This window comes from Natronosalvus caseinilyticus, from assembly GCF_017357105.1.
In the GTDB taxonomy this organism is placed as follows: domain Archaea; phylum Halobacteriota; class Halobacteria; order Halobacteriales; family Natrialbaceae; genus Natronosalvus; species Natronosalvus caseinilyticus.
Genome location: NZ_CP071596.1, coordinates 224,718 through 334,717, shown reverse-complemented (window position 1 = coordinate 334,717; position 110,000 = coordinate 224,718). Strand labels below are relative to the sequence as shown.

Below are 110,000 nucleotides of genomic sequence, written 5' to 3'. Positions count from 1 at the left end.
TCATGTAGCTACCGGTACGGAGCATGCACATCTATCCGACTCGCTGATTCCTGTAGGCTGGGAATTCCGGTCGCCGCTGGTAGCGGCCCTGTCAGGCTGAAATATCGGTGGTGTCCAGTCCCGTCGATTCGTGCTCCCTATCGGCACTCGCTTGCAACTCGCGGACGTAGTCGGTAAAGTTCTCGAAAACCAGGCTCGCAGGGCGGGTTCTGGCGTGATTTTCGTCTGTGACCTGCTCGAGCAAGTGGTCACGGTAGACCGGCTCGAGGTCCTTGTTCTCGAGCAGTTTTCGCATCGTCGGCTGGTCGAATTCGGGGTGGAACTGCACTCCGAAGACCCGGCCGCAGGCGTATCCGTGATTCGAGTATTCGTTTTCGGCCAGCGGCGTGGCACCGGGCGGGAGTTCGACGACAGCATCCGAGTGGCTGGTGTAGGCGGTGAAGCGCTCGTCGAGGCCCTCGAACAGCCGGCTGTCCTCGAGGCGTTCGATCTCGCTGTACCCGACTTCGTAGTCGCCCATGTCGTCGACGGTCCCCCCTAGTACGTCCGCGAGCAGCTGGTGTCCCCAGCAGACCCCCAGGTGAGGGATGTCGCGGTCGATTGCCTCGGCGACCCACTCTCTGGTGGGACCGATCCACGGTTCGTCCCAGTAGACCGACGCTCGGGAGCCGGTCACGACGACGCCGTCGTAGTCGTACGTCTCCGGGAGTTCGCCGTCAGTGATGTCGAACTCGGCGAGCGAGGCGTCGAGTTCGCGTCGAAAGTTCCGCCGCGTGCTCTCGCCCTCGTAGGCGGCGTTGAGCAGCGCGAGCCGCACCTGTGTCATTGGTCTAGCCACGTGCTCTGGACAGTAAGACCTTGTGCCCGTGGTCGACTCGACCGATCGCTTTCGGGAAAAACACGGGGGATGTGGTGGTTGATAGGTGATGTGGGTGGAACGTTGACGATCGAGTCGACAGACTGATTCCGCCCGCCCCCGTGCAGGTTCTACTGCGGACTGAGCGAGCATGAATCCACCGGATACCGTCAGTTCCCCATCCGATTTTTGGTGTCAGCCCCTTCGTCTGCGGCTGGTACCGCTGTGGTACTCGCCGCTCGAGGCGCTGTTCAAGGCCTTCGCTCTAAGCACTCACCGCTCGAGGCCATCGGTGTGACCCTCGAGGAACCCGAACAAGCGATCGTTCACCGCCCGAGAGCGTTCGACGTTCGCGAGGTGGCCAGCGCCCTCGAGCGGAACGAACGTCCCTCTCGGCAGGCCGTTGGCGAGGTCGCGTCCGGCGTCGGGTGGAACGAGCGCGTCGGCCGTCCCGTGGAGGACCTGTGTCGGCTGGGTGACCTCGACGAGCCAATCTCGGGCGTCGAACTCGGCGAGAGCGGCGAGTTGTGCCTGTCGCCCGGCGGGATCGGCGTCGCCCTCGAGGCGCCAGTCGACGATGCCGTCGACGACGTCCGGCTGGCGGTCCCGAAAGTCCGCGGAGAGGGCGGACTCGAGGGTGGTTCGAATCGCGTTGCGTCGGTCGTCTGGGGCGGCCGTCGGATCGCCGCTCGGTTCTCTCCCGTTGGACTCCGGCGCGTCGAGCAGGGGCTCGAGGTCGAATACCGACCCGTGTGCGGCGGTTCCCAGGAGCGTCAGCGTTTCGACGCGCCCGCTCGAGCGGGCGGCCTCGAGAGCGATGGCACCGCCGAGTCCCAGGCCGACGGCGTGGACGCTCCGGCTCTCGACCTCGCGGCAGATGGCCTCGAAATCGCTCGCGAGCGTCTCGAGGTCGTGCGGCCCGGCCGTTTCCTCGGAGCGTCCGGTCCCGCGAAGGTCCCAAACGACGGTCTCGAAGGGACCGGCCAGGGAGGCGTGTTGCCAGCTCCAGAGCCAGCCGCCGAGTCCGGCCTCGTTGACGAAGACGACCGGCGGGCCCTCGTCGCCATCCTCGCCCTCGGCGCTGTAGAACAGCGACGCGCCGCGGTTCCGTACGGTCGGCATACGGTATTCGAGGGACCGGGAGCACAGGGGCGTTTCGATTCGTGTGCGTCGACTCGGGGACGAAACCGAGAACGAGATCGTGAACGAAAACCCGGTCGCGACGGTTCCGATTTCGTTTTGACACTCCCGCCGCGAGTACGCCCATGAACGCGATCAAAGACGCCGTCCACGACTACGTCGAGGTCGACGGCGTCGCACAGGATCTCCTGGACACGGCGGCGATGCAGCGACTCCGGTACGTCAAACAGCTCTCGACCGTCCGACTGGTCTATCCCTCAGCCAGCCACACCCGGTTCGAACACAGCCTCGGGGTCTACCACCTCGCGCGCCAGGCGCTCACCCACCTCGGTATCGAGGGGGCCCGCGCGGAGGCCGTCCGTGCGGCGGCCCTGCTCCACGACGTCGGCCACGGCCCCTACGGCCACCAGACCGAACGGATCATCGAGCGCCACCTCGGACGTCACCACGACGACGTTCACCACCTCTTCGAGGACTCAGAACTGGCGGCTGTTCTCGAGTCCCATGGCCTGGCACCGGAGGTGGTCGCGAACCTGATCGCCGGTGAGGGCAAACTCGGCCAGCTCGTTTCGGGGGACCTCGACGTCGACCGGATGGACTACCTCGTGCGCGACGCCCACCACACGGGCGTCCCCTACGGCACGGTCGACCCGGGGCGGCTCGTTCGAGTCCTCCAGTTCGTCGACGACGCACTCGTCCTGGAGGAGGGCAACGTCGCTACCGCCGAGAGCCTGCTCGTTGCCCGTGCGCTGATGAACGCGACCGTCTATCGCCATCACGTCTCCCGAATTGCGGGCTCGATGCTCGAGCGCGCCTCCGAGACCCTGCTCGAGGAGACCGACCTGACTGCCGAGCGGTTCGCCCGGATGACCGATGCGGACCTCCTGTCGGCGCTGCGCGAGTGCCAGTCCACTACCGATTTCGCGGCCCGACTCGCGGAACGGCGCCTCTACAAACGAGCGGCCTGGGCCGAACTCGAGGCGGTTCCGGAGTGGCTGCTCGAGGCCGACCACGACGAGGTCCGGGAACTCGAGGACGACGTCGCCAACCGGGCCGACGTCGACCCCCGGTCGGTCGTCGTCGACTGTCCCGGCCGGCCGAGCATGCCCGAGACCGAGACGCGCGTCGTCGTCGGCGGCTCTATCCGCCGACTCCACGAACAGTCGCCGCTCGTCCAGGGGTTGCAGGCCGCTCAGCGCGCCCAGTGGCGACTCGGCGTCTACGCCCCGGAGGCCGATCTCGAGGCCGTCGAACGAACGGCCTCGTCGGTGCTGGCACTCGAGTGATCACGGCTGGTGTGTCGCAGAATACGGGGGATGGACGACGCGTGTGACGTCGCCACCGTCGGATTCGTGGCCCGTCGCAGGTACCCCTACCCAGGACAGGCTATGTGTGATATGTTCTCAATGAACATGACTCTGCCGCTCGTTGTCGGCCAGTGAGATACGAGTGCGGCGGTCCGATTCGTGACGATGTGACATTTGTTCGATCTACCGAGCCCATCGCGTCTGACTCACGTTTTTGGTCGTCCGGTTCGGACGAACGGCTATGCGCGCAATCCATACCTGTGACTTCTGTGGAGAACCGGCCGCCGGCACGTTCGAGATCGTCCCGGCGGCGCTCGAGCCGGGCGAGCACGAACAACGGCGCGCGGTTCTCTGTAATGCCTGCCACGACCGCCTGGAGACGCTTCTCGAGCCGTTACTCGACCGACTCGAGGGCGGGAACGAGAGCGGGCGCGACGGAAACGGACGTTCCTCGCGCGACGGCGTCGCTTCCGAAATCGGCGGCACGCCTCCCGAAACCGATGACGTCGCCGTATCGATCGGCGGAAACGACGAAACTCGGGCCGCTGACGGAAGCCGAAGCGACAACGCCGGAGGCGCCGCTCGAGCAAGCGGACAGGGCGTCACGACAGAACCGAACGCCGACATCGAGCAAGAGTCAGCTGAAGTCGACGCTGAACCCGACGATCGAAATATTGAATCCGCGTCGGGCAACGACTCGCAGCCGCCAGCCGCCTACGGCAAGGTCCTTCGACTCCTCCGCAACCGCGAACTCCCGATGGACCGCGCCGACCTCGAAGGACTCGCCGCCGGCGCCTACGACCTCGAGAACCACGAGGTCGACGCGATCATCGACCACGCGCTTGCGGAGGGGAAACTCGTCGAAGACGGGGACCAGTTGCGACGGCCGTAGCGGACGTCGTCGTCATCGTCGCCGTCGCTAGAGCGTTCCTTTGGTGCTCGGCGTTCCCTCGCGCCGCTCGTCGATTCGCGTCGCGTCGTCGAGCGTTCGTGCGAGTGCCTTGAATAGCGCCTCGACCTCGTGGTGGGCGTTCTCGCCGTCGACGGCCAGGTGGAGGGTGAGTCCGGCGTGCATCGCCAGCGACTCGGCGAAGTGACGCGCCATGTCGCTCGTGAACTCCCCGATCCGATCCTGTGAGAACGTGCCGTCGAAGTAAAACCGGGAGCGCCCGCTCACGTCGACGACCGCGTCGGCGACCGCCTCGTCGAGCGGGACGCGCCGGTCGGCGTACCGGACGATTCCCGCGCGATCGCCCAGCGCCTCGTCGAACGCGGTCCCGACGACGATGGCGACGTCCTCGACGGTGTGGTGGTCGTCGACGTGGAGGTCACCGTCGCACTCGAGTTCGAGGTCGAACAGGCCGTGCTTGGCGAAGGCGGTACACATGTGATCGAAGAAGCCGATCCCGGTGTCGACCTCGGCCGTTCCCGATCCGTCGATGGCGAGGGTGCACTCGATGCTGGTCTCGCCCGTTTCGCGGGAGACGGTCGCCGTTCGCTGGCTCATGCTCGAGGTATGCGGCGGCCGATACAAGGCGATTGCGCTCGAGACGGCGTCAGATCGGCTCGGGTTGGGCCCTCAATTGGGGCTGTACTCGACGACAGAAATTACCGCTTCTAATACGGTTTTAAAATTTTATGAGCGTTCTAAATGAGTTTCAGGCACTCGATACCCCGGTCCATAATCGGTGAAACGGACCGAAACGACCCCAATGTTCGTCCCCTTATATGATGGGTGCAGTGAATGTCTCTGCTACCCAGAGGTGTTCGATGACCATGCCAAATCCGTCCCCGCCCTCGACTGAATCGCTCACGCCCTCCCCCGAAGCAGTCAGCCAGTACAGTTCCCGACTTCGCCAGACGCTCGGCGTCGTCAGGCCCTCAGCACAGTTCCTGAGCTTCTGGATCGCCATCGCGCTGCCGTTCGCGTACCTGCCCCTCCTCGCGGGCGGCCTGAACGATCCGACGATCGCCCTGACGTTCGTGACGTTGCTGGTCGTCAACGTCTTCGCCCTGTACGCCGGTCACGGCTACAATCAGCACTGACGGTCGACACTGCTGGGGCCCTCCAACCCTCCAACTCCACCCCTGTCCTCCGCCCTCCGCCCTCCGCCCTCGACCCCGACTTCCACTCTTCCAACCTCGACCCTCCACCCTCGACTCACGTACCACAATCTACTCCACTTTTCACACGTCATCGGACACCTCGATTGGCGATACGTTCGTCCATCGTCGGCAAACGATCGTCACATCGTCCGCCGAATCACTCGTCGTCGGCCACTCGCTGGGCCGCCTCGAGCGTGAACGCTCCCTCGTAGAGCGCGCTCCCGACCACGACCGCCGCGGCCCCGGCCTCGCGAAGCGCCACGACGTCCTCGAGCGACGCTACCCCGCCACTCGCGACGATTGGAACGTCGGTCGCCGCAACGAGGTCGCGGACCGGGCCGGTCCGGACGCCCTCGAGTTGGCCCTCGACGTCGACGTTCGTGAAGAGGATCGCCGCGGCACCGAGGTCGTCGTACCGCCTCGCGGCGTCGACGGGCGTGATGCCGGCGCCTTCGGTCCAACCCTCGACGACGACCTCGCCGTCTTTTGCGTCGAGGCTGACGACGACGGAGTCCGGGTACTCGGCGCTGATCTCGGCTACGACGTCGGGATTCTCGACGGCTGCCGTTCCCAGGATAACTCGATCGAGGCCCCGCTCGAGGAGGTCGAACGCGTCGCTGGCGGTTCGAATGCCGCCGCCGAGCTGGGTTGGCACGTCGACGGCCTCGAGGACGGCGTCGATGGCGTCGGCGTTCGCTCGCTCGCCCTCGAACGCACCGTCGAGGTCGATCAGGTGGAGGCTGCGCGCGCCGGCGTCGATCCACCGCCTCGCAGCGTCGACAGGGTCTCCGTAGCGTTTCTCGGTGCCGCGTTCGCCCTGCACGAGTTGGACGACCTCGCCGTCCTGGACGTCAACCGCCGGAATCACCTCGAACGTCGTGAACTGCTGGCTCATGCGGAGTACGCAGGTGGCGACGCGAGTAAAGCCCCCGGTTTTCGGTTACGATACGGTCCCACGGTCGTCGTTTTCCACTCCTGTTGACGCTCGTACCGACCCCCGGAATCGTCGCCCGCTGAAGCGTCTGACCGTCCGACCGACCCAAATAGGCGCGTTTTTAGGCCCCTGCCCCATACGTTCACCCGTGTCGGAGATACTGTTATACGCAGGTGTTCTCGTCGCGATTTTCGTCGGCTACAACATCGGCGGCGCAACCACGGGCCCGGCGTTCGGCCCCGCCGTTGGCGCGAACGTCATCACGAAGGTCGCCGCCGCGGGACTGATGTCTATCTTCTTCTTCGTCGGCGCCTGGACCATCGGCCCTGCCGTCGTCGACACGCTCGGCAACGACCTCATCACCGACAGCGACATCTTCACGCTCGAGGCCAACGTCGCCGTCCTCTTTTTCATCGGCGGCGCGCTCTTCATCGGGAACTACGCGGGCGTCCCCGCGTCGACCTCGATGACAGCCGTCGGTGCCATCGCCGCGCTCGGGTTCGCGACCGGCGAGTTGAACGTCGGCGTCGTCCTCGAGATCGCCATCTGGTGGGTCGTTGCACCGGTCATCGGCTTCTGGGTGTCCGGCGTCATCGGCCGGTACTTCTACCCACAAATCAACGCCTGGGTCGCCATCGAGTCCAAACGCGGCGGCGAGCCGATGCTCTCGCTCGACCGATCCGGACTGGTCCCGAGGATTGCCTATCGCGACGGCTCGGGCCGTCGACAGCGAACCGGCGCCCTGGTCGTCGTCGCCATCGGCTGTTTGATGGCCTTCAGCTCGGGCACGAGCAACATCGCTAACGCCATCGCCCCGATCTACGGCGCCGGCGGCCTGGACCTGGGTCCGCTCATCGTCATCGGTTCGATCGCCGTCGCCGTCGGGGCGTTCACCATCGCCCGCCGGACACTCGATACGCTTGGCAACGACATCACGAACCTGCCGCTGACGGCAGCGATCGTCGTCGCGGTCGTGGCCTCGGCGATCGTCATCTTCCTCTCGCTCATCGGGATTCCCGCCAGCTTTGTCGTCGTCGCGACCATGTGCATCGTCGGGCTGGGCTGGGGACGCGCGACCCGGACGACGACGCTATCTGACGCCGCCCGCGGTGAGGAAACGGCCGTCTCGATCGGCGCGCTCACGGCTGACGAAGAGGGCGAACGACCGCCCGAAATCGGCGAGGAGAGTGCCGAGGACATCCCGAAAGCGGCCGACCTGTTCGACCCGTCGACGACCGCTCGCGTCATCCTGATGCAAAACGTCGTTCCGCTCATCTCGACGGTCGCAGCGTTTCTCACCTTCCGATTCGTCCCGCTGTTCGGGTTTTGAGCCCGACCGTTCTCGGATCTGGACTGTCCGGACTGATAAACCGTTGCAAATGAACAGCAAGCTATACCAGTACGGGCCTCGAAGCGCCACCTGATGCCCACGGTAGAATACCTCAACTACGAAGTACTGGACGACCAGGGATGGAGTGTCGACGACGACGACGTCTTCGAAAAAGCCGCCGACGCCGATTTCGACGCCGAGGACTACGGTACCCTCGAGGTCAACGAGGGCGAGTACATCCTCGAGTCCGCCGAGGCCCAGGGCTACGACTGGCCCTTCTCGTGCCGTGCCGGCGCCTGTGCAAACTGTGCGGCCATCATCAAGGAGGGCGAGATCCAGATGGACATGCAGCAGATCCTCAGCGACGAGGAAGTCGAGGACAAGAACGTCCGCCTGACCTGCATCGGTACTGCCGAGTCCGAGGAGGTCAAGATCGTCTACAACGCGAAACACCTCGACTACCTGCAGAACCGCGTCATCTAACCAATAACGTACAACGTGCGTTTAACAAACGGAACCGGTGCAACTTCTGTCCGGACCCCCAAACCAAAAATCCGGACGGTTTAACCCTTTTACAGCGCATTTTCCCTCTGGCTAGTAGTCTTCCATCAGATTCGATTTACACTCGAGTCTCCACTAGCACTGCTTTGACTTTATCAAGAAGCATAATTACACGTCTACTGATTTGTGGTGTCTCACCTCATGGAGCCAAAAATCTGAATCATCGCGGTCACCTGCATGTATTTTGATTGAACACTCTGTGCATACGTACCAATTGCCAGTATCGTGGATATAGCGTTCATTCAAGATGCGTATTTTGTCCTGTTGACCAGATTTCATACATTGGTCTTAGAAAAATAATTGCATTGGCGTTATGCAGAAAAGTCAGCGGTATAATACAGTAGACTGAGTTATCTACATTTGAAATGAAGCAAGGCCCAGAAGTTGAGTTAACAGCAACTGACTCGATGGTTCACTGCCGTATCCGTGGTGGCCCTGACGACAACTTAAAAGACGTGTGTAGATGTGCGCACACCGAGTTCCAGTGGATTTGGTCAAAAGACGATATGGCGTATATTGACCAAACCGAAGTTCGCGTGGTTCGACCAGATTAGTCCTTTTAATACACCCTCAAACACCAACATGGCGTCAATCAATATGAGTGCGGGAGCATTGAGTGTCCAAGTATCTGCAGGTGATGACGAGAATACCGACATGATGGAGTTAGCTGAGACGTGCCGGGAACTACAAGAATGGCAAATGCGACAGTGGAGCGAGGTTTCGGGCCTCGCAATTGAGAAACCGCCTTCAATTTTTGGCCCATAATCCCCTTAGCTCGGGCTTTATTACCTGTAATACGATGACTTGCAATTCCGGAGATTCTGTCACATGGCAGGACTATCAGAAGCGACTTGTGCAAGCAGTCCCAAGAAAAAGACCCAATGGGGAACGTAAAGGAGTGGGCGCGCTGGATACTTTTTTTCAGTTCGTACGCGCCTCTCTACTTGGTTGTTGCTCTTCGTGGACATGAAGCGAAGTTTTCTACATTTGGCATTGAATTCGGATTGCATGAATTAGGCGGAGTTGAAGTGTCGGCACTATCGATTGGCGCGATACTGTTCACTATCTTTTCGGTTGGATTTCTGTTATTGGTACTGCATCTAAAACGAAGTCGAGGAGGCGTTCGGGAAGATGTCGAAAACTATGAAAATCAAACGGAGATGGTGACTGAATATCTTATCGTATACATCTTTCCGTTCATCGTGTTTGATTACACAGACCCGTTCAATATCGGCGCATTTCTCATCTTGTTCCTAGCGATTGGCGCAGTGCAGGTCCGTTCTAACAAACTATACGCGAACCCAGTATTAGCATTCTTTCGATACAATATTTATAAAGTAGAAGACGATAATGGAAAGCGACTCATCCTAACCAAACAGACGCTAAAGGACGAGATAGTCTCTCTCAAAACCGTGGAATTAAGTACCGGCGTCTATGTGACAGTAAAGTAATGACTGTTGAGGAAACGCTAAATGAAGTGAATGAGGTCTTCCAGCGGTCAACTGATAAGGGAGTTGACCTCATTTTAGCTCGGGATGAAGAATCCGATGCGGAGAACCACGACTATAGTTTCAAGCGCGTGATGGCCAAATCACGTGTTCTTAGTGAGCTTGAGGAACTGGTCTACGAGAAGGTGGAAAATAAGAGAACGGCCCTTGCTAACAACAACAAGGAGACGGATTCCTACTCTATTTCGAACAAGGACCGTGATGAGGACCTAATCCAGTACGTGTCTACGGCTGATATCCCCCAATTCGAGAACTTCGAACGTCTTATCGAAGGAGAGCGATTTCGAGGGACTGACTACGAAGAGTCTCCTATACCCTCGTTCCAAGCTATCCGACTACATGATTCCAATGATATGGTGATTGCGTTCCAATTTTACTCGCGGAGACAAATTCTCGGCCGAAAATCGCGGCTTCGTCTTCGTATCACCGACGAAGTGTACACACCCATTGATGAGACAGTGATGGCAATTCCAAATCGAATTGACTGTCTCTACTACGCTGACACGATACTAATCTTCAACCAGCGGAATTTCGAGAAGATTTTCGATTATATGGATGAATTCGAACGCGTAGCAGAAGACGTGTTTGACGACCTCGAAGACGGTGACGTACCCATTGCTAATTTTGACCTGTTCAAGGAGGCAGCCAAGTCGTATCCGGATGCAATGCGAAAAATGTACGAAGTAAAGCAGCTAGGGGTATACGAAGAAATGGACATGGGTGCTGCTAAGGGAATTATTGACGATTTTGAAGTCGAACTCAATGTTGTTTCAAACGACAATGGTGAAGAGGCATTGAAAATGCGCGACAAGCGTGACGTATGGAAAGTTCTCAGTCTTTTTAACGAAGACCACGTTGATTCCCGGCTTACGGAAACTCCCTATATCACAACTGGTGGTAAACAGCGGGTCCAGAACGAGTAAAATCCACATAATATAGTCGGAATATACTTCGAGAAAGACAATCCGCTGTCTGTTCGTGGTTAATTCGGTTGAAATGAAGCTAGAACTGCACGCGTCAGACTCTTTCTAATATCCATCAAAACAATGAATAGCGTCAATGGTATCTCGACCGCGAGGCTGAGGATGACTGTATAGCCACTGCCGTGAATGAAGTGCGAGACTAATACTATCTATATGCAGGTCTCTTCCAGAAGCCATTACTCAAAACAACTATAAATCGTGACTAGAATGGAGTTTGATATGGTTAGAACTTGTGGGATTACCGCCAGAGGTGATGATAATGGCTGAGGGAGTCATTGCGGATTATATTTCGCCAAGTGATGAGATACAAGATTCTGATGGAAGTATCGACCCTTCCGGCCTCCTCGACGAAGTTTCACTCTACAATCTCTATGACGACCGCGATTCGCCAGAGCAGGACGCGGAGCGTATCCTCGAAATCACGTATCCTACGGAGACGCTCACGACCATTATCGAAAACACGACTCAGAAGCTCAATGGCAATGACGGTTTTTCCGAGGGCGGTCAAATCGTTGGTGGTGGCTACGGGAGCGGGAAAAGTCACATCGAACTCGTCGTCTATCACCTGTTCAACTCCCCGAACCTTGGACAACGCTGGCTAGACCAGCGAGGGATTGACGTAGATATACCCGATGAAACGCGGTCTGCGGCCCTCCAAATGTTCAATCTCGATAAGGATTATAACCGCCTTTCCGAAGCAGTTGGTGATTATCTGGGCATCGACCAGTGGGCTGGCGACACAGACCTTCCAACTGTTCATCAGATTCGGGACACGCTTGAAAATGAGCCAACCCTCATTCTCATTGATGAGTTCGAGCGTTGGTTCGGGATGGCGAATCGCTCCGAGTATAAAGATGACAATCTTGCGTTCCTTCAGAACCTTCTTGAAGCTGCTGGCAGAGATGACACGCGGCTGAGCGTGTTCGTCTCGTTACTCTACGAAGACGCGGACGTCCAAGCTATTACGCAGCGGACAAATCCGTTTACACACGACCTCTCTTCCCGTCGCGACGAGAAAATCGACTTTATCCTTCACCGTCTCGTCGGAACAGTCACCGACTCGGGAGGTGTTTCTTCCCTTGCAAAGGAATACACGGACGTCTACCGACAGAACGACCAGATTCAACTTGAGGACTATCACGACATGCAAGACCGCATCGAACGATACTATCCGTTCCACCCGGTCTTGCTCCAACTATTGATGGAGAAGTATTCGGAACAGCGCATCAGTTCGGATGCTCGAGGCCTTCTCCGGTTCCTCGCTGAGATTCTCCGAGACAACTACACATCCGTAGACTTCATCCTGACGGGCGATGTTGATGTATTCACGTACACCGACCGCTTCCAATACATCGATTCCGAACTCGTCGGCAAATACGTGAACGACTATCACCGAATCCAGAAGCCCGATGGTAGTTTTGGAGAATTCCATGAAGAACTCCTCAATATCGTATTGCTTCATAGTCTCGCGCGGGCAGGCGAGGAAGGAGCAAATAAACGCCAGATGCTGATGGGCACGATGCGAAAAGGAATCAACGCTCACCGCATCGTACAGACGTTCACTGAGGAGGTCTACGGCCACGCATGGCACATCCATCGTATCAATGGCGAGTACGCGTTCGACGTAGACGAAAACCCAGCAGCACGCATCGAGAAGAAATCAGAGGACATTCATAAACATGACGCGATTCATCGCGTTGAGTCGCTCACCCGGGAAGACCTCTTCGATGGTCACAACAACGTCTACATTCTTGACCCGGTCAACACTGAGCAGGATATTCCCGACACTAAAGCGCTGAAAATCGCGGTCTCGCTCGGTGCAAAGCGCAACTATGATGAAGACTTCGAGGAACTTACGACAGGTCAAGAACGGGAATTCAATAATACGCTTGTCTTAGTCACCCCCGAAAAGCGGTCGAGTGTCGACACCAACACGGGAATCATCGAACTTGCACGGAAGGTTGTTGCAGGCGAGCAACTCAAACGGGAAGAGGAAGTCCTCCCCGAGGGATTCGAGGAAATTCACGACCAGAACTACCAGAACCTCCGTGACCGCGTCCGGGACAAGTACGGTACCATCCACACATCGACTAAGCGCGGGCTGTTCCCGCAGGACCTCCCGAGTGGGGGGAATGTGGATTTCTACACTGCAACGAAGGAGGTCGTCAAACCAGACAGCAGCCAACTGCGGTCGGAGGTCAAAAATGCGGTCAAAGATGCAGATGCGAGCGGAATTCAGTACGAACACCTCAAAAACGACTTCTATCGGAATCCTTCCTACACGACACTGACAAGCGAAGATGAACTGGAAGAGGCTATCGATTCTCTCTGCCGAGATGGTGTTATTCAGGCAGGTAACTACTTTGATGAACGTGTTGGAAGCCTCGGAAACGATACTAATCTTGTTCACCAGCAGTACCTCGAACAAGATGATGATGACGAGGAAGAAGAGACCATCACTATCGACAAGACTGGGTCAATAGACGGTGGTGATGGCTCCGAAACCAGTGGGACGGCGACATCGACCGGAGGAACCAAGACAGGTGGTGAGGGAGCTTCGACCGCATTCGAATGCCCTCAGTGCGGGAGCGAGCTAGAAGGAACGTCCTGTGAATGCGGGTTCGAGTTCGATGCAAGCGACATCCGCGAAGGGAAGGTCTCTGTTGAAGGCGGGTCAACCGACGAGATGCTCGACACGTTTGGCATTGAGGAAGAAGTCGGGCCGAAGATTCAGTCCCACCCCATCATGGGGACACTTGATGCAGACAACAAACCAGACCTCATTGATACGCTCGAGCGAGAAATCGGCATTGAATGGGACATCCACGAAGCAGAAATTTCTGTGAGCGGAACCCTGACGTCGGACGATTTGACGGACTATGGAATTAGCGCGGGCGCGCTTGACGAGAAAGTTTCATTGGACGAGACCTTTGTTATCGACCCGGACGAACCGATGAGTCGACAGTCCTTCTTGAGTCTCGTCTGGGACCTGAACGTACCCGAACAGGCGTCTCTGTCCGTCAGTCTTCAGGTGGACAAGAATGAGTAACGGATTGTACAATCGGTCGGAGTTCGAAGCGCTGCTTCGCGAAGACAACATCCTTGATGGCGTATTCGAATGCCTTCGCCGTATTTGGGCAAACAAAGACGCACTTGGCGACCGGCACCTCGCAGACTCGGAATACCAGACACGCCTGCTTGAGCGTGAACTAGCGAAACTATATCCCCAAGTCTATGAAGACCTCCGCAACCAGATGGGTGACCACCCCATTACAGAATTGGAAGAGGGTTGTGGTGTCATCATGGACGCTCTCAGCCTTCGTGAGGGATTCCGGCTTGAACAGGAACTTACCGAGGAACACGACTGGGACGTATCGCTTTCATGGGCACCTATTGAGGGCCTGCCGAGTGAGACTCAGTTCATTTGCCGAGAATGGTTTGACGCGCATAGTCCGTCGGTTGTCACACGCGATGACTACCGATATATTGGTGACCTTGATGTACCCCAACTCCCGGACACGTCACCTGAATTCGTATGGACACGTCATCCTGATGAACGACTTGAAGGGGCACTCAAAGGGAATTACTCTACCGAAGAGATTGGAGACATCTACGAAGACGTAAAGGCACTTTTAGAGAATATCATCTACGAGAGTGTACACACTGAATTCCTCGTAACAAGTGACCACGGTTACATCAATCATCTCGGCAATTCACCGTATACCCTCTCCGATGAGGAGGAAGTATCGTTGAGTAGCAAGTTCAGCAGCCGGTTCACTAAGGTCTCGAACAGTCAGGCATTCCGATTACTAGAACAGGCGAACATTATTAAACGAATAGACAACCACTATGTGGTACAGGGACACTACAAATGGACGACGCGGGGTGCAACGAAAAAAGTCATGCACGGTGGGATTAGCCTGCCAGAGTGTATGACTCCTGTATTGAGAATCAACACTAACGCGGATAGAGGTAAATGAAAATGGAAACTTGGGACAAACTTCCGTTAGAAGCTATAGACTGGTTCGCCGAACGAGAAGCAATCAATCGAAATTACTACCGACCGATTTATTCAATTCACAAATGGTGGGCTAGACGGCCGGGTACTACTTTCCGTACATTAGGCCTAGCGACGCTCACTGATGACAACGTAGAAGCGGACGATATTCTACGAGAAACTAGTTCGGGCTCTTTTGATGGATTGTTTTTCCAAAACCAAGGAGATAGATTTGAAGATGAAGTTATTCTTGACCCTTTTGTTGGCGGAGGAACAACATTGTTTGAATTAAATAGATTGGGGGCACAAACTATAGGATATGAACTGAATCCGGTTGCTTGGTGGACAGCTAAGAAATCTATTGATGAGGTTGATTTAGATAAATTACGAAGTGAATTCAATAGATTGCTTGATGATGTTCGGAAAGATATGGACCGATTCTATACAACCAAAGACCCTGACACGGGACGAGAGTGTGAAATACTCTATTCCCTCCAAACTCAGAAACTTAACTGTCTGTCCTGTGATGAAACTGTCCATTTATTCCCGCGTTATGAATTAGGACAGAAAAAGAAGACTTCACCTGCTGTTATCTATTGTAAGAATGATGAGTGTGATAACCGGATTGAATACCTAAACCATAAAATTGGGGAGTCAGAAACATGTAGCAATTGTGGTAAAGAATTCAACCCAAGCGATGGCAATTATGGATATGGCAAATTCACTTGCTCTAATGGGCATAAAAATGACGTGAAGGAGACCCTCCAAAGAAATAATAGCAAGCCAGAATTCGACTATTTTGCCATATATTACCGAACGCCTTCTGGGAAGAAGAAATTTAAAGAACCAGATGAAGAAGATTATGCTACAATACAGGAAGCTGAGAGTGAGTTTGAGAATATAAAAGACTCACTCCCAATACCCTCTCAAAAGATACCAGAGGGTGATAAAACACGGGCTCTTACAAATTATAATTATGAACGGTACTCGGAACTATTCACAAAAAGACACCTCCTCACGTTTGGGAAACTTCTCAAACGTGTCCAAAAGGTCGAGAACCCAAATGTCCGAGAATTCCTTATAACGTCAATATCTGCAGCGCTTACTAGAAACGGGAAACTCTGTAAGTGGAATACTGGCCGGAAGACCTCATTAAATGTGTTCCAGCGCCACGCGTATATTCCTGTAGTTCAACCAGTTGAGGGGAACCCACTAAACCGGGCGCAAAATATCACAGCCTTAGAGAATCATTTTGAAAAAGTATACGATGCTAAGGATTACTGTGACCGTCCATTTGAGAAGGTGAAGAACACTCAAACAGGAGATATTGATAAGCGACATATCCAGAACGAATCCATCTCGGAAGACCGGCTGGTTTCACTGCACAGCAAAACGTCTGAAAGATTAGAGGAACCAGATGAGAGTGTAGATTATGTGATTACTGACCCACCATATTATGATAATGTCCAATATAGTGAACTCTCTGATTATTTTTATGTGTGGCTGCGTGAAGCATTGAAAGAGGATTATAAGGAATTCGAACCAGAATTAGTTCCAAAAGCTAGGGAGATTGTTGCAAACAGTAAATCTGGCAAAAGCGAGCAGTTCTTTATATCAAGTCTATCAAATGTGTTCTCAGAATGTCACCGAGTCTTAAAAGATGATGGTGAAATGGTGTTCACGTATCACCATAACGAAAATGAAGCATGGTCCGTGATTCTACAAGCTATCATTGATAGTGGATTTACGGTTACTGCCGCATATCCTGTCCAATCTGAGCGGTCCAACAATCCCCACATCACCAATCTAGACAATGCAGAGTACGACATCCTAATATTCGCAAATAAGGAAGACACGGAGAATGAGACTACTCTTGACGAACTCCGTCAAGACTTATTCTTCGAATTGCAGAACATCGCGGATACTGAACGAAAACGTCATCAGTCTCTTTCACTGGCAGACCTTGGTGTCATTCTTCGTGGGAAGTGTATGTACTACTACTCAAAGCACTACCCGCATGTGTACTCAGAAGGTGAGCAAGTTGGTATTGACGAAGCTCTTGATACAGTCGATTCAGTCATTGAACAGGTTCTTGAAAGCTCGGTCAATTTGCCGTCAAGTATTGATTCTATCACACAGGCATACGCGGCGTTCTACCGGCGCGGATGGGAGAAATTCGATGACCTGAACAAACACCTTCTTGCCAAGAATCTGAACGTTAGCGACCTTGAAGACGAGAAACTCGTGAAAGGACCACGTGACAAGAAAGAGCCCGTAATCGCGGACGAACGCGTCAACTACATTGATTCCAAGCTCAATAATAATGGCAAGGGCAGCGATGCTTTATTAGATATTGACAAGGTACAGTACCTCTATCATCTTTACAAGACCGACCAGAACACGACCGAGTATCTCAAAGAATGGAAGAATGACGACCTTCAAGAACTAGCTGAATTTATGGCTGATGTTACCGACGATGAACGCTATGAGAATGTGATGGAGATGAGCCTCAGCCAGTTCTAGCCATGACACTCCATCCCGGTTACAACATCACGACGGAACGCGAGGCTGGCACCAAGAGTGAACTAGCTGCGCTGGAATTCTTCCGCCGGGTAGCTGCCGACGAGGATGTAGAGACCCCAGTCACGGTCACTGGCCTTGACGACCTTCTCTATAATGCAGTAGAGGAGGAACGAAACGATATCCTCACCGACCTCCGTCAAATGCTTCGAACCACTCAGTCCCTTGGGTCGATGGATGCTGTGCAGTTTTTGGTTGAGGGCACGCTCGTAGACGATGTGGAGTTCCGTGTGCGTATAGAACGGAGTGAAGGCGGGGTCTACCTAGACATTGGTCAGATGTTCGTCGAAGAACCTCGACCAATGAGTGCAACACATGCTGTAGCGCGGAAGTAGAGAAGCCAACCAAGTTTCTTGTGACATCATATTGATTTAGCATCCACATTAAAATATTCGGAGACGGTTGAACATTGAACGGTTCTGTATATCGTTCAGTCCGTCCTCTATCTCTTGATAGAGGTGGCACACTCGTTCAAGTTTCTGGCCTAGTTCTTTGACATCGTCATGGTCAGCTTTTCTCTGGACGTGTGCGTTGACAGCTTGAATGCCCTCAGTGAGTTCTTCGAACTTCGCTTCCAATTCGTCAAGTCGTGACTCGACACGGCTTGCTTCCGCGCTGTTCGACTTCACTGCGTTGCTTACTTTATCATTGACGAAAGTGACCATCTCGTTTCGCGTAATGGTTTCCTTCGACGTGAGATGGTTGAGGACGACCTCTGTTTCCTGTTGTTCCTTCTTGAGCCTGTAGAGCTTTTGTCGATATCCTTGAACAGAGTCCTTCGCGGATTTGGCTGTCTGACACGCTTCGTAGACGTCCTTAGACATCATGTCGAGCGACTTCGGACGAGCCAGTTCGTCATGATTGTCTTTGACGAACATTTGACCAGAGACGGACAACTTCCAGAACGGTCCTTCTCTAATCATCGTGCGCTCGGGGTTATCTATCCGAGAAACGAGTCCGGCGCTAGAGAGATGTTCATGGACTCGATACCACACCCGCTGGCGTTTCTCTCCAAGTGTACTCTTCAAGTCTGCGACAGTTTGAGGCGAGCTAGCGTCGTATAGTGCGATGAGTATCTGTTGGGAGAGTTCATCAATACGTGCTCCATTAACCTTCATTACTGGGCCATCCATAATGATATAATATCAAGGAGATGCAAAAGTATTGCCGTCAATTTTTGACGTGTATTTGATGCATACGACACCTCTCTTATGGATTCGAAGAGAGGTTACACAGCCACATGTTCAAATAGAGGCATTTGCAAATGCGGTTATCCTGTTTGAGAGGGTATGGAAAGGACCGCCCTACCTCGGAAAAGCACCAAGAAGGCAGGTCAGGGGAGTACTGCACAAGAGTGTAAGTAGGGGACTATAGATTACTCGAGGATAGGGTAAGAATCAAGAAGTAACTGAAAGATAGGTGAAGGCAATAAGACAAGGTAGAACCGACGAGAAGAGGGGAGTATACCTGATTAAGGTACAATAGGTCGTCAGATATCTTTGGACAAGTTATTGTCGTAGACGTCACGAACGATGTCATAGAGAGTAGCATCGAACTCGTCAGCCGACCCAGACGCAAGTCCGACTGCTTTAGCGGCACCGAGGAGTGCGCGGGAGGGTGGCTTCATTTCCGAGGTGAAGCCATCGTAGTAGTCTCGAGCGTCCATACAGAGCCGTGTGAACTCGACATCAGAGAGGTTCTTCAAACAGCCAGAGCCTGCTTCACTACAGGAAATATACCCCTCACATACGGCGACTAGATGAAGAGCGTTCCCTCCGCTTCTGTGTTCATCTTGGTAGCATCTCCATATTTCACCGTCGCCGGTTACTGCGATATTATTCATCCGTGAGTTCGCACCGTGTTCCGGGTGTCCACCACGTATCTCCGACCCGACTCTGTGCGGCTCAATGATGAGATTCATACAGTTTACCGCGTAGTATGGTGAATACTCTCCCGAACTTGCCCCAAACTGGTTGAACTCACTGTTCGAAACTTCGTTTGCGTCAGCCTCCATGTACGCGTCGGCCGTCTTATTGAATTCGTGATATTCGTCAATGAGTTCTTCAACGACGTATTCCGCTTCAGCGACATCACTAGGGAGTTCCGCGATAAATTCCCCAGTCATGCTTGCAAAACGCTTTGTTTGGTATATCTCGACTTTCCCCTCAGTATGTAGGTCTTCGGCGAGTGAATTGATACTCATCTTTGTCGCGACAACGAACGTGTGTAGACCAGTCCCACTCGACGAGACCTCGGTAACTGAGTTCAGCTTTTCCAGCCATTCGAGGCATTCTTCGATTATCTCCCCAGTTTCAGGGTCGCGAACATCGTCCCAATCGATGAACAACAGGACTCGGTTCTCATCCAACCAGTCCTCGCTAGGTGGGAGTTGATACGCAGGGACTGCTCTTCCGTAGTCCGTGTTGTCGGGTTGGGAGAGACCGTTTCGATAAGACCCATTCACGAGCTTGACCCACTGGCAGACAGCATCGAAGCTGGTCTCCGGTCTCTCATCTCCACGGAGGGTACTTTTCCATTTGCATGGGTAGAGACCAGAGCCCTGCCACGGTGCTCGCGGCTGTTTTTCGCCATACAGCCCAAGTACCCAATTGTTTCGATAGGCCATATACTCGGGCCACTCAGGGTCGTCTTCAACCGTTAGTACGCTCGGAAGGTCAACCTCCCCCGTCTTGATTGGGTCGGGAACCTTCTCCTTGTCATTATTATTGTTCTCTTGGCGTGTATTGAGGTTGAAACTGTACGTAGCATCAGAACCGCCTCGATGTTCTTTCAGAATACCCTCACAGACAGCATTCTCAATGTAGCCTCCGGGGAGGCCGATGTCCTGTTCAACGTCGCAAAGTGCATCGGAGAGTACTTCGTAAGAAACTGGAGTCATCGGGTCGTCTGTTTTCTCTCGTACTCGGTCTCCTACAGCCTCCCAGTCGATGTTCCGGGTCATGTTAATACTCCCTTCGATGGAAGGTGGCTAGACATGAATTCGAACGCTCCACGAACGACTATTGTTTGTTTCGATGCCCTCGTGAGAGCCACATACCACGTCCTATCTTCATTAGCGTCTGCTCGGATGTTTTTCCGTGTTTCGCGGCGAATTCGCTTGGTGACACCATCGTAGACGAACACTCGGTCTGCTTCAGTGCCTTTGCTCGCGTGTATCGTCATAATGGTCGGTGCGTTCGCGAGCCCGTCACCTTCCCTCTCCACATCAACCGTGGGTTCAGCGTTCCGGGCCAGTGCAGCCATTAATTCAGCGCGCGGGAGTGCGTGTTCACCCTCCCGTTCGACAAGAAAGGCAACCGATGTCTCACCTCGCGTGTATCGGTTCCACCACGAGTCGGTGACGAGGTCGTCTATTGCATTGACATGGACAACGGAGTTCCGCATCCACCGTGAGTTGGCGACCGTCTCAATGGTCGAGTGATTATATTCCAAATCTTCCGCACGGGTATAGTGCAACAGTTCTTGGACCTCTGGCCCCCGGAGATAGACGGCTGTATTCTCATCGTATCCTTCGAGACGCTTGAGCGCATTGTACAGGTGGCGCTTCCGGTTATCCTGATGCCAACAGCCCGCAGACCGTTCCTGAGCGCAGAATATAATTCCAGTGTCTTTGAAACCTGCTGCGATTCCGTGCTGTTGGAACCGCGCTCTAACGAGGAACAGTGACTGTTCTCCTGCTTCAACGTAGCGTTCGATGAGGGAATCTGGTGAACCGCGTTGGCCAGTGGGCGCTTCCCACGTATTCGTTTGCTGGTCGTACCAGAACGTCGGTGCGTGTACCTCGTCGAGTGCGTTTCCTTCGTATGAGGAGGCGAAATCAGGGGTGTGCGGGGTGTGGTACCCCTTCAGAACGTTCGAAGCGGCATTCCACAACAATTTGGGGACCCGGTGAGTCTTCATCAGATGTATCTCGGGGAGGTCGAGTTCCTCGAAGAATGCAGGTGACGCACCTTCGTGGTGGTTGACTACTTGCTGTGGGTCGCCAAGGACTATTGCTGTCTTAGCGTCGTTTATCCATTCCTTCGCCAGAGCGTGTAAGAGCGGGAACGCGTCGTGGTATTCGTCAATGACCACAATATCCGTCTCGGGAGTAATACTGCGCTCCAGAGCCCGTTCGAGGTATTCATGATAATCGACTAAACTTTCTTGCTCCTTGAAACCCTCCCAGTCGGTCTCGAATCGCTGAAGCGACGGTGACGTCGGCCATATCTCCATGAGGTCCATATACCGGTCACAGTCTGTCGCCTCCAGCATGCTCTTCCGATTGTTCTTGAGCCAATAGTAGACGCCAAAGAGAGTCTCACCACGGGGTTTCGAACCAGAGGATACGGGGGTCGAATACGGAACTGAGTAGTATTCGTCACAGAATCTCCGATAATCATCCCATGATGGTGTACGGCGATTTTGGAATTCATCTCGTTGGAGGCGATAACAGACCGCGTGAGCGGTGCTGATTTGTTTCGTAGCGCCGTGTTGGGGGTCAATCAATTGTTTTTCCTCGATAAGTCCCCAGTCAACCATTTGCTCAATGAGGTCATCTGCGAGCGAGCGTCGGTAGGTTATCCACGTGACGTCGTCTACGTCGTAACCCTCCTCCGCTACGAGACACTGTACTCTGCACAGACCTTGTGTTGTTTTTCCAGTTCCCGGTGGCCCATTTATTTTCGCCGATTCGGTAATAGGGACATCTTCACAACCTACGATAGGGTATCGTGGGACCTCGACCCCATCATTCATCGTCATCACACTCCTCGAGAGAGACGTCTGCAAAGTTGCGCGTAAGAGGCCAGAACCGGACGAGTGTTCCGGCGGCCGAGGTCTGCTTTACGTTACCGAGCTTAACGCCTCTTTCGTCAAGTTCCACCTGTAAATCGCGCGCATTGATGGTATCATAGTCGATGAGGACACGCTGGACGATATCGCTGGGAACGTAAAGGACACCGTCTTCGTCCTCATTGACCCACGGTAAGCTCGACATGGCTGCGTCGTCTTTTTCAGTAGTGGCCGGACGCTGTTCAATGACGGCACGCAGGTCTTCGACAGCGTAGGACCGGTCCCCTTTCTCTTCGCGTTCCTCCTTATGCCGCTCAATGAATAGCTTCACGAACGTTCGCCACGGAAGGTCACAATCATCAGACGTGTTGTCGGAGACGATTCGACCAAGTTGGTCGTGGGCTTCGTCGCTGAATGAATTCAGGGCGAGGTGCTGCCGTTTAGTCTCCATCGTCTCACCGTCCTCGAACACCCAGAGATAACGCGCGTCGGCACTCGCATCAGTAGGACAGTACTTGATGACCTTTGCCACGTGATTTGTCAGGAGCTTATCCGGGGAGATGACGACTATACCGTCATTATCAGCGTTCTCTTCCTTGTCTGCCTCTGCTTCGGCTTCTAGGGTTTCGACGTAGGTCTCATACGTCTCTTCGAGCTTACCTTTTTGAACGTTAGCATTCCGTGCGAACTGCCCGAGCAAGCTGTCAATGACCACGCTGTCGGCACCATCGTAGACGTGTGCTGTCGCGAGGTTCCTCGCGAATTCTGACGCGAGCTTTCCAGTGGTCGCAGGATTGTCCTCAACGTTGTCGAGGCGGTCCTTGAATTCGACCCAGACGTTGTGTATGTCGCTGCTGCTGTCGTTATCGGACTGTTCCTCGGCCGGGTTGTCGTGTGTTAAACTCATATTTAAACCTTGTATATTAATTAAAACGTGAACACCTCCGGGTGAAAGTCGCCGAGTCGCAAGACATTAGATGTGTGCCGATTAATGCCAGTGCAGGTCGCCAAGACCACCCAACAGCCGTGACCCAGAGGGGTTCGACGGATTTTCACCGCGTCGCCTGCTCTAACAGGTGACGCGGGGAACTCATCACTCGAACCGGAGGCGCACCTCCGTTGTTCCATCTGCTAGTTCGATGCAGTCTATCGTCGCAATGTCTGGGTTTCCTACGCTGCGCAACCACGCTGATGGGATTCGTACCCGTCCATCAGAGACGCTACGACTCGTTCGTTCTTTGAGCCTCGTTATTGTGTCGTGATTTCGAACCATTGTTCTCGTGCGTTGTTTAGAGTCGAGCCAGACGCGTTAGCCGCCTTGATTTCGACTTATCAGCCCAATATAAAATGACTCGTATAAGTGTTGTCCCGACACGGGTCGAATTGGGACACATCAACCCACATAGTGTCCCGAATGATAGCGAATCCCTCTTGATAGCACCCCTTTACCTCTTAGAGTATGTTATAAATGAGGTCATCTCACCCTCGCATTTAGGGGTATTTGGGGGTGGGGGGCTTTTGCTGTCTATATCCGGTGCTGGAAATCACCCCCTCTAATTACCCCTAAATAAGGGGCACGCGTATAGAGTGGTTGCATAAATAACTATTGCCGACCGGAGTGGTAGATTTCCGACTTTGCTGCACCACACATCTTTATTCTAACAACTGAATGAACATTCATGGCAGAATCAACAACAATACAACTGCATGACCGTAGGGCGTTTAGACGCGAACTCAAACGGTTGGAGTTAGAATACGACACGCTATGGGATGCGCAGGTTGCTGATGTTCATACTGCGATTGTCCGGGTCGGAATTGAAAACCCCGACCTACTCTTAGATACAGTCAATGAGATACAACACGAGGGGCCAATATATAAAACAATTTAAAATAATTACAATAAAACAGAGGACTTTAGTCGGGAATCAGTCAGGTCCGTATTTATGGGCATGGTCAATCCCGGCGCGCGGGTCATCCTCAACATAAATATCCTCAGTAATTGATACTGAGGCGTGTCCGAGTTGCTTTGAGACTTCCCAGATTCCAGCATCCGTTTCGTTCACAAGGTACGTTCCATACCCGTGACGGATATTGTGAGCCGTGATTTTCCAACGGTTAGGTTTAGGGTCGCCGCTTTCATTCGTTCCGGCATTTGCGTCAGCGTATATTTTCCGGTTAATTCCAGCGCGGTCCGCTGATTCGTAGACAATTTCGTTGATTCGGTCGCCAGATAGTGGTGCGCCTCGTTCACCGACCAGTAGATGGTTGTGGTCATAACCTGCTGCCATCTCTTCACGATATCCGTAGTCTAACCACTCGGTCAATAGACCATCTAACGACGATTGGTAGGCCACCATCCGTTTCTTACCATATTTCGCCACTTTTTTCCTGATTGTAATCTCCCTTTTGTCACGGCATACGTCTGATATTAGCAAATTGGACGCTTCACCTCTTCTAATACCGGTCTGCCAGAGTAAGCGAATTATCAGTTGGTCACGTATCCGGTGTTGGTTTACGTTTTCTTCCATGAGACGGACATCTTTTTCCGTCACAGCGTAATTTTCGTCCTCCTCAAGGCGTTTAGACTGCTCTGATGTCCGACTCATCCCCCACTTCTCATCTTTTTTACCGTGCCACTTGTTGAGCGGATTTTCCTCCGCCAATTCCATCGCTTTTAACCATTCGTAGAACGCGTGAATTCGATTCCAGCGATAAAGGGGAGTTGAACCATTGAATTCTTTCGACAGGGTTCGACCAAGTCGATTGGCTTTCGCACTGGTTACTTCTGTCACGGAGTCTATTTCGTTGTGGTCAAGCCACTCATCGAACCAGCGGAGGTCTTGGCGGTATCGCTGAGTACTACCGCTGCTACGCATCTCCGGGTTGTCGTCATCTGTTCCTGCATCTAAGTCATCGATATATTCGTATATCTCATTACGGCAGTTCTTCGCTTTCTTGTACCGTGGAGGCATTAGATATCCTCCGTCTTGTAGTACCGCCGATATCCGTAATCTCCTTCGATGTATTTGACATCCGGGAATTCTTGTGCTCGAGCAAGTGCTCGCCGTGTCTTGTCCTCGGGGACTTCGAAGTAGCTAGCCCACGCCCCAACCGTAGACAGAGACCTCGCTGCTTCGAGACTCGTGCTCGACATCGGCTCCATATTCATAGCGTCAACTAGTTCGTCTTCCGTAGGAAGATTGGAGATAATCTCGTGAGTGAGGCTTTGAATCTCATCCGACGAACGAACGGAGGCATCTATCTCAGCGAGCCTATTATCTAGTTCTTCAAGCCGTTCTGATACGTCTGATAACGCAACTTCCATCGCGTCTACAATCTCACCACTATCGATGGATGCTTCAGGTTGGTCATCGGTTACGATATGGCGGTGAGCAGCGATTCTTAAGAACCTGCTCAGACTTTCAAACTCGTCCGATTCTTCAACGTGTGACTCGAATTTCTCCCGCTCGGCAGGTGTCACACGGACTCCTATCGTTTCTGTCCTATCTGCCATTTCTACCTATACTCTCTTACGAGAGTCTATCTATGTAAAACCTATGATTAACACTACTATTCAGAACCGCGTCATCTAATCCGAAACGCGCTTTCAAACCATTTTCTAGCATCACGCGGTAAACGCATTTGTATCCTGTCACTCTGGATCGAGAGCGCCCTCGAGCGAGCGCGAACGCCAGTCGTCCACTTTTCCTCGAGTGGCTCGAAGAACCACCACTCTCGAGACCCCGACGAAGGGCTGAGGTGACCTTTCACAGACAGGGCCGGCCGTTTTCGTCGCCTGTATCGAACGACCGGTGATGAGCGAATCCGAACACCAACTCGAGGACGTGACGGTCGGCATCTTTCTCGCACCGGCCGGCACTGAGGAAGTCGAGTTCACCGAACCGAAACAGGCCGTCACCGACGCCGGCGCCACGGTCGAGGTGCTCGGCATCGACCGCGAGGCTGGCCAGACGGTCACCAACGACCTCGAGGAGAGCGATTCGTACGAGGTCGATCGATCGTTCGACGACGTCGCCGTCGGAGAGTACGACGGGCTGATCGTCCCCGGTGGAACCGTCGGTGCGGACAAACTCCGTGCGGACGAGGACGCGGTCGTCCTCCTCAGGGAGCACATCGAGTCGGGCAATCCTGCGGGCGCCATCTGTCACGGCCCGTGGGCGCTGGTCGAGGCGGACGTCGTCGAGGGACGAACGCTCACCTCCTACCCCAGCCTGCGGACGGACATCGAGAACGCGGGCGGGGAGTGGGTCGACGAGGAGGTCGTGGTCGACGACGGGGTCGTCACCAGCCGGAACCCGGACGACCTCGAGGCGTTCTGTGCGGCCATCGTCGAGGAGTTTGCGGCCGGGTCGGACGAATGAGCGCAAACGTGAACACGTACTCGACTACGGAGGCCATGCCATGACGGACGACTACTACACGAAAGACGACTTCGACGACGAACTGGACCTCGAGGAGGACCGCTTCGATCAGGTGCCCGACGAGGACGTGATCGAGGAGACGATCGCGAACGTCGAGGAGGGAAACGTCGACGTCCACCGGTTCGAATCGGCCGAGGCGGCCCGCGACCACCTCGTCGCCCAGATTCCGGAGGGGGCGACGGTGATGGACGGACACTCCACGACGCTGGAGGAGATCGGCTTCACGGACGTCCTCGAAGCGTCCGATGGGTTCGAGTACCTCGGCAACCGGATCGCCGACATCGACGACGACGAGGAGCGGGCGGACGCGCGCCGGGAGGCCGCCACGGCCGACGTCTTCTTCGACAGCGTCAACGCCATCGCCCGGAGCGGCGAACTCCTCGGCGCGAACGCGCTCGGCAACGCCGTGAGCGCCTGGCCGTTCGCCGCGGAACGCCTCGTACTCGTCGGGAGCGCGAACAAGATCGAACCCAGCTGGGCCGCCGCCGTCGAGCGCGTTCGGGAGTTCGCCTTGCCGCTCGAGGACGCCCGCGCGGAGGAGGTCTACGGGCAGGGGAGTACCGTCGGGAAACTGGTCTCGCTCGAGCGAGAACGGGTCGAGGACCGAACGCAGCTCGTGTTGCTCGAGGATCGCCACGGGTTCTAGACGTCTCCCCACTGATTCCGGGCGAGCTACCTCGTTCGAAACTCCGTCGCAGCCGTAACACCTACCACCCATCGGGACGCCGTAGCGAACGTGTACGACGTCGTCCCGATCGCCTCGACGCCCGACCTCCTCCGGCTCGTCGCCGTCCCCGTCTTCGCCTGGGCGGCCGTCCGCGACGTGAAGACCCGCCGGATCTCGAGTTCGGTCTGGATCCCGCTGTCGGCGCTCGCCGCGGTCCTATTCGTCTGGGACGGCTGGGTCGCTTACCGGGCCGGCGGGGTCGTCTGGAGTCACGAGTTTCTCGTCCCCTCGGCGCTGAGTCTCGGGGTCGTCGTCCCGCTCGCGTACCTCTTCTGGTGGTTCGGCGGTTTCGGCGGTGCCGACGCGAAGGCCTTGCTGGTGCTCGCGTTGCTGTTTCCGACGCATCCTGCCTACAAAATCGGTTCGTGGTCGATTCCTGTCGATGAACCGAGTCTCAGCCCGTTCTCGCTCGCTATCCTAACGAACGCGGTCCTCCTCGGCGTACTCATTCCGGTAGCCCTCGCGATCCGTAATGCCGCCGCTGGACGGACCGATCCTGTGATGTTCATCGGTTGGCCAATTGACTGGCGCGAGGTTTCAACGACCCACGGACGACTCCTGGACGCTCCCTCGGGGCGGTCCCTGAGCGGCCTCGACCTGGACGCCTTCCGAATGTACCTTCGCTGGCGGGGACTCAGCCTCGAGGAACTCCGGGCAGACCCGGAGACGTATCGCGACCCGACGAGTCTCCCCGACGAGCCGAATCCGCCGACCGACGGTGCGGTGACGGCCGAGGTTCGGCGCGACGGCGGGTCGAGTCGCATCCAGGACAGCCTCGAGCGCGATACCGACGTACCAGCCGACGTCGAAGTCGAGGACCCCTGGGGCGCCGAAGCGTTCCTCGAGGACATCGACGGCACGGCCTACGGCACCAATCCCGAGACGCTTCGGGACGGCCTCGAGGTCCTCGGCGAACGCGACGTCGTCTGGATCTCACCGGGAACACCGTTTCTGGTGCCGATCTTCGCAGGGCTGGTCGTCGCGCTCGTCTACGGGGACCTCCTGTTTACCCTTCTGTTCTAACTCCTCGAGTCACTCGAGAGCGACGATTCCTCGAACCACTGCTCGCCCACGTCGGCGAGCCACGACGGATCGCCGAGGTCGACGCCCTCGACCCGCGCCAGCGTCCGCAGCGCGTAGAGATTTCGGCTCGAGGGGACGGCCTCGAGACCCGCATCGTCGACGATTCCGTGCCAGGCGAGCGGGTGGGATCCGGGTTCGCGCCACTGTTCGCGTGGGGCCAGAAACGGCGGCGCCCAGTCGCCGCCACGCTCGGTGAACTGCCGAATGGGGGTATGGCGGACGAGCGAGAGCAGGCGATCTTCGGGCTCGAGCGTTCGATCCGTCACCGCGGCCCGGTCGTGAGCGATACCGGCGACCCGCCAGTAGATGGCCGTTGCGAGGTCGGCGTGGAGCCCCTTACCGCGGCGGAAGGCGAGGGGGACCGCCTCCCAGGCCCGGACGTAGGCGGGGTCCCACAGCGGGAGCCACCACTCGAGGCCGGCGTCCTCGTAGACCCGGCAGTCGCCGTTGGTGAACGTCGACATGCGCCCGCGCCACTCCCAGCGCTCGTAGGCTGCGGCGGCCGTCGCGGGGTCAGAGATCGTCTCAGGATCTCGGTCGCCGAGGAGGCCGCGTCGAATGCACTCGCGAAACGCGTCCCGGACGCTTCCGCCATCGTCCGTGGGCACGTTCGCGACGTCGTCCAGGTCCCAGAGCACGTAGTGCGTCTCGAGGACGTACTCGACCAGCGCCTCGAGCGTGGGGTCGATCGTTTCGAGTGCTTCGTTGGCGCTTGTTCGCTCGTCGGCATCCACGGCGGGCCCGCACCCGACAGCCCGCCGATCGGGTGCGTACGGGGGCTCGCCGACGAACCGCGGCAGTCGTTCGCTGGGTGTTGCCACCGTGTGACCCGGACAGTAGAGCGCGTCGTCTGGAAGCCGGCCGTCCTCGAGCAACCCGCGAACGGCGGGCCACTCGGCCAGAAACGGGAGGGCGTCCCCGCCGAAGGCCCACTCCCGGTAGCGGCGGCCGTCCTCGCCGTGGTACCACTCGCGCCACAGCTCTCGCGAGTAGGGGTAGAACTCCCAGCGGATCCCGAGTTCCGCCGCGACCTCCCGGCTGACCTCGACGTCGGGGTGGCCCGAGCGACCGAAGGTGAAGCCGATCGCCTCCCGTCCGCGCTCGACGAGGGCTGCGGCGAGCAGCCGGGAGTCGTACCCGCCCGAGAGCGGGAGGACGACGGGACGGTCGCCCGCGACGGCCTCGAGTCGGTCGAGTGCGGTCTGGAGGCCGGCCTCGAGGCGCGCGAGATGAATCTCGAGCTGATCGCCCAAACACTCGTCCTCCGCAGTCGGCGTCTCGGCGGCAGGCCAGTACTCGCGGTAGGTGTGGCGAGTGACGGCTCGGTCCCCATCGCCGGTGTCGCCGGAGGCACCGTCGACGTCGCGCGACTCGAGGCGAACCACCTCCCCCGGTTGCACGGCGAAGACGTCCCGCCAGATGGTGTCGGGACCGGTCACGTACCGCGTCAGGAGGAACTCGCACTCGGCGACCGGGTCTCGAGGTGCGTCGACGGCGTCCCTGACGGCCCACCCGCGGTCGCTGACGACCGACCCGGCGGCGTCGTACCAGAGGGGAATCGAGCGAGCGCCGTCGGCGACGAGGTACGTCGGATCAGCATCGAGATCGACGACCGCCGCGAAGAAGCCCTCGAGGGAGTCGGCGCAGGCGGCGACGGCCTCGAGGCGAGCGTCCCCGTCTTGATTCTGGCTGGTTTCGCCCTCGAGCGCCCGTGCGAACCGTTCCGCGATGGCCGGCATCTCGAGGAGATCCGCCCCGTCGAACGCCTGTCCCCGGACGGCGACGCCGCAGCGGCGCACCCAGCCCTCGTCCCGTAGTCGAACGTTCATTCGTCGATGTATTCACTACTGAAACCACCCAGTTATATCTCTCGACTGGTCACTACCAACATACTATAAATAGTATAGCTAGAACCGTCTCGCGACCGCCCCCTTAGTCGGCCGCCTCGGCCGGTCGATCCGACGCGCGCTCGGGATAGATGTCTGCCACCTCTTCGTCGAACTTCTCGAGGATGACCCGGCGCTTCTTCTTCATCGTCGGTGTCAGCATTTCGTTTTCCTCGGTGAACTCCTCGGGCACGAGCTGGAAGCGCTTGATCTGTTCGTGTTTCTCGAAGTCCTCGTTCACCGCGTCGATCTCCGCCTGAACGAGGTCGTGGGCTGCCTCGCTGTCGACGATCCGCGCGTCGTCCTCGAGCTCGAGTTCGTCCCGCAGGTACTGGAAGTTGGGGACGATGAGCGCACCGACGAACTTCTCGCCGTCGCCGACGACCATGCACTGCTCGACGACCTGGCTCTGGGCGAAGCTGTCCTCGATGGGGGCGGGGGCGACGTTCTTGCCCGTCGAGAGCACGAGCATCTGTTTCGAGCGCTCGTGGAAGACGAGGTAGTCGTCGGGCCGGATGGTGACGATGTCGCCGGTGCGGAACCAGCGACCGTCGTCGTCCTCGACGAAGGCCTCCGCCGTCTTCTCGGGCTTGTTCCAGTACCCCTTCGCGACCTGTGGGCCCTTGACGAGCAACTCGCCGGTTTCGCCGATAGTGGTGTCGGTGCTCTCCTCGGGGACGACGGTCTCGTCGACCTTCAGATCGGTGTCGACGAGGGCGGGGCCGATCGTCCCGATCTTGGGTTCTTCGGGCGGATTGGTCGTGACTACGGGGGCAGTCTCGGTCAGGCCGTAGCCCTCGTAGATGGGTAGGCCCATCCCGTGATAGAGTGTGCAGAGCTCGGCCGAGAGGGTGCCGCCGCCGCTGACGAGCATGTCGATGTTGCCGCCGAGGGCCTCCTTGACCTGCGAGAAGACCAGCGTGTCGGCGACCGTCATCTTCAGCTTCAGGCCGGGTCCGGGGCTGTCGGCGCGGTAGTACGCCCGGCTGACGTCAGTCGCCCACTCGAAGATGCGCTCCTTGATCGGCGATTCGCTCGCCTGCTCGCGAATGGCGTCGTAGATCTTCTCGTAGACGCGGGGCACGCTCGTCGCCGTCGTCGGCGAGACGAGTTGAAAGTCCTCCTTGAGCGTGTCCGAACTCTCGGCGTAGGCGACGCAGGCCCCACTGGCGAACATCAGGAAGTGGCCGGCTGTGCGCTCGAAGACGTGTGCCAGTGGGAGGAACGAGACGCTCTGTGTGTTGCTGTTGATCGAGGGCGTCCCCGCCGGTTTTCCTGGACGCGGCCCGAACCGCCGGTAGGTCTGGTTGACGTTCGTCCGGAAGTTCCGGTGGGTCAGCTGGACGCCCTTCGGCTGGCCGGTCGTCCCGCTGGTGTAGATCAGACTCGCCAGGTCGTCCGGCGTGCGTTCGGCGAGCCAGCCCTGGTAGGCCTCCTCGTCGTAACCCTCATCTCCACGGGCGTAGACGTCGGCGAGGGTGTACACGTCCTTGCGGTCGTCGTACGTGTCGGAGAGGTCGTCCATGGAGACGATAAACTCGAGATCCAGATCCTCTTCGACCTCGAGGACGCGCTGGAGCAGTGCTTCGTTCTCGACGACGACGCCGGTCGCCCCCGGGTCCTCGAGCAAGTATCGGACCTTATCGGGTGACGAGTTGCGGTAGACGGTGGTGACCACGGCGCCCGCCGAGAGCAAGGCGAAGTCGGTCTGGGCCCACTCCATGCGCGTCCCGGCGAATATGGCGACGCGATCACCGGCGTCGACGCCGAGATCGCGAAAGCCGGTCGCGAGTCGCTCGACGATCGCCCCCATCTCGGCGTAGCTGAGCACCGCGTAGTCGCCGTCGGGTGCGGGATCGACCACCGAACCCGCGAGCGAGCGGTCGTAGATGCCACCCTTGTAGCGCTGGGCCGGCGCGTCCCTGTTGCGCTCGACCGTCTTCGCGAACAGCTGTCCCAGCGTGTCCATCTCGAGTACGTCGTCGTCGAACTCTCGTTCGGATTCCCTCCATCCCATGGTATGGTTCCTCAATGCACATGCCGCCTCTTGAACTATTCGGCTGTTTTGAGTGGTTCGGGCGGTAGCGGCGTCTGATAGCAGGGGACGGTGCCTGAGCGGGAGCAGACAGATTCGAGGGCAGCAGACGGTACTCGGACGGCGCTCGAGGACAGCGGACGGCAGAACGAGTCGAGGCGGGCGAGAGTGCGGGCAAACGAGTCGAACCGGGAGGGGAACGTCGAAAACGTCGATCAGGCGTCGGCGTAGAGTTCGTCGACCCGGTCGTCGAAGCGCTCGAGGATGACCCGGCGCTTCTTCTTCATCGTCGGGGTCAGCATCTCGTTGTCCTCGGTGAACTCGACGGGGACGAGGCGGAACTGCTTGATCGTCTCGTGTTTCTCGAAGTCCTCGTTCACCGCGTCGACCTCCTTGCCGACGTAGGATCGAACGTGCTCGTCCGCACAGATGGCCTCGGCGTCCTCGGGGAGGTCGATTCCCTCACGGTCGGCCCACTTGCGGACGTGCTCGAGGTTCGGAACGAGGAGTGCGCCGACGAACTTCTCGCCGTCGCCGACGACCATGCACTGCTCGACGACCTCGCTGGCGGCGAAGGCGTCCTCGATGGGGGCAGGGGCGACGTTCTTCCCCGTCGAGAGCACGAGAATCTGTTTGACTCGCTCGCGAAACTCGACGTAGCCGTCCGACCGCAGGTGGACGATGTCGCCGGTGCGGAACCAGCAGACTTCGTCGTCTTCGTGCTCGCTTCTGTCCTCGTCATCGCTCTCGGTTTCGGCCTCACCCTCGAGGAATGCCCGCTCGGTGGCGCTCGGCTTGTTCCAGTACCCCTCGGTCACGTTCGGTCCCCGGACGAGCAACTCCCCGACCTGGCCTGGGTCGTCGAAGACGTCCTGGTCGGCGACCGACTCGTCGATGCGAAGCGTGACGTCGGGCAGGGCGGGGCCAATCGTCCCGATCTTGGGCTCTTCGGGCGGATTGACCGTCACGACGGGGGCGGTCTCGGTCAGGCCGTACCCCTCGTAGATGGGCAGCCCCATCCCGTGATAGAGCGTGCAGAGTTCCTTCGAGAGGCTGCCCCCGCCGCTGATGAGGAGTTCGACGTTGCCACCGAGGGCCTCCTTGACCTGCGAGAAGACGAGCCGGTCCGCGAGGGCGTGTTTCGCTCGCAGGGCCGGCCCTGGCGCGTCCGCTTCGGCGTAGGCGACGCCGACGTCGGTCGCCCACTCGAAGATGCGTTCCTTGATCGGCGATTCGCTCGCCTGTTCACGGATGGCGTCGTAGATCTTCTCGTAGACGCGCGGCACGCTCGTCGCCGAGTTCGGCCGAACCGCGCTGAAGTCTTCTTGCAGGGTGTCGGGACTCTCGGCGTAAGCGACGCAGGCCCCGCTGGCGAACATCAGGAAGTGTCCCGCGGTGCGCTCGAAGACATGGGCCAGCGGCAGGAACGAGACCGTTTGCACCGACTCGTCGATCACCGGCAGGTCCGCGGACTTGTCCGGACGCGGCCCGTAGCGCTTGCGAATCTGGTTGACGTTCGCTCGAAAGTTGCCGTGGGTCAACTGCACGCCCTTCGGCTGGCCGGTCGTCCCGCTGGTGTAGATCAGACTCGCCAGATCGTCCGTCTCGGGTTCGTCGACCCAGTGTTGGTACGCCTCGAGGTCAAATGTTTTCTTTCCGCGCGTGTAGACGCCCGCGAGAGTGTGGACATCGTTGCGGTCGTCGTAGGCGCTCGAAAGCGTATCCATCGAAACGACGAATTCGAGGTCGAGGTCATCCTCCACCTCGAGGACGCGCTCGAGCAGTGCTTCGTTCTCGACGACGACGCCGGTCGCCCCCGGGTCCTCGAGCAAGTAGCGGACCTTATCGGGCGACGAGGATCGGTAGACGGTGGTGACCACGGCGCCCGCCGAGAGCAAGGCGAAGTCGGTCTGGGCCCACTCCATGCGGGTGTCGGCGAAGATGCCGATCCGGTCGCCGTGGTCGACGCCGAGGTTGCGAAAGCCGGCCGCGAGTTTCCGGACGACGTCGCGCATTTCGGTGTACGAAATCGCGCGGAACTCGCCGTCGGCGGCCGCCCGCAACACGCCGCCGGTGAGCGAACGGTCGTAGACCCCACCCTTGTAGCGCTGTGCCGGGCGATTGGGGTGTCGCTCGGCGGCGTCCTCGAATAGCCGACCCAGGCTGGTCGCGTCGATGACCGCGTCGTCGTACTCGCGTTCTGCGTCCCGCCAGTTCATATCCTCGTGGCAGGGACTCCCGGGCGATAAAACGTGAGGGAACGGCTTTCACGTGACGAACGGTTTATTTGGTACCTCGAGCGACTGGGACGAGTACGACGGAGTCGGTCGCCGTCCTGGTCAGTCGCTCGAGGTCCGAAACCGAACCCCGATCAGTCGGAACTGCGGACGAACGTCACGGGGCAGGGTGCCGAGAGCAAGACTTCCTGGGCGGTCGAGCCGAAGACGGCCTTCCCGGTCGGGGAGCGTTTTCGCCCGCCGACGACGACGCGGTCGGCGCTCACGTCGGTCGACAGGTCGACGATTGCCTTCCCGTGATCGCCCACCGAGCCGCGAACCTCGTAGTTCACGCCCGCGTCGTCGAGCGGATTTCGGAGGTCGCGGATCGTGGCGTGACGTCCGGCGACCTCGTCCGGGTTGACCTCTTCGACCCCGGTGTCGAACGAGAGCTGATCTACGACCTTCTCGTACTCGTCGTCGGTGAAGACGTGAGCGAGCACGACCGTCGACTCCACGGGTGCTGCGACTTCGATCACTGCCTCGGCGAGTGCGTCCGTCCGTTCGGCATCGCCCGGACCAACCGCGAGCAGGATTGTTTCGAGCGTCATATTCAGTACGTATACCCTCCACTACCTTAAGCGTTCATACTCTTACTCAATATCGAGTAAAAATTTCGCCTAACGACCCCGGCGACTTTTTGTGCTCCTGCGCGAGGATGGGATATGGACGATCCAGACCTCACCGGTCGAACCGTACTGGTCACCGGCAGCGCTCGCGGCATCGGTCGAGCGTTTCTGCTGGCGCTAGCCGAACGCGGCGCGAAGACGGCCGTCCACTATCACACCAGCGACGCGGCCGCCAGGTCGGTCGCCGACGAGGCTCGAGACCGCGGCGCCGAGGCCGTCACGACGGTTCGCGGCGACGTGACCGACCCCGCAAGCGTCGACGAACTGTTCTCGAGCGTCGAGGACGACCTGGGGGCCGTCGACGTACTGGTGAACAACGTCGGCGACTTCGCGCCCACCCACTGGGCCGATCTCGAGTTCGAGACCTGGAACCGCATCCTCGAGACGAACCTCAACGGCACCTACCTCTGCTCGAAGCGTGCCCTCCCCGGCATGCGCGAGAAGGGGTTCGGTCGCATCGTCAACCTCGGCAACGCCTCGAGCGAGAAGGGACTGGTTAACCCGGTGAATTTTCCGTACTTCGTCGCCAAAGCGGGCGTGATCATGTTCACGCGGATGCTCGCCGCCGAGACCCAGGACGACGGCATCACCGTCAACGTCATCTCGCCGTACGTCGTCGAGAACTCGGAGGCCTTCCCCGAGGAGATTCCCCGGGGCCGCCCCGCCAATTTCGACGACCTCGTCCGCCCACTCCTGTTCTTCGTCGACCCGGAGAGCGACTACGTGAGCGGTCAGAACCTCGAGGTCGACGGCGGCTGGCTTCCGGAGACGGTCTGACGGGGGTGGCTTCCGGAGACGGTTAGCGGCTGCCGGCTGCCGGCTGCCGGGGACAGTCTGACGACTGCCGGCTCGAGCGACGCACCACTCGATTCGACTATCTTCGCACGTCGTCGCTCGAACGCTTCGGCGAACACCCGAAACCGGTCCCTCGAACACGGTTTCCCCGTCGACGAACTCGACTATGGGGTTGTTATACGGCGACCAAGGTGACTTATCAGGGCTATAATGATGTGACGGAAGCCGATACCGACGTCCACGATGCAGTTTAGAACACTCGCTGTAATCGGCGTCGTCTTACTCGTCGCTCTCTCGGGGTGTACGTCCCTCGGAGGGTTCGGCGCGGGCGATTCGCCGGAGGAGACACAGCCCGACGGGGAGAATCCGTCGGAGAACACCTCAGAGAACGATACCGACGAGCACGATTCGCCGAACGAGAGCCAGGACGCCGACGATGATTCGGACGGTGACGGTTCTACTGACGACGGTTCAACCGACGACCGGGAAGACGACGAATCGACCCAGTCCAGCTGGTCACCGCCACAGCAGCCGAACATGCCGCTCGAATGGAAAGACGAGAGTTCGACCCGGATCAAGAGCGTCGAGTTCGTCGACAAGGTAGAGGCGGAAAACGGCGAGGGCTACTCGGACTTCAACATCAAGATCGTTGCCAACACGAGTATGGAGGATGTCGACCCGCCGGAGTACGGTAACGTCATCGGTGAGCCGTACTTCTTCGTCAAGATCAACGAAGGGGAAGGCAACCGGAAAATCGTCGAGCGCACCGGTCAGGTCGAGATGACCGAAAACGGGACGTTCCACATCGAGGTCCGTCCGGGCGGTCTCGAGGAGTTCGGCGAAAACGAGCGCCTGACCGTCGAGGTCTTCCTGATGGATAAAGACAAACAGTACGACGACATCTACGGCGCGGTCGTCGAGCACATCCACTTCAACCCGGACGTCGAGTCCGACTCGAGTGGGGTGACGGACGAGACCGAGTCTGACGAGGCCGACGATTCCAACGAAACGGACGACACCGACGACACCACCGAGTCTGACGGCACCAACGACACCAACGATACCGACGAATCGAACGATACCTCCGAGTCTGACGGCACCGACGACACCAACGAGACAGACGACACCAACGAAACAGACGAGGCCACGGAAAACGAAACCAGCGACTGACGATCGCTTCGCTCGAAACCCTCTCGTCTCTTCGACTTTTTTCGAGCGTAGTGGCGAACACCTCTCGGGGTATACCCTCGAGCGCCGGCAGTTGCCGCTGCTCTCTACCGGTTCAATCGACATCCGATACTGCTGATCGACGTACTCTCGAGCACCGGTAGTCGCGGCCGCTCTCGACTGGTCCAATCGACAGTATAACGTAACCGTACGTCACACTCCTCGCTATGTTCGGAACGAGCGGTATTCGCGGTGCCGTGGGTGAGGAAGTCACGGCCGAACTCGCACTCTCGGTCGGGCGAGCGGTCGCCTCCGAGGGCTACGACCGGGTCGTCCTCGGCCGCGACGCCAGGGAGAGCGGCAGGGTTCTCGGCCAGGCGCTCGAGGCCGGCCTCCGCGAGTGCGGCGCGGACGTCGTCGACCTCGGACTCGCGGCCACGCCCACCGTCGCCCGCGCGGTCGGCACGCTCGAGGCCGACGCGGGGGTCGTCATCACGGCCTCGCACAACCCGGCGACCGACAACGGAATCAAGCTCTGGACACCCTCCGGGAAGGCGTTCGGGCCCGACCAGCGAGATGCAATTTCGGCCCGCATCGAGCAGAGCGACTACGACCTCACGGACTGGGACGGCCACGGCACCGTTCGTGCGTACCAGGACGCCGCCGCGAATCACGCCGACGCCATCCGGGAGGCCGTCTCGCTCGAGACCCCGCTCTCGATCGTGCTCGACCTCGGGAACGGCGCGGGGCGGGTCACTGCGGACGTACTCGCGGACCTCGGTTGTACGGTCACGACGCTCAACGGCCAGCCAGACGGATCGTTCCCCGGCCGGCCGAGCGAGCCGAACGAGGAGACCCTCGAGACGCTGCTCGAGACGGTCGGCGCGACGGACGCCGACCTGGGCATCGCCCACGACGGAGACGCCGACCGGATGGTCGCGGTCGACGAGACGGGGCGATTCGTCCCGAAGGACGTCCTGCTGGCGCTGTTCGCTCGCGAGGCCGCGGGCGAGGGCGATCGGGTGGCCGCACCGGTGGACACCAGCCTGACCGTCGACGACGCGCTGGCCGCCGTCGGCGCGTCGCTCACGAAGACGCCGGTCGGCGACGTCTACGTGGCCGAACGGGCGACCGACGCGGACGTCGTCTTCGGCGGCGAACCCAGCGGCGCCTGGATCTGGCCCGCGGAAACGCTCTGCCCGGACGGGCCGCTCGCGGCCGCGAAACTCGTCGAACTGGTCGCCGAAAGCGGTCCGCTCTCGACACTCGTCGACAGCGTCGACACCTATCCCATCCGGCGCGATTCCCTCGAGGTCGACCGGAAGGGCGCCGTGATGGACGCAGTTGTGGAGTCGGTCCTCGAGCGCTACGACGACGTGGATACGCTCGACGGCGTGCGTGTCGACCACGGCGACGGCTGGTTCCTGCTTCGGGCGAGCGGGACCCAGCCGCTGATTCGGGTTACCGCCGAGGCGCGGTCTGCCGACCGGGTGGACGAACTCCGGGCCGAGGCGATCGAGTTGCTCGAGTCGGCGAAAAACTGAGATCGGTTTCGTGTCCTGTCCTCCGGCGCCTACGCGAGCGCAGTGTAAGCCACGTACGCGAGCGCGATCACTACCGCGAGGACGACGAGGCTGATCACGAGGCTGACGATCGCCGAGACGATCCCGACGACGACCTCGAGTACGACCCAGAGGACCACGAGTGCGAGCAAGCCGAGTCCGGCGAGGCGAAGGAGCGAACTCATACCTCGAAAGTTCTCATCAGCGACTATTGAACGTTGCGTCCGTCCTCGGGACGCTACTGACACCTCGAGGCTCTCCAAAACGCCGTGTGGGCCCGCCTCAGCTACACAGGTATCGACTCGTCGTGCCCGCATGCACTCTCCTCGAGAACGCGGTATCGTGACGCCGTCTCGAAAGGTCACACTTAAAGGGTCAATATAATCAGCACCAGAGACATGGGGGCGACTCGAGTGGATGCGTGTATGGATTCCGCTGACGATTCGCTCCCTCCCTCCGCGACTGTCGATCGAACGAAGCGCACACACACCGAGTCGTTCGATCCGACGGAGGGGCCGGTCGAGACGATCGTCGACCTGGTCGCCGCGGCCTCCGGGCGGTCGCTGGTCGAGATGCCGCCGATCTACGAGGTCATCGATCCGGATGCCCTCAACGCTCTGTTCCGTCTACGAAACAGCGGCGCCGACCTCGAGGACAGGGTCTTCGAGTTTACCTACGAAGGGTACCGCGTCAGCGTCCACGGAGACGGCCGCGTCCGCCTCACCGAACCCACTAATCCCGCGAAGGTGACGGAGCCGCTCGAGTAAGCAGCGACAGTACTATTTTATCTATAGTAATATACTTCGATAACAATAGTGGACACTCAGGCTCGAACAACCGCCAGGATGTGATTCGACCAGTCGACGACGGCAGGGTCCGTCCGCAGGCTGCGAACGGCCTCGATGACGGCCTCGACCGTAGCCGGGTCGAGGTCCTCTAGTTCCTGCCGCTCGCCGACGTTCGCCGCAATTCCCTCGAGTCCCACCAGCGCCTCGACCTCGAATCCGGCCGACTCGAGGACGGCCTCGAGCTCTGCGGCCCGGAAGAAGTGACACGCCGTGAAACCAGGTTCCTCGAGGTGAGCGAGGTGTTCGCGGGCGAAGTCGGCGTCGTAGGTGCCGCTCTCGACCATCGCCGGGACGCCGGGGGCGTACTCCACGGAGCGGACGAGGTTCTGGAGGACCGCGAGTCGACCCATGACGGAGACGAAGACGGGGCTCTCGGGCCGGGCGACGCGGCGGAGTTCGGCGAGTGCCCGCTCCCGGTCGGCCTCGTCGGTGAGGTGGGAGAGCGGCCCGCCGGTACAGCAGACGGCGTCGAACCGGTCGTCGGCGAACGGCAGCGCGCGCAGGTCGGCGCGTTCGACTGTCACGCGGTCGGCGACGCCGTGCTCGTGGGCTTTCTCCCGGGCGAGTTCGCATTGGCGAGCGCTGCGGTCCGCGAGCGTCACCGTATAGCCACGCTCGGCGAGCCAGACGGCGTACCGCCCCGCGCCGCCGCCCGCGTCGAGGACGCGACCCGAGTTCGGCAGGTAGCGCTCGAGATAGGTCGTAGTGCCCTCGAACTCGAGGTGACCGCCCAGGGTGGCCTCGAGGCGGTTCCACTCGTCGTCGCCATACTCGTCGTAGTAGGTTTCGGGCTCGAGCGACGACAGGTCCTGCGCTCGAGTGTGGTCGTCCACGTGGTCCGAACGCTCGCCGCGTTCGCTTCGCTCACGCCGTTCGGCGCCCGAACCGGTGTCCTGCGTCTCCTCGCTCATACGCTCTCTCGAGTCGACGTGCCTATCAAGGCACTGGGGGTGTGTCACTGTGTCACTCGGGAGACGACGTTACGGCCGGGTCGACCGCCCCTCGAGGCGAACCTGCCGGTCAACAGGTATTTGCCGTCGAGTACCTATATACGAGTAAACGGTCTACGGGCGCGATGTTCGCGCCGCAGGTCCCACGCGGACCGGATCTCCCATGGAAGACACGTCAAAATATCTCATCCGGGCGAACGTCACGGCCGACGGGGTGGTCGAGCGCAGCGACGTCGTCGGCGCCATCTTCGGCCAGACCGAGGGTCTCCTTGGCGACGAACTCGACCTCCGCGAACTCCGCCAGTCGGGCAAGGTCGGGCACATCGACGTCGAAATCACCAGCACTCGCGGAACGTCGCAGGGCCACCTGACGATCGCAACCAGCCTCGACAAGGTCGAGACCGCCACGCTCGCGGCCTCCCTCGAGACGATCACCCGGGTCGGTCCTTGCCGGGCAAACCTCGAGGTCGGCGACATCGAAGACGTTCGCGCAGCGAAACGCAAGGACGTCGTCGAGCGCGCGAAGGAACTCCTCCGGACGGGCTTCGACGACTCCGTCATGTCCTCCGACGAGATCCTCGAGGAGGTGCGCGAGTACGTCCGCGTCGCGGACATCACCGAGTTCGAGGGCCTGCCGGCCGGGCCACGGGTCGGCGACAGCGATGCCATCATCGTCGTCGAGGGACGGTCGGACGTCCTCACCATGCTCAAGTACGGCGTCAAGAACGCCATCGCTGTCGAGGGGACGAACGTCCCCGACGCGGTCGCGGAACTCACCCACCACCGTACGGTGACGGTGTTCCTCGACGGCGATCGCGGCGGCGATCTAATCTTCGAGGAACTCTCCCAGGTCGGCGACATCGACTACGTCACCTTCGCCCCGGCGGGGACCTCGGTCGAGGATCTCGATCACACCCAGCTGTTCACGGCCCTGCGAAACAAGGTCCCCTTCGAATCCGTCTCCGGAGCGAACGAACCGCGAGACGCCATCGCCGCGACCGACGGCAGCCAGACGCCCGCGCCGCCGGTGAGCACCGAATCACCAGCCGACGGTCCGGTTCAGCCCGACTCGAGTCCGGGCCTCGGGGCCGATTCCGATTCCGATTCCGATTCACCGTCGCTCGAGGGAGGCGTCGACGACAGCTCTACGGTGGATTCAGGTACCGAGTCCGCTCCCAAATCAGGGGCGACGTCCACCGATTCCAGGGAGCCACAATCGCGAACCGTCTACGACCACGCCACCGAGGTGATCCGAAACGGGACCGAGCGCGTTCGGTTCCTCGACGCCGACGGTGAGATTCTCGAGGAAGGCGAGGCGAGCGACGCCCAGGCGTTGCTCGAGGCGGCAGAGCCCGATTCGGTTTCGACGATGCTCTTCGACGGTCTCGTGAGTCAGCAACTGCTCGACGTCGCCGCGGATGCGGGGGTCGACCGCCTCGTCGGACGGTTGCTTGGACAGTTTACGAAGCGGCCGACGAGCGTTCGCGTGTACGCGATTGACGACATCGCGGAATCTGCCCCCTGACGCTCCCGTTCGGCCGGTGGTCAGTGCCGACGCCGATGTCGACGTCGACCGGGACCTTCAGCCGAGGCGTTTGCCCGGACTCTGGTCGTCACTCCTCGGACTCCTCGGGGTCCCGAACCGCCTTTCCGGCCACACGACTCGCGACCATCCCCGGAATGTCGCCAGGTGTCGTCAGGTAGTGGTCGATGACGACCAGCATGATCGCCAGGCCGACGAGTGCGCCGCCCACGAGCGTGTTTCCCCGCATCGCGAGCTCGAGACCAGCGAGCCCGGCGGGAATCGCGAAGACGAGGATACCGGCGAGTTTGATCGTATCGATGAGGCCACCCATTGCGGGACTATTCGTCGAGGAGCGGCAAAAACACGACGACTCCGCTCGAGCACCGTAACGAATGTGGGATGCATTACAAATTCGGAACGTATTTGGTCGCGAGCGCGCGAGTCTCGAGCATGTTCACCGGCATCGTCGAGGAGACGGGCGAAATCGTCGACCGAACCGAGACGGACGAGGGACTGAGACTCCGTATCGGTGCCGACGAGGTCGCCACGGACCTCGCACACGGACAGTCGATTAGCGTCAGCGGCGCCTGCCTGACCGTCGAGGCGTTCGATCCCGGCACCTGGTTCGAGGTCTTCCTCGCCAGCGAAACCGTCGAGCGGACCTACCTCGGTTCACTCGGGGTCGGCGATGCGGTCAACCTCGAGCGGGCGATGCCCGCCGACGGTCGCTTCGACGGCCACGTCGTCCAGGGGCACGTCGACGCGGTGGCGACCGTTTCCGGAATCGAGTCCGTCGGCGACGACTGGTTCTTCGAGTTCGACCTCCCCGAAAACTACGACCGCTACGTCGTCGAGAAGGGATCGATCACGCTCGACGGCATCAGCCTCACCGTGGCCGACCTGACCGACGACGGCCGAGTGACGGTGGCGATCATCCCGACGACCTACGACCTGACGACGCTCTCCGAGAAGTCCCCCGGCGACCTCGTCCACCTCGAGGTCGACGTCCTCGCGAAGTACGTCGAACGGTTGCTCGAGGGGCACCTCGAGCGCGACCGTCTCGCGGCTACGCAGTAACGGAGCGGAACCGACTCCGCGTGTTCAGCGCTGCCCCGGTTCGAACTCCGTCATCTCCGCGCCGTGGTCGTCGCCGTCGTCCCGGACGGCGCGGTAGGTTCGACGGTAGCGGCTGAGTTTCCGGTAGAGGTAGAAGGCGGCCAGCCCGTCGTAGACGACGACGTAGACGATCACCGCGAGTGCGGGGCCCAACCCCCAGAACGCGGCGATCACCGGCGGGACGATCTGGACGGTGACGTTGTACGTCGCATGGATGAACGCGGCGACGAGGAGCCCTTTGACGACGATGGGACCGGCGTTCGTCGGGTTGAACTTCGCGAGGCCGAGGTAGTAGCCGGCGACGGCGGAGTAGATGACGTGGCCGGGGCCGGCGAGCGCGCGGGTCGTCGTGATCCCGCCCGCGGCGGCGAACAGGCTGGTCTCGGCCCCGACGGTGCCGACGGACTGGGTGATGTAGAGGGCGTTCTCGATGGCGGCGAAGCCGAGCCCCGCGACAGCGCCGTAGACGGCGCCGTCGATGACGGCGTCGAAGGAGTCGCTCCGGAAGGCGAAGACGCGCACGGCGAGGAGTTTGACCGCCTCCTCGACGGGCCCGACGACCAGGTAGAAGAAGAGAATCGTCCCGACGATGGGGACTGGCCGGAGGAAGGAGCCGGCGAACGTATTCGTGACGGCGGCGAACGTGGCGAAGAGGACGGCCAGGACGAACGTACTGACCAGCAGCGAGAGCGGTTCGCTCGTGGTGATGTCCGCGTACCAGATGTACGCGGCAAGGAGCGCGGCGGGGACGACCGAGAGTGCGAAGAACGCGCCGATGAGCGGCTCGTCGAGGACGAGAAACGTGGGCGAAGCCAGGAGCGAAATCGTGATCAACAGGGCGACGGCGAGTACGATGGCATGGAGTCCGTAACTGATGGCGGCGTACAGCCAGGCGGCGAATCGGTCGAGTCGCGAGCGAGGTTCCCAGGTCGAGACGTCGTAGAGGTCGGCCGAGGAGCCGGCCGCTCGTTCGATCGGGTCGCGCTTGCTGGCCATATCCCTTATACACTAGCCAGCGATCAAATACGTTCGTGGACGCGAATACCTTATATGAGATTATATGACAATAGGTGTTTAAGGATCGGCTTTATGCGGAATGAATGCCCACCCTCGACCATGACTCGACCCACCCGTGGCGTCCTCCTCACGTCGCCGCCCTCCCCGGAGGACACAACACACGTACGAAACCTTCCGCCGGCGATCGCCGGCACACTCGAGAAAGAGACCAAACGACTCGAGAACGACGAACTTGAACCCGAAACCGAACGCATCGAACCCGACCAACCCAACGCCGACCCGACGCCGACGACGTCCCTGTCGTCCGGCACCACCTATTCTTCGTTGACTGGCGCTCACGCCGACGACTGATTCCGACTACGAGCCGTCGCTGCCGTCACCGCCGTCTCGAGCCGCCGCCGTGCCCGCTGTTGCTGTTGGGTCCGTACCACTGAACGCACAAACTCGAGTCACCGTTCGCCGCGAACCCACAATCCACAAACGCTCTCGGTGCGAACCGTCGTCCATGCACTTCGATCAGCGAACCCAACGGGCCCTCCGGGAGGTCGGCCTCGAGACCGACGACCTCCGGCGGGCCTCGGAACTCGTCGTCGAGGCCGTCGCCACGGACGCCGCGGCCCTCGAGTCGTTCTTCGAGCGCCACGACACCGTCTACTCGGATCTCGACATGGCTCACTCGAGCGCCGAGTTCCCCAAACATGCCGTGGAGGGGCTCGACCTGACCACCCACGCCGCCGAGATGCGCGGCTGGCTCCGGTTCGACACCTGGGGCGTCTACGTCGAGGATGGCCGGGTGCTCGACGAGGAGCACGTCGAACTGACGCTCGGCCCCTCGATCAACGACCGGGTCCGATTCGCCGCCGACCGGGAGACGCTGCGATGAGCGAGGGGGATAATGGCACCGACGGGCCGACCGATCCAGGTACCGCCATCGACGTTCGCGCTCGCGTCCGCGGCATCTACACCACCGCCGTGACCCAGCGGCTCCTCGAGGCCGGCCACACGGTCGTCCAGGCCTCGGAACCCATCCGCGCGCGGTTCGAGACCGACTTCCCGACGGCGCCTGCCGACGTCCGAATCGAGACGACCCGCGACCGCCAGGGACTCGAGGTGTCGGGCGACCCCGAGAGCGTCGACCGCGTGCTCGAACACCTCGAGTCGCTGGCTATCGACACGTTCCGCTGGGCGGATCCCGTCTCTCGAGGAGCGGTGTTCGACGGCGCGGTCCGCGAGGCCGATGGGGGGCGCGGCGCTCCCGTCTCCCTCGGTGACGGACGACGGGGCTACCTGAAATACGACGACGCCGACGGCTACGTCGACGCCGGCGACCGCTACCGCCTGCAGGTCCGCGAGCCGACGCCGCCCTGGGACGACGACGCCCCTCTCCTGCAACCGGGATTCGCCGTCGAGGGGGGCCTTTGCACCCTCTCCCGGGAGCGAAACGGCGTCGGTGCCGATTTCGACGGAGCGCGGGCCGAGGAACTCGTCGGCATGACGGACCTGCTCCCGGTCGAAGTTCCCGACGAGTGGGGCCTCCGGTGGCACCGCAGCGCCGCTGACGCTGATCTGGAGGCGATGACCGCGGCCCTCGAGAATGCCACCGCGTGTGCCCGGACGCTCGAGACTCAGCTCGAGGACGTGCCCGGAGAACCGGGCGACCCAGCCCGTCTCGCCGACCCGCAGGCGACCGCCTGGCTCTGGTTCGGTCGCGAGTCGCGGTTCGCCCTCGACGAGGTGCGACGAACCGCCGAGACCACGATGGTCGGCCACCACCGGATCAAGGCCGGCGACCGGTCGGCGAGCGCGGCCGTCGACTTCGCCGAGGCCGTCGCCGACCCTACCGGTGAGGAGGCCTTCCCCTTCGCCGCCGTCTCCCGCCAGTTCGGGCCGACGGCGGGCGACCGCCTCGCGCTCGGTCACGGCAAGCCCGACGGTCGACTCATCACCCTCGGGACCGGCGAGGTCACCGACTGGAGCGAGGACGGCAGCCTGACACTCGAGCGCGCCATGCGTGGGGGCGGGACCTACGACGCCCTCGAGGTCCCCATCGAGGACGGCGACGTGGCGATCACGAAGCTCAAGGAGGGTCGCTGGTGGTACCCGACGACGTACGAGGCGGCCGACGGGACGACGAAGGGCACCTACGTGAACGTCTGTACCCCCGTCGAGCTGTTTCCCGACAGCGCTCGGTACGTCGACCTCCACGTCGACGTGGTCCGCTGGACCGACGGTTCGGTCGCGGTCGTCGACGAGGACGAACTCGAGGCGGCGTCGGCCGACGGCCAGATCTCGCCGGAACTCGCCGAAAAGGCCCGCAGCGTCGCCGCGGCGGTCGAGCGCGCGCTCTCCTGACCACAACGCTTTTGCCACAACTCGCCGCAGTAGCGGGTATGGCACCCGAATCCCGACCGCGTGCCCGCACCGACGCTCAGCCGACTCGCCGCGCGGGATTCGGCTTTTTTACCCGGTAACCGGTCGGTGGACCTCGAGGTGGCGACCATCCTCGAGTCGAAACCGGTCGGACGACGCCTCGACTCACGTTGTTGGGGCCGCGACTTCGGAACCGCTAACTGACCGACACCCAGTCATACGAGCAAGCGAATGCAGCTACCCACACCACAGGCCGCGGTCGTCCAGGCCGCGAGCGCAGACGAGGCACGGAGCGTCGACGCTCTCGCCGACGCGACCGACCTGCCCCCCGAGACCGTCACCGGCGCGGTCTTCGAACTCGAGGAGGCGGGACTGGTCGACGTCACCGAGCGAGTCGACGAAACGATCGCCCTCACGGACGAGGGTCGCGAGTACGCCGCCGACGGCCTCCCCGAGGTGCGCCTCTACGAGGCCGCCCTCGCGGCCGGGGCCGACGACGGGGCTGTCGAGATGGGCCGCGTCATCGGCCAGTCCGGACTCGAGGGCCCGCAGGTCAACATCGCGCTGTCGAACTACGCGCGCAAGGGGTACGGTGCGATCGACGGCGGCGAGATTACGACCGATCCCGACGCCGATCCCGGATCAGACGACGAGGCGGCGGCGCTCGAGGCGCTGGCTGACGGCGACAGCGAGGACAGCTCGGGAGAGATCGACGACGACACCCTCGAGCACCTCGAGCGGCGAGGCCTGCTCGAGCGCAGCGAGTCGACCGTCCGTGAGGCGACGCTCACCGAAACGGGTGTCACGGAATTGATGGCGGGCATCGAGACGGCCGAGACGGTCGGCCAGGTTACCCCGAACCTCCTGACCAGTGGCGACTGGCGCGACGCCGAGTTCTCCGCGTACAACGTCGAGGCCGACGCGGCGCCCGTCGACGGCGGCAGCGTCCACATCCTGCGCCAGACGGCCGAACGGGTCAAGAACACCCTCGTCGGCATGGGCTTCCAGGAGATGGACGGCCCCCACGCGGACGCGGACTTCTGGATCAACGACTGCCTGTTCATGCCCCAGGACCACCCGGCACGAACGCACTGGGACCGGTTCGCCCTCGAGCACCCGACCCACATCGACTCCCTCCCCGAGGACCTCGTCGAGCGCGTCGAGCGCGCCCACCGCGAGGGCATCGGCGAGGACGGCGAGGGATACAACTCACCGTGGGACGAGGACTTCGCGCGCGCCATCGCGCTGCGGGGGCACACGACCTCGCTCTCGGCGCGATACCTGTCGGGCCACCAGATCGGCGACCTCGAGCCGCCACAGCGGTACTTCAGCGTGGAGAAGGTCTACCGGAACGACACGCTGGACCCGACCCACTTACTGGAGTTCTTCCAGATCGAGGGCTGGGTGATGGCCGAGAACCTGTCCGTGCGGGACCTGATGGGCACCTTCGAGGAGTTCTACGCCCAGTTCGGGATCACGGACATCGAGTTCAAACCCCACTACAACCCCTACACGGAGCCGAGCTTCGAGCTGTTCGGCACGCACCCGACGACGGGCGAGATGGTGGAAATCGGCAACTCCGGCATCTTCCGCGAGGAGATGCTGGAACCGCTGGGCGTCGAGTGTGACGTGATGGCCTGGGGGCTCGCCTTAGAGCGCCTGCTCATGTTGATGTACGGCTTCGAGGACATCCGGGACATCCACGGGACGCTGTGTGACCTGGAACTGCTGCGCGAGACGGAGGTGACTTACTGATGCCCACGGTCGAAATCGATCCCGACGAACTGCGCGAACTGACCGGCCACGACGAGAAAGGCGACGACGACCTCAAATCGGACCTGTTCGGCCTCGGCCTCGAGTACGAGGGCCGGACGGACGAGGGGGAGTTCGAACTCGAGTTCGCCCCGGACCGCCTCGACCGCCTGTCGGTCGAGGGGGTCGCCCGCTCGCTTCGCTACCAGTACGGCGACGCCCGGGGGGTGTACGTCCCGACGACGAACGCCCACGACTGGACCATCGTCGTCGACGACTCCGTGCCCGACGAGCGCCCGTACGTCACGGGCGCAGTGATCCGGGACGTCGACCTGGACGAGGCGGCCCTCGAGTCGCTGATCCAGCTCCAGGAGAAACTGCACGCGACGATGGGCCGTAAGCGAGCGAAGGGGGCCATCGGGATTCACGACCTCACCATGCTCAAAGGGAGCGCGGCGACCGAGGGCAACCCCACCATCGAGTACGTCGGCGTCGAACCCGACGAGGACCGCTTCGTGCCCCTCGATTCGGACCAGGAGCTGACGCCCGCCGAGGTGCTCGAGGAACACCAGACCGGCCAGACGTACGCCGACCTCGTGAGCGAGTACGAGCGCTACCCGGCGATCTACGACGATCTGGGCCTGTTCTCGTTCCCGCCGGTGATCAACGGCCGCCGGACCGAGGTCTCGACTGACTCTCGAGACCTCTTCGTCGAGATGACGGGCACCGACCAGTGGACGATCGACCGGATGCTCAACATCGTCTGCTACGCGCTGTCGGCCCGCGGCGCAACGGTGGAGGAGGTGGCGGTCGAGTATCCAGACAGCGAGTCCGCGAACGCGGACTCGAAACGGAGCCGGACGACGTCCGGCGGGCGCACGGTCGTCCGGCCCGACTTCTCGACCAAGACCAAGACCGTTCCCCACGCCCGCATCGAGTCCATCCTCGGGATCGACCTCGAGCCCGAGCAGGTGATCGACCTGGCCGAACGGTCGGGCCTCGAAGCGGAGCGATCCGACCGGTCAGAACCCGCGGAACCTGCGGGAACCGCGGGAGCCGAAGACGGCGAGGGCGAAGAAGGAGACGAAGACGGCGAGAGTGGCGAACACGAGGGGCTCACCTACGAGGTCACCATCCCGCCCTACCGCGTCGACGTTCTCCACCCGCTCGACGTCATCGACGACCTCGGGCGCGCCTACGGCTTCAACGACCTCGAGCCGCGCTACCCCGACGTGGGGACCATCGGCGGCCGCCACGAGCGCTCCCGCCTCGAGAACGCCGCTCGGACCCGACTGGTCGGCCTCGGCTTCCAGGACCTGCTGAACTTCCACATGATCAGCGAGGGCGAGAACTTCGACCGGATGGGGCTCGCACCCAACGACGACGCTTACGGCGCCGGCGAGCCCGCGACGATCAAGGGCCCCTACAGCGAGGACTACACGATGCTCCGCACGTGGGTCACGCCCTCGCTGCTGATGGTCCTCGAGAACAACACCCACCGACGGTACCCCCAGGACCTGGCCGAGATCGGGTTCGCCGCGCGGGTCGACGACGCCGAGAACACGGGCGTCGGCGAGGGGCGGTACGTCGGTGCTGTCCTCGCTCGTCACGATGCCGCCTACGAGGACGCCAAGTCTCGTCTGCAAGCACTCGTCCGAAGCTTCGGCGGCGACCTCGAGACGCCACCGACGCAGCATCCGTCGTACATCCCCGGTCGGACGGCGGCCGTCGTGATCGACGGCGAGGAAGTCGGCGTCATCGGGGAACTGCATCCGGAGGTCCTCGTCGAGCACGACCTCGAGGTCCCCGTCGCCGGCTTCGAGTTCGACCTCGAGGCGCTGGCGGAGTGAATCGCCGCGACCTGCGCTTCCTCTAGACCGGTTCACGTCGTATCCAGATCCAGCCGCGACACGTGCCAGTCGTCGATCGTACTCGAGGCGAGTCGCCGACTCACGTCGTCGTCGAGCCCGCGGGCGTACAGCGTTCGCGTGGTCGGCCGCAGGATCGGTCGCAGGGGCGCCCGAGTGTCCGGGAGGAATCTGTACCGGAGGGGGTCGGGAAGGACGTCGCCGAACGCCGTGAGAAACGGCTTCTCTCGATAGTCCTCGAGCACCGCGAGGAGCAACTGTTCGAGCGCCGGCACGGCGGGGTCGTTCGCGTCGACGCCGTGCGGGAGGGTGTCCACCAGCCGGACGTGGTCGTCCTGTGGCGAGACGATCATCGCGGCGATCGGGAGCCCGGTGTCCGCTCGCCTCGCGAGAACGGTCACGTACTCGTGGAGGGGATTGTCCAGTCGCCACCGGTAGAACGTCGACGACCGACGGACGTGAACGCCGTCCGACCGCGACCGGCGTGCGAGCGTATCGAGCGTTCCAACTGGTGCCTGGTCGTAGCGCTCGACGGTCACGTCGACGTCTGCGTCGAGCAGTGACCACCGTGCGAGCAGTCGATCACCGAGTCGGTGACCCGTCGTCACGGCCCTCGTGAGGCCACGGGCGAACGCAGCTGGTGGCCCCATCGATTCCCTCGTCGCCGACTGCTCGGTCGACTCGAGGTCGGCGTTCGTGTTGGCTGGACCGGCTGAATCGTCGGTTATCGGTACGCGGAAGTCGTCCGTCGAATCGACCGCCCGGAGCCATCGAGCGAGGACCGCCACGGGATTCTGGACCCGGTAGTACATCGGGACGGTTCCGACCGGGCGCCAGCCGAGTCGTTCGTTCCCCGGCTTCGATTGCGCGTTCGGGAAGTTGAAGAAGAAGGCCGGCCCGTCGTCGTCGTATCGCTCTAGGCCCCAGCGGTTCATCGCCGTGAACAGACCGCGGCGGCGGTGATCCGGATGGACCATCGTATCGCAGGGCTGGAACGCGAGGTGGGTCTCGCCGTCGACGTTGACCTCGAGCGGGAAGTAGGCGCGACAGCCGACGACGGTCCCCGAAGGCTGTCGCCTCGCGACGGCGATGGGGACGTGATCGACGTACGGGTTGGCCTCGTACTTCCACCGAAACCACTCGCCGCTTCGCTGGCGGCCGAAGACGGTCGCGTAGAGGTCCAGAAACGACTCCCGGTCGTGCTCGCGAAACCAGTCGATTGCGTACCCGGAGAGGTTCGGTGAGCGTGTGTGTGTCACGGTGTGGGTGTGGGGGTGGGGAGTCGCGTGGTAACCTGCGGGAGCTGGCACCTGGAACCTGGCACGTGGTCTTTAGCGCCGCCGTCAGTCACGGCCGGGTTTCGGTCGATTTGGTTCAGACGATGCGGGCGGGGAACGGTTCCAATCGTAGCCGATCTCTCGGCGCCGAGGAGTCGACGCGGCGTCGGCGTACCCGTTCGATAGCCCACTCTCTCCAGAGGTACACCAACGAGGAGAATATAACCACCACCCTGCGATGACAACCGCCTGGGTGTATCGACTGCATACTCGACGACGAGCGACGCGCTCGAGAGCGAGTCGATCCGGGCCGGCAGCGTGCGTTAGAATTCGTGTTCGACGTCGTCCTCGTCGGCTTTCTGGATGATGATCTTGCCGTCCCTGACGCGGACGAATACCTCGTCGCCGATATCCATGCCCGCGACCGCGAGTTCGTCTTCGTGGAGGTTCAGGTGAACGTTGTGATAGTTGCCGTCGTCGTCTTTCGCACCGCTTGGACTCAGCTTCTTTTTCCGTACCATCGCGGGTTTCTAGAACGAACTTCGCCGTAGGATATACTTAAGTGTTTTCTACGCCACAACCACTGTCTCGCGTTCACACGGGAGAGTAAATCAGTCAGTTCGCTTACCACGGCGTCGTCTACGAGTCTTGCCGAAAGGTGGTGTTCGCTACCCACTTAAAGATACCGGCGCCGTCGTCCGGTTTTGGGGGATATCTTTATAGTAGACCGTGTGCTGGGTTGACACGGAGGTCGAAAACCATGGTACGTGAAGACGGTAAGCGAAACTTTGCACTGCGCGAAAACGGCGGCGACGAATCGAGTGTCTTCTCGGGCAACACGCCCCGACAGGCCGCGTTGAAGGCCGCCCGACGGCTCGATCCCGGAAGTAGCGAGGACAGCGCCGACCGCGTCGAACTCCGACTCCGCGAAAAAGGGACGGAGAAGGTCCACATCTACGACGGCTGGGCCTGGGAGGAAGAGGCGCCGGACGACAAGCCGGACTGGATGCCGAGCGATATCACCGAGGCGAACGTCTCGAAGAAGGGCATCGAGCACCTCGACGAGTAAGTCGCGGTCGCACACCACGACGATTTCTTGGCCGACGACGCACTCTCGAGCGACGGCGTCGTCAGGGGATCAGTTGCTCGCCGTCGTCGTAGATCCTGATCGCGTCGACGGGGCAGGTCCGGGCGGCGAACTTCGCGTCGAGTTCGGCGTCTTCGGGTACGTCGCGGGCGAAGATGCCGTCTTCGACCTCCTCAGATTCCAGCAGGATGGCTTTTCCCGCCGACTTGTCCTTCTCGAAGGCGCTCCACTCGGCGACGCACTGGTACATCCCGATGCACGTCTCTTCGTCGAACTCGACTCGCATACTCGTCGGTTCGAGCGGCGAGCCTAAATCGATGACGGACGGAGGACGAGAACGAGTTCACGAACGACGAACTGACCGGGCGACCTCGAGGCACCGGTGAGCGGTTCGGCCGGCGATGGCGAATACGTGTTGGTTGGTGACGTGCCACACGTTACTCGGGGACACATATCATCATGATTTTATTATCACATGGGCCGTCGTCTCGAGCATGGCGATCGACCCACAGCGAGCGAGCGATCCGCTCGGTCGGGCGATGTACGATTACCATCGCGGGGTCTGTGGAACCCTCCGCTATCGCGACGGACCCCGTACTCGGGACGGTAATATCGAGGGATTCTACTTCCAGCCGCGATCCAAATGGGCCGATCAGACGGTCGAACGCCTCGAGCGACTCGCCGCCCAGGGCGACCCGGTGCTCGACGTGGGGTGCGGGTCTGGCCAGCATGTCCGCTGGTTTCAGGATCGAGGGTGCGTGACGACAGGAATCGACGTCGACCGATGGGCCGTCGCGACCGCTCGAGCGCGCGATGCGGACGACGTGCTGGTCGGGGACATGTTCAATCTCCCGTTCGAGAACGGGCACTTCCGATCACTCCAGTGCGTGGGAACCCAGCTCGGCCTCGGCGGCTCCCTCGAGGGGATTTCGGCGCTTCTCGAGGAATTCGCTCGAGTAACCGACGACCGCGCGCTCGCGGCGGTCGACAACTACGATCCGCGAGGCCTCGACGAGTCGTTCCTGGGATACCGGTCCGACCCCTGCGACGGGGTCGCCCATCGGTGTTTTCACTTCGAGTATCTCCCGACGGGCGACGGCTCGCAACTGGTCGGCCCGACGCTGCACTTCCTGCTGTGTTCGCCCGACCGGTTACGGGAGGCCACGATCGGGACGCCCTGGACGCTCGTGGAGACGCTCAAGCGCGAGGTACACTACGTGGCATTTCTCGAGAAGGGAGCCTGACACCGCTCGGCCACATGGTTCGTGGGCTTCTACCCCGCGAGCCGTCAGTCGGCCGTACTGACCTCGGCTGCCGGGTTCAACGCCCCGCTTTCGCGGATGATGTTCAGCGCGGTCATCAGGTCCGTCCGCGTGATCAGGCCAACGAGGTCGCCCTCGCCCCCGCCGTCGACGACCAGGAGCCGACCGATGTCGTCCTGTTGCATCCGCTCGAGGGCCGTCATCGCGTCGGCGTTCGGTTCGATGGTCTTCAACTCGGTGCTCATCACGTCCGAGACGGTGAAGGCGTCGCGCTCGACGGGTTTGACGTCCCGGGCGTCCGAGAGAGTGACCAGGCCGACGAGGTAGCCGTCCTCAAGGACGGGGTAGCCGGTGTGGCGTTCGCTGAACATGCGGCGGATGAGGTCGGCGACGCTCGTCTCGGGGGCTACGGTGTGGAGGTCCGTCGCTGGCGTCATGATGTCCGAGACGGTGACGCCCTCGAAGGCGGCCTTCATCGTCACCTGCCGGGACTCGCCGGAGGCGGCGATGTAGACGAAGAAGGCCACGGCGATGAGCAGCACTCGAAAGGTCAGCACGCCGAAGAGGGCCATGAGCACGGCGAACAGTTTACCGACGCTCGCGGCCTGCTGGGTCGCTCTGGCGTAGGGCTGGTTGCGCGCCAGCAGCGCGCGGAGCACCCGTCCCCCGTCCATCGGGAACGCGGGGACCATGTTGAAGATCGCCAAGCCGACGTTGAGCACGGCCAGGTAGCCGAGCACGAAGCGTACGCCGTCGAGCGACGCCGGCGTCACGGTAAAGAGACCGTAGGAGGCGAATCCGACGAGGACGGAGACGATCGGCCCGGCGATCGCGATCGCCAGTTCCTGGCGCCAGTCCTCGGGCATCTCCGAGAGCGCCGCGAGACCGCCGAGCAGCCAGAGGGTGATCGACTCGATCGGAAAGCCAAAGCGCTGGGCCGTCAGCGAGTGGCCGAGTTCGTGGAGCACGACGCCGACGAAGAGCCCAATCGCGGCCACGAGGCCGAGTACCCACGGCGTCGTACCGGTGGTGATGGCCTCGCTCGAGATGCCTGCGCCCATCACCTCGTTCAGGAGGTCGACGACTGGCTCGATCTGGACCCCGATCAAGTACGCGAAAAAGGGGAGCACCAGGAGAAAGGTGACGTCGAGTTTGATGGGAATGCCAAACAGCGACCCGATCCGGAAACTCGTCATGACAGTGACTACCGGGGCAGTCCCCTTAAACGCGCCGTCGATCGGCAGTCGGTGGGACGTATTTCGGTCGAACCGGCTCGCGTTCCGCAGGATCGAACCGGCGGGACGATTGGGAGTCCCGGACCGAATCCCGGCCTATCACACCCGACGGTACCGCAGGGACGGTTCGAAGCCTTTATTCCCGCGGTGGGCCTCGTTCCCACCAAGTAACCATGTCCGACAAACCTGCCTCGATGTACCGGCAAATCGACAAGCCGGCCTACACGCGACGCGAGTACATCACCGGGATCCCCGGTTCGAAGGTCGCCCAGCACAAGATGGGCGACACCAGCGCCGAGCCCGAGGACTACCCCGTCCAGATCAGCCTCGTCGTCGACGAGGAGTGCCAGATCCGCCACGGGAGCCTCGAGGCGGCCCGCCTCTCGGCGAACCGTCACATGATCAAGAACGCCGGCGAGTTCCAGTACAAGATGATCCTCCGGAAGTTCCCCCACCAGGTCCTGCGAGAGAACAAGCAGGCGACGGGTGCGGGCGCAGACCGTGTCTCCGACGGGATGCGCCAGTCGTTCGGGAAGATCGTCGGCACCGCCGCCCGCATCCAGCGCGGCGAGCGCCTCTTCACCGTCTGGTGTGACGTCGAGGACGCCGACTTCGCGAAGGACGCGTTCCGCCGGGCGTACAACAAGATCACGCCCCCGTGCCGGATCGTCGTCGAGCGCGGCGAAGAGCAGCTGATTTCCTGATCGAGTCCTCGATTTTCGGCGGGTTCGGGTGCTCGAGCGGTCGCTTTCTCGGGTGTCGACTTTTCTGTCTGAGAGGATCAACTGTTATCCAGGCCCGAAGGCCGCGATATCGGCCCCCACTGTCGCCAGTGCGTCGGCGGGGTTCGGGTCGCTGTCGGCCAGGTGCGTGTACTGGTGGTCCGGGATGCTCGAGAGTGCCGCCGTGACGGCCTCGCTGTACGTCTCGACGCCCGGTTCTGTCGGGTCCTCGCCGCCCCAGACGTCTCGGATGACCGTCATCGAATCGATGCGCACGTCCAGCCGGCGTGGCTCGTAGCGAGCCAACAGTTCGGAGAGCCCAAGCTGGAGAGCGACGTACTCGGCGGTGTTGTTTCCCGTCCGTGAGCCGACGGGGCGGCCGAGACGGGCGAGCTGGTCCCCCGAAGCGTCCACGATGACGGCGCCCGCCCCTGCGGGGCCGGGGTTGCCACGTGAACTGCCGTCGACGTAGAGGACGAACGTGTCGCTCGTCGGTTCGGGGACGGGCGGCCGGGTGAGTCCCGACGCCAGCAGGCGTTCGAGTGCGCGACGCAACTCGGCCGGGGTGATCGCGGGGTCGAAGAGACCGCCGTGCCCGGGGGCAGCGTCGTCGATGGCGTCGATGGCGGCCGCCACCTCGTACCCGACGCCCGCGAGCACCTCGTCGACGAGCGTGGCGAGCGGTGAGAGGTGTCCGGCTGGGGGTAGGTCGTCGGTCACACCACGTGTCCCTCCTGGCTTCGGTTCCGGGCGCTCACACCATCGCCTCCGGATAATCCAGTTGGCTGGTCGCACCACTGCATATCGGTTCTCGATGCTCGAGCGGGATAACTGCTTCAGGTGGCATCGATTGCAGGCCGTTTTGAATCAGTCGCCTCTCGAGCGCGGAAGCGGCCGATACAGACCTCCCTGAATACGGAGAATTCGTGTCACAGACTGCTATTTCGTCACAATGGCAGTGGCAACGTTGTCACTTATTACTTTTCACCATGACTTTCCACGCGGATGGATCGAACATTCTGCGACAGTGACCGAGAGAATGGCGAGTCGAGAGTACCAACTCCCTCGGTAGCTCCCTTCAGTAGACGCTAGGGCGATCAGATGGTACAACCACTGGGACACGTTGCTGTCGGGTTGCTCTTCGCACTGCCCGCGTGGATTCTCTGGGATGGACGGACGAGCGTCGCATTTATCGCGTTCGTCCTGGTGACGTCGCGCCTGCCGGACATCGATCTCACGTTGCAAGCACTCGGCCTCCCGGTGAAACACCACGGCGTTACCCATACCGTGGTGTTCGTAGTCGGGTTCGCCGTCGTCGCCGGGTATCTCCTCGCCGCTGTGCTCAGTCCGCTGCTCCGACGATGGTGGCACATCTCCGAGGGAGAGGTCGTGAGCCGGGAAACGATCTATGCCTTCGTAATCGGTGGGCTCACACTGGGCGGACTCGGTCACCTGCTGGCGGACGCCCTCGCATCGGACTGGGCCGAACCGATCGAACCGTTCTGGCCGATCTTCGAAACCTCGTTCGAAATCGGCGTCGTCTCGTACGACTCGATGTGGGCGAATCTCGGACTGCTGATCGTTGCGGTCGGGCTCCATCTCCCACTCGTCGTCTCGGACGTGTTCCCCCTGAACACCCGGTTCCGGGAGTGGACAGTGGAACTCCCGGACCTCCAGGACAACGACGGCTATTGATGCTCCACTCTCTACCGAGCGATCACTCCTCACTCGAGGCCAGCGGACCAACACTCGAGCCCCCGTCTACAGTCCAAGAATCTCCCGTGCCTGCGCCGGCGTCGCGACTTCTCGTTCGAGTTCCCCTGCGATCCGAACCACTCGCTCGACCAGCTGGGCGTTGCTCGTCGCGAGTTCGCCCTGGCGGTAGTAGACGTTGTCCTCGAGGCCGACCCGGACGTGTCCGCCGAGGAGGATGCCCATCGTCGTGAGTGGCAGCTGGTGACGACCGAATCCGAGCGTGTTGAAGAGTGCCCCATCGGGGAGGTTGGAGACGGCGTTCAGCAGGTTTCGCGGCCGGGGTCGCGTGAGCGTGCCGCCACCGAAGATGAGCGTGGCGTACACCGGGTCGGCCAGGTCGCGGCGCTCGAGCAGTCCGTGGACCTCGTTGAGGTGGCCGTCGTTGAACACCTCGAGTTCCGGTTTGATCCCGCGGTCTCGCATTTCATCGTGGAGGGCGTCGACCGTGCCGCGGGTGTTCTCGCTCGTCAGGTGATCGTACCGATTGAGCGGCCCCATGTCGAGTGACGCCATCTCAGGCGGCGGATCCGTGCGAAGCGGCAGGTGGCGGTCCGCGGTCGGGGCGCCGGTTCCGCCGGTGGAGTGCTGGATAACGACGTCGTTAGCGTGCGCTCGCACCGCGTCGTCGATGGCCTGGAATCGCTGGGTGGAAAACGAGCGTTCGCCGTTCGGCTTCCGGGCGTGGAGGTGGACCACGGCGGCGCCCGCCTCTTCGGCGGCCGCGGCGGCGCGCCCGATCTCCTCGGGCGTCTCCGGGAGGTTCGGGTTCGCCTCCTTGCCGTGGACGCCGCCGGTCAGCGCCGCGGTGACGATCAGCGGCTCACCGACGAGGTACTCCGCGTAGCTCACGGCTCCGGCACCTCGACGTGCTCGCGGTAAATCTCGCAGTGAGCCTCGTGCTCGAGGGCGTACCGGTCGTTGCAGACGTCGGCGCGCATCGGCTGGACGAACCGCTCGGCGGCGGTGCAGTACGCCCGCGGCTGGTCGAACTGTCGACCGTCGGCCTCATCGTGGTACTCCAGGTACGGGCAGGTCATGTGAGTCCTTCACGGGCCGCCCCAATAACGATTCGGCGACGCCGACGTCCGGTGCTAACCGCCTCGTCACCCGATAACGTCGACGTCCGAACAACCCATACGTACCTCCAGCCCCTACTGAGCGTACAATGAAACCGACCACGCCGGGAATTCACCACGTGACCGCTATCGCGGGCGATCCGCAACGAAACGCCGAGTTCTACGTCGAGACGCTGGGACTGCGATTCGTCAAGCGGACGGTCAACCACGACGACACGGGCACGTACCACTTTTACTTTGGCGACGGGGAGGGGACACCCGGGACGAACATCACGTTCTTCCCCTGGACCGACAGCGGCCGACGGGGCCAGTTCGGCGCGGGGCAGACCCGGGACACCGCCTACCAGATTCCTCCCGACTCGGTCGAGTACTGGATCGACCGCCTCGAGTCGGCGGGCGTCGAGGTCGACCAGGTCGAACGATTCGGTGAGCCTGTTCTAGAATTCGACGACCCGGACGGAATCGGCCTCGAGTTCGTGGCCTCGGAACAGGCCTTTGAAGCCGACGCACAGCCGTGGCCGGAGAGCCCCGTTCCGGCGGAGTACCAGGCCCGCGGGTTCCACAGCGTCACGCTCGCCGTCCCGGCGTTCGGGCCGACTGCGTCGGTCCTCACGGACGTTCTCGGGTTCGAACTCGAGGCTGAAGCGGATGGCCGTCGCCGCTACCGCCCGGCGGGTGATGGTTCGGAGCCGGGCTCGAGTTCGGGTCCGGGTTCGATAGTCGACCTCGTCGAAACCGACGCGGGACGTGGGCGAATGGGCGTTGGGACCGTCCACCACGTCGCGTTCGAGGCGGCCGACCTCGAGGAACAGGAACGCTGGCGGGAGGCGTTCGCCGACCACGGCCAGAACGTGACCGAGATTATCGATCGCAAATACTTCCGCTCGATCTACTCCCGCGAACCCGGCGGCGTCCTCTTCGAGATGGCGACGACGGAACCCGGATTCACCGTCGATGAGGACATCGACGACTTGGGCTCGGGACTGATGCTCCCGGAATGGCTGGAAAGCGAGCGCGACCGAATCGAGGCACAGCTTCCCGAGTTCGATCCCGAGACGGTCGGGGCCGGGGCGGGGGCGAACTGACGTGGCGCACGACGACCAGTTTCGGTTCGAATACGAGCCGGGCGTGCTGCGGTTCGGCACGGACTGTGTCGACGCCCTCTCGGACGAACTCGCCCAGCAGGGGTTCGACCGGGCGCTCGTCGTCTGCGGATCGACGGTGGGCAGTACGCCCGAGGTGATCGACCCCGTCACGCGGGGGCTGGGAGAGCGGCTGGCGGGCATCTTCGCGGAGACGACCGCGAGCAAGCGCCTGTCGACGGCCGTCGACGGCCTCGAGGCGATGCGCGCGTGCGACGCGGACGTCCTCGTCGGCCTAGGCGGTGGCAGCAGTCTCGACGTGGCGACGGTGATCGCCGTCCTCGCCGCGGACGACCGCGATCCCGCCGCCGTCGGCCGGGAACTCGTCGAAACCGACTCGATCTCGGTCCCCGACGGATCGCTGCCGCCAGTCGTCGCGGTGCCGACGACGCTCGCGGGCGCCGAGCAGTCGCAGGTGGCCGGCGTCACCGCCTCGCCCGAGTCGGGGCTGGTCGACGAACCGGCGAGCGGCGGCGTCGCCGACCGGCGACTGATGCCGCGGGCGGTCGCGTACGACCCGACACTGTTCGCGACGACGCCGAAGCCGATCCTCGCGGCGTCCGGGATGAACGGTTTCGACAAGGGCCTCGAGACACTGTATGCCCGCAATGCAACCCCGATCACCGACGCGACGGCGATGCGCGGCCTGCGGTTGCTCCGTGACGGACTGGAAGCACTCGGCGAGCAACCCGTCGACGAGACTCTGCTGAAGCCGGTCGTCGAGGGCATCGCACTCGTCCAGTACGGCGTCTCGAGACCCGGGGAGACGACGCTCTCGATTATCCACGCGTTCGGTCACGGGTTGACCCGCACCTACGACGTCCAGCAGGGTGCCGCCCACGCCATCGTCGCTCCGCGAGTCCTTCGATATCTCTTCGACCGCGTCGACGCCCGGCGCGAGCTGCTGGCCGAAGCACTTGCCCCTGAACACGATGGCGACCCCGCCGAAGCGGTGATTAAGGCGGTCGAGAACGTTCGCGACGCGCTCTCGCTCCCGTCGCGGTTGCGCAACGTCGACGGCCCCGAACTCGAGGCGTTCCCCGCGGTGGCCGAGGCGATCATCGAGGATTCGTTCATGGGCAACGCGCCACCCGGACTCGAGGCGACCACCGAGGAGCTCGAGGCCGTCCTCCGGGAGTGTTACTGACTCGACTACGATTACTGACCCGTCCGTGACCGGCGAGGCGCTGGACCTTTTACCGACTCACACCCACTACCGGTATGATCGACCTCGCCGTCGCCAACCGGCAGGAGACCTTCGAACGCATGTGCGAGCCCCTCGCCGAACGAGGGATCACCTGCCACCACGTGCCGGTTCGCGAACGAACCGTTCCGCTAAGGGAACCGCCCTGGACCCCCGACGAGTACGACCTCGGCTTCGTCTACCCCGGCCGGCTGATGGAAGGCGGCGTCGCCGACGCCCTGCTTAAGGTGCCCTGGCTCAACGACCTCGAGTCCGTCGTCACGTCCCGGAACAAGGCGGGCGTCCTCGCCCGCCTCGAGCGCGCTGGCCTCCCGGTTCCCGACACCGTCTACGTCTCCAATCCAGTCGACGACGAGGAACTGACGGCCGTCTTCGAGCGCTTCGACCCACCCGTGGTCGTCAAGCCGAACTCGACGACTCGCGGTGTCGGCGTCGCGAAAGCTCACGACCTCGACTCGTTTCTTGGGATCTGTGAGTACCTCTCGCTGGTCCACGACTACCGGGCGACTGGCGACAAGTCCTTTCTCGTGCAGGAGTACGTGCCCGGCGCGAGCGACTACCGCGTGATGGTCCTCGAGGGCGAGTACGTTGGCGCAGTCGAGCGACAACTTCCCGAGGGCGCTCGAGCCGACGGGCGATGGAAGCACAACGTCCACCGCGGTGGGCAGGCCACGGGCGTCGATTTGCCCGGCGACCTCCGGGACCTCGCGCTCGCGGTTGCGGACGACCTCGAGATTCCGTTCCTGGGGGTCGACCTCCTCGTGTCGGATACCGGGGAGGCCGTCGTCAACGAGACGAACGCCCGTCCGACGATCGACGCCGCGACGAAGTACGAACCGGGATTTTACGATCGGCTGGCGGCGGCGCTCGAGCGACAGATTTGAGGCGACCACCGCGAGCGTAGGTGCTGCGCGCTCGAGGATTCCATTAGCGGCCAGATTTTCTAGCTATACACTCTATAGTTACGTCTCGAGTGGGTCGTCGGCAGACCGAGGACATCAAACGCCGCTGTCCGGTGCGAAAAAACGGAAAATACGGGCCGACTCCGCGTGCGTTACTCGAGAGCGATGGTAGGTGGGATTTGGCGCCTGGAGCGCTTACATCGCGCCGCCCATTCCACCCATACCGCCCATGCCGCCCATGCCGCCACCCATACCGCCGCCGGGTGGCATCTCGTCGTCGCCGTCGTCGTCGCTGCTACCGCCCTTCAGTTCGCCGGCGGCGATCACGTCGTCGATGCGCAGCAGCATGACCGCGGCCTCGGTGGCCGACTCGATGGCCTGAGTCTTCACGCGCAGGGGCTCGTAGACGCCCTCCTCGGCCATGTCGATCGTCTCGCCCGTGTAGGCGTCCAGTCCGGCGGCCGTGTCGCCGCCGTCGTGGGCGCTGCGGAGCTCGACCAGAGAGTCGATGGGGTCGAGTCCGGCGTTCTCGGCGAGGGTGCGCGGGATGACCTCGAGCGCGTCCGCGAACGCCTCGATGGCCAGCTGTTCGCGGCCACCGACGGAGTCGGCGAAGTCGCGCAGGGCCAGTGAGAGTTCGACCTCGGGTGCGCCGCCGCCGGCGACGACCTTGCCGTCCTCGAGCGTCGTGCGGACGACGCCCAGGGAGTCCTCGATGGCGCGGTCGATCTCGTCGATGACGTGTTCGGTGCCGCCACGGAGGATGAGGGTGACGGCCTTCGCGTCCTCGACGTCCTCGACGAAGAGGCGCTGGTCGCCGGCGACGTCTTTCTGGGCGACGCTACCCGCGAAGCCGAGGTGGTCCTCGGTGAGATCCTCGACGCTGTTGACGGCTCGAGCGCCGGTCGAGCGAGCCAGACGGTTCATGTCGCTGGACTTGACCCGGCGGAGCGCGATGATGCCCTCCTCGGCGAGGTAGTGCTGGGCCATGTCGTCGATGCCGCCGTCGACGAAGACGACGTCGGCGCCGACGTCGACGAGCTGGTCGACCATCTCCTTGAGCTGGGCCTCTTCCTGCTCGAGGAACTGCTGGAGCTGATCGGGGTCGGTGACGTTGACTTCGGCGTCGATCTCGGTCTCCTTGATCTCGAGGGCGCCGTCGATGAGGGCGACGTTAGCGTCCTCGGCGAAGTACGGCATGCTGTCGCTGACGCGCTCTTTGTCGATGATGACGCCTTCGACGAGTTCGGAGTTCTCGACGGAGCCGCCGACGACCTTCTCGACCTTGACGTTGTCCGTGTCGACGCCGTCCTCGTCGGCGACGGTCTGAACTGCGCGGACGACGAGCTCCGAGAGGAGGTCCTTCGCGTTCTCGGCGCCCTTGCCGGTCATCGCCGTCGCGGCGATCTGCTCGAGGATCTCCTCGTCGTCTGCGTCGACGTCGATGGCGATCTCTTCGAGGGCCTCGCCGGCCTTTTCGGAGGCCTGGCGGTACCCCTGGGCGAGGGTCGTGGCGTGGATGTCCTGCTCGAGGAGGTCCTCGGCGCGCTTGAGCAGTTCACCAGCGACGACGACGGCGGAGGTGGTGCCGTCGCCGACTTCCTCTTCCTGGGTCTCGGAGACTTCGACGATCATGTTGGCGGCGGGGTGATCGATCTCCATCTCCGTGAGGAGGGTGACGCCGTCGTTCGTGACGACGACGTTACCCGTCGAGTCGACGAGCATCTTGTCCATCCCCTTCGGGCCGAGTGTCGTGCGTACCGCCTGGGCGACGGCTTTCCCGGCCGTGATGTTCATCGACTGTGCGTCCTTACCGGACGTCCGCTGGCTGTCGTCGGAGAGGACGATGAGGGGCTGGTTGCCCATTTGCTGCTGTGACATAGTCATGGATGGATTGTTTGCTATTCTATATAAAAACTTCGCTATCGAGTTTGCCAACTCGACACACAGCGCTCGAGTCGTGCGTTTGTGTATGGCGGCACTGGCGAGTATATATGTGGTTGGTTGCCGTGCCCCTGTAGCCGCTCACTCTTACCGGGTGTTCGCGGGGACCCAGTCCGGTCGCTCGAGGTCGATTACCTCGCCGACCCGGTCGACGGTGACGTGAACTGTGACCTCGACCGGCTCTCCCCGTCGCGTCCCGTTGCCTCGCAGCACCAGTCGCTCGATGTACCCGTCGTCGGCGACGAGGACGGCGAATTCGGCGTCCTGGTACGGGACCACGTTGCCGCTCCCCGTCAGGACGTATCGCATTCCTCGGTCGGACCTCGTCTGCGTCACTGCCTCGACGGCGTCGAACAGTGCTCCGGGCTCGAACAGCAGTCGGGTGGCCGGATCCGAAACCAGGGGCCCGGAGTTGACTGTCGTTCGATTCTCCTCGGTCAGGCGGTGTGCGGCTCCGTTATCATCGACCCACTGATCGATCGTTCGCGTCGCCGTCTCGTTCGTCTCGGGGTCGTGCTCGGTACGCTCGACTGTGATTCGTTCGGGACCGGTTCCGGTGACGACTGCTTTCGATCGCCTGGTCTCGAGTACCGTCCCGTTTGGGTCGACATACGTTACCTCGGCGGTCGCTTCGTACGACGTCCCCTCGAGATAGCCGACGTGACCGGACCAGAGCGCGATCCAGTTGGTGACGTTGTCCGCTCCGAGGCCAGCGACGTCGGGACTCTCGTCGGGTTGGACTGGTTCGTCGACGCCGTAGGCCTCTCGATCGACGGAATCGTCGCCGGCCAGGCCAGTACACCCAGCGAGCAGGAGACAGGCGACGACGAGGAGTGCACGAGTCCCGGCCAGGGCGTCCATGCGTCTGTCAAGACATGGCACGCGTAAAAACGGTGTGGGCGATCGGGCGGCGGGACGTTCGGTACTCGATCAGAGCACTCAGGACTCGCCGCCGGGGAAGCGGTGGTACTGCATTCCCTGGTGTTTCATCTCGTTGTGCCGGTCCTCGAGGAACGAGTAGACCGCGCCGTGGGGGGCGCCGTCGAGCAACATCTCGGCGGCCGTCCGGGCGGCGTCCACCTCCGGGGGCGTGCCGATGATGCCGAGCGTCGACCCGTAGATGACGACCGAGGCGCCCGAAAGTTCCTCCATGAGTTCGCGCGTGCGCCCGCCCTCGCCGATGAGTCGACCTTTCTGTCGCTGGAGGTCGTTCTTGTTGCGGGCGGCGGCGTCGATGTCGACCAGATCGAAGAGCATCATATCGTCGGCGAGCAGACGGAGCGCGTCGTCGGGGGCGAACCCGCGGCCGATGGCTCGGACGATTTCGGGCCCCTTGAGGCCGCGGACGGGGTCGCCGACGGTCTCGACCGCGACCGACCCGTTCTCGGAGTCGATGTCGAGACGGACCTCGGCTTCGGACTCGATCCGACGCATCGTCTCGCCACCCTCGCCGATGAGGACACCGATCCGGTCCTGCGGAATCTTCACGTGCTGCATGCCTCGTGTGTACTTCGTCGGGCCGGTTAAGCCCTTTGTCCGTGCGGGACGCCTCAACACGGCCAGTTTTCGGGGCCGTTCATTCACGTGCTCGTGGACGTACGCTCACCCGCTCGCTCCCCGCTCGATCACGCCGTCTCGAGCCTCCCACTCGGTCAGGCTCCCCTCGTAGAAGGCGACGCGCTCGAACCCGAGCCAGCGGAGAACGACGTACGTGTGGCTGATCCGGCGTGCTGTGTTGCAGTAGAGGATCACTCGCTTGTCAGGTGTGATTCCGTGGTCGGCGAACAGGTCCTCGAGGTCATCTTTGGGTTTGAGCCGACGGCGGTCCTCGTCGACGGTCGAGCGCCAGTCGAAGCGGACGGCCCCTGGCAGGTGCCCCGTCTCGAACTCCTCGCGCTCGCGCGTGTCGACCAGGACGTGATCGTCCGAGTCGGGGTCCTCGAGCGCGGCCTCGATGGTCTCGGCGTCGACCAGTGGACTCGGTTCGAGGTCGAGCGGCCGCGCGTCGTAGGTCGTCTCGGTGACCGTCCCGGTCTCCTGGGACGTCTCGTGCTCGCGGGCCCAGCCGCTGTAATCAGTCTCGAGCAGGCGAACGTCGTCGTGACCGTAGAGATGGAGGGTGACGAGCACCCGGCCGGCGAAGACACCGTAGGTGTCGTCGTAGACCACGACGGTGTCCGCGGGCTCGACGCCAGCCGAACCCAGGAGGGATTCGACGACCGAGTGCCCCGGAAGCGTCCCCGGGTCGTCGCTCTCGCGGTCGCGAAATGCGTCGAACGGGACGTTTACCGCCCCCGGCAGGTGACCGATGCCGTCGAACTCCCAGGCGTCGCGCACGTCGACGAGGCGGACCGATGGGTCCTCCCGGTGGGCTTCGAGCCAGTCAATCGAGGCAACGATAGAAGCGCTCATCGACGAGGATTCGTCGTCGAGGCTCCAGAGACCACCGGTCACGGCAGGTGTCCCCGTCTGACCGAGGTAGCGGCAATACTCACCGAACCCCGAACTCGATCGGTCGGAAACGCCTCGAGAACGCCGGTCGCGGTCCCGAGGCACTTCGAAGTGGCGGCAAGATTGGCCAGTATGGTCGAGCGACGACCGTATTGGCCGATTCGCCAGTCGCTTTCCGTGCCGTCCCCATAGTACCGGCCATGGCAGACGACACCTACGCCAACGACGTTCTGGTCACCGCCGACTGGGTGGCCGACCGACTCGACCAGTTCGAGAGCGACGACCCCGAGTACCGGCTGCTCGAGGTCGACGTAGACACCGAAGCCTACGACGAGAGCCACGCTCCCGGCGCTGTCGGGTTCAACTGGGAGACTCAGCTCCAGGACCAGACGACCCGCGACATCCTCTCGAAGGAGGACTTCGAGGACCTGCTGGGCAGTCACGGCGTCAGCGACGACTCGACGGTCGTCCTGTACGGCGACAACGCCAACTGGTTCGCCGCCTACACCTACTGGCAGTTCAAGTACTACGGCCACGACGACGTTCGCCTGCTCGACGGCGGCCGCGAGTACTGGCTCGAGAACGACTACCCGACGACCGACGAGGTCCCCGAGTTCTCCGCCGTCGAATACGATGCGTCCGGCCCGCGCGAGTCCATCCGCGCCTACCGCGACGACGTCGAGAACGCCATCGACAAGGGCCTGCCGCTCGTCGACGTCCGCTCGCCCGAGGAGTTCTCCGGCGAGGTACTCGCGCCCCCGGGACTGCAGGAGACCGCCCAGCGCGGCGGCCACGTCCCCGGCGCGAAGAACATCTCCTGGGCGGCCGTGACCGACGACGACGGCACGTTCAAGAGCCGCGACGAACTCGAGGAACTGTACGGCGAGGAGGGCATCGACGGCGACGAGACGACCGTCGCCTACTGCCGTATCGGCGAGCGCTCCTCGGTCGCCTGGTTCGCGCTGCACGAACTGCTGGGCTACGAGGACGCCGTCAACTACGACGGCTCCTGGACCGAGTGGGGCAACCTCGTCAACGCACCGATCGAGACCGGCGACGGGAGCTGAACGGCGCTGTACTGATCTCGACGTACTCACGAATTCGAAAGGGCGAGCGCTCGAGCGCTCGAGTTCGCTCGATTCGCCCATCGCCGTGATCGGCGAGAGCCGAACACAGCGATAGAAACACGATTCTCCGCATCCATCGTTTACGCAGACCCATGACCGACATCGACACCGACACGTTCCTCGAGACCATCGAAGACGAGAACCGGACTCCCCTCTCGCGACTCGGTTCCTCGAAGTCGCTGTACGCCGCAACTGAGGGCGACATCGACACCGAACCCGTCCTCCGGGCGGCCGCAGACGCCGAGTACGCCGCCTGGCGAACCTTCGAGAACTGGGCCGACGACGAACCCCACGACGGCGCTCGCCAGGCCTTCGCGGCAGCCGCGAGCGACGAGCGCGACCACTACGAGACCGTCACCGACCACCTCAAGGACGATCACGACCCCGAGACGGCCGAGACGCCTGCGCTCCACGAGTACCTTCGCGGGCGCGAGGACACCGCCTCGCGGCTGGGCGGCCTCCTCGGCCGCATCCTCGCCAGTGACCGCTCGAAGAGCCAGACCGTCGGCTTCTTCGTCGGCAGCGCCGACCCACGGACCGCCCAGGTCTTCCGGGACTTCGGCGACGACCTCGAGACCCAGCGCGAGGCGACGCTCGAGGTGCTCTCGACGGTCTGTGAATCCGAGGACGACTGGAACCGGGCCCAGGACGCCGCGACGGGAGCGATCGAGGCTGCCTACGGCGAGTACGTCGAGACCCTCGAGGGGCTGGGAGCGAACCCGAAGCCGGTCTGTTGAGATCACCGGTTAGCCGGTCACGTTCCCTTCTCATCCAATATATAGGCCACTGCAGCGAAGACTAGTCAAAAATTCGAGAGTCGTTCCCGTCCTGCACTTTTAGGCTTGCCTAACTCGAAATTTCGGCGCGGGGTATATAAATAGAGGGATACAGTTAAGGGCCCGTCGGACGATGTGGATGTTAGCAATGGCCATTGATCCGCAGTTCCACGAGAATCGAGAGAAAGTCGGCGAGGAGAACGGCGTCGCCGTCTGGGGGCCGGTCGACGAACCCGAGCAACTCGGGATCCACGGCACCCACGTCGCCGTCGACTACGACATCTGCATCGCGGACGGGGCCTGCCTCGAGGACTGTCCCGTCGACGTCTTCACCTGGGTCGACACGCCGGGTCACCCCGAGAGCGAGCAGAAGGCCGAACCGACGAAGGAGGCCCAGTGTATCGACTGCATGCTCTGTGTCGACGTCTGCCCGGTGGATGCGATCGACGTAGATGCGGGTCGCACGGCGTAAAAAGGCGTGATCGGCGGCGTTACTCCGCGCGGTCGACGTTGACTCGTTCTTTCAGCGTCTCGAGACCGTCTGCCTCGGCGAGCTCCTGCAACCGCTCCCGGAAGTGCTCCTCGCAGAGGCCGACCCTGAGCCCGTCGGACTCGGCGGCGAAAGCGGCTTCCTGGTCGCAGTAGTGGCAGTTCATACGGCCCTGTATGGTACCAGTTGCATTGAACCCTCCGTTCTCGTTCGATGGGACTACTCCGATGTCCGCCGACACGACGCGCCCAACCCAAACGTGTAAGATGACACCACTAATACAGGTCGGTAATGCAAGGTACCGCCTCGCGTGCTGGTCTCGTGATCCTCCTGGTCGTCCTCCTCGCCGGTTGCAGCGCGTTCGGCTCGGGTGTCGAAGAGATCGATCGAGAGCCCTACGGCGTCGACGAGCCGGTGGATCCGGAGCCCTCGGAGTCGGACGAACTGCTTCCAGGACTCACGAGTGAGGGCGTGACGAGTCCGCACGATGTGGGTACCGCTCACGCCGACATCCTGGTCGAACGGAGTTTCACGCTCGAGCAGACGGTCACGTGGTACCATCCCAACGGTTCTATCGTCCGACGAAGCTCGTCGAACGCGACCGCCGAAGCCGGCGGTCCGATGGTTGGCCACGAGTACGTCGAACCCCTTCACGACGATTTCGTGATCAGACAGGACGTCTGGCGGGCGAACGAGACCTACGTGCGTTCGCATCGACCGGACGGATCGGTTCGGTACGATCGGTTCGACGCGTTCCCCTCGCGGTTCCTGGGGGCAGGGACAATCCGGCAGGGCCTCGGATCGATGGAGAACGTGACGGTTTCGCGCGCAACTATCGAGGACGACACGTACTACGTCCTCGAGTCGACGGATCCCGACACGCGCGTCCACGACACGGAGAACGCCTCGATGCGGATGATCGTCCACGAAGACGGGTACGTGCGGGCCTTCCGCCTCGAGCACGAGGTCGAGCACGAGGAAACGCTCACAGTGGTCAACGACCTGTCGACCAATCGCGTCGGTGACCCCGACTTGAACGTCACGGCTCCGGAGTGGGTAGAGGACGCGAGAGCCGCGACGCGTGACGTAGTCGAAGAAGAGCCGTCGTCAGAAAACGAGACCGAGACGTGAGGTCCCGGCGGTCAGACGCCCTCGACGGGAACGGGCAACTCGAGGGCCTCGTACTCCGCCTGCGACAACCCGGCGACGCCCAGTTCCGTCTCGTGGGCGTCCGTCCCCCCGGTCGCGAGCAGGTCGTAGCGCTCGATGGTTCGCTCGACCGGCTCGAGGTCGACCTCGCGACCGTAGGGGTAGGCCAGCTCGACGGCGTCGAGATCGGCCGCCAGCGCGAGTGCGGATTCGGGATCGGGGTATCGCAGGGGATGAGCCAGCGAGACGATCGAACAGGCTTCGACGAGGATCTCGCGCCCCTCCGAGAACGACGTGACGTCCCGCGGCACGTAACACGGCCCGTCGTTCCCGATGAGGTGGTCGAACGCTCCCCTGTAGTCGTGGCCCGAATCGGGATGGCTGGCGATGGCTCGGGCGACGTGCGGACGGCCGAAGCCGGTGTCCACCTCGAGACCGAGGTCGATCCCCAGTCGCTCCTCCACGCGCTCGACGATCTTCCGCCCGCGTTCGCGCCGATCTCGCTGAATGCGTTCGGTTTCGGCGACTAGGGCGTCGGTTCGCTCGACGCCGTAGCCGAGCAGGTCGACGCGCTGGCCGCTCTCGGTTTCGACGCGGAGTTCGATCCCCTGGACGAGCGTGACGCCGTCGCGCTCGACGGCCGTTTCGTCGAACGGCTGGAGCCGGTCGTGATCGGTGACGGCGACGACGGCGACGTCGGCGCGGCGGGCGGCTGCGGGGACGTCGGCGAGTTCGAGGCTGCCGTCCGAGCGCGTCGTGTGAACGTGAAGGTCGGCGTAGGGCATAGTGGGTGCTGACGGCCCGGCGTTAAAGCGGTTGTCAGTTCCTCTGGGGCGGGTCGGGCGCTCGTCTCGAGGGCCATCGACGAACACGCCGCTCGGCGGCTCTTACTATATTTTCTATATCAATACCCAGATCGCCTCTCGAGCGAGAAATGGGCCGAACGACAGGCACACTCTAGGGTCATTAATGAATCAAAGGAATACGACCCTCCTGAGAGATATTTATGGACAATATTTATAATTATTGTTCGGGTTAATCTGGGTGTGATGTTCCGTAACCGAACCAGCGAGTTCATCGACGCCCACGAGTACCCCGCGACGACGGAGGAACTGATCGAGGCCTACGGCGACCGGGACCTCGACCTCCCGAACGGGTCCGAGCAACTCGGCGACGTGCTGGGACGTCTCGAGGGCGAGACGTTCGAGTCCGCGGACGACGCCCAACTGGCGGTCTACTCCGCGGTGAGCGACAAGGCGGTCGGCCGTGTTGGCTACTCCGACCGGGATCCGACGCCGCTCGGTAGTCCGTACGCGCCCGTGCCGATGTCGTTCTAGCCGCCGCTCGAGCTCGTCGTTTTTGGCGGATAGCGAAAATTGGTCGTGACCGAGAATCAGTCCTCGCTCGAGAATCCGTTCCGTTCGCGTATCGAGACCACACGTGTACAGGAGTCAATCGACGAACGAAATCGCGTCCCCGAGCTCGAGCGGTACCGACCCTTTCTGATACCCCTCGACGCGCCCGTCGGGACGGGCGCGGTAGACCACCGCGGGCCGGTGGCGAACGTCCGGCTGTTCGCCCCGGACGGCCGCCCAGGCGTCGTCGGGGAAGCTCGAGCAGTCGACGAATAGGGTCGCGCCGCCGCCGTGATTCGCGAGCTGGCCGCTGGTCTTCGTCTCCGCGGTGTCCCTGACGGAGGCGACGGGACCGGCGGCGGCGCGGTTCGCTGGCGGCTGTGGTCGGGTGACTTCGACCAGCACGTTCGTGCCGGTCGCGGCGTCCTCGGCTCGATAGTCGAGCGAGTGGCCCGTCGTCACCTCGATCTCGGGGGTGATCTCGTAGCCGGCGTCGACGAGAATCTTCGCCGCGATGAACTCCGCCATCGCCGCGCTCATGCGAACCCGGTCGACGTGTGGGCTCGTGCCGAGTTTGCCCGCCATCACGTCGCGGTAGGTGTCGAGCGCGCCGGTCTCGAGGATTTTCTCGACGAACCGGGTCGCCTCGCGCCGACCCGCGTCGGGGAAGCCGGCGGCGTGCTCGCGGAAGAACGCCCGGGTCGACTTGCGGCCGTCTTTGGACATGAAGACCGGGAGGAAGAACCACGAGAGGTAGGGGTAGTCGGCCAGCCAGGCCTCGCGCTCGTGGAGCGTCGCGAGAAGCTCTCGCTGGGCCCACCGGGCGACCTGGTAGGGGACGTCTTCCCAGGCGAACTTGTCCGTTCGCCACAGCGAGGACGGGGTCTCGGTGTTGCCCATCCAGTAGGCGTCGTCGTCCGAGCGAGCGAAGAGGGCGACGTCGCCGTTGGCCATCTCGAATCGGTGGGTGTCCCACGAGCCGCCGATCGCGTACCACGGACCGGCGTCTCGAGCCCCGATGTTACCGTTCAGCGGGTTGAAAATCTCCTGTCTGACGCGCTGGTCGGACCAGCGCTGGGGCGAGTGTCGAAAGCGAAGCGGCCGTGCCACGAGCGATCCTACGACCCGGATCGGGATACGTCTTCCTTTCTTCCGACCTGGTGATGTGAACGACCGTTACATTCATATGGCGATCGTTCCTACAATGAGTGTACTTGCCATGTCAATGGGTGCCTATGACGAAGACGAACACGAGCGCCGCGAACGCCAGGTGTCCCGGGTTGACACCGACTTCGACGACGAACGAACGATCCACGAGGGAACGATCGAGTACGACTCCGGCGACTCCGCCGACGCGCTGCTCGATAAGTTCCGCGAGATAAAGTCGAACTGAGGGCCGCAGCCCCATTTTCGACGTTACCGCCCCTCGAGAGCCGTCCGTAGCGACTGCTACTCCTCGCTCGAGTCGGGCCACCCCGGCGTCTCGGGAGCGCCGCGAGCGACTTCGACGGCCTCGCCCTGGGACGGGTCGGCCGGCGTCTCTGTCGCGCGCCGTTCCCACTCGCGGATGGCCGCACCCGCCCAGGAGTCGGCCTCCAGTATCCGCTCGTACGCCTGGTCGTAGTGGTGATCGGAAATCGCGAGCGTGCCGGGCGCGGAGGCGGCGGCGACGGCGACGAAGGCCGCCCGGTCCTCGGCCGAGAGGTCGCCCGACACGAGGCGCTCGAGGCGCCCCTCGAGGGCGTCGGGGTCGGGGTGGACGAACAGCTTCTGGCCGATCGCCTGGGGGCCGAGGAGCAGGCCGTCGGTAGCGTCGACGTCGACGGTGACGCCCTCTTTTTTCGCGCTCCCTTGCTCATCGTCGCTCGGGTTGGTCCCTTCGTCGTCGCTCGAGTCGGCCCCTTCGTCGTCGCTCGAGTCCTCGAACCGTATTCGCTCGCCGCCAACTGCTCCCTCGACGCGTTCGCACTCGGTCTGTTGCTCGAGGGCGACGTTGTGGGCGGGGTACTCCGCGCACTCGCTCGGGTACAGGTCGTCGCCGTGGATGCGACACTGGAGCGTTTCGGGGTCGAGAAACGTACAGGTTGGGAGCCAGGCGGCGTCTTCGCGACCGAAGGGAGCGACCGGCTTTGGGGGCTTCCTGAGTCCGACGAAGAAGGCCGGGCGGCCGGCGATGGCGGCGACGTCGAAGCCGCCGATCGAGACGGACTCGTCGACCGCGTCGGCCTCCCACAGCCGCGGGATCAGGACGTCGCCGAATCCGGCCTCGAGGAACGCCCGGACCTCGTCGCGGGTGAGCGGCACGAGGTTGTAGACGTCGTCGATCGCGTTTCGACGGCGAATCGGGGTGCCATCTGTCCGCGTTTCCGTTCCCGCCTCCGTCTCCGTTTCCTCCGCAGTCCCCTCGTCCGGAACGGCGCCGAGGCCGCGTCGCTCGTGCTCGATGGCGTCTCGCTGATCGGACTCGAGCAACGGTCGCCAGTCGATGCAACAGCCAGCACAGCCCTGGCAGTACACCTGCATGTCGTGTTATTGGCGGCCGAGGACTATCAATTGCCCACCGAAAAAATTGGAAAACTGAAGAACCGGAAATTGGAAACCCGGAAACCCGCTACTGGGGTTGAGAGCCCTGATAGTCGTGGCCCACGACGAGCGCGAGCACGTTGAACGCGACGAGCGCGAAGAAGATGCCGAGTCGGGTCGTCGAATTGAGGCCGGTGAGAAACACCGGTACGTAGACGAACGGCAGGAGGGTGCCGACCCAGAACCCGACGGTCGTCACGGTCTCGCCGAGGTACATAGTCATGGCATCTCCTGTTTCGGGGGGAGTGCGGTCACTGTCGCGCCGGTGGCTCGACGGGTGCGGGGCCCGTCGAACGAACCAGCGCGAGCAGGCGGTACGGTACGGCTCGAGTGAGGGGGATTCATGGCTGAGGCGGGAGCGACAGTTCGAAGTGTCGACACCGGTCACTATTGTTATCGACCGGTTAACAGCCGTCTTCTGCGGATTTACTCCAGCAACCGAGCGTTTCGAATCCGTTCGTCCACCGATACCGACGCTCACGAGAACTGATCTGTACGGGTGGCTTACTCGAGCGAGGACCGCGTACTCGAGTGTAGGGGTTGCTTTCCCCGGGAGATCGGCGGATTTCGTTTGAGCCGGTTTGGTTCGATCCGGTTCGATTTGAACGAGTCCAGAACGGGCACAGGACGGATTCAGACCGAACTCAGAACGGACCAAAATCCGGCTCGGGTCGCTCGCCGAGGGTCAACTCGACGGTTCGCTCCTCGCCGTCGCGCATCACCACGATTGCGATCGTATCGCTAGGGTCGGTCTCGAGCGCGAGGTACGTCGAGAGCGCGTGATTGTCCGGGATCGGTTCGCCGTCAATCTCCCGGATCACGTCGCCGCCGACCGGAATCCCGTTCTCGATCTCGCTCGGCTCGAGGACGCCGTCCGCGGGCCCGCCGTCCGGCGTCTCGACCACCAGGACTCCCTGGGCGCGCTCGAGGTCGTTGGCCTCGGCGAGGGTGGGATCGACCGGGACGAGACGAATCCCCATGTGAGAGTGACGGAACTCGCCCTGATCGATGAGCGCAGGGACCACGCGACGCGAGAGCGCCGCGGAGATGGCGAAGCCGATATTGTCGCCCTGGGTGGCGTGGACGACGCCAACGACCGCACCGTTCATGTCTACGAGCGGGCCGCCGCTGTTGCCGGGGTTGACCGCCGCGTCCGTCTGGACGACGTTTGGGTAGGAGAAGTCGTGCCAGCCCGGTGACACGGCCCGATTGACGCCGCTGACGATCCCCTGAGACATCGAGCCGTCGAGGCGAACCGGGTTGCCGATGGCGAGCACCTCCTGGCCGACGACGGGGCGCTCCTCGGCGAACGAGAGCGGTGTCACCGACTCGGGAACCTCCTCGAGTTCGACGACGGCCAGGTCGCTGTAGAAGTCGGTGCCGATCACCTCGCCGCTCGTCCAGCGGCCGTCGGCGTACTGGACGGAGACGTCGACGTCCGTGCTGCTGAAGACGACGTGGTCGTTGGTCACGAGATAGCCGTCGCCGTACAGGAACCCCGACCCTTCGCCCTGTGTCGGAATCTGGCTCCCGTCCTGGCCGTTCTCCGCCACGCGGACGAGGGTCACGGCGTCGCTCGTGGCCTCGTACACCTCGGTGTACGCCGAGCCGTCGGCCCGGTCTTCCTGGTTGACGTCGATCGTCGTGTTCCCCTGGTCGAACGACACCGCGCTCGAGGATGAGCCGGGTTCGGCACAGCCCGCGACGGCGGCGAACGCGCCGGTGGCGGCCATCGAGAGGACGCGGCGACGGCTCGGTCGTGGGTCAGTCATACAGGAGAGACGGGCCAGAGGCGTGTAAAAGTCATCGCCTATCAGTGAACTGGTTTCCGCAGGGTGTCGGATTATGCGCTCCAGTTTCCCATTCACGGTCCACGTTTTCGTCGCGACTCGAGTCCGGACGGGAAGGGAAAGCGTGTTACCCCCGGCCTGCCCATACCGGGACATGACGCTCACGGAAGACGCCCGGGCGCTCCTCGCGTCGGGACCGGTCTGTGACGCCTGCCTGGGCAGGCCCGTCGCCGACCGGAGTTTCGGGCTGACCAACGCCGAACGGGGGCGGGCGCTGCGGACGACGGTCGCGCTGGCCGACGACGAGGACTTCGAGCCAGTCGACCCGCTCGACTGCTGGGTCTGTGAGGGATACTGCGGGACGTTCGACGCCGTCGCCGACACCGTCGTTGCGGCCCTCGAAGGAATCGACTTCGAGACCTACCAGGTGGGGACGCGTGTCCCGCCGCTGGTGGAGGAGAACGACCGCCTGCTCCGTGAGGACGCCGGCTTCGACGTCGAGGCGGGTGAACCGCTGAAACGCGAGTTCAACCGCGAGGTCGGCCGTCGGGTCGGCGCTCGGACCGGGGCCGCGTTCGAGGTCGAGCGCCCCGACGTGCTGGCGGTGATCGATCTCGAGGCGTTCGATCCGTTCGAGGTGCTCGAGGTTCTCGAGGCCGTGAACGAGAGCGAGAGCGAGAGCGCGGGTGAGGGCGAGAGTGAGGAGAGCGAAAGCGCGAGCGCCAGCACGGGCGACGCGAGCGCGCCCGTGACGAGCCACGCCGTCGACCTGCAGGTCAACCCCGCGTTCGTCTACGGCCGCTACCGCAAACTCGAGCGCGATATCCCCCAGACCGAGTGGCCCTGCCGGGAGTGCGGCGGCGACGGCGTCCAGCTGGGCGACCAGGGCGAGGAACCCTGCGAGTACTGCGGCGGCTCGGGCTACCTCTACGACGAGAGCGTCGAGCAGTTCGTTCGCCCCCACGTCGTCGAGGCGATGGACGGCGAGTCCGGCACCTTCCACGGCGCCGGCCGGGAGGACGTCGACGCCCTGATGCTCGGGACGGGCCGGCCGTTCGTCCTCGAGGTGAAGCGCCCACGAATCCGGTCGCCCGACCCGGCGGCTCTCGAGGCGGCGGTCAACGAGGCCGCTGGCGGGTCGGTCGAAGTCGAGGGACTGCGACTCGCCACCTACGAGATGGTCGAACGCGTCAAGGAACACGATGCGAGCAAGCGCTACCGCGCGCAGGTCGCGTTCGACGAACCCGTCGATCGGACGACGTTCGACGCGGCCCTCGAGGCGCTCGACGGGACGACCCTCGAGCAGTACACGCCCGAACGGGTCGACCACCGGCGGGCGAGCCTCACCCGCGAGCGCACCGTCCACGCCATCGAGGGCGACCTGCTCGAGCCGACCCGCGCGGAGGTGTCGGTCCACGGGGAGGGTGGTCTCTACATCAAGGAACTCATCAGTGGCGACAACGGCCGGACGGAGCCGAGCCTGGCGGGCTTGCTCGAGGTCGGCGCCGAGGTGACGGCCCTGGACGTGATCGCCGTCGAGGGCGAGGACGAACCGTTCGAACGCGACGAATTCTTCCGGGAGCCGTCGTCAGCCTGAGTTCGGTCGCTCTCGTCGCGAGGCCGGTCGCTCTCGTCGTAAGGACGATCGCTCTCGTCGATTCGACGAGCGAACGCGATCAGTGACGGGGGTCGAGGGGGCTGCTCGAGGCAACCAGACGACGGTAAAAATGCGACGGAGGGACACAGTTATCTGACCGCTCTGGTAACGGTCTGGCATATGAGCGATGCCACCGTGACGCCGTCGACTGCGCGGGTGAGTCGATGCGCGTCGTAGCCAAGTTCGGCGGAACCAGCCTCGGAAGCGGCGACCGGATCAACCGCGCGGCCGACTCCATCGCTGCCGCCGTCGCCGACGGCCACGAGATCGCCGTCATCGCCAGCGCCATGGGCTCGACCACCGACGACCTGCTCGAGGAGATCACGTTCGAGGCCGACGACGCCGACCGCGCCCAGATCGTCAGCATGGGCGAGCGAACCTCCGTCCGGATGCTCAAGGCGGCCCTCTCCGCCCGCGGGGTCGACGCCGCCTTCTACGAACCCGGGAGCGAGGGCTGGCCCGTCATCACCGACGAGTTCGGCGAGGTCGACGTCGAGGAGACCAGACGCCGTGCGGCCGCCCTCTCGGCGGAACTCGGGGACACCGTGCCGGTCATCACGGGATTCCTCGCGGAGGGGCCGGACGGCTCTGTGACGACCCTCGGCCGCGGCGGGTCGGACACGACTGCGGTCATGCTCGGCAACTACATGGACGCCGACGAAGTCGTTATCGTGACCGACGTCGAGGGCGTCATGACGGGCGACCCGCGGGTCGTCGAGGGCGCCCGCAACGTCGGCGAAATATCCGTCGACGAACTTCGAAACCTCTCGTTCCGCGGCGCGGAAGTCGTCGCCCCCTCCGCACTTTCGTACAAGCACGGACAACTCGGCGTTCGCGTCGTCCACTACCAGCACGGCGACTTGCTGGCCGGCGGGACGAACATCGAGGGCCAGTTCCAGAGCCTCGTGGACATGCGCGAGGAACCCCTGGCCTGTCTCACCGTCGCCGGACGCGCGATTCGGAACAAGCCGGGCGTCTTCCAGTCGCTGTCGGCCGCCCTCGGGGAGAGCGACATCAACATCGACGCCGTCGCCAGCGGCCTCGACTCGGTGACATTCTACGTCGACGAGGACGCTTCCGAGCGCGCCGAGAACATCCTCCACCGCGAGGTCATCGCCCGGAACGAACTCTCGAGCGTCACCGTCGACGCCCCGCTCGCCGTCGTCCGCGTCACCGGCGGCGAACTCCCGAACCAGCCGGGGGTCATCCAGGGCATCGTCGGTCCGCTCGCGGACGCCCGCATCAACGTCCACGACCTCATCACCTCGGCGACCAGCGTCGCCATCTTCGTCGGCTGGGACGACCGGGAGGAGACGCTCGAAATCACGCAGGATCTGTTCTGACGGCGTTGCCGGTCGTGATCGAAATCGACGCCATCCGAGTTCGGTCGAGCCGGGGGTGCAGTATGCGGGGTTGGGATATGCAGTACGCGGCGCTGGCTGTGCAATAGGCGAGGGGCGTTCGGTGGCGGAAGGTGACCGTTCGGACGATACGACAGTTCGATCGACCGCCGATACGATTTACAGTTCGTACTGTCGTGGTAAATATTGTCATGGGGCGCAAGCGCGACACCCCGACGATTCGGCGCCGGACGCTGCTCGCAGCCGCCGCTTCGGTGGGCGGTTCGTCCGTGATCGGAACCGCGACCGCAAAGCGGTCCGAACGCTCGAGTCGACGCTGTCCGGAGGCGACGATCGAACCGGACGCGGCCCCGTGCGACGGTGCGAGCACGGACGGGTGTGCGGACGACCATCCGACAACGGCCGAATTCAGGGAGCGAGCGAGGGCGGCGATCGAGGACCAGTACGCCACCGTTGGCGACCTGCTCGATCGGGGATTCGTTCCGTACTTCGACGCCGCGCGCCTCGAGTCCGAGAACGGGTGGTCACACTGGCTGCACCCGGCCCACATCGGCGACGACGTCGTCCTGGATCCCGGCCGTCCCGAGGCGGTCCTCGTCGACAACGAGTTCTGGCGACCCATCGGCGTCATGTTTATCGCCACCGTCGACGGCGACCCGGTCGAGCGGCCGCCCGTGCTCTACGCTCGAGAAGACGCAGAGAGCGAAACGACCGACGACTCGCCCGCCGCGGGGCGCCGGTGTTCACCCTGGCACTACCACCGCGGCCTGCCCGGCCGCTTCGCGTGGAAGTACTACCGCCAGGTGTACGAGCACGACTACCGAGAGGGGGACCTCTCACTCCCCTGTCGGACGCCGTGCGTGCTGCACGTCTGGACCGTTCCGCACCCCGACGGCACCCACGCTCACGGCGCGCCGCCTCCGGCCGAACGCGGCGGCCCGCCGGCCAACGATCCCGGGTTCGAGACCGACGTCGATCCGGCCGAGACGCGCCTCGGCTGGGGCGTTCTGCCGGACGATGTGGTTCCGGACCGGAAGCCCGGCGAACTTCTCGACTTCTGGTGATTCCCTGCGGAGGTCGCTCGTCGTTCTCAGCCGTTCGGTTCTACCGGCGATCGCCGCGGGCGCGCCCGTTCCGTCAATCGCCAGCGCTTCGAGCCCCGGCTCGAGCGCCGGGATCGATTCTCGTAATCCGCTCCGGGGTTCCGCACCGGTAGGTCACCCGGTACACGTCCGGCATCGCCATTTCGCGCCAGAAGTCGAAATCGTATCGGTCGTCGTAGGCACGCAAGATCAGCGCCAGGAGGTTACCGTGGGTGCCGACGATCACGTGGTCGCCGGGCCACCGCTCGAGCGTTCGCTCGGCGGCCTCGAGGCCGCGCGCCTGCGCCTCGTCGTTCGACTCGCCGCCCGGCCAGGCGAACGTGGGCTCCGTCCAGACTCGCTCGATCGCTGCCTCGAAGTCCTCGACGTGGTCTCCCGCCAGCGCCCGGTCTCGAAACCCGTCGTCCGTGACGACGCTCGTTCCGGCGGCTTCGGCTATCGGCTGGACGGTCTCGACCGCCCGCGCGTAGGGGCTCGAGACGACGTCGACGGTGCGGTCGTCACGAGCGAGCACGTCGGCGACCCGAGCAGCGTCCCGTCGCCCGCGCCCGGAGAGTCCTCGTTCGGCCTCCCGGTTCGGCACGTAGGGAGAGTGGGCGTGGCGGACGAAGGTGAGCGTTGTCGCGTCGGTCGTCGGAGAAGCAGTCACGAAAAACGGCCGTCAGCGGCGCGCCTCGAGTTCCGCCTCGAGGTCCGAAAGTTCCATACCCTTCATCGAGAGCAGGACGAGCAGGTGGTAGACGATGTCCGCGGCCTCGTGGGCGATCTCCTCGCGGTCGTCGTCTTTGGCTGCCAGCACGAGTTCCGTCGACTCCTCGCCGAGTTTCTCGAGGACGGCGTTTTCCCCCTTCTCGTGGGTGAACAGCGACGCCGTGTACGAATCTTCCGGGAGCGTTTCTTTGCGATCCTCGATCACTGCGAACAGAGCCTCGAGCGTGTCGTCCATCTACAGGTCACCGGTCTCGTCGAGGGGTTGTAACTGTTCGAACTTCTCGCTGTCGTCTCGCCCGGCCTCGAAGACGCCTTCGGTGATCTCGATCGGGACGTTCGTCCGGGCGGCCAGCGCCAGCGAGTCGCTCGGCCTGGCGTCGACGACGACGGTCTCCCGGGGCGTCTGGACGTGCAGGTCCGCGATGTAGGTGCCGCCCTCCCCGTCGTCGCGGTCGGCGAGTTCGCTCACGACGATGCGGTCGACCCGGCCGCCCAGCTCTTCCATCACGTCGAGCAACAGGTCGTGGGTCAGTGGCCGACCGATGTCCTCGGCCTCGAGGCCGCGGACGATGCTGGTCGCCTCCTCGAAGCCGATGAATATTGGGACCACGTCCGTCTCCCCCTCGACCCCCAGAACGACGACCGGGACCGGTCCCTGCGGGGTCCCCGCGACGCGAACCGCGTCGATCGATGCCTTCATACACTCTCTCACGACGGCGGGTGAGAAAAAGAGTAGGTACGCGCTGCCCTCGTCGAATTCGAATCGCTCACGGAGACGGTGCAGCGTCGGGGCCCTCGTTCGAACGCGGTCGAGTCTGCGCTCGAACCGTAGATGGGGATCAGGAGATGCGCGGCGCGAGCGGGCTCTTCGCCCCGTCCACACCCGCGGCCTCGAGATGCTCGGGTGCGCGAACGACCTCGATCCGCCACCCGTTCGTCGAATTGCTCGCAGTTGCAGACACGGGAAGCCACGCCTGCTGACAGCGGAACCACTCGACGACGACGGGCAAGAGCGGAAGCCGACCGCCGCTGGGCGACAGCGCGTACTCGCCGAGGTCGATCACGGCCCGTCTCGAGGCAGAGGTCGTCTCGGTGGGTCCCGTTCGAGCCCACTCGACCGTCTCGAGAATGCCGACGGCCCGCAATTGCGAGAGCGATTCGTCGATGGACCGTTCCACTCGACCGTGGCTCGGATCGTCGCTCGCGTTCAGCCGAGCCGCCGTCGCCGAGAGGAACGTCACTTGCTCGGCCGGAGACAGCTGAGTAGCGAGCTCGATCGCCGTACTTTCGAGCAAGCACAAACAGAGCCCGTCGGGACTCGAGAGGCGTTCGGCGAGCGCGAGGTAGGCGTCCATGACCGCGGATTCGAGGGCGTCGTAGCCGTGGGCCGACATCGTTTCGAACGCGGCACCGGCGACGCGGTGACAGAACTCGACGAGGTCACGTCCCTCGCCCGTCCGCTGTCCGGCATCTGATTTCGAACGAGCGTTCGAAGCGACGCCGTCGGGTACACGGGTGCTCGAGTCCCGGTTCCCGGCCACGCCCCAGTCGCCCGGTGGGTGTTCCTGACGAACGATCACGTCGTAGTAGGGCAACTGTGGGTCGTACCGACGGAGCGTTTCCCGATATTGTTCGGTGGCCCTGGCAGCCAGGCGGGCGGTCGCTCGGCTCTCGAACCGGAGGTCTGCGGCCGGTGCCGGTCGGTCGCCGTATCTGGCGCAGACGAGCGAATACTCGCCGTCCTCGCTGGCGAGCCCCTCGAGGTGGGTTCGGATCGCCTGGAGCGTCGTTCCGACCATCGCTCACGCTACCGCCGCACGGTCGCTGGGCGTTCGGCGCGGATGAACGGCTCGGCGCCGTCCGCGGCGAACGCGATGCCACCCGATTGCGGCTCGAGGACGGTCCACGCCGGCACCGTCGGGACGTCGTAGTCGGTCGGTTCGCCGAATCGAGCCGCCAGGACCCACGTCCGGGCCAGCATGCGGGGGCGGCCGTCGGTCGACGGATCAGATCCCGTTTCCGCTTGCGACCGGTTCGATTGGCACTGTCGATTCTGGGGGCGTGAGTCGTCGCTGCTCATTCGTCGCTCCCCTCCATAACGATGGTGCTCACCCGCTGGCGATCGAACAACTGCTCGTCCACGTCGAAGTCGGGATAGCTGTCGCCGTCTTCGTATCCTGGCCACTCGCCGAACTGCTCGAGATAGAGCTGTTTGGCCGTCATCTCGAGCTGGAACAGGTTCATGAGTGGTCCCTGGAACCGCGTCCCCTGCGTGTACACCCGCCCCTCCTGGACCGCGGAGAGGTGGCCGCCGACGGGATGGTCCTCGAGATTGGCGCGCAACGCCTCGAGATCCACCGACGACGTCATCCCCCAGAGCACGAGGAGGACGTCGGGGTCGGCCTCGAGCAGCGTCTCGAAGTCCACCGAGGCGAACTCGCCGGTGATCTCGAGGTCTTCGAACGCGTCGGTCGCACCGAGCGGTCGCGTGTGGGCGTTGTAGTAGCCGGGCGCGTTCAACCGGAGGACGGAGACGGCGCTGAGGTCGGTCGGCAGCTGGAGGTAGCCGACGGTGGGACGGTCCGCTCGTGCCGGGCGGTCGCGCTCGACCCTGGCGAGGAGATCAGCGTGGACCGACGTCAGCGCCTCGTACCGGGCTCGCTCCCGGTAGACGGCGGCGACCCGTTCGAACAGTTCCCAGAGCGTGTAGTACTCGTAGTCGGTGGTCCACGCCTCGGGCGGCGTCTGGTGAAGGTTACTGTACTGGTTGCCGAACCACGGCGCGACAGTGTCGGCGATTCGATCGATGGCGTCACGGTCCCAGCCGTCCTGGGTCGATAGCCAGGCGGGGTCGACGAGATGGAGGTCGCTGTCGAGTTCGTACAGCCGCTCCTCGTTCGCCCCGTACTGGCCCTCGAGGCCCGCCCACGAGACCGACACGCCCTCGAGGTCCGCGGTGAAGTACTGCATGATCGAGTCGAACTCCTCGGCCCACCACAGCGAGTTGATGCTGTCGCCGTGTCCGAGCGCGACCGCCATGTCGGCGTACCAGGGGAAGACGGTGAAAACGGACTCCGGAACCGCGTCGAACGTCACTTCGCCCACGGGCGCCAGCGTGGCGGTGTAGGGTTCGCCTTCGGACCGAGTGGCTTCGCCGTCCGAATCGCCTTCGGCATCCGATCCGGTCGACGCGGGCGAATCCCCGTCTCCGTTCTCCTCTCCGGCCAGACAACCGGAGAATACGCTACCACCGAGGACGGCTCCACTGTACGCGATCGTCTCTCGCCGGGTCGGCCCTCGGCGAGTCCCCGCTTCTCTCGACATACGAGTTAGGCTCGCCTAAACCACTATAACTCCCTCGATCTTTAGGCGGGCCTAAACATAGTGGATTTGTCGGCTCTCCCCCGTAGAGACGACTCCCCTCGAGCGAACCGACTTCCCGCGGCGCGAGACGACGCCGGCCGACTACCGTAGCCGCTGTCTCACGTCGTCTCGTTTCACTCGAAAAACGCCAGTTCGTGGATTCGGTCGTCCTGCGTCAACTCAGGGTGGAACGACGTGGCGACGACCGACCCCTGCTGAACCGCAACCGGGCGCCCCTCCCACTCGGCGAGCACCGTCGCGTCGCCGACCCGGTCGATCACCGGCGCGCGGATGAAGACGCCGGGGAACGGTTCCTCGAGCCCTGCGACCTCGAGCGGAGCCTCGAAGCTGTCTTTCTGCCGACCGAAGGCGTTGCGCTCGACGTGGACGTCGAGGAGGTTCAGCGTCTCGACGCGGTCGTCCTGGGCGTCGGCTGCGGCGACGATCAGGCCCGCACAGGTCGCGAGTAACGGCTTTCCGGCGTCGACGTGGTCGACAATTTCCTCGGCGATACCCTCGCGGTGGACCAGTCGCGAGATGGTCGTGGACTCGCCGCCGGGCATCGCGAGCAGGTCGCACTCGGGCACCACGCCGGCGGTTCGAATCTCGTGGACGACGACGTCCTCGCCTCGAGCCTCGCAGGCGCGTTCGATCGCTGCCGCGTGCTCGCTGACGTTCCCCTGCACCCCGATGACGCCCGCAACCAGTGACATAGCTTACTGTAGTGGGGGTGGGGAGAAAAAGGACGCGTCACGAATGCGGGACGGCGGACGAAATCCGAAAGAACGTCCATCCTGTGCGGGTTGCTCACCGTGGCCGCTCGAAAATCGAAGCACCCGGAGCGCACGAATGTGGCGCTAACACGGAGATTGTGGTCAGTAGACCGAGACGTCGGACTCGATATCGTAGGTATCGACGCGTTCGGGGTCGTCCGCAGGATACGGCACATCGAATTCCCACACGTGGTTGGATTCCAGATTGCTCGTCGAATCTTGCCCTTCCGTGATTTGCGTGCCCTCGTCGCCGACGAAATGCACCTTGATAGTCACAAGGTGGATTTCCTCACCCGAAACGTTCTCGAGACGATCGGAGACGCCTGCATCTTCTGCGTCAACGCTGTACCACTCGTGTTCGAGAATTTCGACGAAGTCGTCGTCCGAACTACTGTCAGATCCACCCTCTTTAGGGCTCTCGTTGTCTTCGTCGATTCCGTCTCCATTATTTCCGTTTCCAGTGTCGTCTGTCGAGCCTTCCCCGAGGTCGCTCCTTCCATTATCGCCAAACGTACAACCGGCAATCAATATCGAGAGCACAGACCCGCCAGACGTCAATAGCTTTCGACGATACATATTTGAAGAAAACACGCCTCTGTCAAATCAGTATCTAACTTTCGTTGCTTACGACCCGGACATGCTGCAAGGCGATGGCTACGTAAACTGGCGTAACGTTGCTCGTCAACGCAGCACTTACGCGACGAACGTCAACAGCTGTACGAGCACGCCGAGCAGGACGCCGAAGGCGATCACGGTCTTCGGATCGATGCGGATCCCGCGGTCGTCCTCGGAGTCGAAGTAGCGAACGAGTCCAGCACTGGACATCAGTCCGCCGGTGTTCTGACCTTTATCCATACCCAATCATACGTCAGCCCCACACTAAGTCTTTCGACCCCGAGCGCCCCTTCGCCTTCGAAGCGCTTTTGATCGCAGCGACGAAATCCACGCTATCATGCTCGAGCGCGACCGACTCATCGAAATCGGCGTCGCGATCCCGATGGTGGCCATCATGATCGGTGCGATGATGGTCGTCGGCGAGAATTACAAGACGAACGGGACGCTCACGCCCGAGGGCGGACAGCTCCTTGTGGGGACGATCATCGGCTTCGTCGTGCTCATGCTGGCAGTCGGCATCGCGCTCGCGTACGTGACGAACGATTCTACCGACGCGTCGGCCTGAACAACGGACACGTCAGCCTGAAACTCGAGTCGGTCCGTCTCCGTTCGAACCGCACACTTCGCGCTCGCTTCTCCGCGTTCGCCTTTTCACGTCCGTTCCGTCGAGACACGATTTCCGAGAACCCGCGGCGCCAGAAGTCAGTCGTCAGTCGTCAGTCACCCTCGGCCGACTGCCCACTCTCGGCGCGCCAGTCCTCGAGGTCGTCCTCGTCGGCGTCGTCGAGTCGGTGCTCGTAGTAGGCCATCGGGTGGGGAATCCGCTCGCAGAGGTCGTCCTTGTTCACGCAATCGCCGTACGACTGCATGGTGGCACACGAGGGTGGGGAGTACTCCGTCGGGGAGCTATCGCCCCGAATGTGGTCGGTCTGGTAGCGCGTCATCTCCTCGCCGAAACTCGAGTTGACGCGGTAGAGATCGACGATCTCGTCGGTGCTCATCCCGATGCTCGTCAGGAAGGCGGTGATCGCGAACCGCGAGTGGTGCGGCAGGTGTTCGCCCTTCTGGACGTCGTCGAGCAGCGCCTTCATACACGGCGGGAACAGGTCGGGGACGACGGTGTCGATCTCCCGGGTGAGGTCCATCTCGGCCAGGACCTCGCGAATTTCGGCGGCCTCGTCCTCGAGCGCGGTCGCGATCGGTTCGGGCACGTCGAAGGGGAGGCCGTCCTCGACGCGGGTCCGGACGGCCTCGCGGACGAGCGTTAGGAGTTCGGCCTCGGTGATCGGCACCTCGCCGTCGGCGAGCGCTCGGTTGACCAGGCGCCACTCGTCCGCCCAGAGGTCGTCCGCGAGTGGGAGGTAGGCGCCGACGTCGATTCGGTACGTCGGGGGATCGTCAGCGACCGATCGTACCGACGGCCCGAGGTCGAACTCCGCGAGCAGCGTCTCGAGGTCGACCCCGGTCGACTCGACGCTCTTGAGTTCGGTCGTGTCCGCGAAATCGGCGGTGAACCGATCGAACGCCGTCTCGGCCTCCGCGCGGGCGTACTTTCGAATCAGCACGTTCTCGGCGACCAGCGACACGAGGACGCGCGCGACCGGGTAGGAGAGCAGTTCGACGCGGGCGTCGCGACTCGGCTCGCCCGTTCCGCCGTCCTCGAGGGCGGCGACGGCGCGCTCGCGGGCGCGCTCGACGACCGCGTCGTCCTGCTCGACGACCGTCGCCAGGTCGACCGCCTCGGTGGCGACGGCCTCGCGGGCGGCCTCGAGGAAGGGGTAGCGAGCGTGGAGCCGTTTCATCAATCCATACATTCCGCCGGGGGTGGTTAAACACACGGTTTACCAGTTCGGGCAATTATTTTGCCGGGCAGGTGCCAGAACGTGCTCGACCTGGGCTCGAGTCGGCAGTCGGCAGTGGTGCCCGTTCAAGAGGCCAGACCTCGTACCTCGAGGCATGCCACGGGTCACGCGAGACGGCGTGTCGATTCACTACGAGCGCGAGCGAGGAGACGGACGAGGCGAGGGGGCGCCCGTCGTCTTCCTGCAGGGACTGGGCCTCGGGCGCTGGCAGTGGCGCTGGCAGCGCGAGGCGCTCGCCGGTGCCGGCGAGTACGACCTGATCGCCCCCGACACGCGGGGCACGGACCGCTCCGATGCCGGACTTCCCCCGCTCGTCGGTCGACTCCCGCGACGCCTCCGGTCGCCGCTCCTGCGGTCGCGCCTGAGCTACTCTGTGGGCGGACTCGCCACCGACCTCGAGGCGGTACTCGAGGACGCCGGGGTTCGAGACGCTCACCTCGTCGGCCTCGATCTGGGCGGGATGGTCACCCAGCGCTACGCGCTCGAGTACTCGCGTGCGGCCTCGCTCACCCTGATCGGGACGAGCCATGGCGGGGTCGACGCGATGGCGATGGACGAGGACGTCCTGTCGGAACTCCTCGCGAGCGCGGATTCGCCCCGCGAAACCGCTCGCGAGCGCCTCCGAACACTATTCAGCGAGCGATTCACCAACCGCAACCCCCACCTGCTGGATCGACTGGTCGAGTGGCAACTCGCCCAGGCGCCGTCGAATCCGGCGCTCGAGTCCCAGCTGGGAGCGATGACCGGATTCGACGTGGGCGACCGCCTCGAGGGGATTCGCCTGCCGACGCTCGTGATCCACGGGAGCGAGGATCGGATCGTCCCGGTCGAGAACGGTCGTCTGTTCGAGGCGAAACTCTCGAACGTCCAGTACCTCGAGATCGACGGTGGCTCCCATGGCTGTTTCCTCGAGCAGGCCGAGCGGGTGAACGACGTGCTCGAGTCGTTCCTCGCGGAAGTGTCGGCGACGGCGACGGCCTGATCGTCAGTCGAGCGCGAGGTCCACAGCCGGAGCGTTTTTGCGCCGCCGGCGTGACCACCAGTCGTGGAACCCGACGCTCGACCCTGGCAGGCGGATCGTGAGGCGATCTTCGAACGCGACGATCACACGTGCCGGTACTGCGATACCGAGCCCGACAGCGATTCCTCCGGGACGCGCGTCGCGGCGGTCGGCGACGTCGCGCTCGAGGGTACGGTTCACGAGAGCGCGCTCGTGACCGTCTGTGACGACTGCTTTCGGACGCTGCACCGCTCTCAGGACGCCGTCTTCGACGATCGAACGCGCCTCTTCGAGACGATTCGCGACGTGACGAGACGACAGAGCGACGCCATCTCGACCATCGCCTCGTTCGCCTCACTCGCGACGCAGTTGCCGGCGACGATCGAAGACGGCGAGGACGAAGCGGACGAAGCGGGCAGCGAAGACGGCGAGAACGACCGCGAAACCTACGTCACCGCTCGCCAGGACGCCTGCCTCGCGCTCGCGATGGTCGACGCGACCCTCGACCCGCTCGAGCGAGCGCCGGCCGAGTCCGACCTCGAGGCGCTCGCGGCGGGGACGGCCGAGGGGACGGGTGTCGGAACGAGTGACGCAGTGACGAACGACGGCATCGAGGCGAGCGACAACCCGCCAGCCGACACGCTCTCGGCGGCGCTCGAGGCGTTCTGCACCGCGGCGCGGAGTCTCCAGCGTAACCTCCGCGAGGTACTCGAATGCTCTGACGGCATCGCGGTCGGACTCGGGTGCTGTTACGGCTGTTTCACGGGACTCGAGGGTGCGGACGATCCCGCCGTTCTCGACCCCGATTCGTCCCGCCAGTGTCCTACCTGCGGCCTCGAGTCGCCCGCGCTCGAGGACTGGCGCGATGCGGACGGCGACCTCGCGTTCGACGCGCTCTACGGGGCGATCAACGACTCGCTCCAGGCGAGTTCGAAGACGACGACGGCGCTCACGGCGCGGACGCAGGTCGTCGCCGAGTGCCTCTTCGAAACGTGAACGCGAGCGCTATCAGTACGGCGCGCGCTGCTCCCGAATCACGCCGACGAGTTCGCTCTGTTCGTCCGCCAGCAGTTCACTCAGGTCGTCGAGCGTGATGATCCCCACGAGGGAGCCGTCGTCGTCGACGACCGGCAACCGCCGGACGTTGTGTTCGTTCATTCGTTCGGTCGCGTCGTAGAAGCCCGCGTCGACGCCGATCGTGTGGAGGGTTCCGGACATGACGTCCTCGGCGGTCGTCGATTCGGGGTCGTCGCCGTCGACCAGGACCGCGAGCGCGAGGTCGCGGTCGGTCACGATGCCGACCGGTTCGTCCCCCTCGGTGACGACCACGCTGCCGACCATCTCCTCGTCCATCATGGACGCAACGTCTCGAATGGAACTGTCCGGCGACGCGGTGACGACGTCGCTCCGGGCGAGCGTCTCGAGTGACATGTGTCGTACTACGGGGTCGAGATACGTAGTACCGCCACCGGTGAGTGCAGGCGTGGCAGCCGATTTGTCCGACCGACGGGTGCCAGCGAGTCCATATTTACACGCGACGGTGACGTTCTGTTCGCGAACATAACTGGGTATACTCATAATGCTCCAGCACACTCTGTGGGTTATGAACGGAGATTGCGACGTAGTGATCGCCGGGGCTGGGCCCGCTGGTGCGCAGTGTGCGCGGGACCTGGCCGCCCGCGGGTACCACGTCGTCGTCCTCGAGACGGAGGCGGAAGACGAGTTCCCGAAACAGAGCAACAAGTCGACGGCCGGCACGTTCCCGTCGATGATGGCCTCGTTCGGGATCCCCGACGACGTCGTCCAGCAGTTCACCGAATCCGTAGTGCTCGAGTCGCCGAACGACTACTACGTACAGGACCAACCGGGCGCGGTGCTGGACTTCGGGAAGTTCAAGCGGTACCTGGTCGAGGACGGCCGCGAGAAGGGTGCGGAGTACCGCTTCGGCTCGAGAGCGACGGCACCGATCACGGAGGGCGGCGAGCCCGTCGGCGTCACCTACAGCGGGTCCGAGGAACTCTACGCCGACATCGTCATCGACGCGACGGGTCCCGCGGCGCCGCTGGCGAAGAAACTCGGCGTGAGCGACCTCAAGCGGGAGAACCACGCCATCGGGATCGAGTACGAACTCGAGGGGATCGAGGTCGACCACCCCGACTACGCCGACCTCACCGACGCCATGATGTTGCGCCTCGACCACGACATCGCGCCGGGGGGCTACTCGTGGATCTTTCACACCGGCGAAGACACCGCGAAGGTGGGGGTCTGTTACATCCAGAACGAGAGTCACAACCAGCACGGCCGCGACAACTTCAACATCGACGACTACCTCCAGCACTGGATCGACACCGACCCCCGATTCGCAGCGGCCGAGCGAATCGAGGGCCGCCAGCATCGCGGGTCGGCGCACATCCAGCCGCCGGGTCAGATCCACACGGATCGGTTCATGGCGATCGGCGACACCGTCCCGACCGTCGACCCGCTCTGGGGCGAGGGGATTCACACCTGCATGAAGTCCGGGCGGGCGGCCGCCGTCGCCGCCGACAGCTGTCTCAAACACGGCCAGATCGAGCCCACCGCCGACAACCTCGAGGTCTACGACACGCTCTGGCACCGCGACGTCGCCCCGAACGTGGACACGCGCCTCCTGATGACCCACCTGCTCTACCTCGCCTCGAACGACCGATACGACGACCTTATGGCGGACCTGAACCGCCTCGACACCGATACGCTGGCCCAGGCCAACAAGGGGAGTCGGCTCGCGCTCGCGAGACTCCTCAGCGTTCGGGATCTGCCGCTGATCGCCCGCGTGCTTCGGGCGCGGCGGGACTGGTACAACTAGGGACCCGTACTCGGCGGCAATCAGTTTAGGAGCCTCGAGCGCCAACGACCGACATGGATCTGCTGGCGCTCGCCGCGCTCGTTCTCGCCTCGCTCGCGTTCTTCGCCGGCCTCGCCGCGTACGTCTACCGCGACGCCCGCGACGTCGGGATGTCCAACCCGCGGAAGTGGGCCGTGATCGTGTTCGCGGTGCCGGTCTACGGCGCGATCGTCTACCTGCTCGCTCGTAGCGAACTGGACTACGACCCCGAGACGGATCCCTACCGAGGCGGCGCCGTCAACGTCCACCCCTCGCGGGCCGACGAAGTGCCCTGGACGGTTCGGTCGGGGACCGACGAGGGCGTGGGTGAGGGTGGAAGCGGAGACGCTGATGCCGAAGACGAGTGGAACGATCCCGTCTCGCTCGAGAACCTCGAGGACATCGGCATCGACGACGAACGAAATCGCGAGTGAGCGCCGAAACTCGCCGCGACACCCGACCGAGACGGGCCGATGGCCGGCCATCGACGTCGCGTCGAGGTCGAGTACGGCGTCTCCCGCGACTCGAGAGTCGTTCAAATCCCCACCACTCCGGCATGGTGAATTACTATCATTTCTATATTATTGTCGCGTATCTCGTCCGGTACGAACGAGAAACCGTGAGAGTGAACCACCCTCCGGTGTAACCTCGAGCAGTGACCTCCTCGAGTCAGCGCATCCTCGCCGCCGCCCGCGCCGCAGGGCGGATTGCAACGGTTCGCCACCGCGTCGAACTCCGGCGTCGCCGCCGCCACCCGCAACTGGCGGCCGCGGTCGTCCTGGGCGCGACGTTCGCCACACTGTTGCTCGTCGGCACCGTTCCGGTCCCCGTCTACGAGTCCGTCTGGCCCGAACCCGGCGCCTACCACTACGGCACCCTCGTCGGCACCGAGAGCGACCGCGTCCTCGAGCGCACGCGCGAACTCGCGGCCACGGGGCTCGTTCTGACGGCGGGTCTCGGCGCGCTGGGGGCGACGACGAGCGACGGCTGGGAGACCCCGCCGACCGAGGCCGTCACCGCGGTCCCGCTCTCGTCGGCGATCACCGGCGTCCTGGGGGCAGCCCTGCTCGAGCACGGCTGGTTCGTCGCGCCGGCCACGTTCGGGGCCGCGCTGGCGTTCACGGCTGGGACGGGGTCGCCCGCGACGCTCGTCGGCGCAGCCATCGGCAGCGGCGCCATCCTCTTGACCGGTCTGCTCGCCGGAACCGCCGTCGGCGTCGCCATCCGGGCCGCCATCCGACGCTCCCCGCGGCTGTACAGCGCCCGGTACGCCGTGAGCGTCCTCCTCCTGTTCGTCACGTTCGTCGGACTTGCCGCCAGCCGTCGGGCCGCTGGCCTGCTCGGCTCGACGCCGCTGGGGTGGTACGGCGACCTCGCGCTCGCGACCACGCCCGGCCTCGAGGCGGTGCCCGTCCAGGCCGGGGCTGCACTGCTCGTCGCCGCCGGCGTGATCCCGCTCGCCCTGGGAACGACCCTCGTGTCCGGCCGCTCGCTGTGGTTCGCCGAGACCGTCCTCGACGATGGCACCGTCTCCGACTCACGCTCCGACCGGCGGACGCGCGTCGTGGGCCGGGCGCTCGAGGCGCGGTTCGGCCGGGCCACGGCGGGAGCGACCGCCACGGTGTGGCGTCGGATGCGCCGATCGCCGCGGGCGATGCTCTACGTCGTCCTGCCGCTGGCGTTCGTTGGGCCGGTGACCGCCGACGTGTCGTCGACGGCGCCCGCCCTGCTCGCGCCGCTCGTCGTCCTGTACGCCGCCTCGGCCGTCGGCCTCGGGACGACGCTCAACCCCCTCGGGAACGAACGCGTCGCCCTGGCGCTCGTGCGGACCACGCCGGGCGGACCGGGCGCCATCCTCCGCGGGCACGCCCTCGCCGCGCTCGTTCCGGGCGTGCCAGTCGTCGCCACCGCTGCACTCCTCGTCGGCGTTGCCGCAGGCTATCCGCCTCTGACCGTCGCCGGGTTCGCGGCCGCCGCGACGCTGGTGACGATCGGCGGGACGGGCCTCTCGCTCGCCGTCGGCGCCTTCCTCCCGAACCTCGAGGGGCCGACGCCCGCCTCCCTGTCGCCGCCGGAACTGTACGCCATGCTCGCCTATCTCGCCGCGATGGTCGTCGTCGCGAGCCCGCTCTTCGTCGGGTTCGGGACGGGGGTCGCCGACTCGCTTGCGGGAATCGCGGCGACGGTGGGCCTCTGTGCCGTCTTCGGCGGGGTTGCGGGGCTGGGCGGCTATCGATACGCGAGACGGCGGCTCGAGGCGTTCGAACCCGGTGTCGACCAGTGAAACGGCGAAAACGGCGAGAACAGCGGGAACGGCGAAAACGGCGGAAACGGCGGAAACGGCAGAAACAGCCGAACCCGTCAGTCGTCGCTCGAGACCGCCTCGCCCGCGCCGACGGCGTCTGCCGGAACAGTGCCGTCGTCGTTCCAGCCGCGCTCGGCGTAGTACGCCGAGAGGGCGTCATCGAATCCCGGAAGTTCGTAGGGCAGTCGGTCGTCAGCCCGGTCCATCCCGCGCCGGTTGTTGAAGTGGCGCTCCATCGCAACGACCTCGCCGCCGACGGCCAGCAGGTCGTCGTAGTCCGCGTCGAGCAGCGTCTCGAGGCGGTCGGCGTCGACGAAGTCCCGGGAGAACTTACACAGCACCGCGCTGTCCTTGATCACGTTCAGGTTCTCCTTCTCGACGACCTTCGGGGGTTTCCCCTCGAGGCCCTCCTTGTCGATCGCCTGGTCCTGATCGACCAGCGGGTACTCGAGCGAGTAGAACTCGGCGTACATGTGGTCGGCGCCGCGGTTGGAGGTGGCGAAGGACAGCCCCTGGCCGTTGAGCGTGCGGCCGTCGTGGGCGGGGAACTCGAGGCCCTTGACCGACCAGTTGTCGACGCCCAGTTCGTCGTGGATGCGGTCGACGCCCTCGGCGAGCGTGTCGCCGATTCCCTCCCGGTGGGCGATTTTCTCGACGGTCTCGTGGATCAACTCGGCGTCGCCGAAGGCGTCCTCGCTCGCGAGGTACGCCGAGACGACGTCGCCCGCGGAGATGGTGTCCATCCCGAGTTCGTCGCACAGTTTGTTCGACTGCATCACGTCGACGATGTCGTCCACGCCGGCGTTCGACCCGAACGCCATCACCGTCTCGTACTCGGGGCCCTCGGTCTCGAGACCGGACTCCTCGTCTCGGGTCGGGAGTTTGCAGGCGAACGCACACGCCGAGCAGGTCCCCTTCTTGTACTTCTTCTCCTCGACGCGGTCGCCGCTGATGCCCTCGGCGCCCTCGAAGCCCAGTTCCGAGAAGTACCGCGTCGGCAGGGCCTCGACCGTGTTGGCGAATTCGGTCATCGAGGAGGTGCCCTGTCGTTTCATGATGTGGTCGGACTGGGCGGCCTCCCGGTGGACGTCCATCTGGAGGGGCGGAATCTCGACGTCGTGCGTCGAATCCCCGTCGAAGGTGATCGCCTTGACGTTCTTCGATCCAAGCACGGCGCCAAGGCCGCCGCGGCCGAACGCGCGCTCGCGCGAGGTCATGATCGAGGCGAAGCGAACCCGGTTCTCGCCCGCGGGGCCGATGGTGACGGTGTGCTCGGCCTCGAGGCCGTGTTCGTCCTCGATGTAGTCACAAATCTCGCTCGTCTCGGCCCCCTCGAGTGCCGACGCGTCCTCGAACTCGACCCCGTCGTCGGTGACGTGCACGATCACGAGGTCGTCGCTCTCGCCTGCGATCTCGACGGCGCCGTAGCCCGTCGCCGTGAAGTTTCGGGAGAGGAAGCCTCCGGCGTTCGAGGAGAGCAGGCCATCGGTCAGCGGCGAGAGCCCGGTCGCCGACATCCGTCCGGTGAAGCTCATCGTCGAGTGCTGGAGCGGTCCCGTCGCGAAGAAGAGGCGGTTCTCGGGCCCGAACGGGTCCGCGTCGAACGGAATCCGGTCGTGAGCGAGTTTCGTTCCGACCGCGCGGCCGCCGACGTAGCGCTCGAGCACGTCGTCGATCGATTCGGTTTCCCACGAGCGGTTCTCGAGGTCGATCGTGAGCAGCGGTCCCCTGGCGTGGTTCATACCTCACAGTGTCACGCGGTCGTGCAAAACGGTACCGGTTATCGCGCTCGAGTTGGGGAAGCTACGACGAGCGGTCATTCGATTCGCGGCGGCTACGACGAGCGGTCGTAGGTGTCTCGTGGCTCGCCACAGATCGCGTCCATCCGGTCGGCGAGGCGTTCCCCGGATTCGGTGAGGAGGGCCGTCTTCGTCTCCGGATCGTAGTCGATCGCGCCCTCGTCGGCGAGTTTGGGAACGTGTACGTGGTGGAGCGAGATCGTGATCGACCGGAGGTGGTCGTGCTGGGCGTCCGCGTGGTCGGAGATCGAGTGCAACCGATCGCTCGATTCGCGAGACGAAATTTCTTCGGCCAGTTCCTCGAGGGTCGCCGGGCCGGTCGTTTCCTCGAGGTATCGTACCACCACGCGGCGCCGCTGGTCGGCCAGAAGGTCGAACGTCGAGGTCACTTCGCCGGCCTGCTCGAACAGCGCTGGTGATGGGATGTTCGTCGTCATGTACTGATCGTACCCTGGGTTGGGTGGTGACGGGAATAATCTCGGTTCCTACGTGTTTTGACCGGATTATCCGTACCGTTCGGACCACGTGAACGTTTCTCGGGGAGCCGACGACCGACGGCTCCCGGACCCGTCGGCTAAAAATCGGTGGTTCTCGGATTCGTCGGTCAGCAATCGACGGCTGTTCGTGGACGACTGGTCGCGCTGTATACGCCGGTTACGATTCGAACGATTGTGCCCGCTCGCTACCCGCTACCCGCGACTCGCTCGACTCTTCGAACGCTGGAACGCTGGAACGCTCGACCGATCACTCGAGGGACTCGATTCGAACCGTACCGGTGCCGTGGACGGTGACGTCGAATCCGTTGCTGACGAAGTGAAACGACTGCCGACTCGACCGGGAGCCGACGCGTTCGAGCAGGGTCGGATCGACGTCGTGGTAGAGCGGTCGCAGATCGGTCGACGAACAGCCTCGAATCGTCGCCATGGCCTCGGCGATCGACACCGTCGTTTCGCGATCGTCGTCAAGTCGAAATTCGTGCGCGTCCGTGGGGGTATTCCGTGTCACGGTATCGAGATTACGGTCCATACTGGTCATTGGTGGATTCCTGTGAGTAGTCCGTTCGAAGGGACCGAGGTCCCATCGTTCGAGAGGGACACCAGCGAGTCGTATATACCCGATGGAATAATTCGGCAATAGATCGACTGAATAGCACGAACGGGAGGTATTCGAACGTTCGACGGTTTTGCACCAGTCGAACGAGTTGCATCGATCGAACGGGACGCGCTTGAGCGCCGATTTCGAGTAACGAACTCGAGCGCCGTTCTCGAGCGACTTTGGGACGATGTCGAACCGACCAAGGACGGCCGTCTCGAGACGGCAACAGTCACTGGTTCCAGCGCCTCGCGTGGCGGAATCGGTGTTCTCCGTCACTCCAGCCGAAACGCGTCCGTGTCCGCCGCGTACTCCGCGTAGAGCGATTCGGCCCACGATCGCGCCCCGGAATCGGTCGTCTCGACGAACGCGCGGGCGATGCCCGACTCGTCGTGCGCGGCCAGGCCCACCCGCTCGTCGAAGAGAAAGAGCTCGAACGGGACGTTTTCGGCGACGTAAACCTCGAACCGGCCGGTTTCGAACGCCTCCATCGCCTCCTCGACGTGTTGCTCGAGGATGATCTCGATGATCTGCTGGTCGAAGATCACCTCGATTTCCATGCCGTCGAGGATTTCCCGTCGGGCCACGTCGACGTAGAGCGGCGAGATGATGCTCGAGAACATCCGGAGGGAGTCCGTTTCTTCGATGAGATCGGTGATGCGCTTGACGCCGACGTGTGCCTGTCGGTGGCGCGAACAGGTCACGGTCGCGTCAGTGAAGTGCTCGACCGGGACCGCCGGCGCCGAGTCGTCGATCGTGTTCAGGAACGGCTCGAGCCGTCGCGCGCCCTCGAGGTTCGTTCGAAACGTGCGGAGTTCGTCGGCGACGACGTCGCCGAGGCCCGTGCTCTCGAAGCGGTCGGCGGGTTTCTCGACCAGCCCGTGCGCCTCGAGCGTATCGGCCGCCCGGTGGACGGTCGACCGGGCCATCTCGAGCTGATCGGCCAGTTCACGAGCCGTCCGCGGCCGATCGGCCAGCAGTTCCAGCAGCTCGGATCGGGTCATCACCTCCTGCACGAAATCTCCGTTCGAGCGGGGTTCTCGATCGGTTCGCTCTCGGTCAGTCACGTCCCATCACCACCGAAGTGGGGCGTTCGTGCGGTCGGCTGCCCCTGGTCGTGGCGAGTCGGGCCGTTTTCACACGTCCCTTCATTTTCGCCCTCGGCTTTCCAGATGGCACGCGAGCACCGTCTCGAGTCCCTCGAGAAGCGCTTCGACGTCGACGCTCTCGATGTCGGCGGCGTACCCCTCGACGTGATCGTAGTGCTCCGACCACCGTTCGAGTAATCGGTCTTCGATATTCGCCTCGTGGATTCGCGCGACGATTTCGTCCCGGTCGGCGGTCGCGGGGTCGGCTCGCAAGCGCTCCAGTTGCTCGCGCGAAACGACGTCCCGTTCTACGGCGGAGACGACGACGCCGGAACTGCAGTCTCCCTCCTCGAGTTCGCGCTCCCACGTGGTGACCCAGTTGCCGATTCGGGTCATCTGCTGGGCGCGTCTGAGTACGTCCCGCAGCCGTCCGAGTTCGGAACGGTCGAACGCCGGCGAGTACAGCAGGTCGATGGTGGCGTAAGGAAACAGCATCATGTTGTGACTGTCGTAAATGGCGGTTTCCTCGAGGGACGCCAGCTCGAGGTGGTGGTTCAGCAGGTAGGTGTACTCGATCGCGGTGTTCGTCCGGCCGAGGTCGAACCGGAGCAGGTCGCTAAATTCCGCATAACGGGGTGCTGACTCGAGGCTTTCGTCTACGCGCTCCCAGACCTCGTGGGCGAGTGCGACGGTCGCCGCGTCGACCTCCGGATGCGTCTCGTCGGCTGTCTGGTGGTCGAACGGCGCTTTCGCGGCCTCCCGAAACGTGTGTACGTCCTCGTCGCGTTCCGCGAGGTCGTCGAGGATGGTGACGTACAGCGACGCGAGCAGCTTGCCCTCTCGGACCTGCTGGCCGTCGTCGGGGTGAACACACGAGAGGGTAATCTCCGGAAAGAGGTAGTAGAGCCACTTCCAGAGGAACCGATCCCGTTCGTCGACGATTTCCTCGTAGGTCTCGAGGAGGGTCGAAACGGACGCGGGAAGGGCCGTCTCCTCGATCCGCTCGATGTGGGTCGCGTCGGTGAGGTCCGTGTTCCGTGTGGTCATGATATAGAGTCGGTACGCCGAGGACGTTTTTCGGTCTGAGCCGTCACCGACGGAGCGACTCGTCGGTGTCAGTCTCCGTGGTGGCGGGTGCTATGGGCAGTAGTAGCGTGTGACAAGCCCATAAACGTACCCATGCATCAGTTCGTGTATTCATCGGACACGAGACTCACTCGAGCGCGTTCGGCGGGTCCGGAAGGCGCCGCTGCTCCTCGGGATCGTGGTGAACGATGACGTCCGCGTCCGCGACGCGAGCGCGATCCTTTATCGCGGCGATCGAGTCGACCGACGCCTCGAGCGACCACGCGAACGAGGCCGCCAGTTCCTGCTCGTAGCCCGCGCGGCTGTTCGCTGCATCGGCCGCGAGGATTGTCGTCCCCGAGGCGAGGTCCACCTCGAGGGACTGGTGGCCCGGCGTGTGTCCGGGTGTCGGGAAGGCGACGGCCGAGCCGTCGCCAAAGACGTCGTACTCGCCCGTAATCGCGACGACGTCCGCGTCGAGTTCCCGGAGGTGGCGGAAGTCTCCCTCGAGGTAGAACAGCCGCTGGGGGCCGTCAGGCCAGAACGCGTAGCGCAGTTCCTCCTTCCGGACGACGACGGTCGCCTCGGGGAACGAATCGAGGTTGCCGGCGTGGTCGGTGTGGAGGTGTGAGAGCACGACCGTGTCGACGTCCCCTGGCTCGTAACCCAGGTCGTCGAGGTGTTCGACCGGCGGCTTCCCCTCCGAGAGGTCGATCGTCTCGGCGAACTCGGCCATGTGGGGCGCTCCCGCCGGGCCGTACTCGAGCGGCGCCGTCGCCATCTCGTGGCTCACGCCCGTATCGAACAGGGCGAGTCCGTCGGAGTGCTCGAGCAGGTAGCACGGACACCAGCCCACGTAGGGTTCGCCGGGGTTCTGGAGCTGGGTCGCGGCGCTGTTGTCGAAGGTCCACCTCGCCGTGTTCAGCCGGTAGAGTCGCTCGACTGGCATACGTGTCCCTTCGACTCGAGGGTGATGAATCTATCCGGGTGAGCAGGTACGGCTGCGTTCGACGCCGTCTGTGCCTGCTGACGCGAGTTTGCCGCTCACCGCTCACCGACCGACGACGTGCGCGTCGCCCGGCTCGAACCCGACTCGAACTTCGCCCGAGAGCGGCTCGCGCGTTCGCAACACGACGTCGCGTCCCCGCCAATCGAGGTGGACGCGCGTGGTCTCCCCGAGGAACTCCGCGCTCTCGACGGCTCCCGTGAACGTGTTCGTCGGCGCCTCGAGCGAGAGGTGTTCGGGGCGGACACAGAAGGTCAGGGACTCGCCCCGGTTCGCCACGTCGCTCCGGTCAGCCGCGACGTGGAACTCGGTCCCGGCGACGTCGACTCGAGCCTGCGCCTCGTCCCCGTAGCCGTCGATGTCGACGCCGACGACCTCGCCCTCGAAGACGTTGTTGTCCCCGACGAACTCGGCGACGAAGCGCGTCTGGGGGCGGTGGTAGATCGTTCGCGGCGGGGCGACCTGCTCGGGTGCCCCCGCACGCATGACAGCCACGCGGTCGGAGATGGCGAGGGCCTCCTCCTGGTCGTGAGTGACGTACACCGTCGTAATCGCTAGCTCTCGCTGGATCGCCTTCACCTGGACGCGGAGGCGCTCGCGAAGTTGCGCGTCGAGGGCACTCATCGGCTCGTCGAGCAGGAGCACGTCCGGGCCGGGCGCCAGCGCGCGGGCGATGGACACGCGCTGTTGCTGGCCGCCGGAGAGTTCGTCGGGGTCGCGGTCGGCCATCCCCTCGAGGTCGACCAGCTCGAGCAACTCCCGAACTCGTTCCTCGCGTGAGACGTCTCCCGGCGGGTCGGTGAAGTTGAGCCCGTAGGCGACGTTCTCGCCGACGCTCATGTGCGGGAACAGCGCGTAGTTCTGGAAGACGACGCCGACGTCGCGATCCTCGGGCGGGACGTCGGTCACGTCCTCGCCGCGGAATCGGACGGTTCCCACACTCGGCGCTTCGAACCCGGCGACGAGCCGGAGCGTGGTGGTCTTCCCACAGCCCGAGGGGCCGACGAGGGTGAAGAACTCGCCCTCGCGGACGCGGATCGAGACGTCGTCGACGGCCGTCGTCTCGCCGTACGTCTTCGAGACCTCCTCGAGTTCGAGCGCGACGGGAGCGTCCGCGTCGATCGGGTCGGCCTGGCGGTCGGTCGCCCGTGCGCGCTCGAGTCCGTTCCGTTCAGAGGCCAACGCGATCACCTCCGAGGCGGTCGATGACGACGAAACTGAACGCGGTGACGACGAGCAAGACGACGCCCATGGCGGTCGCCGGTCCGAGGCGGCGCCCGATGAATCGTTCGATCGCGATCGGCATCGTGTACTGGTCGGTACCCGTCGCGAGGATCACCGTCGCGGAGAACTCCCCCATCGAGATGGCCACCGCGAACGCCGCGCCCGCGACCACGCCCGGCCAGACCAGCGGCAACTCGACGTCGAGCAGCGCCCTGGTTCGAGAGGCCCCAAGTGCACGAGCGGACTCGAGCAAGCTGGGATCGATCGACTCGAGCCCCGGCGCGACGGTGCGGACGACGAACGGGTAGCAGGCGACGGCGTGGGCGGCGACGATGGCCACCGCACCGGTGATGGTGATTCGATAGTGCCAGACCTCGAACCCGAAGACGGGACCGCGGAGCAGGCCGATCCCGACGACGATGCCGGAGACGGCGAGCGGAGCCATAGCGACCACGTCGACGAGTTTCCGCCCGCGGTACCGGCGCGTCGTCAGCACCGAGACGACGACGCCCATCGGGAGGGAGACGGCGAGTGCCGCGGCGGCGAACAACAGGGAATTACGGATGGCGGGCCAGGGTCGAACCTGAAACGCCGCCGCGGTCGCCTGGCGCTCGAGGAGGAAGCCGTAGTGTGCGAGGGTGAACTCGCCACCGGGGGTGGTGACGCTCCGGACGAGCAGGCTCGCGATGGGGGCGACGAAGACGAACAGGGCGACCACGCCGTAGACGGCCAGGCCGACCCGGGGGAGGAGTTCGCGCGCAGAGAACGCTGGCGGCGCGAGCGACTTCCGGGGAAGGGGTCGAATCCCGCTCGAGCGAACCGAGTGTTTCGCCTCGTAGCGGAGGTAGCCGTAGAGCACGCCGAGCGAGATCAGGAGTTCCACGATCGCCAGTGCGGCGGCCTCGGCGTAGTCGAGATTCTGGACCAGCTGGTAGACGAACACCTCGACGGTCGACAGCCGGATGCCACCGAGGGCGAGGACGATGGGGAACGTGCCGAACGTGAAGACGAACGTCAGCGCTGCCCCCATCAGCGCGGCGGGGTACAGCTGCGGCGCCACCACGTCTCGGAAGGCCCGGAACGGCCCGGCGCCGAGGCTGCGAGCGGTTTCGAACGCGCTCGCGTCGACGGACTCCCAGGCCGCTGTCGTCACCCGTGCGACCAGCGGCGCGTTGTAGAACGCGTGAGCGATCAGGATCGCCTCGAGACTGTACATGAGCGAGACCGGTCCCAGTCCGAGGGGCTCGAGGACGGCGTTGAGCGTGCCGCTCCGGCCGAACGTGGCGACGAAGCCGACGGCGACCATGATCGACGGCATGACGAAGGGGAGAATCGTCAGCGAGCGCAGCGTCCGCCGGCCGCGAAACTCGTAGCGTGCGAGGAGGTAGGCCATCGGCAGGCCGAGCGCGAGCGACAGGAGCGACGAGAGCAGCGCCTGGTAGGCGGTAAAGCCGACGATACCCAGTCGACGGTCGCTCGAGACGAGGTCCGAGAGGACCTCGAACGGGGGTTCGCCGGCGAGCAGTCGCGCGAAATCGCCGAAGTAGAACGGGTCGGTCACCAGGTCTGCGAAAATCGCGAGCGTGAGGACGCCCTCGACGACGACCGACTCGACGAATACCGTCGCCACGGGGTAGTAAAACATCGCGAGCAACAACCCGACCGTGGCGACGGCGCCGGTGGCGACCGCCCGGCGCTCGAGGCGGTCGCGGACGGTCCGGTGGCGGGTGGGGGATCGGCCCGACACGCCGTCGGCGGAGGGGGCCCCCGGCATCGCCGCGTTCGCGTCACCGCCGTCGGGACTCGCACAGTCGGAATCGGTCGTCACGTTGACACCTCCGTCGGTCGTGGCCGCATTCGGACTCGAGCACGGACACGTCCACGCTTCCGGACTCGAGCACGGGATCGAGAGCGACGTCGGGAACCGAACCGTTCAGGACGGAACCGACGTCGACGACCGTCACCACTAACTCCCGCTCGCGCCAACGCTCGACTATGACCGTCTTTGCACTGCTCCGCGTCTCGCCCATTACCGAAGACGACATCACGCCCGACGTGGCCGCCGCCATCGACGCCCTCGAGGACTTCGACGTCACCTACGAGACGACGCCGATGGCGACCACGCTCGAGGCCGACGACGTCCACGAACTGTTCGCGGCGTGTGCAGCGGCTCACGAGGCCGTCGACCGCGCGCACGTCCAGACGCTCGTGCAGGTCGACGACAAGCGCGAGGTCGAGATGACCGCGGGCGACAAGGTCGACGCCGTCGAGGGCGAACTCGGGCGCAACGCCAGGAGTCAGCGCGAGGAGTGACGTCGCCGGTGGTGGCGACGGGACGCTCGAGGGACGTACTGACGCCCCACTCGAGGGACGCACCGACGCCCCGCTCGAGCTGCGTGGCGAGGAGACGCGATACGGCGGAACAGGGGCGAACATCTCGATTTTCGTTTCGCGCTCAGCGACCGCCGGCGGCCATGCGACTCCAGTCGTCGAGCCAGCCCGAGAGGTTGCCGCTGAGTTCCTCGTAGTCGTAGAAGACGGGCTCTTCGGGCTCTCTGGCGTACTCCTCGAACACCTCCGGCAGTTCCGTCTTCTCGTTGGTCGGGCCGGTGACGTTTCGTTCGGCGACGACCGCCTGTACCTCCGGATCGAGGACGAAGTCCATGAACTTGTGCGCCAGGTCGTCGTTCGTCCCACTCGAGAAGCGGACGACGCCGGAGTAGTTGGCGTAGGACTGCCCGTTGAGCAGCGCGACCCGGTGTTTCTCGAGGTCGTTGCCGAAGCGCTTGGCGTAGACGCGATCGTTCGCGTAGGAGACGATGACCGGGAGTTCGTCGTTCTCGAACTGGGTGTAGACGTCGCTCCAGGAGTCGAGCACGCGGGCGCCGTTGTCGAGCAGGTCCGACCAGTAGTCGAGGTAGTCGTACTCGCCGCCCTCGCCGAACTCGTTGAGCGTCCACAGCAGGAACAGGAGACCGGTCGTGTCCTGCGGCGTCGGGATGCCGATCTGTCCCTCGTATGCCGGATCGAGCAGGTCCTCGAACGTCTCCGGTGTCGGAACGTTCCGGCCGTCGTAGACGATCGCACAGAGGGCGCGGTAGGTTGGGATCACCCGTCCCTGGGGATCGAACTCGTGTTGTTCGCCGATGTCTTCGGCGTTCTCGAGCTTCGACCGGTCGGTTTCGACGAAGAGGTTACCGTCGGTGTTCTCGTCGACGCGGACGAGGTCGTGAGGGCTCACCCCGTAGTAGAGCTCGGGTTCGAACTCGGCGCCCTCGTTGTACCGTTCGACGTAGTGGGTGAGTTCTCCCTGCGGCGTGTGCCACTCGAGGGTGGCGTCGTAGCGCTGCTCGAACTCCTCTTTGATCCAGACGCCGGGGCTGTCACTCGGGGCGTCGACGAACGACGTGTAGGTGGCGACGTGGAGTGTGTTGTCGCCACCGCTGCCACTGGTATTGCTGTCGTTCGCGTCGCCGTTTCCGTTGGTGGCGTTTCCATCGTCGCCGTTGCCGCCGTCTCCATTTCCGTTCCCGTTTCCGTTCCCATCCGACGTATCCTGAATGCACCCCGCTACGCCGGCAATCGCGCTGCCAGCCGTACTCGTGAGAAACGTGCGTCGTCTCATTACCTCGTGGTTGAACCGGGTGGTATGTAAGCAGCGTGGTCTCCGTACGGCGTGACACGGCGTATCGGTGTCGCGTGAAGTGATCGGCATCGTCCGGATCCTGCCACCCGGACAGCCGTTCGGCTGTCAGAGCAGCCGTTCGTACAGCGGCACGACGAGCGTCCAGAACACGACGAAGAAGCCGCCGGCGGCGATTACGACAAGCCACAGCTGATCGCCGCTGACGGTCCCGGTCGGCGGCCCGCTCGCGACGGCCGCGACGGTCGCGAGCAACAGGAGGAAACAGGTCAGAAAGCTCCCGAGCTCGATCGCTGTGGCGACCGGGTGGGCTCGAAACCGCGCGCCGATGCCGGCGAGTTCGCGCATGGCTCGAGGCTCGCGGTCGAACGAGATAAGATTCCCGGCCTTCGGTCGCAGGCTGGCACGGCCAGCGGTCCGTTTTGCCCGAACCTGGTTTGCCGCAACGGCTTCAGACGCGTTCGTCGATTGCGGCCGCGATTTCGTCGAGTTCGTCGTCCTCGAGGTCCGGTGTCTCGCCCGCGACGGCGTGAATCGGGCCGCCCCCGTCGCCGTCGAACCGCGGGACGATGTGGCAGTGGACGTGGGGCACCTCCTGGCCGGCGGCCTCGCCGTTGTTGAACGCCACGGTCGTCGCGTCGGCGTCGACGGCGTCTTCGACCACCGGCACGAGGCGGTGGATCGTCGCGTACAGATCCGCAGCGACGTCCTCGGGGACGTCGTTCAGCCGCTCGTACTCGTCTCTCGGGATCACCAGGGTGTGCCCCGGCGCGAGTGGGTTGGCGTCGAGGAAGGCGAACGTGGTTTCGTCTTCGTACACGACCCGCGCGGGAATGTCGCCCGCGACGATCTGGCTGAATATCGTCGACATACGAGACGATGGGACGGCCTGGTCAAAGAACGTTGCCACCGCCGACGCTCACGGGGTTGCGGAGTCGACTCGAGCGACGACTCTTGCTTCTCTCGAGTCGCGGCGGTGCGTTTCGGACTAGTGGTTTCGCGCCCGAGCAGCAGGTTTCGCATCCAAGCAGTGGCTTCGCGTTCCAGCCAGTGGCTTCGCGTTCCAGCCAGTGGCTTTCGCTCCAGGGCTCAGTCCTCGACGAGCGCATCGAGTTGCGCCCGCAGACCCGCGCGGTACTCCTCGGGGTCGTAACCCAGCCGCCCGAGCCAGACGTCCTGGTACGACGGGTGCAGGATCGGCAACAGCCATGCCTCCAGGCGATCACACCACCTGGGCTCGAGCACCGTCTCGAGAAAGCCGTCGAGCGAGTCGTCCTCGAACGCCAGCACCGTCGTCGTCGCGTGCTTGCCCGTCGCGAGAATCACGGCGGGGTCGACCCGCTCGAGTTCGGTCAGCAGGTGCCCCCGGCAAGCCGACCGTTCCTCGGCGGTCGGCTCGCGATTCGTCGTCGGCTCCTCGGGATCCGCCGGAAAGCACTTCACCGCGTTCGTGTAGAAGGCGTCGTCGCCGTAGCCCACCGCCTCGAGCAGTTCGCGAATGCGTCGACCGGAGTGTCGTGAGGTGTAGGCCATGCCGGTCCAGTTGCCGCCGCGCCAGTGCTCGGCCTCCGGGTTGCCCCGACCGGGGGCCTCGCCAACGACGAGCACCGAGGCCTCGAGCGGGCCGGTCCCCCAGGAGATGCACTCGCGGTGCTCGACGAGGTGGGGACAGCGTGCGCAGTCGGCCTCGAGGACGTGTCGTTCGGTCGGGAACGCGGGATCGGCGTCGATCGGCGGCGTGTCGGACACGTGCCGGTGAAGGGGGCGATCGGGTTTAGGTGGTGTGTTTTTCGCTCGAATTGAGCGGGGTGCTCGAGGTGCTCGAGTCGATCGAACTGACCGAGACACTCGAGGTGAGCGAGGTCCTCGAGGTGAGCGAGGAGCTCGATCCCGCCGACGCAATCGAGACGGACAGTTGCCTCGGCCTCCGCCTCGTTCTGGTGTAGCAGGGCGCCAGAAGCGAGAACGCCAGCCACCGAGGCTGCTTGGACCACCTAGAACGAAAAACGCTCGCGCAACCGCTCGAGTAGGGAGTCCTCCTCGTCGAGATCGTTCTCGTCGGGAACGACGCGCTCGTCCGGTTTGATGACCGTTCGGCTCGTCTGGTTGTCGATCACGATGAGTCCGTCGTTCTTGAGCGTCGCGAGCGCCTCCTCGAGGTCGTCGATGCTGACGGCGACCTCGGCTCGAAGCTCGAAGACCGTCATTCCGTTTTCGGTTCGGTCGACGAGCGCGTCGAGTACGGCGACCTCCGTCGTGGACCGGTCCCGGAACTCCCGTTTCGCTCTCATCCGGTCTGCCCTTCGTGACGCTGGGATTTGACGTTTGCCGTTGTCCCATTCGACGGCGGTTCTTGCAGTACGTTTTTTATGGCCTGGGTTGGAACGGTCTCACAATGGCCCTTCGATGTTCGCTGCTCGGACACGACTTCGACGAGACCGAGGTCGATCGCGAGCGCGAAGAACGGGGAAGCGAGGTCGTCGTTACCGTGACCGAGTACCAGCGGTGTCAGCGCTGTGGCGAGAAAAACGTCACCAGTGAGAACACCGAGGTGACCGCACTCGGTCCCGACGCCGCCGCGCGTTCCCCAGACGAATCTGCATCCGACCAGCCCCCGTCTCCCGGGATCGACGACGCAGCCAATGGCGGTCTCGAGGACGGTGACTCGACCGAGGAAACCGCGACGAGCGCGGGGGATCCGAGTGATACGGCCGAAGCCGAAGCCGAAGCCGAGATCGAAGCCGGGGATACGGACGAGACGACGGGCGGAGACGAAGACGAAGACGACGACCTCGAGCTCCCCACGGACGAAAACGGCGACCCGATCACCGACGACGCCGAAATTCTGACCGAACCCGATCCCGGCGACGGCGACCGGGAACACGGCGAGTGGCCCGAGTCAGACGACGTCGGCCCGCCGGTCGGTTCGGAGGCAGAACCGACCGCCTGGCCCGAAGATGACGCGGACGCCGATGGGAACGACCCCGTCGAATCCGACGGTATCGAGACGACGTTCGTCGAGGAGGACGTAGGCGCGAACGCGAGCGCGAACACAGGTGAAACCGAGACCGTAAACGAGAACGAAGTCACTCGAGACGAACCAGTCACCGACGACGCGGTGTTCGTTGACGCCGACCCAGAGCCCTCGCCCCAGCAGTCGGAATCTTACACCGGCATCACCAGCGCGCAGGCCGCGCCCGACCCGAGCAAAGCCACGACACAGGGTGGCGCCAACACCGAGTTCTTCTGTCCGCAGTGTTCGTTCGTCGCTCCTGGCGACCGCGGCTCCCTTCGCGCGGGCGACATCTGTCCCGAGTGCCGCAAGGGCTACCTCGGCGAGCGCGAGCGGTAGCGCCTCGGTCGCCCCAGGTTCGATTTTGCTGATTTCGCTTCGCTCGAGGCCACTCCGTACCTCGCTGCGCTCGAGGCCTCGAGCATCGAACACCGAACACAAACCGAACAAACCCCTGACGACCCTCGACTCTCGACCCTCGACTCTCGACCCTCGACTCTCGACCCTCGACTCTCGACCCTCGACTCTCGACCCTCGTCCCCCGACCCTCGAGCCAGGCGACCTAATCGCGACCAGGACAGCGCCTGAACGGACTCCCACCTCACAGCCGCTGGCGACGATGAAAAGAGGTAAACACTACCCCGTATATGGCTCTGCCATGAAGGAGTACAAGATGCGCCGCGGCGAACATCTCGAGGACCGAATCCCCGACATGAAAGCCACCGTCGAAGACTACTTCGGCTCGATCACGGACACCGAGGAGTTCAAGGGAAGCGACCTCTTCGTCGTCGAGGAACCCGACAACCCCGTCTTCGAGCGCATCACGGTCGGCACCGTCCAGTACTCCGGCAAGAAGGACAAACTCGCCGTCGACTTCGTCGAGCGCGACCCCACCGAACTCGGCCCCGACGAACTCGAGGCCGCCGGCGAGGCCGTCTCCGCGAAGAACGACTTCCTGCTCGAAGCCACCGGCCGCGACGCCAAGTCCCGACGCGAGTCGCTCAAGCGAGCCGTCGAGGACGATCCGGACCACGATTTCTAGGACCCACCTTTTGCGCTGCGTTCTGGCTCACCGACGGTAGCAAGCTACCGTACGGTTCGCCGTCACTCGGCAAAAGCTGGACCAAAAACACTCCTCCTTCCCCTGCGGGTCAGTCGTCGGTCCGCTCGCTCGATGACCCCTCGCTCGCGGTGCAATTACTGGGCCGTCACGGCGACCGACCGCCTGCCCTTCCCCGGCTCGCGATCATCGCCTATTCGGCGATGCTCGCTCGCGGCCACGCGGTGGTGATCGCTGTTACTGGGCCCGGAAGGTCGTTCGAGCACTCGAGTCCAAACCGCCCCGACTCACCGATCCTCGCGTCGCTGGTAGACCTCGAGCAACCCGATCCCCTCGCTTCCCTCGCGCACGTCGATCACGTCGCCGACGCGAACCTCGTCGAAGTCCTCGCTCACGATCGAGACCGAGCGACAGCCACTCGCGGCGTCGGGGCCCTCGATCGGCGCCGAATCGCAGACTCGAGCGCGGAGTCGAATCTCGGGGTACGTCGCCTCGAGGTCCTGGCGAAGGTCGCCCTCGAAGGTCAGCGGCTCGTCGTCGACCGTCCCCTCGAGGTCCTCGTGAACGGTCTCGTAGGTCGGCCCCTCGGGGCCGTCCCGCCTGGTGAGGAGCGTGACCGTTCGACGCTCGCCCGTCTCGAGGTCGATCTCGACCCCCTCGATCGTCTTCTCGAGGACGACGACGCGCTCGGCAAGCCCGAGACGATAGAAACAGCCGGCGAGGGCGACGGCGGGGACGCAAGCGAGGAACGCGCGGCGGTTCACACCCGACTCTCGAGGGCGAATCGAGGTGTACTTTTCCCTCTCGTGCTCACCGAGTCGAAATCACTATCACTATCCGCTCGCGGTCGAACCTCCGAGCGATGGACATTCAGACGTTCCTCGCGGCAACCCTCAGCGCCCACGTCGGACTCACGATTTTCGTTACGATCCACGCGAAATTCACGGGCAGAGTGCTCGGAAAGTGGCCCTTCGTGACCCTCGCGCTCGGCCTCGCGGGGGTCGCCGGCTACTTCTTTTACGACGAGTCGCCCGGGGTCTGAATTTAGCGCTCCTCGACCGCACTCAGGCCAGGAACACGTGGCGTGGCCGCTCGGTCAAGATATCGCGGCCCCACTCGACGGTCTCGGCGAACGCGTCGCTGCGGAAGAACGCCATCGCGTCCTCGCGGGCGTCCCAGCGACTGGCGATGAACATGTCGTTCTCGTCCTCGAGATTCGCCAGTAGAGTAGTCTTTCGGTGGCCGTCCATGTCCGCGAGTGCGTCGCCGACCTCCTCGAAGGTTCCGACGAAGTCCCCGCGGTGGTCCGGCTCGACGGCGTAGAACATCCCCATCGTCCCCCAGGAGTCGCCATCGTCGCCCGCCTGTCGGACGATCTTGGGGAGGTCCCCGAGGAAGCCGGCAGCCGTGTTTGCGGCGCGTTCGGTCTCCCAGAGGCTGACGACGGCGGCCTCGCTCTTGTCTCCGTCGCCCTCGGCGTCGTAGACGGCCGTCTTGACGTGGCTGTCGTAGTGGTCGAAGTTCGCCCGGAGGCCCTGGACTTCCTCGAAGAGTTCGTCGACGTCGGCGGCGGAGTAGAGCACCACCGCGTGGACGTCCTCGCCGTGGGGCTTCCCGGCGTAGACGCCGAGGTCCTCGAGTTCGTCGCGGACGTCGCTGTCGTCTTCGTTGTCGCTCCCCTGAGCGTGACCGTGGCCGTTCGAGTCGCCGTGGTGGCCGCTCGATCTATCGTTGCCACCGTGGCCGTGGCTCGAGCCGTGGTCGTGTCCATGTCCGTGACCGTGCCTGTCTCCCTCGTCCACTTCCTGTGACACCCGCTCGCCCGACAGGAGCGCCCCCAGATTCTCGGGGGCGAACCGCCGCCCGAAGCGGAACCGGCCGAACTCTCCGAAGCGCGAACTCGAGGGGTCGAACCGCATCTCGTAGAGC

116 protein-coding genes (2 of these 116 cut by a window edge) are annotated in these 110,000 nt (G+C 63.3%); 54 read left to right on the top strand and 62 right to left on the bottom strand.

The annotated features are described in order from the left end of the window. From J1N60_RS01690 to J1N60_RS01680, 3 genes are all read right to left on the bottom strand, one after another. Positions 1-4, bottom strand: partial view of a multicopper oxidase domain-containing protein gene (locus tag J1N60_RS01690; protein ID WP_312910179.1) — the 5' end (the start) only. The gene continues 1,199 nt to the left of window position 1, outside the view; 4 of the gene's 1,203 nt are visible here — the first part of the coding sequence; it begins with the start codon at positions 2-4; its stop codon lies off the left edge, out of view. Positions 5-91: 87 nt separating this feature from the next. After that, positions 92-826 (bottom strand): type 1 glutamine amidotransferase, encoded by a 735-nt coding sequence (locus tag J1N60_RS01685; RefSeq protein WP_312910178.1) that lies wholly within the window; start codon positions 824-826, stop codon positions 92-94. A gap of 303 nt (positions 827-1,129) precedes the next feature. Next, the gene (locus J1N60_RS01680; protein WP_312910176.1) at positions 1,130-1,978 is read right to left on the bottom strand and encodes an alpha/beta fold hydrolase; all 849 of its coding nucleotides are present in this window, start codon (positions 1,976-1,978) and stop codon (positions 1,130-1,132) included. Positions 1,979-2,121: 143 nt separating this feature from the next. Here J1N60_RS01680 and J1N60_RS01675 point away from each other — a divergent pair, with 143 nt between their 5' ends. After that, the gene (locus J1N60_RS01675) at positions 2,122-3,282 is read left to right on the top strand and encodes an HD domain-containing protein (RefSeq protein WP_312910174.1); all 1,161 of its coding nucleotides are present in this window, start codon (positions 2,122-2,124) and stop codon (positions 3,280-3,282) included. A gap of 262 nt (positions 3,283-3,544) precedes the next feature. After that, positions 3,545-4,195 carry a hypothetical protein gene (locus J1N60_RS01670; RefSeq protein ID WP_312910173.1) on the top strand — a complete coding sequence of 217 codons (651 nt, stop codon included), beginning with the start codon at positions 3,545-3,547 and terminating at the stop codon, positions 4,193-4,195. 27 nt (positions 4,196-4,222) lie between these two features. On the opposite strand, the gene hisB is transcribed toward J1N60_RS01670, so the two are convergent. Beyond that, on the bottom strand, positions 4,223-4,810 hold the full coding sequence (hisB, locus tag J1N60_RS01665) for an imidazoleglycerol-phosphate dehydratase HisB (protein ID WP_312910172.1): 588 nt from the start codon (positions 4,808-4,810) through the stop codon (positions 4,223-4,225). Positions 4,811-5,079: 269 nt separating this feature from the next. Between hisB and J1N60_RS01660 the strand changes: the two genes are divergently transcribed. Further along, a complete protein-coding gene (locus J1N60_RS01660; protein ID WP_312912636.1) occupies positions 5,080-5,349 on the top strand; it encodes a DUF8028 family protein in 270 nt (89 codons plus the stop codon). Positions 5,350-5,566: 217 nt separating this feature from the next. On the opposite strand, the gene hisA is transcribed toward J1N60_RS01660, so the two are convergent. Further along, a complete protein-coding gene (gene hisA, locus J1N60_RS01655) occupies positions 5,567-6,304 on the bottom strand; it encodes a 1-(5-phosphoribosyl)-5-[(5-phosphoribosylamino)methylideneamino]imidazole-4-carboxamide isomerase (RefSeq protein WP_312910171.1) in 738 nt (245 codons plus the stop codon). A gap of 187 nt (positions 6,305-6,491) precedes the next feature. On the opposite strand from hisA, the gene J1N60_RS01650 reads away from it, so the two are divergent. From J1N60_RS01650 to J1N60_RS01615, 8 genes are all read left to right on the top strand, one after another. Further along, positions 6,492-7,673 carry an inorganic phosphate transporter gene (locus J1N60_RS01650; protein ID WP_312910169.1) on the top strand — a complete coding sequence of 394 codons (1,182 nt, stop codon included), beginning with the start codon at positions 6,492-6,494 and terminating at the stop codon, positions 7,671-7,673. A 93-nt stretch (positions 7,674-7,766) separates the two neighbouring features. Then, complete coding sequence (fer, locus tag J1N60_RS01645) at positions 7,767-8,156, top strand: ferredoxin Fer (protein ID WP_312910167.1); 390 nt, start codon at positions 7,767-7,769, stop codon at positions 8,154-8,156. A 959-nt stretch (positions 8,157-9,115) separates the two neighbouring features. After that, the gene (locus J1N60_RS01640; protein WP_312910166.1) at positions 9,116-9,685 is read left to right on the top strand and encodes a hypothetical protein; all 570 of its coding nucleotides are present in this window, start codon (positions 9,116-9,118) and stop codon (positions 9,683-9,685) included. Beyond that, positions 9,685-10,665: a Kiwa anti-phage protein KwaB-like domain-containing protein gene (locus J1N60_RS01635; RefSeq protein ID WP_312910164.1), complete on the top strand. Its 981-nt coding sequence runs from the start codon at positions 9,685-9,687 to the stop codon at positions 10,663-10,665. Before J1N60_RS01640 ends, J1N60_RS01635 begins: the two co-directional genes overlap by 1 nt. Positions 10,666-10,984: 319 nt before the next feature. Then, entirely contained in the window at positions 10,985-13,774 is a 2,790-nt protein-coding gene (locus J1N60_RS01630; protein ID WP_312910163.1) for a hypothetical protein, read from the top strand. Beyond that, positions 13,767-14,705: a hypothetical protein gene (locus J1N60_RS01625; RefSeq protein WP_312910162.1), complete on the top strand. Its 939-nt coding sequence runs from the start codon at positions 13,767-13,769 to the stop codon at positions 14,703-14,705. Before J1N60_RS01630 ends, J1N60_RS01625 begins: the two co-directional genes overlap by 8 nt. A gap of 2 nt (positions 14,706-14,707) precedes the next feature. Next, positions 14,708-17,245, top strand: a complete 2,538-nt coding sequence (locus J1N60_RS01620; protein ID WP_312910161.1) for a DUF1156 domain-containing protein — start codon at positions 14,708-14,710, stop codon at positions 17,243-17,245. A 2-nt stretch (positions 17,246-17,247) separates the two neighbouring features. After that, positions 17,248-17,637, top strand: coding sequence for a DUF8076 family protein (locus J1N60_RS01615; RefSeq protein WP_312910160.1), 390 nt, complete (start codon positions 17,248-17,250; stop codon positions 17,635-17,637). Positions 17,638-17,685: 48 nt separating this feature from the next. Here the strand turns inward: J1N60_RS01615 and J1N60_RS01610 are convergent, their stop codons facing one another. The 4 genes from J1N60_RS01610 to J1N60_RS01595 all read right to left on the bottom strand — a co-directional run bounded on the left by J1N60_RS01610 (position 17,686) and on the right by J1N60_RS01595 (position 23,003). After that, positions 17,686-18,435: a hypothetical protein gene (locus J1N60_RS01610; protein ID WP_312910159.1), complete on the bottom strand. Its 750-nt coding sequence runs from the start codon at positions 18,433-18,435 to the stop codon at positions 17,686-17,688. Between the two features lie 356 nt (positions 18,436-18,791). Beyond that, positions 18,792-20,264, bottom strand: coding sequence for a hypothetical protein (locus tag J1N60_RS01605; protein ID WP_312910158.1), 1,473 nt, complete (start codon positions 20,262-20,264; stop codon positions 18,792-18,794). Beyond that, positions 20,261-22,066 (bottom strand): AAA family ATPase, encoded by a 1,806-nt coding sequence (locus tag J1N60_RS01600; RefSeq protein ID WP_312910157.1) that lies wholly within the window; start codon positions 22,064-22,066, stop codon positions 20,261-20,263. Before J1N60_RS01600 ends, J1N60_RS01605 begins: the two co-directional genes overlap by 4 nt. After that, the gene (locus J1N60_RS01595) at positions 22,053-23,003 is read right to left on the bottom strand and encodes a hypothetical protein (protein WP_312910156.1); all 951 of its coding nucleotides are present in this window, start codon (positions 23,001-23,003) and stop codon (positions 22,053-22,055) included. Before J1N60_RS01595 ends, J1N60_RS01600 begins: the two co-directional genes overlap by 14 nt. A 772-nt stretch (positions 23,004-23,775) precedes the next feature. On the opposite strand from J1N60_RS01595, the gene J1N60_RS01590 reads away from it, so the two are divergent. Next, a complete protein-coding gene (locus J1N60_RS01590) occupies positions 23,776-23,985 on the top strand; it encodes a hypothetical protein (protein ID WP_312910155.1) in 210 nt (69 codons plus the stop codon). Positions 23,986-24,021: 36 nt separating this feature from the next. Here J1N60_RS01590 and J1N60_RS01585 read toward each other — a convergent pair whose 3' ends face one another. Both J1N60_RS01585 and J1N60_RS01580 read right to left on the bottom strand, forming a co-directional pair. After that, a complete protein-coding gene (locus J1N60_RS01585) occupies positions 24,022-25,068 on the bottom strand; it encodes a tyrosine-type recombinase/integrase (RefSeq protein WP_312910154.1) in 1,047 nt (348 codons plus the stop codon). Beyond that, positions 25,068-25,610 carry a hypothetical protein gene (locus J1N60_RS01580; RefSeq protein WP_312910153.1) on the bottom strand — a complete coding sequence of 181 codons (543 nt, stop codon included), beginning with the start codon at positions 25,608-25,610 and terminating at the stop codon, positions 25,068-25,070. The genes J1N60_RS01585 and J1N60_RS01580 overlap by 1 nt, the downstream gene beginning before the upstream one ends. A 301-nt stretch (positions 25,611-25,911) precedes the next feature. Between J1N60_RS01580 and J1N60_RS01575 the strand changes: the two genes are divergently transcribed. The 3 genes from J1N60_RS01575 to J1N60_RS01565 all read left to right on the top strand — a co-directional run bounded on the left by J1N60_RS01575 (position 25,912) and on the right by J1N60_RS01565 (position 28,288). Beyond that, positions 25,912-26,478 (top strand): DJ-1/PfpI/YhbO family deglycase/protease, encoded by a 567-nt coding sequence (locus tag J1N60_RS01575; RefSeq protein WP_312910152.1) that lies wholly within the window; start codon positions 25,912-25,914, stop codon positions 26,476-26,478. Between the two features lie 40 nt (positions 26,479-26,518). Continuing rightward, entirely contained in the window at positions 26,519-27,184 is a 666-nt protein-coding gene (locus J1N60_RS01570) for an LUD domain-containing protein (RefSeq protein ID WP_312910151.1), read from the top strand. A 90-nt stretch (positions 27,185-27,274) separates the two neighbouring features. After that, positions 27,275-28,288: an A24 family peptidase C-terminal domain-containing protein gene (locus J1N60_RS01565; protein WP_312910150.1), complete on the top strand. Its 1,014-nt coding sequence runs from the start codon at positions 27,275-27,277 to the stop codon at positions 28,286-28,288. Here the strand turns inward: J1N60_RS01565 and J1N60_RS01560 are convergent. The 4 genes from J1N60_RS01560 to J1N60_RS01545 all read right to left on the bottom strand — a co-directional run bounded on the left by J1N60_RS01560 (position 28,285) and on the right by J1N60_RS01545 (position 35,096). Continuing rightward, entirely contained in the window at positions 28,285-30,177 is a 1,893-nt protein-coding gene (locus J1N60_RS01560) for an asparagine synthase-related protein (RefSeq protein ID WP_312910149.1), read from the bottom strand. The two genes, J1N60_RS01565 and J1N60_RS01560, sit on opposite strands and share 4 nt — an antisense overlap. Before the next feature lie 103 nt (positions 30,178-30,280). Next, entirely contained in the window at positions 30,281-32,251 is a 1,971-nt protein-coding gene (locus tag J1N60_RS01555; RefSeq protein WP_312910148.1) for an AMP-dependent synthetase/ligase, read from the bottom strand. Positions 32,252-32,484: 233 nt separating this feature from the next. Next, complete coding sequence (locus J1N60_RS01550; protein WP_312910147.1) at positions 32,485-34,488, bottom strand: AMP-dependent synthetase/ligase; 2,004 nt, start codon at positions 34,486-34,488, stop codon at positions 32,485-32,487. 152 nt (positions 34,489-34,640) lie between these two features. Beyond that, the gene (locus J1N60_RS01545) at positions 34,641-35,096 is read right to left on the bottom strand and encodes a universal stress protein (RefSeq protein WP_312910145.1); all 456 of its coding nucleotides are present in this window, start codon (positions 35,094-35,096) and stop codon (positions 34,641-34,643) included. 114 nt (positions 35,097-35,210) lie between these two features. On the opposite strand from J1N60_RS01545, the gene J1N60_RS01540 reads away from it, so the two are divergent. From J1N60_RS01540 to glmM, 3 genes are all read left to right on the top strand, one after another. Then, a complete protein-coding gene (locus J1N60_RS01540) occupies positions 35,211-35,951 on the top strand; it encodes an SDR family NAD(P)-dependent oxidoreductase (protein ID WP_312910143.1) in 741 nt (246 codons plus the stop codon). A 261-nt stretch (positions 35,952-36,212) separates the two neighbouring features. Continuing rightward, on the top strand, positions 36,213-37,139 hold the full coding sequence (locus J1N60_RS01535; protein WP_312910141.1) for a hypothetical protein: 927 nt from the start codon (positions 36,213-36,215) through the stop codon (positions 37,137-37,139). A gap of 224 nt (positions 37,140-37,363) precedes the next feature. Continuing rightward, positions 37,364-38,680, top strand: a complete 1,317-nt coding sequence (gene glmM, locus J1N60_RS01530) for a phosphoglucosamine mutase (RefSeq protein ID WP_312910139.1) — start codon at positions 37,364-37,366, stop codon at positions 38,678-38,680. A 29-nt stretch (positions 38,681-38,709) separates the two neighbouring features. Here the strand turns inward: glmM and J1N60_RS01525 are convergent, their stop codons facing one another. Next, positions 38,710-38,883: a hypothetical protein gene (locus J1N60_RS01525; protein WP_312910137.1), complete on the bottom strand. Its 174-nt coding sequence runs from the start codon at positions 38,881-38,883 to the stop codon at positions 38,710-38,712. 240 nt (positions 38,884-39,123) lie between these two features. On the opposite strand from J1N60_RS01525, the gene ddfA reads away from it, so the two are divergent. After that, positions 39,124-39,465, top strand: coding sequence for a DdfA family disk-determining factor (gene ddfA, locus J1N60_RS01520; RefSeq protein ID WP_312910136.1), 342 nt, complete (start codon positions 39,124-39,126; stop codon positions 39,463-39,465). Positions 39,466-39,521: 56 nt separating this feature from the next. Here the strand turns inward: ddfA and J1N60_RS01515 are convergent, their stop codons facing one another. Continuing rightward, complete coding sequence (locus J1N60_RS01515; protein ID WP_312910134.1) at positions 39,522-40,457, bottom strand: class I SAM-dependent methyltransferase; 936 nt, start codon at positions 40,455-40,457, stop codon at positions 39,522-39,524. A 202-nt stretch (positions 40,458-40,659) separates the two neighbouring features. Here J1N60_RS01515 and dnaG point away from each other — a divergent pair, with 202 nt between their 5' ends. Further along, positions 40,660-42,021: a DNA primase DnaG gene (gene dnaG, locus J1N60_RS01510; protein ID WP_312910132.1), complete on the top strand. Its 1,362-nt coding sequence runs from the start codon at positions 40,660-40,662 to the stop codon at positions 42,019-42,021. Between the two features lie 88 nt (positions 42,022-42,109). Here dnaG and J1N60_RS01505 read toward each other — a convergent pair whose 3' ends face one another. Then, entirely contained in the window at positions 42,110-42,352 is a 243-nt protein-coding gene (locus J1N60_RS01505; RefSeq protein WP_312910130.1) for a DUF7533 family protein, read from the bottom strand. Positions 42,353-42,471: 119 nt separating this feature from the next. Here J1N60_RS01505 and J1N60_RS01500 point away from each other — a divergent pair, with 119 nt between their 5' ends. Then, a complete protein-coding gene (locus J1N60_RS01500; protein ID WP_312910129.1) occupies positions 42,472-43,098 on the top strand; it encodes a riboflavin synthase in 627 nt (208 codons plus the stop codon). A 24-nt stretch (positions 43,099-43,122) separates the two neighbouring features. Here J1N60_RS01500 and J1N60_RS01495 read toward each other — a convergent pair whose 3' ends face one another. Beyond that, entirely contained in the window at positions 43,123-44,133 is a 1,011-nt protein-coding gene (locus J1N60_RS01495; RefSeq protein WP_312910127.1) for a PrsW family intramembrane metalloprotease, read from the bottom strand. 120 nt (positions 44,134-44,253) lie between these two features. Between J1N60_RS01495 and J1N60_RS01490 the strand changes: the two genes are divergently transcribed. From J1N60_RS01490 to J1N60_RS01470, 5 genes are all read left to right on the top strand, one after another. Next, positions 44,254-44,505, top strand: coding sequence for a hypothetical protein (locus J1N60_RS01490; protein WP_312910126.1), 252 nt, complete (start codon positions 44,254-44,256; stop codon positions 44,503-44,505). Positions 44,506-44,659: 154 nt separating this feature from the next. Then, the gene (locus J1N60_RS01485; RefSeq protein WP_312910124.1) at positions 44,660-45,037 is read left to right on the top strand and encodes a DUF7532 family protein; all 378 of its coding nucleotides are present in this window, start codon (positions 44,660-44,662) and stop codon (positions 45,035-45,037) included. Then, on the top strand, positions 45,034-46,506 hold the full coding sequence (locus J1N60_RS01480; RefSeq protein WP_312910122.1) for a DUF402 domain-containing protein: 1,473 nt from the start codon (positions 45,034-45,036) through the stop codon (positions 46,504-46,506). Before J1N60_RS01485 ends, J1N60_RS01480 begins: the two co-directional genes overlap by 4 nt. Before the next feature lie 249 nt (positions 46,507-46,755). Beyond that, a complete protein-coding gene (pheS, locus tag J1N60_RS01475; protein WP_312910121.1) occupies positions 46,756-48,279 on the top strand; it encodes a phenylalanine--tRNA ligase subunit alpha in 1,524 nt (507 codons plus the stop codon). Next, positions 48,279-50,126, top strand: a complete 1,848-nt coding sequence (locus tag J1N60_RS01470; RefSeq protein ID WP_312910120.1) for a tRNA ligase subunit PheS family protein — start codon at positions 48,279-48,281, stop codon at positions 50,124-50,126. Before pheS ends, J1N60_RS01470 begins: the two co-directional genes overlap by 1 nt. Before the next feature lie 32 nt (positions 50,127-50,158). On the opposite strand, the gene J1N60_RS01465 is transcribed toward J1N60_RS01470, so the two are convergent. Both J1N60_RS01465 and J1N60_RS01460 read right to left on the bottom strand, forming a co-directional pair. After that, positions 50,159-51,403 carry a GNAT family N-acetyltransferase gene (locus J1N60_RS01465; RefSeq protein ID WP_312910119.1) on the bottom strand — a complete coding sequence of 415 codons (1,245 nt, stop codon included), beginning with the start codon at positions 51,401-51,403 and terminating at the stop codon, positions 50,159-50,161. 341 nt (positions 51,404-51,744) lie between these two features. After that, positions 51,745-51,942 (bottom strand): hypothetical protein, encoded by a 198-nt coding sequence (locus J1N60_RS01460; RefSeq protein ID WP_008013187.1) that lies wholly within the window; start codon positions 51,940-51,942, stop codon positions 51,745-51,747. A 239-nt stretch (positions 51,943-52,181) separates the two neighbouring features. On the opposite strand from J1N60_RS01460, the gene J1N60_RS01455 reads away from it, so the two are divergent. Then, on the top strand, positions 52,182-52,490 hold the full coding sequence (locus J1N60_RS01455; RefSeq protein WP_253430680.1) for a non-histone chromosomal MC1 family protein: 309 nt from the start codon (positions 52,182-52,184) through the stop codon (positions 52,488-52,490). A 61-nt stretch (positions 52,491-52,551) separates the two neighbouring features. Here J1N60_RS01455 and J1N60_RS01450 read toward each other — a convergent pair whose 3' ends face one another. Continuing rightward, positions 52,552-52,794, bottom strand: coding sequence for a ferredoxin (locus J1N60_RS01450; protein WP_312910113.1), 243 nt, complete (start codon positions 52,792-52,794; stop codon positions 52,552-52,554). 208 nt (positions 52,795-53,002) lie between these two features. Between J1N60_RS01450 and J1N60_RS01445 the strand changes: the two genes are divergently transcribed. After that, positions 53,003-53,752, top strand: coding sequence for a class I SAM-dependent methyltransferase (locus tag J1N60_RS01445; RefSeq protein WP_312910112.1), 750 nt, complete (start codon positions 53,003-53,005; stop codon positions 53,750-53,752). Positions 53,753-53,796: 44 nt separating this feature from the next. Here J1N60_RS01445 and J1N60_RS01440 read toward each other — a convergent pair whose 3' ends face one another. Further along, a complete protein-coding gene (locus tag J1N60_RS01440) occupies positions 53,797-54,966 on the bottom strand; it encodes a CBS domain-containing protein (protein WP_312910110.1) in 1,170 nt (389 codons plus the stop codon). A gap of 212 nt (positions 54,967-55,178) precedes the next feature. Here J1N60_RS01440 and J1N60_RS01435 point away from each other — a divergent pair, with 212 nt between their 5' ends. Then, the gene (locus tag J1N60_RS01435) at positions 55,179-55,709 is read left to right on the top strand and encodes a 50S ribosomal protein L16 (protein ID WP_312910108.1); all 531 of its coding nucleotides are present in this window, start codon (positions 55,179-55,181) and stop codon (positions 55,707-55,709) included. Between the two features lie 84 nt (positions 55,710-55,793). Here J1N60_RS01435 and J1N60_RS01430 read toward each other — a convergent pair whose 3' ends face one another. After that, positions 55,794-56,447 carry a ribonuclease HI family protein gene (locus tag J1N60_RS01430; protein WP_312910106.1) on the bottom strand — a complete coding sequence of 218 codons (654 nt, stop codon included), beginning with the start codon at positions 56,445-56,447 and terminating at the stop codon, positions 55,794-55,796. Positions 56,448-56,828: 381 nt separating this feature from the next. Between J1N60_RS01430 and J1N60_RS01425 the strand changes: the two genes are divergently transcribed. After that, complete coding sequence (locus tag J1N60_RS01425) at positions 56,829-57,422, top strand: metal-dependent hydrolase (RefSeq protein WP_312910104.1); 594 nt, start codon at positions 56,829-56,831, stop codon at positions 57,420-57,422. Between the two features lie 66 nt (positions 57,423-57,488). Here J1N60_RS01425 and J1N60_RS01420 read toward each other — a convergent pair whose 3' ends face one another. Together J1N60_RS01420 and J1N60_RS01415 are read right to left on the bottom strand one after the other, a co-directional pair. Continuing rightward, the gene (locus J1N60_RS01420; protein WP_312910102.1) at positions 57,489-58,331 is read right to left on the bottom strand and encodes a beta-keto acid cleavage family enzyme; all 843 of its coding nucleotides are present in this window, start codon (positions 58,329-58,331) and stop codon (positions 57,489-57,491) included. Continuing rightward, positions 58,328-58,519 (bottom strand): hypothetical protein, encoded by a 192-nt coding sequence (locus tag J1N60_RS01415; RefSeq protein WP_312910100.1) that lies wholly within the window; start codon positions 58,517-58,519, stop codon positions 58,328-58,330. The genes J1N60_RS01420 and J1N60_RS01415 overlap by 4 nt, the downstream gene beginning before the upstream one ends. Positions 58,520-58,647: 128 nt before the next feature. Here J1N60_RS01415 and J1N60_RS01410 point away from each other — a divergent pair, with 128 nt between their 5' ends. The 3 genes from J1N60_RS01410 (at position 58,648) to J1N60_RS01400 (ending at position 61,788) form a co-directional block, all read left to right on the top strand. Further along, on the top strand, positions 58,648-59,643 hold the full coding sequence (locus tag J1N60_RS01410) for a ring-cleaving dioxygenase (protein ID WP_312910098.1): 996 nt from the start codon (positions 58,648-58,650) through the stop codon (positions 59,641-59,643). Position 59,644: 1 nt separating this feature from the next. After that, positions 59,645-60,847 carry an iron-containing alcohol dehydrogenase family protein gene (locus J1N60_RS01405; protein WP_312910096.1) on the top strand — a complete coding sequence of 401 codons (1,203 nt, stop codon included), beginning with the start codon at positions 59,645-59,647 and terminating at the stop codon, positions 60,845-60,847. Between the two features lie 74 nt (positions 60,848-60,921). Beyond that, on the top strand, positions 60,922-61,788 hold the full coding sequence (locus J1N60_RS01400; RefSeq protein ID WP_312910094.1) for an ATP-grasp domain-containing protein: 867 nt from the start codon (positions 60,922-60,924) through the stop codon (positions 61,786-61,788). 213 nt (positions 61,789-62,001) lie between these two features. Here the strand turns inward: J1N60_RS01400 and thsA are convergent, their stop codons facing one another. The 4 genes from thsA to J1N60_RS01380 all read right to left on the bottom strand — a co-directional run bounded on the left by thsA (position 62,002) and on the right by J1N60_RS01380 (position 66,162). Continuing rightward, the gene (thsA, locus tag J1N60_RS01395) at positions 62,002-63,672 is read right to left on the bottom strand and encodes a thermosome subunit alpha (protein ID WP_312912635.1); all 1,671 of its coding nucleotides are present in this window, start codon (positions 63,670-63,672) and stop codon (positions 62,002-62,004) included. Between the two features lie 165 nt (positions 63,673-63,837). Next, positions 63,838-64,611 (bottom strand): hypothetical protein, encoded by a 774-nt coding sequence (locus tag J1N60_RS01390; protein WP_312910092.1) that lies wholly within the window; start codon positions 64,609-64,611, stop codon positions 63,838-63,840. A gap of 78 nt (positions 64,612-64,689) precedes the next feature. Next, positions 64,690-65,247 carry a KH domain-containing protein gene (locus J1N60_RS01385; protein WP_254158441.1) on the bottom strand — a complete coding sequence of 186 codons (558 nt, stop codon included), beginning with the start codon at positions 65,245-65,247 and terminating at the stop codon, positions 64,690-64,692. A gap of 105 nt (positions 65,248-65,352) precedes the next feature. Then, positions 65,353-66,162, bottom strand: a complete 810-nt coding sequence (locus J1N60_RS01380; RefSeq protein WP_312910090.1) for a sulfurtransferase — start codon at positions 66,160-66,162, stop codon at positions 65,353-65,355. Positions 66,163-66,401: 239 nt separating this feature from the next. Here J1N60_RS01380 and J1N60_RS01375 point away from each other — a divergent pair, with 239 nt between their 5' ends. From J1N60_RS01375 to J1N60_RS01365, 3 genes are all read left to right on the top strand, one after another. Then, on the top strand, positions 66,402-67,268 hold the full coding sequence (locus J1N60_RS01375) for a sulfurtransferase (protein WP_312910088.1): 867 nt from the start codon (positions 66,402-66,404) through the stop codon (positions 67,266-67,268). A 152-nt stretch (positions 67,269-67,420) separates the two neighbouring features. Next, a complete protein-coding gene (locus J1N60_RS01370) occupies positions 67,421-68,065 on the top strand; it encodes a rubrerythrin family protein (protein WP_312910086.1) in 645 nt (214 codons plus the stop codon). Positions 68,066-68,252: 187 nt separating this feature from the next. After that, entirely contained in the window at positions 68,253-68,576 is a 324-nt protein-coding gene (locus tag J1N60_RS01365) for a 4Fe-4S dicluster domain-containing protein (RefSeq protein ID WP_312910084.1), read from the top strand. Positions 68,577-68,595: 19 nt separating this feature from the next. Here J1N60_RS01365 and J1N60_RS01360 read toward each other — a convergent pair whose 3' ends face one another. Next, positions 68,596-68,760 (bottom strand): DUF6757 family protein, encoded by a 165-nt coding sequence (locus J1N60_RS01360; RefSeq protein WP_253430648.1) that lies wholly within the window; start codon positions 68,758-68,760, stop codon positions 68,596-68,598. A 125-nt stretch (positions 68,761-68,885) separates the two neighbouring features. Here J1N60_RS01360 and J1N60_RS01355 point away from each other — a divergent pair, with 125 nt between their 5' ends. After that, complete coding sequence (locus J1N60_RS01355) at positions 68,886-69,725, top strand: hypothetical protein (RefSeq protein ID WP_312910082.1); 840 nt, start codon at positions 68,886-68,888, stop codon at positions 69,723-69,725. An 11-nt stretch (positions 69,726-69,736) separates the two neighbouring features. Here J1N60_RS01355 and J1N60_RS01350 read toward each other — a convergent pair whose 3' ends face one another. Continuing rightward, positions 69,737-70,528, bottom strand: a complete 792-nt coding sequence (locus tag J1N60_RS01350) for a PHP domain-containing protein (protein ID WP_312910080.1) — start codon at positions 70,526-70,528, stop codon at positions 69,737-69,739. A 264-nt stretch (positions 70,529-70,792) separates the two neighbouring features. On the opposite strand from J1N60_RS01350, the gene J1N60_RS01345 reads away from it, so the two are divergent. Further along, a complete protein-coding gene (locus J1N60_RS01345; protein ID WP_312912634.1) occupies positions 70,793-71,080 on the top strand; it encodes a DUF5789 family protein in 288 nt (95 codons plus the stop codon). A gap of 114 nt (positions 71,081-71,194) precedes the next feature. Here J1N60_RS01345 and J1N60_RS01340 read toward each other — a convergent pair whose 3' ends face one another. Beyond that, positions 71,195-72,208 (bottom strand): DUF5784 family protein, encoded by a 1,014-nt coding sequence (locus J1N60_RS01340; RefSeq protein ID WP_312910079.1) that lies wholly within the window; start codon positions 72,206-72,208, stop codon positions 71,195-71,197. A gap of 109 nt (positions 72,209-72,317) precedes the next feature. Here J1N60_RS01340 and J1N60_RS01335 point away from each other — a divergent pair, with 109 nt between their 5' ends. After that, a complete protein-coding gene (locus J1N60_RS01335) occupies positions 72,318-72,491 on the top strand; it encodes a DUF5786 family protein (protein WP_253438040.1) in 174 nt (57 codons plus the stop codon). A gap of 56 nt (positions 72,492-72,547) precedes the next feature. Here J1N60_RS01335 and J1N60_RS01330 read toward each other — a convergent pair whose 3' ends face one another. The 3 genes from J1N60_RS01330 to J1N60_RS01320 all read right to left on the bottom strand — a co-directional run bounded on the left by J1N60_RS01330 (position 72,548) and on the right by J1N60_RS01320 (position 75,453). Beyond that, positions 72,548-73,621 (bottom strand): YkgJ family cysteine cluster protein, encoded by a 1,074-nt coding sequence (locus J1N60_RS01330; RefSeq protein ID WP_312910077.1) that lies wholly within the window; start codon positions 73,619-73,621, stop codon positions 72,548-72,550. An 88-nt stretch (positions 73,622-73,709) separates the two neighbouring features. Continuing rightward, positions 73,710-73,898: a DUF8028 family protein gene (locus J1N60_RS01325; protein WP_312912633.1), complete on the bottom strand. Its 189-nt coding sequence runs from the start codon at positions 73,896-73,898 to the stop codon at positions 73,710-73,712. Positions 73,899-74,325: 427 nt separating this feature from the next. Further along, complete coding sequence (locus tag J1N60_RS01320; RefSeq protein WP_312910076.1) at positions 74,326-75,453, bottom strand: S1C family serine protease; 1,128 nt, start codon at positions 75,451-75,453, stop codon at positions 74,326-74,328. A gap of 172 nt (positions 75,454-75,625) precedes the next feature. On the opposite strand from J1N60_RS01320, the gene J1N60_RS01315 reads away from it, so the two are divergent. From J1N60_RS01315 to J1N60_RS01305, 3 genes are all read left to right on the top strand, one after another. Further along, complete coding sequence (locus tag J1N60_RS01315; protein ID WP_312910075.1) at positions 75,626-77,068, top strand: tRNA pseudouridine(54/55) synthase Pus10; 1,443 nt, start codon at positions 75,626-75,628, stop codon at positions 77,066-77,068. 224 nt (positions 77,069-77,292) lie between these two features. After that, complete coding sequence (locus J1N60_RS01310; RefSeq protein WP_312910074.1) at positions 77,293-78,471, top strand: aspartate kinase; 1,179 nt, start codon at positions 77,293-77,295, stop codon at positions 78,469-78,471. A gap of 209 nt (positions 78,472-78,680) precedes the next feature. Further along, positions 78,681-79,553 carry a hypothetical protein gene (locus J1N60_RS01305; RefSeq protein ID WP_312910073.1) on the top strand — a complete coding sequence of 291 codons (873 nt, stop codon included), beginning with the start codon at positions 78,681-78,683 and terminating at the stop codon, positions 79,551-79,553. A gap of 73 nt (positions 79,554-79,626) precedes the next feature. Here J1N60_RS01305 and J1N60_RS01300 read toward each other — a convergent pair whose 3' ends face one another. The 9 genes from J1N60_RS01300 to J1N60_RS01260 all read right to left on the bottom strand — a co-directional run bounded on the left by J1N60_RS01300 (position 79,627) and on the right by J1N60_RS01260 (position 85,294). Further along, positions 79,627-80,241, bottom strand: coding sequence for a histidine phosphatase family protein (locus tag J1N60_RS01300; protein ID WP_312910072.1), 615 nt, complete (start codon positions 80,239-80,241; stop codon positions 79,627-79,629). Positions 80,242-80,253: 12 nt separating this feature from the next. Next, complete coding sequence (hisE, locus tag J1N60_RS01295; RefSeq protein WP_312910071.1) at positions 80,254-80,538, bottom strand: phosphoribosyl-ATP diphosphatase; 285 nt, start codon at positions 80,536-80,538, stop codon at positions 80,254-80,256. Continuing rightward, positions 80,539-81,003 (bottom strand): bifunctional nuclease family protein, encoded by a 465-nt coding sequence (locus tag J1N60_RS01290; RefSeq protein ID WP_312910070.1) that lies wholly within the window; start codon positions 81,001-81,003, stop codon positions 80,539-80,541. It lies immediately after the preceding gene. A 139-nt stretch (positions 81,004-81,142) separates the two neighbouring features. Further along, entirely contained in the window at positions 81,143-82,102 is a 960-nt protein-coding gene (locus J1N60_RS01285) for a DUF7551 domain-containing protein (RefSeq protein ID WP_312910069.1), read from the bottom strand. A gap of 8 nt (positions 82,103-82,110) precedes the next feature. Continuing rightward, positions 82,111-82,383: a hypothetical protein gene (locus J1N60_RS01280; protein ID WP_312910068.1), complete on the bottom strand. Its 273-nt coding sequence runs from the start codon at positions 82,381-82,383 to the stop codon at positions 82,111-82,113. After that, the gene (locus tag J1N60_RS01275) at positions 82,380-83,627 is read right to left on the bottom strand and encodes an ABC transporter substrate-binding protein (RefSeq protein ID WP_312910066.1); all 1,248 of its coding nucleotides are present in this window, start codon (positions 83,625-83,627) and stop codon (positions 82,380-82,382) included. Before J1N60_RS01275 ends, J1N60_RS01280 begins: the two co-directional genes overlap by 4 nt. A gap of 173 nt (positions 83,628-83,800) precedes the next feature. After that, positions 83,801-84,379 carry a pyridoxal 5'-phosphate synthase glutaminase subunit PdxT gene (gene pdxT / locus J1N60_RS01270; protein WP_312910064.1) on the bottom strand — a complete coding sequence of 193 codons (579 nt, stop codon included), beginning with the start codon at positions 84,377-84,379 and terminating at the stop codon, positions 83,801-83,803. 162 nt (positions 84,380-84,541) lie between these two features. Continuing rightward, positions 84,542-85,015 (bottom strand): FxLYD domain-containing protein, encoded by a 474-nt coding sequence (locus J1N60_RS01265; RefSeq protein WP_312910062.1) that lies wholly within the window; start codon positions 85,013-85,015, stop codon positions 84,542-84,544. Positions 85,016-85,132: 117 nt separating this feature from the next. Continuing rightward, positions 85,133-85,294 carry a preprotein translocase subunit Sec61beta gene (locus J1N60_RS01260; RefSeq protein ID WP_254158420.1) on the bottom strand — a complete coding sequence of 54 codons (162 nt, stop codon included), beginning with the start codon at positions 85,292-85,294 and terminating at the stop codon, positions 85,133-85,135. 97 nt (positions 85,295-85,391) lie between these two features. Here J1N60_RS01260 and J1N60_RS01255 point away from each other — a divergent pair, with 97 nt between their 5' ends. Then, positions 85,392-85,619 carry a DUF7472 family protein gene (locus tag J1N60_RS01255; protein ID WP_312910060.1) on the top strand — a complete coding sequence of 76 codons (228 nt, stop codon included), beginning with the start codon at positions 85,392-85,394 and terminating at the stop codon, positions 85,617-85,619. Between the two features lie 151 nt (positions 85,620-85,770). Here the strand turns inward: J1N60_RS01255 and priL are convergent, their stop codons facing one another. Further along, the gene (priL, locus tag J1N60_RS01250; protein ID WP_312910058.1) at positions 85,771-86,856 is read right to left on the bottom strand and encodes a DNA primase regulatory subunit PriL; all 1,086 of its coding nucleotides are present in this window, start codon (positions 86,854-86,856) and stop codon (positions 85,771-85,773) included. A 154-nt stretch (positions 86,857-87,010) separates the two neighbouring features. Here priL and J1N60_RS01245 point away from each other — a divergent pair, with 154 nt between their 5' ends. Together J1N60_RS01245 and J1N60_RS01240 are read left to right on the top strand one after the other, a co-directional pair. Next, complete coding sequence (locus J1N60_RS01245) at positions 87,011-87,898, top strand: alpha/beta fold hydrolase (RefSeq protein WP_312910056.1); 888 nt, start codon at positions 87,011-87,013, stop codon at positions 87,896-87,898. Between the two features lie 63 nt (positions 87,899-87,961). Next, positions 87,962-88,912 (top strand): HNH endonuclease, encoded by a 951-nt coding sequence (locus J1N60_RS01240; protein WP_312910055.1) that lies wholly within the window; start codon positions 87,962-87,964, stop codon positions 88,910-88,912. A 12-nt stretch (positions 88,913-88,924) separates the two neighbouring features. On the opposite strand, the gene J1N60_RS01235 is transcribed toward J1N60_RS01240, so the two are convergent. Then, positions 88,925-89,347, bottom strand: a complete 423-nt coding sequence (locus J1N60_RS01235; protein ID WP_312910053.1) for a CBS domain-containing protein — start codon at positions 89,345-89,347, stop codon at positions 88,925-88,927. Positions 89,348-89,519: 172 nt separating this feature from the next. Between J1N60_RS01235 and J1N60_RS01230 the strand changes: the two genes are divergently transcribed. The 3 genes from J1N60_RS01230 (at position 89,520) to J1N60_RS01220 (ending at position 93,060) form a co-directional block, all read left to right on the top strand. Beyond that, positions 89,520-90,758, top strand: coding sequence for a digeranylgeranylglycerophospholipid reductase (locus J1N60_RS01230; protein WP_312910051.1), 1,239 nt, complete (start codon positions 89,520-89,522; stop codon positions 90,756-90,758). A 53-nt stretch (positions 90,759-90,811) separates the two neighbouring features. Beyond that, positions 90,812-91,210, top strand: coding sequence for a PLD nuclease N-terminal domain-containing protein (locus J1N60_RS01225; RefSeq protein ID WP_312910049.1), 399 nt, complete (start codon positions 90,812-90,814; stop codon positions 91,208-91,210). 221 nt (positions 91,211-91,431) lie between these two features. Beyond that, positions 91,432-93,060 carry a hypothetical protein gene (locus tag J1N60_RS01220; RefSeq protein WP_312910047.1) on the top strand — a complete coding sequence of 543 codons (1,629 nt, stop codon included), beginning with the start codon at positions 91,432-91,434 and terminating at the stop codon, positions 93,058-93,060. 77 nt (positions 93,061-93,137) lie between these two features. Here the strand turns inward: J1N60_RS01220 and J1N60_RS01215 are convergent, their stop codons facing one another. The 8 genes from J1N60_RS01215 to J1N60_RS01180 form a co-directional block, all read right to left on the bottom strand. Beyond that, complete coding sequence (locus J1N60_RS01215) at positions 93,138-94,823, bottom strand: aldehyde ferredoxin oxidoreductase family protein (RefSeq protein WP_312910045.1); 1,686 nt, start codon at positions 94,821-94,823, stop codon at positions 93,138-93,140. Positions 94,824-94,915: 92 nt separating this feature from the next. Beyond that, positions 94,916-95,317 (bottom strand): DUF7344 domain-containing protein, encoded by a 402-nt coding sequence (locus J1N60_RS01210; protein WP_312910044.1) that lies wholly within the window; start codon positions 95,315-95,317, stop codon positions 94,916-94,918. Positions 95,318-95,624: 307 nt separating this feature from the next. Then, a complete protein-coding gene (locus J1N60_RS01205; protein WP_312910042.1) occupies positions 95,625-95,885 on the bottom strand; it encodes a HalOD1 output domain-containing protein in 261 nt (86 codons plus the stop codon). Positions 95,886-96,247: 362 nt separating this feature from the next. Further along, entirely contained in the window at positions 96,248-97,039 is a 792-nt protein-coding gene (locus J1N60_RS01200) for a helix-turn-helix transcriptional regulator (protein ID WP_312910041.1), read from the bottom strand. Between the two features lie 81 nt (positions 97,040-97,120). Beyond that, positions 97,121-98,107 (bottom strand): hypothetical protein, encoded by a 987-nt coding sequence (locus J1N60_RS01195; protein ID WP_312910039.1) that lies wholly within the window; start codon positions 98,105-98,107, stop codon positions 97,121-97,123. 166 nt (positions 98,108-98,273) lie between these two features. Further along, on the bottom strand, positions 98,274-99,074 hold the full coding sequence (locus J1N60_RS01190) for an N-acyl homoserine lactonase family protein (RefSeq protein ID WP_312910037.1): 801 nt from the start codon (positions 99,072-99,074) through the stop codon (positions 98,274-98,276). A gap of 102 nt (positions 99,075-99,176) precedes the next feature. Then, on the bottom strand, positions 99,177-100,313 hold the full coding sequence (locus tag J1N60_RS01185; protein WP_312910035.1) for an ABC transporter ATP-binding protein: 1,137 nt from the start codon (positions 100,311-100,313) through the stop codon (positions 99,177-99,179). Continuing rightward, entirely contained in the window at positions 100,303-102,129 is a 1,827-nt protein-coding gene (locus J1N60_RS01180; protein ID WP_312912632.1) for an ABC transporter permease, read from the bottom strand. Before J1N60_RS01180 ends, J1N60_RS01185 begins: the two co-directional genes overlap by 11 nt. A 73-nt stretch (positions 102,130-102,202) precedes the next feature. On the opposite strand from J1N60_RS01180, the gene J1N60_RS01175 reads away from it, so the two are divergent. Next, complete coding sequence (locus tag J1N60_RS01175) at positions 102,203-102,325, top strand: hypothetical protein (protein ID WP_312910033.1); 123 nt, start codon at positions 102,203-102,205, stop codon at positions 102,323-102,325. Positions 102,326-102,350: 25 nt separating this feature from the next. Next, positions 102,351-102,668 (top strand): thiamine-binding protein, encoded by a 318-nt coding sequence (locus J1N60_RS01170; protein ID WP_312910031.1) that lies wholly within the window; start codon positions 102,351-102,353, stop codon positions 102,666-102,668. 142 nt (positions 102,669-102,810) lie between these two features. On the opposite strand, the gene J1N60_RS01165 is transcribed toward J1N60_RS01170, so the two are convergent. The 4 genes from J1N60_RS01165 to J1N60_RS01150 all read right to left on the bottom strand — a co-directional run bounded on the left by J1N60_RS01165 (position 102,811) and on the right by J1N60_RS01150 (position 105,747). Beyond that, positions 102,811-103,980, bottom strand: coding sequence for a thiamine ABC transporter substrate-binding protein (locus J1N60_RS01165; RefSeq protein ID WP_312910029.1), 1,170 nt, complete (start codon positions 103,978-103,980; stop codon positions 102,811-102,813). A 126-nt stretch (positions 103,981-104,106) separates the two neighbouring features. Next, the gene (locus J1N60_RS01160; RefSeq protein ID WP_312910027.1) at positions 104,107-104,346 is read right to left on the bottom strand and encodes a hypothetical protein; all 240 of its coding nucleotides are present in this window, start codon (positions 104,344-104,346) and stop codon (positions 104,107-104,109) included. 103 nt (positions 104,347-104,449) lie between these two features. Further along, the gene (locus tag J1N60_RS01155; protein ID WP_312910025.1) at positions 104,450-104,869 is read right to left on the bottom strand and encodes an HIT family protein; all 420 of its coding nucleotides are present in this window, start codon (positions 104,867-104,869) and stop codon (positions 104,450-104,452) included. A 218-nt stretch (positions 104,870-105,087) separates the two neighbouring features. Continuing rightward, complete coding sequence (locus J1N60_RS01150; protein ID WP_312910023.1) at positions 105,088-105,747, bottom strand: uracil-DNA glycosylase; 660 nt, start codon at positions 105,745-105,747, stop codon at positions 105,088-105,090. A 32-nt stretch (positions 105,748-105,779) separates the two neighbouring features. On the opposite strand from J1N60_RS01150, the gene J1N60_RS01145 reads away from it, so the two are divergent. Further along, a complete protein-coding gene (locus J1N60_RS01145) occupies positions 105,780-105,944 on the top strand; it encodes a hypothetical protein (protein WP_312910021.1) in 165 nt (54 codons plus the stop codon). Positions 105,945-105,992: 48 nt separating this feature from the next. Here the strand turns inward: J1N60_RS01145 and J1N60_RS01140 are convergent, their stop codons facing one another. Further along, a complete protein-coding gene (locus tag J1N60_RS01140; RefSeq protein ID WP_312910019.1) occupies positions 105,993-106,289 on the bottom strand; it encodes a DUF6432 family protein in 297 nt (98 codons plus the stop codon). Between the two features lie 104 nt (positions 106,290-106,393). Between J1N60_RS01140 and J1N60_RS01135 the strand changes: the two genes are divergently transcribed. Then, positions 106,394-107,350, top strand: a complete 957-nt coding sequence (locus J1N60_RS01135) for a DUF7093 family protein (RefSeq protein WP_312910018.1) — start codon at positions 106,394-106,396, stop codon at positions 107,348-107,350. A gap of 319 nt (positions 107,351-107,669) precedes the next feature. Continuing rightward, positions 107,670-108,053 carry a DUF5611 family protein gene (locus tag J1N60_RS01130; protein WP_312910016.1) on the top strand — a complete coding sequence of 128 codons (384 nt, stop codon included), beginning with the start codon at positions 107,670-107,672 and terminating at the stop codon, positions 108,051-108,053. A 305-nt stretch (positions 108,054-108,358) separates the two neighbouring features. Here J1N60_RS01130 and J1N60_RS01125 read toward each other — a convergent pair whose 3' ends face one another. Continuing rightward, entirely contained in the window at positions 108,359-108,835 is a 477-nt protein-coding gene (locus tag J1N60_RS01125; RefSeq protein WP_312910014.1) for a hypothetical protein, read from the bottom strand. Positions 108,836-108,933: 98 nt separating this feature from the next. Between J1N60_RS01125 and J1N60_RS01120 the strand changes: the two genes are divergently transcribed. Beyond that, on the top strand, positions 108,934-109,113 hold the full coding sequence (locus J1N60_RS01120) for a hypothetical protein (protein WP_312910012.1): 180 nt from the start codon (positions 108,934-108,936) through the stop codon (positions 109,111-109,113). A gap of 22 nt (positions 109,114-109,135) precedes the next feature. On the opposite strand, the gene J1N60_RS01115 is transcribed toward J1N60_RS01120, so the two are convergent. Further along, positions 109,136-110,000, bottom strand: the 3' portion of a protein-coding gene (locus J1N60_RS01115; protein WP_312910010.1) for a heme-binding protein. Its footprint extends 665 nt past the window's final position; only the last 865 of its 1,530 coding nucleotides appear in the window; its start codon lies off the right edge, out of view; the stop codon is at positions 109,136-109,138.

What these genes read in the sequence shown, in the direction of transcription:
- J1N60_RS01685 (WP_312910178.1), bottom strand. Translation starts at nt 826, where the DNA reads ATGACACAGGTGCGGCTCGCGCTGCTCAACGCCGCCTACGAGGGCGAG.
- J1N60_RS01680 (WP_312910176.1), bottom strand. Translation starts at nt 1,978, where the DNA reads ATGCCGACCGTACGGAACCGCGGCGCGTCGCTGTTCTACAGCGCCGAG.
- J1N60_RS01675 (WP_312910174.1), top strand. Translation starts at nt 2,122, where the DNA reads ATGAACGCGATCAAAGACGCCGTCCACGACTACGTCGAGGTCGACGGC.
- J1N60_RS01670 (WP_312910173.1), top strand. Translation starts at nt 3,545, where the DNA reads ATGCGCGCAATCCATACCTGTGACTTCTGTGGAGAACCGGCCGCCGGC.
- hisB (WP_312910172.1), bottom strand. Translation starts at nt 4,810, where the DNA reads ATGAGCCAGCGAACGGCGACCGTCTCCCGCGAAACGGGCGAGACCAGC.
- J1N60_RS01660 (WP_312912636.1), top strand. Translation starts at nt 5,080, where the DNA reads ATGCCAAATCCGTCCCCGCCCTCGACTGAATCGCTCACGCCCTCCCCC.
- hisA (WP_312910171.1), bottom strand. Translation starts at nt 6,304, where the DNA reads ATGAGCCAGCAGTTCACGACGTTCGAGGTGATTCCGGCGGTTGACGTC.
- fer (WP_312910167.1), top strand. Translation starts at nt 7,767, where the DNA reads ATGCCCACGGTAGAATACCTCAACTACGAAGTACTGGACGACCAGGGA.
- J1N60_RS01640 (WP_312910166.1), top strand. Translation starts at nt 9,116, where the DNA reads ATGGGGAACGTAAAGGAGTGGGCGCGCTGGATACTTTTTTTCAGTTCG.
- J1N60_RS01635 (WP_312910164.1), top strand. Translation starts at nt 9,685, where the DNA reads ATGACTGTTGAGGAAACGCTAAATGAAGTGAATGAGGTCTTCCAGCGG.
- J1N60_RS01630 (WP_312910163.1), top strand. Translation starts at nt 10,985, where the DNA reads ATGGCTGAGGGAGTCATTGCGGATTATATTTCGCCAAGTGATGAGATA.
- J1N60_RS01625 (WP_312910162.1), top strand. Translation starts at nt 13,767, where the DNA reads ATGAGTAACGGATTGTACAATCGGTCGGAGTTCGAAGCGCTGCTTCGC.
- J1N60_RS01620 (WP_312910161.1), top strand. Translation starts at nt 14,708, where the DNA reads ATGGAAACTTGGGACAAACTTCCGTTAGAAGCTATAGACTGGTTCGCC.
- J1N60_RS01615 (WP_312910160.1), top strand. Translation starts at nt 17,248, where the DNA reads ATGACACTCCATCCCGGTTACAACATCACGACGGAACGCGAGGCTGGC.
- J1N60_RS01610 (WP_312910159.1), bottom strand. Translation starts at nt 18,435, where the DNA reads ATGGATGGCCCAGTAATGAAGGTTAATGGAGCACGTATTGATGAACTC.
- J1N60_RS01605 (WP_312910158.1), bottom strand. Translation starts at nt 20,264, where the DNA reads ATGACCCGGAACATCGACTGGGAGGCTGTAGGAGACCGAGTACGAGAG.
- J1N60_RS01600 (WP_312910157.1), bottom strand. Translation starts at nt 22,066, where the DNA reads ATGACGATGAATGATGGGGTCGAGGTCCCACGATACCCTATCGTAGGT.
- J1N60_RS01595 (WP_312910156.1), bottom strand. Translation starts at nt 23,003, where the DNA reads ATGAGTTTAACACACGACAACCCGGCCGAGGAACAGTCCGATAACGAC.
- J1N60_RS01590 (WP_312910155.1), top strand. Translation starts at nt 23,776, where the DNA reads ATGGCAGAATCAACAACAATACAACTGCATGACCGTAGGGCGTTTAGA.
- J1N60_RS01585 (WP_312910154.1), bottom strand. Translation starts at nt 25,068, where the DNA reads ATGCCTCCACGGTACAAGAAAGCGAAGAACTGCCGTAATGAGATATAC.
- J1N60_RS01580 (WP_312910153.1), bottom strand. Translation starts at nt 25,610, where the DNA reads ATGGCAGATAGGACAGAAACGATAGGAGTCCGTGTGACACCTGCCGAG.
- J1N60_RS01575 (WP_312910152.1), top strand. Translation starts at nt 25,912, where the DNA reads ATGAGCGAATCCGAACACCAACTCGAGGACGTGACGGTCGGCATCTTT.
- J1N60_RS01570 (WP_312910151.1), top strand. Translation starts at nt 26,519, where the DNA reads ATGACGGACGACTACTACACGAAAGACGACTTCGACGACGAACTGGAC.
- J1N60_RS01560 (WP_312910149.1), bottom strand. Translation starts at nt 30,177, where the DNA reads ATGAACGTTCGACTACGGGACGAGGGCTGGGTGCGCCGCTGCGGCGTC.
- J1N60_RS01555 (WP_312910148.1), bottom strand. Translation starts at nt 32,251, where the DNA reads ATGGGATGGAGGGAATCCGAACGAGAGTTCGACGACGACGTACTCGAG.
- J1N60_RS01550 (WP_312910147.1), bottom strand. Translation starts at nt 34,488, where the DNA reads ATGAACTGGCGGGACGCAGAACGCGAGTACGACGACGCGGTCATCGAC.
- J1N60_RS01545 (WP_312910145.1), bottom strand. Translation starts at nt 35,096, where the DNA reads ATGACGCTCGAAACAATCCTGCTCGCGGTTGGTCCGGGCGATGCCGAA.
- J1N60_RS01540 (WP_312910143.1), top strand. Translation starts at nt 35,211, where the DNA reads ATGGACGATCCAGACCTCACCGGTCGAACCGTACTGGTCACCGGCAGC.
- J1N60_RS01535 (WP_312910141.1), top strand. Translation starts at nt 36,213, where the DNA reads ATGCAGTTTAGAACACTCGCTGTAATCGGCGTCGTCTTACTCGTCGCT.
- glmM (WP_312910139.1), top strand. Translation starts at nt 37,364, where the DNA reads ATGTTCGGAACGAGCGGTATTCGCGGTGCCGTGGGTGAGGAAGTCACG.
- J1N60_RS01525 (WP_312910137.1), bottom strand. Translation starts at nt 38,883, where the DNA reads ATGAGTTCGCTCCTTCGCCTCGCCGGACTCGGCTTGCTCGCACTCGTG.
- ddfA (WP_312910136.1), top strand. Translation starts at nt 39,124, where the DNA reads ATGGATTCCGCTGACGATTCGCTCCCTCCCTCCGCGACTGTCGATCGA.
- J1N60_RS01515 (WP_312910134.1), bottom strand. Translation starts at nt 40,457, where the DNA reads ATGAGCGAGGAGACGCAGGACACCGGTTCGGGCGCCGAACGGCGTGAG.
- dnaG (WP_312910132.1), top strand. Translation starts at nt 40,660, where the DNA reads ATGGAAGACACGTCAAAATATCTCATCCGGGCGAACGTCACGGCCGAC.
- J1N60_RS01505 (WP_312910130.1), bottom strand. Translation starts at nt 42,352, where the DNA reads ATGGGTGGCCTCATCGATACGATCAAACTCGCCGGTATCCTCGTCTTC.
- J1N60_RS01500 (WP_312910129.1), top strand. Translation starts at nt 42,472, where the DNA reads ATGTTCACCGGCATCGTCGAGGAGACGGGCGAAATCGTCGACCGAACC.
- J1N60_RS01495 (WP_312910127.1), bottom strand. Translation starts at nt 44,133, where the DNA reads ATGGCCAGCAAGCGCGACCCGATCGAACGAGCGGCCGGCTCCTCGGCC.
- J1N60_RS01490 (WP_312910126.1), top strand. Translation starts at nt 44,254, where the DNA reads ATGACTCGACCCACCCGTGGCGTCCTCCTCACGTCGCCGCCCTCCCCG.
- J1N60_RS01485 (WP_312910124.1), top strand. Translation starts at nt 44,660, where the DNA reads ATGCACTTCGATCAGCGAACCCAACGGGCCCTCCGGGAGGTCGGCCTC.
- J1N60_RS01480 (WP_312910122.1), top strand. Translation starts at nt 45,034, where the DNA reads ATGAGCGAGGGGGATAATGGCACCGACGGGCCGACCGATCCAGGTACC.
- pheS (WP_312910121.1), top strand. Translation starts at nt 46,756, where the DNA reads ATGCAGCTACCCACACCACAGGCCGCGGTCGTCCAGGCCGCGAGCGCA.
- J1N60_RS01470 (WP_312910120.1), top strand. Translation starts at nt 48,279, where the DNA reads ATGCCCACGGTCGAAATCGATCCCGACGAACTGCGCGAACTGACCGGC.
- J1N60_RS01460 (WP_008013187.1), bottom strand. Translation starts at nt 51,942, where the DNA reads ATGGTACGGAAAAAGAAGCTGAGTCCAAGCGGTGCGAAAGACGACGAC.
- J1N60_RS01455 (WP_253430680.1), top strand. Translation starts at nt 52,182, where the DNA reads ATGGTACGTGAAGACGGTAAGCGAAACTTTGCACTGCGCGAAAACGGC.
- J1N60_RS01450 (WP_312910113.1), bottom strand. Translation starts at nt 52,794, where the DNA reads ATGCGAGTCGAGTTCGACGAAGAGACGTGCATCGGGATGTACCAGTGC.
- J1N60_RS01445 (WP_312910112.1), top strand. Translation starts at nt 53,003, where the DNA reads ATGGCGATCGACCCACAGCGAGCGAGCGATCCGCTCGGTCGGGCGATG.
- J1N60_RS01440 (WP_312910110.1), bottom strand. Translation starts at nt 54,966, where the DNA reads ATGACGAGTTTCCGGATCGGGTCGCTGTTTGGCATTCCCATCAAACTC.
- J1N60_RS01435 (WP_312910108.1), top strand. Translation starts at nt 55,179, where the DNA reads ATGTCCGACAAACCTGCCTCGATGTACCGGCAAATCGACAAGCCGGCC.
- J1N60_RS01425 (WP_312910104.1), top strand. Translation starts at nt 56,829, where the DNA reads ATGGTACAACCACTGGGACACGTTGCTGTCGGGTTGCTCTTCGCACTG.
- J1N60_RS01415 (WP_312910100.1), bottom strand. Translation starts at nt 58,519, where the DNA reads ATGACCTGCCCGTACCTGGAGTACCACGATGAGGCCGACGGTCGACAG.
- J1N60_RS01410 (WP_312910098.1), top strand. Translation starts at nt 58,648, where the DNA reads ATGAAACCGACCACGCCGGGAATTCACCACGTGACCGCTATCGCGGGC.
- J1N60_RS01400 (WP_312910094.1), top strand. Translation starts at nt 60,922, where the DNA reads ATGATCGACCTCGCCGTCGCCAACCGGCAGGAGACCTTCGAACGCATG.
- thsA (WP_312912635.1), bottom strand. Translation starts at nt 63,672, where the DNA reads ATGGGCAACCAGCCCCTCATCGTCCTCTCCGACGACAGCCAGCGGACG.
- J1N60_RS01390 (WP_312910092.1), bottom strand. Translation starts at nt 64,611, where the DNA reads ATGGACGCCCTGGCCGGGACTCGTGCACTCCTCGTCGTCGCCTGTCTC.
- J1N60_RS01385 (WP_254158441.1), bottom strand. Translation starts at nt 65,247, where the DNA reads ATGCAGCACGTGAAGATTCCGCAGGACCGGATCGGTGTCCTCATCGGC.
- J1N60_RS01380 (WP_312910090.1), bottom strand. Translation starts at nt 66,162, where the DNA reads ATGAGCGCTTCTATCGTTGCCTCGATTGACTGGCTCGAAGCCCACCGG.
- J1N60_RS01375 (WP_312910088.1), top strand. Translation starts at nt 66,402, where the DNA reads ATGGCAGACGACACCTACGCCAACGACGTTCTGGTCACCGCCGACTGG.
- J1N60_RS01370 (WP_312910086.1), top strand. Translation starts at nt 67,421, where the DNA reads ATGACCGACATCGACACCGACACGTTCCTCGAGACCATCGAAGACGAG.
- J1N60_RS01365 (WP_312910084.1), top strand. Translation starts at nt 68,253, where the DNA reads ATGGCCATTGATCCGCAGTTCCACGAGAATCGAGAGAAAGTCGGCGAG.
- J1N60_RS01360 (WP_253430648.1), bottom strand. Translation starts at nt 68,760, where the DNA reads ATGAACTGCCACTACTGCGACCAGGAAGCCGCTTTCGCCGCCGAGTCC.
- J1N60_RS01355 (WP_312910082.1), top strand. Translation starts at nt 68,886, where the DNA reads ATGCAAGGTACCGCCTCGCGTGCTGGTCTCGTGATCCTCCTGGTCGTC.
- J1N60_RS01350 (WP_312910080.1), bottom strand. Translation starts at nt 70,528, where the DNA reads ATGCCCTACGCCGACCTTCACGTTCACACGACGCGCTCGGACGGCAGC.
- J1N60_RS01345 (WP_312912634.1), top strand. Translation starts at nt 70,793, where the DNA reads ATGTTCCGTAACCGAACCAGCGAGTTCATCGACGCCCACGAGTACCCC.
- J1N60_RS01335 (WP_253438040.1), top strand. Translation starts at nt 72,318, where the DNA reads ATGTCAATGGGTGCCTATGACGAAGACGAACACGAGCGCCGCGAACGC.
- J1N60_RS01330 (WP_312910077.1), bottom strand. Translation starts at nt 73,621, where the DNA reads ATGCAGGTGTACTGCCAGGGCTGTGCTGGCTGTTGCATCGACTGGCGA.
- J1N60_RS01325 (WP_312912633.1), bottom strand. Translation starts at nt 73,898, where the DNA reads ATGTACCTCGGCGAGACCGTGACGACCGTCGGGTTCTGGGTCGGCACC.
- J1N60_RS01320 (WP_312910076.1), bottom strand. Translation starts at nt 75,453, where the DNA reads ATGACTGACCCACGACCGAGCCGTCGCCGCGTCCTCTCGATGGCCGCC.
- J1N60_RS01315 (WP_312910075.1), top strand. Translation starts at nt 75,626, where the DNA reads ATGACGCTCACGGAAGACGCCCGGGCGCTCCTCGCGTCGGGACCGGTC.
- J1N60_RS01310 (WP_312910074.1), top strand. Translation starts at nt 77,293, where the DNA reads ATGCGCGTCGTAGCCAAGTTCGGCGGAACCAGCCTCGGAAGCGGCGAC.
- J1N60_RS01305 (WP_312910073.1), top strand. Translation starts at nt 78,681, where the DNA reads ATGGGGCGCAAGCGCGACACCCCGACGATTCGGCGCCGGACGCTGCTC.
- hisE (WP_312910071.1), bottom strand. Translation starts at nt 80,538, where the DNA reads ATGGACGACACGCTCGAGGCTCTGTTCGCAGTGATCGAGGATCGCAAA.
- J1N60_RS01290 (WP_312910070.1), bottom strand. Translation starts at nt 81,003, where the DNA reads ATGAAGGCATCGATCGACGCGGTTCGCGTCGCGGGGACCCCGCAGGGA.
- J1N60_RS01285 (WP_312910069.1), bottom strand. Translation starts at nt 82,102, where the DNA reads ATGGTCGGAACGACGCTCCAGGCGATCCGAACCCACCTCGAGGGGCTC.
- J1N60_RS01280 (WP_312910068.1), bottom strand. Translation starts at nt 82,383, where the DNA reads ATGAGCAGCGACGACTCACGCCCCCAGAATCGACAGTGCCAATCGAAC.
- J1N60_RS01275 (WP_312910066.1), bottom strand. Translation starts at nt 83,627, where the DNA reads ATGTCGAGAGAAGCGGGGACTCGCCGAGGGCCGACCCGGCGAGAGACG.
- pdxT (WP_312910064.1), bottom strand. Translation starts at nt 84,379, where the DNA reads ATGTCACTGGTTGCGGGCGTCATCGGGGTGCAGGGGAACGTCAGCGAG.
- J1N60_RS01265 (WP_312910062.1), bottom strand. Translation starts at nt 85,015, where the DNA reads ATGTATCGTCGAAAGCTATTGACGTCTGGCGGGTCTGTGCTCTCGATA.
- J1N60_RS01260 (WP_254158420.1), bottom strand. Translation starts at nt 85,294, where the DNA reads ATGGATAAAGGTCAGAACACCGGCGGACTGATGTCCAGTGCTGGACTC.
- J1N60_RS01255 (WP_312910060.1), top strand. Translation starts at nt 85,392, where the DNA reads ATGCTCGAGCGCGACCGACTCATCGAAATCGGCGTCGCGATCCCGATG.
- priL (WP_312910058.1), bottom strand. Translation starts at nt 86,856, where the DNA reads ATGAAACGGCTCCACGCTCGCTACCCCTTCCTCGAGGCCGCCCGCGAG.
- J1N60_RS01245 (WP_312910056.1), top strand. Translation starts at nt 87,011, where the DNA reads ATGCCACGGGTCACGCGAGACGGCGTGTCGATTCACTACGAGCGCGAG.
- J1N60_RS01235 (WP_312910053.1), bottom strand. Translation starts at nt 89,347, where the DNA reads ATGTCACTCGAGACGCTCGCCCGGAGCGACGTCGTCACCGCGTCGCCG.
- J1N60_RS01230 (WP_312910051.1), top strand. Translation starts at nt 89,520, where the DNA reads ATGAACGGAGATTGCGACGTAGTGATCGCCGGGGCTGGGCCCGCTGGT.
- J1N60_RS01225 (WP_312910049.1), top strand. Translation starts at nt 90,812, where the DNA reads ATGGATCTGCTGGCGCTCGCCGCGCTCGTTCTCGCCTCGCTCGCGTTC.
- J1N60_RS01215 (WP_312910045.1), bottom strand. Translation starts at nt 94,823, where the DNA reads ATGAACCACGCCAGGGGACCGCTGCTCACGATCGACCTCGAGAACCGC.
- J1N60_RS01210 (WP_312910044.1), bottom strand. Translation starts at nt 95,317, where the DNA reads ATGACGACGAACATCCCATCACCAGCGCTGTTCGAGCAGGCCGGCGAA.
- J1N60_RS01195 (WP_312910039.1), bottom strand. Translation starts at nt 98,107, where the DNA reads ATGACCACACGGAACACGGACCTCACCGACGCGACCCACATCGAGCGG.
- J1N60_RS01190 (WP_312910037.1), bottom strand. Translation starts at nt 99,074, where the DNA reads ATGCCAGTCGAGCGACTCTACCGGCTGAACACGGCGAGGTGGACCTTC.
- J1N60_RS01180 (WP_312912632.1), bottom strand. Translation starts at nt 102,129, where the DNA reads ATGCCGGGGGCCCCCTCCGCCGACGGCGTGTCGGGCCGATCCCCCACC.
- J1N60_RS01170 (WP_312910031.1), top strand. Translation starts at nt 102,351, where the DNA reads ATGACCGTCTTTGCACTGCTCCGCGTCTCGCCCATTACCGAAGACGAC.
- J1N60_RS01165 (WP_312910029.1), bottom strand. Translation starts at nt 103,980, where the DNA reads ATGAGACGACGCACGTTTCTCACGAGTACGGCTGGCAGCGCGATTGCC.
- J1N60_RS01160 (WP_312910027.1), bottom strand. Translation starts at nt 104,346, where the DNA reads ATGCGCGAACTCGCCGGCATCGGCGCGCGGTTTCGAGCCCACCCGGTC.
- J1N60_RS01155 (WP_312910025.1), bottom strand. Translation starts at nt 104,869, where the DNA reads ATGTCGACGATATTCAGCCAGATCGTCGCGGGCGACATTCCCGCGCGG.
- J1N60_RS01140 (WP_312910019.1), bottom strand. Translation starts at nt 106,289, where the DNA reads ATGAGAGCGAAACGGGAGTTCCGGGACCGGTCCACGACGGAGGTCGCC.
- J1N60_RS01135 (WP_312910018.1), top strand. Translation starts at nt 106,394, where the DNA reads ATGGCCCTTCGATGTTCGCTGCTCGGACACGACTTCGACGAGACCGAG.
- J1N60_RS01130 (WP_312910016.1), top strand. Translation starts at nt 107,670, where the DNA reads ATGAAGGAGTACAAGATGCGCCGCGGCGAACATCTCGAGGACCGAATC.
- J1N60_RS01120 (WP_312910012.1), top strand. Translation starts at nt 108,934, where the DNA reads ATGGACATTCAGACGTTCCTCGCGGCAACCCTCAGCGCCCACGTCGGA.